Source organism: Burkholderia pyrrocinia (assembly GCF_003330765.1).
GTDB classification, from domain to species: domain Bacteria; phylum Pseudomonadota; class Gammaproteobacteria; order Burkholderiales; family Burkholderiaceae; genus Burkholderia; species Burkholderia pyrrocinia_B.
In genome coordinates this window covers 1,373,352-1,486,418 of sequence record NZ_CP024903.1, presented here as the reverse complement: position 1 = coordinate 1,486,418, position 113,067 = coordinate 1,373,352, and the positions used below count along the sequence as shown (strand labels likewise).

Sequence of the window (113,067 nt, the reverse complement as noted above, 5' to 3'; positions counted from 1 at the left end):
AAGGGCTGGACCGACATCCAGTCGTTCACGTGGGGTGCGAGCCAGCCGGGCGCGATGGCGAGCGGCAGCGGCGGCAACGCGGGCAAGGCGAGCTTCAACGATCTTGTCGTCGCCGCGTACATGGACAAGGGCGCGCCCGCGATCATCAAGAACTGCGCGAACGGCAAGCACCTGTCGTCGGTCGAGATCTCGGCGTGCAAGACGGGCGGCACGCAGGTCGAGTTCATGCGCGTGACGCTGCAGGAAGTGCTCGTCACGTCCGCGCAGGTCGCGGGCGTCGATCCGGGCGACGCGGCCGACCGGCTGATGATGCACTACGGCTTCCAGGCCGCGAAGGTGAAGAAGCAGTACTGGCAGCAGAACGACAACGGCGGCAAGGGCGCCGAGGTGACGGTCGGCTGGAACATCAAGGAAAACAGCGAGATGTGACGGCGCGGAGACGACCATGGACGACCCGCAAACCCGCGACCGCCGGGAGGGCAACCTGCGCGACCGGCTGCAGCCCGCGCTGCTCGACCGGCTCACCGACGACGCGCCGCAGCGCGCGACGGAAGCGCACGGCGCGCAGTGGATCGGCACCGAGCGCCTGCGCGCGGCCGTGCTGCGCGATCTCGCGTGGCTGCTCAACACGCGCAACGCCGAGGACGGCTTCGTCGACTGGTCGGCGTTCGCGCACGCGCAGGCGTCGGTGCTCAACTACGGCATGCGGCCGCTGGTCGGCAAGCCGATGTCGGGCGTCGAGCGGATGTCGGTCGAGGCGTCGATCCGCGATGCGATCGTCCGCTTCGAGCCGCGCATCGTGCCCGCCAGCGTCGAAGTCCGCAGCGTGATCGACGCGCCGGGCGGCCGGGCCGGCGAACGGCGCCACAACGTGCTGCTGTTCGAGATCCGCGGCACGCTGTGGTCCATTCCGCATCCGCTCGAATTCGTGCTGCGCTCCGACCTCGATCTCGAGACCGGCGCGATGTCGCTCCAAGCCGTGGCGGGGGCCTGACGCGATGGATACGCGCCTGCTCGACTACTACAACCGCGAACTCGCGTACCTGCGCGAGCTCGGCGGCGAATTCGCGCAGCAATTCCCGAAAGTCGCCGCGCGGCTGCGGCTGAACGAATCGGGGCCGCCCGACCCGTACGTCGAACGGTTGCTCGAGGGCTTCAGCTTCCTCACCGCGCGCGTGCAGCTGAAGATGGACGCCGAATTTCCGCGCTTCACGCAGGCGCTGCTCGATGCCGTGTATCCCGGCTACATCGCGCCGCTGCCGTCGATGGCGATCGTACGGTTTGCGCCAATGATGAACGAAGGCAGCCTTGCGCAGGGCTGGCGGCTGCCGGCCGGCACCGCGTTGCGCGCGCGGCCCGCCGCGTCCGAGCAGACCGCGTGCGAGTTCCGCACCGCGCACGACCTGACGCTGTGGCCGCTCGAACTGACCGATGCGGCTGTTACCGGTGCACCGTCGTGGCTGCCGCGCGGCGCCGTCGCAGCACGGCAGGACGTGCGCGGCGCGCTGCGCATCCGGCTGAAGGCGCGCGGCGGCGCGAAACTCTCGCAACTGCCGCTCGACCGGCTGACGTTCCATCTCGCCGGCCCCGAGCGCGACGCGCTGCATCTGCTCGAACTGCTTGCCGCGCATACGCTCGGCGTCGTGTGTCACGACCCGGGGCAGCCGCCGCGCTGGTTGCACACGCTCGACGCCGACGCGATCGTCCACGAGGGTTTCGATCCGGCCCAGGCGATCCTGCCCGACGACGGCCGCAGCTTCCACGGCTACCGGCTGCTGCGCGAGTATTTCGCGTTTCCGGCGCGCTTCCTGTTCTTCAGCATCGGCGGGCTGCGCGCCGCGCTGGCACGCGCGACCGGCGACGAGTGCGATCTGACCGTGCTGTTCGACCGCCACGATGCGGCGCTCGAAGCGGCCGTCGACGCGCGTCACCTCGCGCTGAACTGCACACCGGCCGTGAACCTGTTCGCGCGCCGCGCCGATCGCATTCCGCTGCAGCCGGGCGCGCGCGAGCATCATGTCGTCGTCGATCGCAGCCGGCCGCTCGACTTCGAGGTCTATGCGGTGCAGCGGCTCGCGAGCGAGCAGCGCGACGACGGCCAGTCGCGCGAATTCCGGCCGTTTCACGCGTCGTTCTCCGGCGACGACGGCAACTACGGCGCGTACTACACGGTGCGGCGCGAGCCGCGGCTGGTGTCCGCGCAGGCGCGCGCGAACGGCACGCGCACCGGCTACGTCGGCAGCGAGACCTACGTGTCGCTCGTCGACAGCCAGTGCGCGCCGTACGACGAGACGATGCGCTACCTGTCCGCCGATACGCTGTGCACGAACCGCGACCTCGTGCTGCTGCAGCCGCCCGGCGACGCGAACACCTTCACGCTGCGCGTATCGGCTCCGGTCGATCGCATCGTCGCGATCCGCGGCCCGTCGCGGCCGCGCCCGCCGATCGCCGACGCGCAAACCGCGTGGCGGCTGATCCGCCATCTCGGGCTCGCGCGCCACACGCTGACCGATCTCGACGACGACGAGGGCGCGCATGCGCTGCGCGAACTGCTCGGGCTGCACGCCGACCCCGCCGACGCGGCAATGCGCCGGCAGATCGACGGCGTGCAGCGGGTCGCTTTCTCGCCCGTGTTCCGCCGCCTGCCGGCGCTCGGGCCGCTGATGTTCGGGCGTGGCGTGCAGGTCGACGTGACCGTCGACGACCACGCATTCTCCGGCGACAGCCCGTTCCTGCTCGGCGCGGTGCTCGAACAGTTCTTCGCGCGTCACGTGTCGATCAACGCGTTCGCCGAATGCGTGCTGACCAGCGCGCAGCGCGGCACGCTCGCACACTGGCCGGCGCGCATCGGCAGGCGGCCGGCGATATGAAGCGCGACACGTCACCCGATACCCGGCCGGCCGCCGAAACCGCGCGACGCGACGCGTGGTGGGCGCGGCTGCGTGCCGCGCCGCACGGCTACGACCTGTTCCAGGCGCTGCGCTGGCTCGATGCGCTGTCGCCCGGCCGCGCGCCGCTCGGCCATGCCGCGCGACCGCGCGACGAGCCCGTGCGGCTCGGGCAGCAGCCGTCGCTCGCATTCGCGGCGTCGATGCTGGCCGGCATCCATGACGACGGCGCCACGCCGCCGCGCATCGCGATCCACGGTTTTGGCCTGTTCGGCCCGAACGGGCCGTTGCCGACGCACCTGACCGAATACGCGCACGAGCGCGCGGCCCAGCACGACGACCCGACGTTCGCCGCGTTCGCCGACCTGTTCCATCACCGGCTGATCCTGCTGTTCTACCGCGCGTGGGCCGATGCGCAGCCGACGGTGAGCCTCGATCGCCCCGAGCGCGCACGGTTCGACGGCTATATCGCGAGCCTGGTCGGGCGGGCGGCGCACGGCGACAAACCAGCCGCACAAGCCGACGCCGGAACCGCCGCCGACACGCTCGCGCCGCATGCGCGCTATTTCCATGCGGGCCATCTCGTGCGTCACACGCGCAACCCGGAAGGGCTCGTGCAGATCGTGCGCCGGCATTTCGGCGTCGATGCGCGCATCGACGAGCACGTGCCGCAGTGGGTCGCGATCGAGCGCTCGCAGCGCTGCACGATCCGCGCGACGCGGCCGACCTTGCGCGTCGGCGCCGTCGCGCTCGGCGTGGCGGTGCGCGACGCGCAGTCGCGCTTCCGGATCGTGCTCGGCCCGCTGTCGCTCGACGCGTACCGCCGCTTCCTGCCGGGCGGGCCACACGCGCGGCAGCTCGCGCAATGGGTGCGCGAATACGTCGGCATCGAATTCGACTGGGACGTGCAGCTCGAACTGGCGGCCGATGCGGTGCCGGCGATCGCGCTCGGCGCGCCGCAGGGCATCGGCCGCACCGCCTGGCTCGGGCAGCGGCTCGAACCAGGGCCCGCGCGCGACCTCGTCGTCCGCTACGACGTGCGGCGCGGCGGCACGGCCCTTCATCGCGAAACCGCCTAACCGGGAGCCGTCATGTCCGATATCGGCCGCGTCAACCTGTTCGGAAAACTGAATCCGTTTCTCTACGAGACGCTCGAGCAGGCGACCGGATTCTGCCGGCTGCGCGGCAATCCGTACGTCGAGCTCGCGCACTGGTTCAAGCAGATGCTGCAGCGGCCCGACGGCGACCTGCAGCGCGTGCTGCGCCGCTTCGACATCGATGCAGCGGCCATCGAGCGCGGGCTCGTCGCGGCGCTCGACCGGCTGCCGCGCGGCGCGGGATCGGTGTCGGACCTGTCCGTGCACATCGACGACGCGGTCGAACGTGCGTGGGTCTATGCGACGCTGAAATACGACGCGACGCGCATTCGCGGCGCAATGCTGCTGCTCGCGATCCTGAAGACGCCGCAGTTGCGCAACGTGCTGGTGGCGATCACGCGCGAATTCGAGCGCATCGTGCCCGACGTGCTCGCCGACGAACTCGAATCGATCGTCGACGGCTCGCCGGAGGCGCAACCAGCCGCACAGGCAGGCGCGGGAGGCGATGCGACGGTGCGCGGCACACCCGCCGCCGACGGATCGGCGCTCGCGCGCTTCGCCGTCGACCTGACCGCCCGCGCGCGGGCCGGCGAGATCGACCCTGTCGTCGGGCGCGACGCCGAGATCCGCCAGATCGTCGACATCCTGCTGCGGCGCCGGCAGAACAACCCGCTGCTGGTCGGCGAGGCCGGCGTCGGCAAGACCGCCGTCGCGGAAGGTTTCGCGCTGCGGATCGCCGCTGGCGACGTGCCGCCGTCGCTGCGCGACGTCGCGCTGTACCTGCTCGACATCGGGCTGCTGCAGGCCGGTGCGAGCGTGAAGGGCGAGTTCGAGAGCCGGCTGCGCGGCGTGATCGACGAGGCGATGTCGTCCGAGCGGCCGGCGATCCTGTTCATCGACGAAGTGCATACGCTCGTCGGCGCGGGCGGGGCGGCCGGCACCGGCGACGCCGCGAACCTGCTGAAACCCGCGCTCGCGCGCGGCCTGCTGCGCACGATCGGCGCGACCACGTGGTCCGAGTACAAGCAGTACATCGAGAAGGATCCCGCGCTGACGCGGCGCTTCCAGCTCGTCCACGTGCACGAGCCGGAAGAAGCAGCTGCGTTGACCATGCTGCGCGGCCTCGCCGCGAAGCTCGAGGCCCACCACCGCGTGCTCGTGCTCGACGACGCGCTGCAGGCTGCCGTCACGCTGTCGCACCGGTACATCCCCGCCCGGCAGTTGCCGGACAAGGCGATCAGCCTGCTCGATACGGCCTGTGCGCGCGTCGCCGTCAGCCAGCACGCGGTGCCCGCGCCGATCGAGGACGCGCGCCGCCGCATCGACAGCCTGCGCGTCGAACAGGAGCGGATCGGACGGGAGTGCGCGCTCGGCACCGGCGATGCCGCGCGGCGCGATGCGATCGATACCGACATTGCCGCCGCGCAAGCCGCGCTCGACCAACTCGACGCACGGTGGCAGACCGAACGAAACGCATTGACGGCGATCGTCGAATCGCGTGCTTTATTGCTCGACGACGATCCGTCGCGCGAGCTTGATGCGGATGCGCGTACCGCCGCGCAAGTCCGTCTCGCCGCCGCGCAGCAGGCACTGGCCGATCTGCAGGGCGATGCGCCGCTCGTGCTGCCCGCCGTCGATACGCACGCGGTGGCGGCCGTCGTCGCCGACTGGACCGGCATTCCGCTCGGCCGGATGGTACGCGACGAAACGCAGGCCGTGCTGAAGCTTGCCGATACGCTCGGCGAACGCGTCGTCGGCCAGCGGCATGCGGTCGAGCTGATCGCCGAGCGGATCCAGACCGCGCGCGCGAAGCTCGACGATCCGACCAAGCCGCACGGCGTGTTCCTGCTGTGCGGCCCGTCCGGCGTCGGCAAGACCGAGACCGCGCTCGCGCTCGCCGACACGCTGTACGGCGGCGAACACAACGCGATCACGATCAACATGAGCGAGTTCCAGGAAGCGCATACGGTGTCGACGCTGAAGGGCGCGCCGCCCGGCTATGTCGGCTACGGGCAGGGCGGCGTACTCACCGAAGCCGTGCGCCGCCGGCCGTACAGCGTCGTGCTGCTCGACGAGATCGAGAAGGCGCACCGCGACGTGCACGAGATTTTCTTCCAGGTGTTCGACAAGGGCTGGATGGAGGACGGCGAGGGCCGCGACATCGATTTCCGGCATACCGTGATCCTGCTGACGTCGAACGTCGGCGCGGATCGCGTGATGCAGCTTTGCCGCGATCCGGAGCATCTGCCGGGCGTGCAGACGCTCGCCGATGCGTTGCGCGTGCCGCTGCTCGACGTGTTTCCGGCCGCGCTGCTCGGCCGGCTGACTGTCGTGCCGTATTACCCGCTCACCGACGCGACGCTCGCGCGGATCGTCGCGCTGCAACTGCGGCGGATCGAGAAGCGGATCGACGCGCATCACGGGATCCGGCTGCGTTGCACCGATGCGGCAACCGCGCTGATCGTCGAGCGCTGCCGAACGATCGAATCCGGCGGCCGCATGGTCGACGCGATCCTCACGCATACCGTGATGCCACGCATCAGCCGCGCGATCCTGGAGGCGACGCTCGAAGGCCGCACGCTGGCCTCGATTGAGGTGAGCGCGGCGGATGGCGAATTCGTTTACCGGTTCGACGAGGAGGCCACGGCGTGAATCGCGTCTTCACACTCGACAGCCCGCACGGCGACGACCTGAAATTCCATACGCTCGACGGCAGCGAGGAACTCGGCCGCTTGTTCGAATTCCGGATCGAGGCGCTGGCCGACAGCCACAGCCTGTCGCTGAAGGACATGCTCGGCAAGCCCGTGACCGTCCGGATCGAACAGCAGGACCTGTCGACGCGCTACCTGAACGGGATCGTCGCGCGCGCGTCGCTGGCCGGCCGGCGCGCCGAGCGGCATTACGGTTACGAGCTGGTCGTACGCCCGTGGCTGTGGCTCGCGACGCGCCGCTCCGATTGCCGGATCTTCCAGAACAAGACCGTGCCCGAGATCGTGCAGGAGGTGCTGTCGTCGTATGGGTTTCCGATCGAGAATCACCTCGCCGAAACGTATGTGCCGCGCGAGTACTGCGTGCAGTACAACGAGACCGATGCCGCATTCGTGTCGCGGCTGATGGAATTCGAGGGCATCTATTACTGGTTCCGGCATGCCGAGGACACGCATACGCTGATGCTGAGCGACGCGATGTCGTCGCACACGGCGCTGCCCGGCTACGAGACGATTCCGTACATCGCGCGCGACCGCACCGCGATTGCCGATGAGGAACACATCGACGGCTGGCTGCCCGCGCAGGAGGTGAGCGTCGGCAAGCATCAGACCACCGACTACGACTATACGAAGCCACGCGCCGATCTTTCGTCGCAGAAGGTCGATCCGCGTGGACACGATCACGACAGCTTCGCTTCGTTCGAGTGGCCGGGCGGCTATCGCGACGATGCGCCCGGTGCGCATTACAGCCGCGTGAGGCTCGAGGAACAGCAGGCCGAGCACGAGCGGGCGAATGCCGATACCGACGTGCGTGGTGTGGCGCCCGGGTATCTGTTCACGCTGGAGCATTGCCCGCGTGCCGACCAGAACCGCGAGTACCTGATCGTGCGGTGTCAGTACCGGTTTCAGGAAAACGCTTATGCGAGCGATCAGGGCGCGGAGGCCGTCGTGCATCAATCGATGACGCTCGTGCAGCCGTCGAGTTTGCCTTATCGATCTCCGCGCGACACACCACGGCCGCGGACCAACGGGCCGCAGACAGCGACCGTCGTCGGGCCGCCGGGCGAGGAAATCTGGACCGATCAGTACGGGCGCGTGAAGCTGCAGTTTCGCTGGGATCGGTACGGGCAGAGCAATCAGGATTCTTCGTGCTGGGTGCGGGTGTCGAGTCCTTGGGCCGGCGGCGGGTTTGGAGGCGTGCAGATTCCGCGTGTGGCCGATGAGGTGGTCGTCGATTTTCTGAATGGCGATCCGGATGAGCCGATCGTGACGGGGCGCGTTTATAACGGCGAGAAGATGCCGCCTTGGGGGCTGCCGGGGAGTGCGACGCAGAGCGGGATGCTGTCGCGGTCGTCGCCGGGCGGGACGACCGAGCATGCGAATGCGTTCCGGTTCGAGGACAAGAAGGGCGCGGAGCAGCTTTGGATGCATGCGGAAAGGAATTTCGATGCGGAGACGGAGGCCGATCATTCGCTTTCTGTCGGGCACGATCACACGCATACGGTCGGGAACGACGAGACGATGCAGGTGAAGAACAACCGGCAACGGAGTGTGGGGCAGAACGAGACGGTGAATATCGGGCAGAACCGGGTCGCGCAAATCGCGGTGGATGAGACGCATGGGGTGGGTGGGAATCGAACGCGAACGGTCGGGAAGAACGAAACCGTGACGGTCGCCGCGAATCGCGACGCGACCATTGGTGGAATACATACCGAGACGGTTGCGAAAGCCAAGACCGAAACGATCGGGGAAGGCAAGACGCTGAATGTCGGACAGATGTATCAGACGACGTCGCAGGACATGAAGACGCTGGTTGCGTCGGCGCATACCGAAGAGATCGGCACGCGCACGTCGACGATCGCGAACGCGCATACGCACACGGTCGGCGGCGAACACACCGTCAACGTCGGCGCGAACCACACGACGAGCGTGCAGCATCAGGTGCTCGTCAATGCCGGCGATCAGCTTTCGCTTGTCTGCGGGATGTCGAGCATCGTGATGAAGAGCGATGGAACGATCACGATCCAGGGCGTTAAGGTTGCATCGACCGGCTCCGAAAGCCACAGCGTGCGCGGAACGACGGTGACGTCATCGGCCACGGGCGAGCATACGGTCGAAGGGACCATCCTGAAGCTGAATCCGTGACGGAGATTCGCGCGAATGCAGAACTGGCAGCCGACCAATCCAGTGGAACGCAGGTTCATGGATGCGCATACGGACTGGATGAGTTTCGCGAAAGCGCGGGACGCGCGATTGATGATCTGGCAGACCGACGAGACGGATGCACAGCTCGTGCGGCTGTATTTCCAGGTTCAGGACGAGACGTCGTGCGCGGTGCGGACGATGCGCGCACCGTTCGTCAATGAATCGGGTTATGCGAAGGCGCTGACGGACGAACTCATTGCGTTCTACGACAGCCGGCGTGACGGATCCGATGCTCGGGGTGTGAGAGCGGATTGGCAGCCGCCGTACGACGATGGCCGGAATCCTTTGCTGTATCTGTTCACGGTTGCCGACAGCCTGATGCAGCACCATCCGGATATTTTCCCGGTGATGGTTTTCGTGCTTGAGCCGGCGAAAGTGCGGGATGACGCGGCGTGGGTGCGATGGATGGACGATTTGCTGACGATCGTTGCGGTCGCGCCGCAGCTTGGCGAGCGCGTGCGCTTCGTCGTGCCGCGTACGGACATCGCGCTGTTCCCAGCGCTGATGCAACGGCATCGGGCCGCGGTGCGAGTTGTACAAGGCAAGTATTCGATGGCGAGCGTGCCGCGCGAATTGCTGGCGGAGTCGGGCGAGCGCGGGCCGAGCGGTGAGTTTCGACGGCATTTCGTGGTGCTGACCGAGATGATCGAAGGCGGTAATCCTTCTCGGCTGGAGGAACTGCGCGCGGCAGCGCTGAAGGTCGCGGAGCGTGAGCAGTGGTTCGATCAGTGCGTTGTCGTGCATCTGATTGCAGGGGCTGCGTATCTGAAATGGCGCGATCGGGAGAAGGCGATCGATGCGTACCGTAGCGCGGCCAGCAGCGGCACCCGTGCGGTCGAGGCAGGGCATCCGGCGGGGCACAAGCTCGTTGCGAACGGGCTGTTCGGCGAGGCAAGCGTGCATCTGACGCACAAGGATTACGCGCATTCGGCATATTGCTATGAGCGCGCGGCGGCATCGACCACGGCTGCGAAGGATGGATTGATGACGGTCGAGGCTTGGCGGATGAGCGCCGTGTGCTGGGAGCGGGCAGGGGAGCGCGAGCACGCACTGGAGGCCGGGTTCAATGCGCTCGATGCGGGGTTGATGATCGACGAGCCGATGCGGGCGAACAGTAATCTGCCGATGGTTGTCGAGTGGATGGTGTCGCAGTTGGGGGTGCAAGACCGGCGGCGTAACGCGCTCAGCGAGAAGGTCGCTGCGTTGCGTGGCGGACGCTGAGCGCGAGCGAGGGCCGAAATCGTGGCACTGCCAGCCGTCAAGCATCTTGATCCGGTCATCGGCGTCGATGTGCATTCAGTGCTGGTCGCGCCGAGCCCGACGCCGGTGTTTCTGCCGCATCCGCATGTCGGGTTCATGCTCGATCTGCGGGAGTATGTCGAGGCGGCGAAGGGTGTCGTCGGCAGCATCGCGATGGCGTTGGTCCAGGAGAAGGTCAGCGCGTATCTCGAGGATCATCCCAACGTCGAGAAGAAGCTCGGCGAAGCGGCCGCGTTCGCATCGGGAAAATTCGCCGATATCCAGGACAACGCGATCGTCGCCGAGGGGATGAAACTCGAGCAGCAAGCGGCGGGGCTTCAAAGCAGTATCGGAAACATGATTGGCGCAGGCGTCGGAATGGGCGGTGCCGCAGGTCGGCCGATTTTTGTGAATGGATTGATGCGCGCCACGGTCGGTACGCATTCGTTTCACGTGCCCGGGCTGCATTTTCCGCTGGGGGAGTCGTTTGCACCGCCGCCGGAGCCGGATCCGATTCCATCGGATGACGCCGAGTCGTTCATGGGGAGCCGGACGGTGCTCGCCAATAACGATCCGATGTCGTTCATGGCACTGCCGGCATTGAGCTGTTGGGCGGTCGGGATGGAACCGCCGGGGCACAACAGCGCGCATACGGAGCGGACCTATCCGTCGATGCCGAGCTCGGTCATGCTGCCGATTCCGGCGGGAAGGCCCGTGATGGTGGGCGGGCCGCCGGTGTTGAATATGGCTGCGGTGGCGAAGGGGTTGTTCAAGGCGTTTCGGGGGTCGAAGTGGGCGAAGTCGCTGGCGGATAAGCTGAATTTGAAGTCGGGGTTCTTGCGTTGCAATGTGTTGAAGGCGGAGCCGGTCGATGCTGTGACTGGCGAAGTGGTGGTGCGCGACCGCGATTTCGTCGTGAATGGACGTCTCCCGATGGTATGGGACCGCCACTATTCGAGCCACGACCGGCATTCGGGCGAAATCGGCTTTGGGTGGCGTACACCGGCAGATATCCGCTTCGAGTTGACGCTTCATGATAATTCGATCGCCGGGATCGCTTATTTTCCGGATCACGTAACCGCATTCGATGAACTCCCCACTAGCGACGGATGGCAGGAGCGTACATACGACTGGCAGCATGGTTACGCGCTGTATCGTCGAGCCGCTCTTCTGATACTGCGCACGCGCCGGGGCATTGAGTACGAATTTGCATTACCTGACCATTTACAGGCAGGGCCCACGAACATCGAGGTCCGAGGAGGGCTGTCGCTGCCGATATCTAGGATGAGCGACCTGAACGGAAATGCGTGGGTGTTCGAGCGCGATACCGACGGAAACTTGGCGCGGCTCGTCGAGTGGATGGGCGATCGGTCGACCGGGCGTCGAATCGACTGCGATTCGTCAACGCGCCGGCAGGTCGGTGGTGAAAAAAGTCCGGCGGGCGAACTAACGCTAGTCGATATGGACGGTGGTTCGTATTCGCTCGTCGGTTACGAACACGATGTCGAACGGAATCTCGTCGCCGCGATCGATCCGATGGGAAGACGGCGTCGCTTCACCTATGAGGAAGAACATCGGATGACCGGCCATACCAGCCGCATGGGCGTCGCGTTTTATTACAGCTATCAACAATGCAGCGATGGTGTATGGCGTGTCGACCATGCATGGGGCGACGGTGGATTCTTCGACTATCGGTTTGCCTACAATACGGTGCATCACGAAACGCAGATCACGAACTCCGTGGGGGCAATATCGATTCTGCAAGCGAATGCGCGCGGAATGCCGATCGCCTCAATCGATCCACTCGGTGGCGCAACAACGTACGCTTACGATCGATGCGGTCGGACATGCTCGGAGACTGATCCAGACCGCCGGACAACTAAATGGACATATGACCAGTATGGCAATCTCGATGCATTGACACTACCCGATAAGAGCATTGTATCTGCACGATATGACCTGAATCACCGGCTGGTCAGCGTCGTTACACCGGGTGGACAGAAATGGACATACGATTGGGACACACGCGGCAACCTGATCGATCGTGTATCGCCGGATCGTGGCCGAATGCGCTACGAGTACGATGAGCAAGGGCAACTTGTCGAACAGGTCACCCCGCGTGGGGCGTCGACTCGGTTCGATTACGACGTCAGAGGCAATATTGCAGCGATTATCGATGCGCTGGGGCATCGCGTGGAATTCGAACACGACGCCCGGGCTTGCGTCACCAGGGTCGTCAATGCGATGGCGCAGGTCGCCCGTTACGCCTATGATCGAAATGGGAATTTGCTGCGCGCCATCCATCCTGATGGCACCGAAATTCAATGTGCCTACGACGCAGACGGCAATCTGATCCGGTATCGCAGCGCTGGCGGTCGAGAGACGTACTTCGATCACAACGAGCTCGGACAGATCATCAGGCGCACCGCGCCAGACGGTTCAACGATCCAATATCGATACGATTCCGAAGGTGAATTGACTGCCGTTATCAACGAACGCGGTCAATACCATTCGCTGCGACGCAATGCGCTCGGGCAGATCGTGGAGGAAATCGACTACTGGGGGCAGTCGCGTCATTACGAATACAACGCATCTGGTGACCTTCGGCGCCGCACGGATCCCTTGGGCCAATCCATTGACTACGAGACAGACGCCCTTGGACGCGTCGTAAAGCGGCATGTAGACGACGCGCGTCAGCCGACCGGAAAACGGACCGAAACGTTTTCATATGATAGGGGAGGGAATCTGGTCGTCGCTGAAAACCCGGACTGTCGAGTCGAGATGTACTACGATGAATCAGGTCGCCTAGTACAGGAGCGGCAAGATGCCAGATTCTCGATCAGCTACCGATATGATGAAAGCGGGAACTGCATCGAGCGTGCAGCCTCTCTGGAAGATCAAGGTAAGCCGGCAGTGTACCGGGAGCAACTCGAATACGACCGCCTTGACATACCTGCCACTATTCGCATCGACGGTATAGAGCCGATTTCATTCGAGCGTGACGCACTCGGCCGCGTGACGAGTGCGAAAACTGGTTCAGCGTCGAGCCACCAATGGGCATATACCTCCGACGGGCTGCTCGCCGTTCAGTCGATATCCATGTCGGGTGGCATATTCCTCGACAGCGAATACGTATACGACGCCGATGGGGAACTGCTCCAGAAGCGTGATCGGGACATTGGCACTCAATGCTACCGATATGACCAGGCCGGACGAGTGATCGAACACACCGGCCCGGACGGTCAGCGTCGCAGTTTCACATATGATTCCGCCGGCGACTTGCTACGAGCACATTTCCGGAACGTCGTGCACTCGACCCCGGACAATGAGGGCGATCGCTCGCTTTCGTGGGTCCGCGACGGCGAATACGCCGGCACCTCCTATACCTTCGACCGAACCGGCAATCTCATTCGCAAAGTCGATCCGGATCAGGACATACAGGCAAAATGGGACGCTGATGGACTACTGATCGAGACAGTGACTACACGCCGGAATGCATCGGTAAGCCGCCGCTCGAATCCTCCGACTAGAATCCGCACGCGATACACCTATGACGTATTTCATAGGCGCGTCAGCAAATCATCAGAAATACTACAGGGTGCCGATAGTTCATCTGACACGACGGAAACTTCGGAAATATCGGGTACCACGAGCTTTCATTGGGCTGGGGATCGGCTAGCGATATCCGGATTCATCGGTTCCGGAGAAAGAGTGACGCGACGTTTCTTCTATTATCCTGGCACATTTCATCCGATGACGCAGATTTGTTCGTCGGATGACAGCGAAGCGAAAGAACACGCGACAGTTCGGTACTTCTATAACGATCCGAATGGCTCACCAATCACAACGATCGATGACATCGTTTCGACCGATTCCGAAACAGTCGAGCTGAACTTTGCGGCGGAAGGCACTACGCCTATCCGGTACCAAGGGCAGTATTTCGATACGGAGACCGGTCTTCACTACAACCGGTACCGATATTACGATCCGACGATTCAGTGCTTCATTTCACAAGATCCCGTAGGATTGGTAGGAGGCGAAAATCCCTACAGGTATGCGCCGAATCCGATGGCGTGGATCGACCCGCTGGGGCTTGCGCTTTCGGGAGCAGATTTCACCGGCAGCCCTGATTTGTTCCCAGTCACGGGTAGTCAGAAAAATATTGTCACGATCACGATGCAAGGCGCTCGGGGACGAGACTTTACACAGGCTTACAAACTGGCTGGAATCCGACCTGCTCAAGCAAAGAACTACACTTGGCATCATGTCCGGGATTTCAATCCCGCCAGCGGCGAAACCACGATGCAACTCGTGACAACGGCGGCGCACGAAGCAAGCTTTCCTCATGCCGGCTCCGTTGAGCAATTCGAGAAAAATTTTGGTGTCAAGTATGAGTCGCTGGATGCAATCAAGCTGTCGTACGCGAAAGGGTGGCTGCTGGGGAAGAAGCCAGTGGACAGACTGGAGGATGCTGTCTACGCGTACTATCAGAATCGCAAGCCCTGCATCTGCCACGGAACGTGAGGTTACGATGACGGAAAACCTTTTTTTTGATTGCGAGAAAGAAATCGACCCGTACGATCTGGAAACGGTCGAACTGAAAATCGGCGCAAGGCTACCCGAAGAACTAAAGCGACATTATTTGAAATTCAATGGTGGGCATCCGAAACGGAGGTACTGGAACGACCCGCAGATGAAGTTCGATGCGCTAGAGGTGGCGGGATTCCGGCCAATCAGGTACTGCAAAGCGGATCATGACAATCCACGATCCTTGCTGGACGGTGGCTATTTGTCGCTGCTCGAGCGAGCGGTCATCCCGCGCGGGTTGTTACCATTTGCCCGAGATATTGCAGGCAATTTCTTCTGTGTCGATCTTGCCGAAAACGATGTCTGGCATTTCGCGGCCGATGCCTTCGATCCGGACGCCAGCCCGAGCGAGAATCATACGAACGCCCGGCGAAGGCTGGTAGGGACATTCCAGGGATTCATCGACGAATTGGTGTCTTTGCGCATGGCCAACTTCCTTTGAATCAGTTCGTGTCAGTTCCTGTTCGTCCCGTCCTGAGCTGACCGTCTCGGGGAAAGCAATCGTGGTTTGTTGGTGAGAATATATTTTACATAACGTGAAGAAAGACTGCTAACTAAAGCTGGCGTTACACCTGCGGGAACAAAGCCCCACAAGCGTTAGCGGGTAGCGCCAGCCACCGAAAACCCTGAAGTCCCTTGGAAAAAACTTCCAAAGCATGCACCCAAATTGCCTTCGTGCGATCGTCGCGCGAGCTTTCGGCGTGCGCAGCGGCGATCACTTCGAACGGATCGACGCCCAGAATTTCCGCAACGCGGATAGCCGTTTTCTCATCGAACACTGATTGCTGGTTGCGGTACTTGCTGACCGCGCCACGCGTCACGCCCAGCACTTTGGCTGCGGCGTAGTCGGAGGGAAGGTCGAGGCGGGCTTTCACCGCATCGAGCCAATCGACTGTCGTTTTCATAGACAACCCCTATCAAATCAAATCAACCCGGCGTCAAAGGTACTGCGACGCTTCAACAGATGCAACAGTCTCTGATGCTGAGACGTATCAGCTATTGACACGTTTCATTAGATGAGACTATTCTCCGACCCGTCACCCCGGCACCGGTTCTCAACCCCGCCGGTCTTGAGCTAGCTACTCAGGCGCCGGGGTGATGTTTCTCGCTGCATCCGTTCAAGGGGTTGAATAGGGGAAGTCAAATGCACGTTTCGCTGCAACAAACGCTTACACCTTCGGCGCCGATGCGCCAATCGCTCACGCCGCATTTCCGTGCGTGGATGGACGCAATGATTGCTTTAGTCCGCACGTGGACTGAATTCGACGGCGTGCGATGCGCAGGGTGGGCGGCATGAAAACCATCGTCAACGAACTGCGCGCCGAGTTGCACGCCGCACACGTCATCAGCCGCACGGCGCTTTCCGTGCTGACGTTCGACCAGAAGATCGCATGGTCGAACGCGAACGAACGCGACAACGTGAGCGGGGAGGGCATCACGCGGGCATTCGAACGGCAAGCCGCAATCGCTAGCCCCGACGCCGATTTTGTGTATCGCGAGTTGCGATGCGCCGACCGAATCATCGCGAATGCGTCCGGGTTGCTGTCGGACCATCAGCGGGAACTGTGGGCTGTCGCGACTCGTCAAGCCGGCGTCGTGCTGTCCCATCCGACGCGTGACGATGTGCGGGCGGCGTTACTCGCTCGCGGCGCGTCGCTGGCTCGCGCCGAGTTCGCCCGGGCCGTCGGGAAGATCGGTATCGATCCCGGTGACTCCCGGGGCGATCAGGCGGTCGTGGTGCTCAAGCCTACCGGCGAACTGTCGGTGGCCGACGTGGCGACACTGCGGCGCGTGCTCGCAAGCGCGCCGCGAAATCCGCGCGTCATGCTGATGCCCGCCGAATTCGATATGCACGTGTTTCTGCGGCGTCAACGTGCATTTTCCGAAAGCACCTTCGGCCCCGGCCGTCTCACGGCTCGCGTTTGCGATCACATCCGCAAAGAGTTGACCGAAGTCGAGGCCGCGCCCGATGACCTACGCGAGTGGGTCGATGTGATCTTGCTGGGGCTGGACGGTGCATGGCGAACCGGTGCGACGCCTGAACAGATCACGACGGCGCTCGCTGCGAAGCTGACGACGAACGAGGGGCGCACGTGGCCGGACTGGCGCACGTCAGATCAGGATCGGGCAATCGAGCACATCGAACCGGCGCCGCTCACAAACTCCTGAGTTTCAAGAACCAACGCGAGGGATGATGAAATGGCTATCGTCTATAGCATTCCTAACCAAAAAGAGGCGGAAACGCTCGCGATTCGACGTGTGATCCGCGCGAGCAACGCCGAGCACATGGCGCGTCGTCGCGCGAGTGATGAGGCTGAACGACAGGCAGTGACGTTGCGCCGCATCGAGCGCGCCTTCTCCGTCGTGAGGTCGGTATGACACTTGCCGACATTCAAGCCGTTGCGCCGCGCCAGATCGAGCGCGGCATTATCGAAACCGGTCCGTTTTACGAACGTCGCTCGCGCGGCGGCTACTTCACGGTGAGCGGCACGGAATTCCATTGGTACGAGCAAGACGGCGCCGCCCCGTCTTGCTGCATGTCGCGCGATGACGCGCTGCGCGCGGCACGCGAAAGCCGTCGAACGATCCATGCGGAGGCCGCGTGACCGTAACGGCGCCCCTGATCAGCTACTTCGGCAGTAAGTTTCGCGTCGCGCCGTGGGTGCTCTCGCACCTGCCGCAGCATGAAATCTACGTCGAGCCGTTCGGCGGCTCGGCCGCGGTTCTCATGCAGAAGGCGCGCAGTCGAATCGAGATTTACAACGATCTCGACGGCGAAATCGTGAATCTGTTTCGTGTGGTCCGCGATGACGTGATGCGAGCGCACTTGGTCGATGCGTTGAATGCCACGCCGTACGCGCGGGCCGAGTTCGAGGCCGCGTGGCAGGTTGCAGACGAGCCGATCGAGCGAGCGCGCCGCTTGTGCATTCGTGCGCAGATGGGATTCGGCGCGACTGGTTCGACGCGCCCGCTGCGTTCGCCGATCGGCTTCGCCGCCGACGTTTGGTCGGATGGGCCGGGCCAGTGGTTGCGGTACCCGGCGCGCCTCGCAGCGGTCGGCGCCCGTCTGCGCGGAACCATGATCGAACATATGCCCGCCGTTGAGTTGATCGCGAAGTACGACGCGCCGGGCGTCCTGTTCTACGTCGATCCGCCGTACCTGCCGGAAGTGCGCAACAGCGTTTCGCGTGGGCTTGGCCGCGACTACCGGTGCGAAATGTCCGCGTTCGAACACGCCGATCTGCTGGCGATGCTAGCGAATCTGCGCGGTATGGCGGTCGTCAGCGGTTACGCGTCGGGAATGTATGACCGCGCATTGGCTGGTTGGGCTCGGTTCACGCGCAAGACGCGTGCGAACGGGCAGGCGGGAACCGTGCCACGCGAAGAGGTGATTTGGGTTTCACCGTCGGCATGCGCTGCGGCTGGCATTGACCCGCGCACGTCGGCATGCGTTGACACGGATGCGGACGAAATGCCGCTCTTTGCAGCGACCGGCGCGCGGACCTGACATGGTTCAGATCCGCGACGACGCCGCGGTTTCGACGCGCGAACTGTTGATCGAGGACTTGGCCGATTTCGGCATCGGCGCCGGAGCGCTGGCCGCCGCGCCGAATCTGTCCAGCCCGCCGCGCACTGCGCGATCCGATCAAGCCGAATCCGATGCAATGCGCGTTCTCCGTCCGCTTCTACGCGACCTGTCGAAACGACGTTTTCTTTTCCGCTACTAGCGAGCCAACAACACACGGAACTGAGATGAGCCAACAGATCCACGCAAAGATCAAGCGCACGAGCAAGTACTACGGCCAGACGCCGCCCGGCGCACTTTTCCCCGTCCAGATCAGCCCGCTACAACGCGATGAGTACGTCGTCAGCGGCAACAACAACGCTTACCGGCTGCGCGACGTGAACCTGTTCATTGTTGGCGAGGACGGCTACGAGTTGCGCATCGCGTAACGCAGTCTTTCTTTACGTTCCTCAGAGGTCGAAGCGATGAAGCGTGCAAACGAGAAAAAACCGATGCCCCTGTGGGCCATTTGGCTGTTCACGATCGTGGGTGTGTTGGCATGGTGTGGCACTCATCCCGACGAAGGCGCCGAGCCGTCGTGGCCGATCAAGTCGATGAATCGGACGTGAGGGGCGGTGACTGACATGGAACGTAAGACACTGCGGGTCGTCTCGCTCTCCGGTGGGAAAGACAGCACGGCAACGCTGCTGGTCGCGCTCGAACTGTACGGGCCGGAAAACGTCCGGGCAGTGTTCGCCGACACGGGAAACGAGCACGAGGGCACGTACGCATATGCGCTTGAATACTTGCCCCGCGCTCTCGGAATCACGGTCGATGTAGTCCGCGCTTCGTTTGACGACGAGTTCGCAATCAAGCGCGCCAATCTCGCTCGAATTGCGGCGGGCGAGCCGGAGTCGGCCGTCTACGGCGCTCGACAGTTCCGGTACGCCTGGACGCAACAGGCGGCGGCCCGTGCGCTCGAACTACTGCATCCAACCGGAAATCCGTTCTTGGACCTGTGCATGTTGAAGGGCGGTTTCCCGAGCCGTAAGCGCCAATACTGCACTGAACACCTGAAGCGCAATCCGTTGACTGAGTACGCGCTCGATCTGATCGACGCCGGGTACTTCATTGAGTCGTGGCAGGGTGTCCGGGCCGACGAAAGTGAGGCGCGGCGATGGCTCCCGTACTACGAGGATCGCGGCGGCCATTACGCAGTATTTCGTCCGATTCTGCAATGGAACGTCGATGACGTATTCGAGGCGCATGCGGCTGCTGGCATTCGGCCGAACCCGCTCTACAAACAAGGCATGTCCCGCGTCGGCTGCATGCCGTGCATCAATGCGGCGAAGGTCGAATTGCGCGAAATTTCCCGGCGGTTCCCGGAGCATATCGAGCGGATCGCAGAGTGGGAACGCCTCGTCACTGCGGTGTGCCGTCCGGGCTCGCCCGTGACGTTCATGCACCTGTCCGGGCACGGTGGACATACGGGCGCGGCGTCCCATATTTGGCAGGTCATCGAGTGGTCGAAAACGACCCGTGGCGGGCGTCAATACGATCTGCTCGCCGATGCTCAACCCGCGACCGTGTGCGCCTCGAATTACGGCCTGTGCGAGTGAAGTTGGCAATGGGATATCTCCGACTATCGACAGATGAGCAATGGGCGGGCGAACGCCTGCAAGGCTTTCCGGTTCGCTGGCGCGACCGGATTGACCAACAGTGGCGCGAGCGTCACGCGGCTCGCAACATCGATGCACGCCGCACCGCGAATCTGTTCCTGCTCGATATCACGTCCCGGCTCAACGCATTAAAGCTCCCGCTCAACGCTGACGATGCGACGATCCGCGAAGCGGCCGCACGGAAGGCGGCGGAATGCCTTGGACTGGCCCCGGATTACCGTTGCGTGAAGGCGCGGCGCGCGGCGCTCGAACGTGTCGTGCGTCAGTTCAACTGCGAACCGCCGATGCCGATTCGTGTTTCGGCACGTACCGGCGTCATCCACGGAGTGATGGACGAGCCCGCGATTCTGCGTATGACGTGCGCAATCTGGTGGCGCAAGCGCATTCGCGTGATGCACGCGCAGTACTTCGAGGCTGCGGCGCTCGCGCTCGGCTTCATCAACGCAAAAATGGGCGCGTACGTGTCCGACGAATCGCTCAAGCGCCGCGCGCAGCAACGTGCGCGCAACGATGAAATCCTAAAGAACATTCTTGCGACCAACGAAGAGGGCGCATGCTTCACGCTCGCGGAGTTGCGCGACCGCTCGGTGTCGTCGCCAGCCGTCAAGCGTGGCGAGTTGATGACTCGAATCAAGGGGTTCGAGGATATCGCGCGCGAACTCGGACACGTCGGGTTGTTCTTCACGATTACCTGTCCGTCGCGCATGCACCGCTTCACGAAAGGGAAGAAGCGCATTCAAGGGAAGCGGATCGGGCACAACGTCCGCGAGAACCCGCGCTATGACGGCACGTTGCCGAAAGAGGCTCAAACCTACCTGTCCGCGATGTTCGCGAAGCTGCGCGCCTATCTCAGCAATCGGGGTGTGCGCTGGTACGGCTTCCGCATTGCCGAGCCGAATCACGACGGCACGCCGCATTGGCACTTTCTCGTGTTCTTCGATCCGGTGTTGTGCCGGAAGCGGCAAGGCGTGCGGGCACCCGGGCAGCGCGGGCGCGTAAAGAGCGTCTTTGTTCGCGATGAGGGTGCGGCGCTGATGCCGCGCATTTGTGCGTGGATTCGCCGTTACGCGCTGCTCGATTCGCCAGACGAGCGCGGCGCGAAACACCATCGTGTTGACTTCAAGCCGATCGACTGGAAGCGCGGCACCGCTGCGGGATACATCGCCAAGTACGTCGCAAAAAATATCGACGGCTTCGGCATTCAAGACGACATGCTTGGTAACGCCGGGCTCGAAACGTCGTTGCGCGTCGATGCGTGGGCGTCCACGTGGCGCATTCGTCAGTTTCAGCAGGTCGGCGGGCCGCCGGTGACGACGTGGCGTGAAGCGCGGCGCATGGACCGGGTGCCGGAAGGGGCGCCGTCGGTGCTGGACGAAATGTACGAGGCCGTGAACAAGCTTCAACACCGTGACGGCGAGATCACGCCCGCATCGTGGGCGAAATATGTCAAAGCGAACGGCGGTATTCACTGCCGCCGTGACGATCGTCCAGTGAAGCTCTATCGCGAGTTCGAATCGCGCGTGGGCCGATACGGCGAGGCGGTCGGCGAAGTGGTGAAGGGTCTTGAGGCGTCCGGAATCCGGTTCGAGAACGACGGCATCGTCGTTCGCCGGAGGTTCGCGCACATCATCGTTCGCACGGTCCATCACACGTGGACGATCGCCCCGCGCAAGCGCGAAGCGGAGGAGTCGGGTTTCGCGCGCGCAGCGCGCGCTTGGACTCGTGTCAATAACTGTACGCAGGACGCCGCCCCGTCGGCCGCCGAGATAGACGACTGGCTCGCGGACTATGACCGCGCCGGACACGTCACGGTTGGCGCGAGCGCGCCAGATCCAGCGACAGACAGCGCAACGACGCTCCACGTGCCGCATTCGGCACGTGCGGCCGACGTGATCCGCATATCGGCTGACGATGTGCGGGATTGGCTCGCGGACTATGACCGCGCGGGCTCGAACACCACTTCATTCTGACCGGAGCCTATATGAACGCCAGCTATCGCGATCCGCACGACATGTCGATCGAGTGTCCCGCATGCGACGGGAAGATCGAGGCGCGTCATTCTGAGTCGATGAGTGACACGATGCGCCGCTTGTATTTTTGGTGCCCGGATTGCGGGTTCCGTGCGCCTGCGTCGGTCGAAATTCTCTATTCGCTTTCCCCGTCGGCCGCGCCGCGTGACGGGCTCGATATCCCGATCGTGCGTGCGGGCCCGTTGCTCGGCTCGGTCAATTCACGCACGCGGAAGTGGATCGGGCTTTGATATGCGGTGGACCATGCCATGCCCGCACTGCGGGGCGCGCGGCATAGCGCGCGCGATGCTGCGCACGTCTGAGCTGTGCTGGAACGTCGATTTCCAGTGCGACAACGTGCTGTGCGGTCACACATACCGGACGGCGCTCACGATGACGCCAGCCGAACAGCCGGTGCGCCGCGCCGAGCGGCGGGAGTCGCTTTCGCTTTTTGATGACGCGCCTGATGGCGGGTCGGTTTCTGATGATGGCGACATTCCGTCGCCGGGGTACTTGAAAGGTTCATCGCGGATTACCGGGGAACGCGGCGCGGATTTTGAGGAAGAAGTATTCCTCGTCGCGGTACCCATAAGCCCGACGCTTGATGACCTTGATGGTGTTGTTGATGCCTTCGACGACGCTGGTATTGAGCGGATGACGGCAGCGAGTCACGATTCCGTGCCAGTAACCCTGCAAGCGCTGAGCGAACTTTTGCAGCGCGGCGATCCCGCTTTGCTGAGCCTGTTCGAACCATTGCCCCCAAGCCTTTTCCGCCCAGGCGGGCTTTCGGTAGAACCAGAGCCGTTTGAGTTCGTCGCGCAGCACGTAGACGCATAACAGCGACTGATTGGCGGCCAGCAGATCCTTCAGGTGCACGGCCTGTTCTGGTTTCAGGTTGTGACGGTTGCGCAGCAACAGCCAGCGGCTGGACTTCAGGACCTTGCGGGCCGGCTTGTCATGTCGTAGTTGATTGGCCTGATCCACTCGCACCCTGTCGATCACTTCGCGGCCGTACTTGGCCACGACGTGGTACAGGTCAAAGACGATTTCCGCTTGCGGGCACTGCTCCTTGATCTCCAGCTCATAGGCCGTGGTCATGTCGATCGCGACCGCTTCGATGCGCTCGGCAACGCCTTCGGGCAGTTGTTCGAAGAAGGTTCGAGCCGTTTCTCGTGAACGTCCGGGGCCGACCCAGAGCACCTGTCGGCCGATCGGATCAACTACCACCGTGGCGTAGCGATGGCCCTTATGCAGCGCGAATTCGTCCATTGCCAGATAGCGGATCGTCGACCAGTCCGGCTCGGCCACGCGAGCCCGCAAGCGCATCTTGTCGATCGATTTGACCGTGTGCCAGCCCAGGTCGTAGAAGGCTGCCACCGCCTGCACGCTGGCCGCTTGCAGCAGCTTCTCACAGGCCTTGGCGAACCGCTCCGTCACTCGCTGGTAGCGGCCCAGCCACGTCAGCTTCTCCAGCCTCGGGCCGCCGCAGTGTGCGCACCAGACCCGACGGCGGGGGACATGCAGCACGACTCGGTACTCGAACAGTGGCAGATCGCGCACTCGCCGAACCGTCGTCTCGTGGATTTGCTGGCAGCGCGCGCCGCACTGTTCGCAGTGCATGACCTTGCTGACTGGCTTCAGATGCAGCGACAGCGTATGGCCGTCTCCTTCCGGCCATTCCACCCGTTCCAACCGATAGCCGGTCCAGCAGCCCAGTGCCTGAAGCGCCTTGCGATCGAGCAATTCTTCCCCCTGACCTCCATAGAATCAGGCGTCAGGTTACGCAATCGCCCTCAAACGCTCCACGGTTTCCTGCGATGAACCACTTGAAAGGGGAATGAACGATGGATGCTGCAACGACCGTACAGGCAGAAATGGAGTTGGTGCCGGGCAACGTCAAAGAGATTGTGAAGCCGTTCCGGCAGGGCACGGCCGACGTGTACATGGTTTCGCTCGACGCGATCCGCGTCCGGCCCGAATTCAACGAAGCGCGCGAGGCCGACCCGGAGTACCCGACGGCCGTTCGCGAGATTGCGGACTCGATCAAGGCAAACGGGTTTTTTCGCCACAAGCCGATCAAGGTCGCGGCGGCGGCCGACGGCTACCTGTACGTGTCCGACGGTCATACGCGGTGGGATGGCGTGTTGCTGGCGAACAGTGAGGGCGCGGGCATCGAAGCGGTGCCGGTGATCAACGAAGTGCGTGGCACGACGGAAGAGGATCGGATTTTCGGCCTGATTCTCGATAACTCTGGCCGTCGCCTGACGCTGCTCGGCGAGGCGATGGTGATCAAACGCTTGATCGGCCGCGGAATTGATGAGAAGGAAATCGCGAGGCGCTTGACGCGCAACGTCGCGTCGATTCGCAATGCGCTCACGCTCGTGGCTGCGCCGACGCCGATCAAGGAAATGGTCACGTCTGGCGCAGTCTCGGCGACGAGCGCGGTCAAGGTGATGAAGGAACAGGGCGTGAACGCTGTCGCGCACCTGCAAGCCGCGAAAGAGGCGGTGACGGCGGCCGGTAAGACGAAGGTCACGCCGAAGGCTCTGAAAGCAGTCGGCGGCCAGAAGCAAACAGCCAGGTCAAACGATGCCGGTCTGCTCGACTGGCTTCAAGCGCAAGGCAACGTCGCGATCAGCAAAATGCACGTGGCAGGTGAACAGCCAGTGTTCCGGGTCGGCGTGCTCGACCTGCTCGAAAGGCCGGTTGCCGGTGAGGGGGCGGACCTGCGCGCGGCGATCGTGAACGCACGCGAGCGAGGTGCGAAATGACGGCGCTCGCGGCGATGGCCGCCGCTGATCTGGATGCGTTGGTGCGCGTCGAGGAACCGCGCTTTGCGCAGTATTGGGCGTTGGGGGCATGGTTCCATGCCGGTGATCGCGACGGCTGGCGGGGTATAGGGTGGGCGGTGTGGCTGGAGTTGGCTGCTCGCTCGTGGACGCCGCCGCACACAGCGCCGCTGTCCGCGTGGGGCGTGACCGATGGCCGGGCGCTCGTGCATCTTGCATACGACGAGGACGAGGCGCGTTCGTGGGCCGTCGACGCGCGGGCGGAACACCGTAACCGCCAAATGCTGCCCCCGGCGTATAGCGTCGTGCGTCTCTCCGCCGCTGGCGATCGGGCTACGCAATCCGCCGCGGCGCCGGGCGGATATTGCGATCGTGCTGGCGGTTGCGTATGCGGCGGCGACCTGCCGCGAGTCCGCGAGGGTTGTTCGGAGTGGGTGAAATTGGGAAGCGCGCAGGCGCACGGTCGGGAGGCATGATGCAATACGACAAAAGCTATTTCAGCGCCACCGCGCTGGAACAGACCGGTGATATCAAGATGGTGATGTTCGATAGTGCCAGTAAGGGGCTTACCATCGTGATGGAAAACGGCGACCAATATCGGCTCGAACAGCAGTACAGCGCAACGCACACCGGCTATGGTAATGGCTACGGTGGGGCATTTATTACGCTCGCGGCGCTGCTGCTGGATCAACAGCGACGCATAGAGGCGCTGGAGCGCTGCGTGGCGTGTTCGCGTGAAGCATGACAGGCGACGAGAAATGGATTGCTACTGTCGGCGATAACGCGTGTATCGCATACGAGCCGGGCGACCGTGCTGCGCGCTCGGCGATTTGCGCGATGATGAGGGGCGACGGAGGCGTGTTCCGGATTCTATACAGCCAAACGTGGGACCCCGAAAACGGACTAACATCGCTGGCTGTCGAGTATCACGCACGATGCGAAGCGTATGACCGCCTTGTATGTACAGGCCCGATAATCGACGGCGCAATCATGCCGATAGGGTCGCGCGAGCGTTCGTTGATTTCTGCGAACGCGCGCCGTGTGCGACGTGAATTGGAATGGCGCGCGGAGTCTCAGGGTTACACGCCCCGCGCGTTCGGGCTCGCGATAGGTAAGGTGGGGCAGTGGTGGCACCCTGACGCGTCAACCTAACGTTCAGATAGCCTGCGCCGGGGCGCGCTCGTCGTTCGCGAAACCGGCGCGCTCCAACACTTCACGGGCCGCGCGCCCCAATACTTCCTCAGACCATTGATTGATGCTTTCGTCCGACAGGGCGGCGGCAATGCCGACGCGCGCATGCACGGCCGGATCAATGCGCAGCATCAGCTTGCCGGACGCGGGCTTCTGCGGCTCGCGCCCGCCGCGTTTGCAGTCGTCAAGATAGTGATCGACGGCCGCATGAAAGTCTCGCGACAGTTCGTCCACCGTCTCGCCGTGGAAACTGATTTTGTCGTCCACGCCGAGCACGTGGCCGACGAAAATGTTATCGCGCCCGTCGAAATCGACCCGGGCGAAATACCCTTTGTAAGACATGGCGTTGTTCATGGCTTGATTCCCATTTCGATAAACCAGTCGCGCAGATCCTCCACCTGATACCGCTTCGCCTCTTTGCCCGGGTGCGGGCGGTGGTGATAGCGGCGCGTGCCGTTCAGTTCGAAGGCAATGCGCGACCCGGCGCCTTCGTGGATTTCGCCGCCGAGTGCGGCGACGAGCGATTCAATATCGGAAAACACGATCCCGCCCAGAGTGGGCTTCGTGAAGATCGCGGCGAGGGTGCGGGCGTGTTTCGATTTCATGCCCGAATGATAGCAGAAAGTGCTATCACTTTGCAATCAGAAAGTGATATCACATCAGGAAATCGAGGCACCGCGCCCGGCGCGATTTGCGGGCCTCTGAGCGGTTCGACGCCTAATGCATCCCGACCCTTGGCCGAGGCGTCGGCGTGCCCGTGGCGGGCCGGACGCGGGCTCGGTGGGCGCGTGCCGCACGGGCCGGGCGGTGGGGTGGCTCGCGCCCCGGCGCCCGGATAGCGCAGTCCCCTCCGCGCCTGCCCGCTGCAAAAAAGGGGCACTTCCAGACGCAAAACCCCGGCCCTGCGCAGGCCCGCGCGGGGCGGGTTTCGGCGATTTTCGGGGGAAATTTCCAGACGCAGGCTGATGCACGCCGGGCAGGACCAGACGCAGGGCCGAAAAGTGCCAGATTTGGCACTTCCAGCGGGTTACGCGGCGCTCGCCGTCGGCGCGGCCGTCGGGATCACATAGTCCGTGAACCGCACGATTTCCTCGCCCGCCCATTCGTTGATTTTGAGGAATTGCTGTTGCAACGGCACGATTTCGTTCCGCCCGAACACGCGCGCGGCAGTGTCGGCCGCGCCGAAACCGCCCGTATTGCTCGGGACGATGCCAAGCAACTGCGGCGGAACGCGATGGGCCGCGAGCGTGTCGTCGCGCGTAACGTTCTTGATGTCGAAAAACTGATCTTTCGCTGCAACCTCGGAAATCGGGATCAGTTGGACCGCGCCTTTTTCGCCGCTGCCGTTTCGCGCGGCCGAGTGCAAAAACAGGTTCCGGAAATTGCCGATGCCCTTCGAGTCGCGTAACGCCTTCCGGATCGCGTCTACGTCCTCCGGGTCCATGTTCGGGTCGTTGAGGTACAGGATGAACCCGGCGTGCGAGCCGTTCGCGTAGTAGCGGCGCCGGAACAGCGTGGCGGATTCGTTCAGCCACGCGGATTGCAGCGATGCGATGTACTCGGGCATGCCGTACACCTCCTGATTCACGTCCGGTTCCATCAACTGGAAAATCGAGCCCGTGTCGAACTGGTGGCGGTCGAGAAAGCCGTCGATGAACACGAAATTGACCAGATCCGTTTTTCGGCGCGTGTACTTCGCCGGGGAAGGCCGATAGCTGCGCGCTCCACCGATGCGGTTGCGCTCGCGTTCGAGGTATGCGTCGCCGAAAACCAGAAAATCGAGCGCGAGGCGGCGGAACGCATCGCGCGAAAACTTCGGATGCTCGATGAACGTCGAGGCGAGCACGTTCCGTTTGAAGTACAGCGCGGACGCGTGATGCGTGCCTGCGCGAAGCGATTTCGCGAGCCCGGGGCGGCTGATCGGCGGCTCGAAATAGTCGTCGATCGCCCACAGTTCGGCGTAATCGAGAATGTCGGCGCCGTCGATCGCGGCGACCGCATCGCCGAACGTGAACGTTTCGATCGAGGACAGCGGCGCGCGCGTTGCAACGTCGTGCGCGTCGGTGGTCGGAACGAGGGCGGTGCTCATCAGTAAATCTCCACGGTGCTGCGTGCGCGGCTGGCACCTTCGAGGGGTTCGTTATCGAGCGCGTGAAGGCAGGCCCATGCAAGGTCAGCGTGGCCGATTTCTTCGTTACGCGCGGCGGTGTAGGTCATCTTTGTGCCACTCGGCGTCATGGCTCGGCGGATGGACAGGAACGATTGCGCGAGGTCAGTCATGCCCGCGTCGAATTCCAGGCGCTTTTTCCCGATCACCGACATGCCTTTCAGGACAAGGCGGTTCTTCACTTCGGGCGAATACTGGATCGGTACGACACGCGGGAAGAACTGCCGCACAAGCTGATGCACGCCGTGACCAATGCCGGTCGTGTCGATCGCGATATAGGTCACGTTGTAGCGTTGCGTCAGCTCTCGGATTTTCTCGGCCTGCGTCTCGAAGTCGATGCCCTTCCAACGATGCCGTTCGAGCACGCGGAATTTTCCGTTCGGCTGCTCGGGTGGGGCGATGACGACGCATCCGGCCGCGTCGCCCGTGAGGGCCGGGTCGTAGCCGATCCATACCGGTTTCCAGCCGAACGGCCGATCAAGCAACGGCTTTACGTCAGTCCACACGTCCCATGAATCGACCATGCACGCCTGTACGAGCCGGAAGGCGAACACCGATGAGGTGTCGTCCACGAACTGGCACATGTACAGGTTTTCGAAATCGGCCGGGCTGTTCGTTGAGCGCAAGTCCTCCAGATCCAGTTTCGTGAACCCGGATGCGACTGCATCCTCTGCGGTGACGATCTGCCTCCATTGCCCGTCGCCGCATTGGCGCCCGCGTGCAAGGGACGTATGGGAAATATCGATCTCGACGCGCTCGTCGTCTGCACGATCACGGTTGAAGTGAGCGCCGGTCCAAAACGGATAGGCTTCGTGCGTTTTCGTGGACGGCGTCGAGAAGTGTGTCATCCGCAAATGCGAATGCGTCGCCATCCCCATCGCGACCTTGTTGAGCGTCGCAAAATTGCTGACCCAAAAATACTCATCGAAATACAGGTCGCCGTTGTAGCTTTGGGCCGTGCGTGAACTGGTGCCGAGAAAGATCAATTCCGCGCCGTTCGACAACCTCATCGGATCGCCGGTTAGCTCAACCTGCGCAGCGTTCCATGCGAATTTCTGGATATACGAGCGGAACACGTGCGCCTGCGCACGACTCGCCGACAGAAAAATCTGATTCGTGCCGGTTTCCAGCGCACGCACGAGCGCCTCGTGCGCGAAATAGAACGTGGCGCCGATCTGTCGTGACTTCAGGATGTTGCGGCGGCGCAAGTGCCGATGCTCGAACCACGTGTGTTGATGGCCGATCAGTTGTTCGCGGATCGCTTCTTTCAGGCGCTGTTCCTGCTCGGCCGTTATGACATTGCGATTCGATTTCCGCGACGACGAGCGCGGCGACGTGCTCGCCTTGCCTTCGCTGGCCGTACCGTTCTCGTTTCCGCTACCTTCGGCCCGCTCGCCGCGCGCCTGTATGCGCTGCTGGCGCTCCATTTCTCGGCCGAGCAAGTCCAGTTCTTTGAAGTCCTTTCCCTCTTTGTTTTCCTTCGCGATCAGCACGCGCTGACGCTGCACGAGTGCATCAATAACCTTGTCGGTCGCGGTTGCCTTGTCCCATCCCTCGCGCTGTTTCCACGTCTCCACCGTTGACCGCGGCTCGCCGATGTATTCGGCGATGGCGACAATCTTCCATCCACTCCAAAACAGATCACGCGCAACGCGGCGCGTGGCGAGGTTCGTCACGTTCGTTGCGGATACATCGTTTGATGCCGGAAAGTCGGAGAAGGGGTTTGCAGGTTTGACCATGCGTCGAGCGTATCGCGCGCGCGAGCGCGAAATCGACCGTCTGAATCTGTACCCGGCCTGTCACACGGGAGCGTGCGTTGAAGCGTTGACGGTGCTCACGCACGATGGTGTTCACGCTCGATAAGCGGACAGGAATCAACAGGGAGAAAACACAATGAAGTTTGTGCGGGTGGCAACGGAAGGCGCGACCACGGACGGTCGCGACATCACGCGGCAACAGATCGAGGAAATGGCAAGTACGTACGACCCGGCGAAGTACGGCGCGCGCGTGTTCCTCGAACACTACCGGGGAACCATGCCGGATGGCCCGTTCCGCGCGTATGGCGACGTCCGGGCCGTCGAAGCGCGCGAGGTCGAGGACGGCAAGCTGGCGCTGTTCGCACAGATCGATCCGACGGACGATCTCAAGGCAATGGTGAAGGCCCGCCAGAAGGTCTACACGAGCGTCGAGATTGCGCCGGATTTCGCAAAGACGGGGAAGGCGTATCTGTTCGGTATCGGCGTGACGGACAGCCCCGCGAGCCTCGGCACCGAAATCCTTACGTTCTCGCGGCAACACCCGGAGCACTTCAAGTCCCGCAAGGCGGCCCCGGAAAACCTGTTTTCGATCGGCGTCGAGGTAGACGCGGCATCACTCATCGGCGACGAACCCGCTGATCCTGCCGCGTCGTCTACGTCGATCGCGTCGGCCGTGGTGGCGAGGTTCGCCGAAATGTTCGGTTTCTCGCTGAAGCCCCCAGCATCGGCCGCCGACGCATCGAAGGGCGGCGCCGCGAAGGCGGCCGAGTTCGCGCAAGGCGATGCGTCGAACGCGGACCTGATCACACGGCTGTCGTTCCACAGTGCGTCGCAACAGGTCGTGATCGATGGTCTGACGCGCGATATCGAGGCGTTGAAAGCCGATCGCGAAAAAGACCGCGAAGCGTTCAACACCCTGAGCCAGAAGCTCGAACGCGAACCGGGCGCGGCCATGCGACCGAGCGCAACCGGCAGCGCCGATTGGGACGCTACCGATTGCTGACAGCGGTCGGGCTGACACACCACAGATCGAATTACCGGAGAACACATGAACCCGATTACCCGGCGCGCACTGACGCGCTACATGGACAACATCGCGAAGCTCAACGGCGTCGCGAGCGTCGCGGAAAAATTCGCCGTCGTGCCGAGCGTCCAGCAAACGCTGGAAAAGCGCATTCAAGAATCGGCGGCGTTCCTGCAACGTATCAACGTGCAGGGCGTAACCGAACAGATGGGCGAAAAGCTCGGCCTGCTGATCGGCGCACCGATCGCGAGCACGACGGACACCACGAAGTCCGATCGAACCACGGTCGATCTGACCGACATGGACCCGAACGCATACGTCTGCACGCAGACGAATTTCGACACGCATTTGAAGTACGGCAAGCTCGACGCGTGGGCGCAGTTCCCGAATTTCCAGACGATGGTGCGCGATGTGAACGCGCAGCAACAAGCGCTCGATCGGATTCGTATCGGCTTCAACGGTGTGGGCCGGGCTGCCACGTCCGATCGCACGAAGAACCCGAACCTCGAAGATGTGAACAAGGGCTGGCTGCAGAAGTACCGTGATCAGGCAAAAGATCGTGTGATCAGTGAGGGAAAGAAGGGCTCGGGCAAGCTGGTGATCGGTGGCGCCGATGGCGATTACAAGAACCTCGACGCGCTCGTCTACGAAGCAACGAATTCGCTGATCGAGCCGTGGTATGCGGAAAGCCCGGAACTGGTCGTGCTGTGCGGCCGCGATACGCTCCTGGACAAGTATTTCCCGATTCTCGATCGCGACAACCCGCCGACCGAATCGCTCGCGGCCGGTCTGGTCATCAGCCAGAAGCGCATCGGCAATCTGCAAGCCGTGCAGGTGCCATTCATGCCGCGCGGCAAGCTGTTCATCACCATCCTGAAAAATCTGTCGCTGTACTGGCAAATCAGCGGCCGTCGACGCGCGGTGATCGACAACCCGAAGCGCGATCAGGTCGAGTTCTTCGAATCGAGCAACGAGGCGTACGTGGTCGAGGACTTCGGCGCCGGTTGCCTGATCGAGAACGTTGAATTCGCTGGTGCGCCTGCGGGCGGTCAATAAGGTGCGGTGATGACGCGACATACCCCGATCACTCGGCATTTGATGCGCGTCGCCGCGTCCACCGTCGCGTCCGTCGCCGATCCCGGCGACACGCGCGGCGAGGTCGCGGCGAGCACGCAGCGCTCGCAGGACAGGGCGTACGAGATGATGCGCGCGAAGCTCGCGACGGATCAGCGGCGGTTGAAGGAAACGCAGTCCGTCGAGCGCAAGGTCGAAATCAAGCGCGAAATCCTGCCCGACTACCTGCCGTACATCAGCGAAGTGCTGGAACGTGACGCGGGCGGTCAGGATGACGTGGTGACAACGATCATGCTGTGGCGGCTCGACGCCGGCGACATGGGCGGGGCGATGGATATCGCCCGCTACGCGATCCGCCACGGCCTGACCATGCCTGCGCATTTCGACCGCACGCTGCCGGCGACGGTGGCCGAAGGGTTCGCCGAAACGGCTGACGTGCCGTCGGGCCTGCTGGCCGACGTGATCGACCTGACCGCGCCTTTCGATATGGTCGATCAGATCCGCGCGAAGCTGTTCAAGGCGTACGGCGTGGCGCTGACCGCGGTCGATCCGGATGCCGCGCTTGCCGCGTTTCGCCGGGCATTCGAACTGAACGACAAGATCGGCGTGAAGCGCGATATCGCGCGGCTCGAAGCGCTGCTGTCCGGCAAAGAATCTGCACCCGGTCCCGATGGTGAGGGCTCGGATGCGTAACGCGTCCCTCGCGACGTGGCGGCACGCGTGCCGGGCGGCAGGCATTGCGCCTTGCCAAGCGGCACGCGTCCACCGCCACCCCGAACGGTGCTGCGATGAATGATTTCGTTTCGACCGCACCCGTCCCGGCCGCGACCGCGCCGAAACCGGCCGATCCTGCTGTCGCCTCCGTCATCCCGGGCGATGGATGGTTTCCCGAAATCGATCTGCGCGTCGCACGTGAGGTGATGCGCCTGCAAGACGGCACGATCACCGATGCGCGGTTTCGCGATGCGGTGGTCGAGGGCATCGCGCATACCCGTGACGTGCTCGCCGAGTGGCGCGTGGATCGTGAGCGCGAAGGCGCGGCCGATTTGGCGACGACTCTGAGCGGCGACGTGGACGGCGTGAACGTGCAGGTGTCGCGCTTTCGGCGGGCCGTGTACGCATGGGCGCTGGCGTGGCTGGTTGAGCGCTATCGCGGTTACGACACGTCGGCCAGTGGCACGCGCCGGGCGGAGGCGCTGGATTGCCTGCCGGAAGACGCGCGGCGTGATGCGTATTGGGCTGTGTCGGACATCATGCGCCGCCGACGCGTCACGGTGGACCTGATCTGATGAAGGCACGCGCACAACAAAACGAAACCGTCGACGCGCTCTGCTGGCGTTGGTACGGCCGCACCGATGGCGTGGTCGAGGCGGTGTTAGAGGCGAACCCGGGTTTGGCCGATATCGGCCTGTTTCTGCCGCTCGGGTTCGAGGTCGAAATGCCGGACTCGACGGGGATCGCGGGAACGGCGCCGCTGGTTCAGCTATTCGATTGAGGTTCGTATGCGAAAAGACCCCGGTTTTCAAGATCACGGCGCGCGCGCTGTCGCGTTCCGCGCGCTGTATGCGGTGCTCGCGCTCGTGGTCGTCACGCGCAGCGTGTCGGCGCCGTATGCACTCGCGGACATGATGATGCGGCGGGAGGGTTTGCCGGGTGCAATCCTGACGCTCGCCATGATCGGAATCGCAATGGTGCTGGTGGCCGACGTGCTGCTGAACGGCGTCCTGCCGCGACGTTGCGCGTGCGTGTGGCTCGTGCGGCATCGCCACGGGCTTTACGTCGGCGCGGCGTTCTGCTATCTCGTGCCGCCCTTCGTGTTTGCGCCGATCCTCGGCGACGCGTGGGGCGCTTATGTGCTGTATGTCGGAATGGCCGTTACCAGTCTGGTGCTGGCGTTCCACGATCAATTCGAAAAACGTCATCGGAGGGCTGCGTGCAAAACCTGATTCGGTATCGGTGGGTCTGGCTGGCGGTGGTGTGGCCGCCGTCGGCGTGGGCTGCAACGGTCACGTTCGGCGACGATCTGTCGAGCATCCCGCTCGCGGCCGTGACGCTGTGCCTGTTCCTGTCGTTCATTGGCGGCCTCGCGAGCACGTTGCAGAAGCTTGCGGCCGACGTGGCGCCGGTCCGCTCGATCGGGCTGGAAATCGCCAAGGATCTGGTGGTGTCGCTCGTGGCCGGGCTGCTGGCGTTCTTCGCGTCCGAATGGATGAATTTTCAAGCCGTGCTTGAGGCGGGCGTCATCACGCTGGCCGGATACGGCGGCTCGCGGGTGCTCGATCGGGTGCTCGATCGTGCGTTGCGCGAAGTGGATCGCGGGGCGGATACGGGCCGATAAGGCGCGCACCGCACGCAGGCAATCAGGGAGGCTCTATGCAGTTGACGGACCATTTCACACTCGAAGAACTGACCGCGAGCGACGTAGCGCGCACGCGGCATATCGACAACACGCCGTCGGCCGCGACGGTCGAAAATCTGCGGCGTCTCGCGCAGACGCTGGAACAGGCCCGCGTGCTGCTCGGCGGCAAGCCGATGCAGATCACGTCGGGCTATCGCTGCCCGGCGCTGAATCGCGCGGTCGGCGGCGTCGCCAATAGCGCGCACCTTGGGGGGCTCGCTGCCGATTTCGTATGCTCGAAGTTCGGCGCACCGCTCGATGTGGTGCGCAAGCTGGCGGCGTCCAATCTCGCGTTCGATCAGCTCATTCACGAGGGCGGCCGGTGGGTCCATATCGGCATCGCGGCCGACGGCGTGAAACCGCGTCGTGAGGTGCTGACCGCTCATTTCTGCGGTGAAGCGGCGTCGTACACGGTGGGCGCATGAATCCGATGGTCGCGAAGCTGCTGGCGTTCGGTGCGGCTGCGCTCGTCGCATGGGGCGGCGTTCGCTATGTCCAATCGCTCCGTGCGGACGTTTCGGACGCACAGCAAGCCGCACGCGCCGCACGTGATCAGGTGACGGCTCGCGATCAGACGATTGCGCGACTCGAAGCGAACGCGCGGTCGAACGCCGAACTACAACGGCGGCTCGATACGACGCGCACGCAGATCGGCACGGCACAGGCGCGCATCGAAGCCGCAACCCGGAGAATCCTCAATGAAACGCCCGAATCTCGCGCATGGGCTGATACTGTCCTGCCTGCTGACATTGCCCGCCTGCAAGCAAGCCCCGATCTCACCGGCGCCTGTGATTACCTTCAACGCATGCCAGCCGGTAACGCGGTGCGCGTTGCCTGCGATGGCGCCGCAAACGAACCGTGACATGAATGCGGCCCTGCTGATGACGAAGGCTGCATGGGCGCAGTGCGCGGCGACGGTCGATGCGATCGCCGCCTGCCAGGCACGCGCCGAGCGCGCGGCGACCGTCGCAGATCCGGGCGACGCACGGTGAAAAAGCTCGATTCGTTGCGCGCCGCGATCACGGGCGCGGTTGCGTACCTGCCCGAAAACCCCGATCGGCTGCTCGTGTTCGTTGATGAGGGCGTGATCGAATCGAACGCGTCGCGCGCGCAGTCGTACGTAATTCGCTACGTGGCGCGCATTGTGCTGCTCGATTTCGCCGGATCGACGTTCGCGCTCATGGGCGACATTACCGAATGGGCGAAGCGCAATCAGCCGGATATCGTGCAGAACCCGGACACCCGGCAGAACGGCATCACGTTCGAAGCGGACGTGTTGAACAATGGCGCCGTCGATCTGTCGATCCGCGTCCCCCTGACAGAAAACGTCGTGGTGAAGGTGGCGGGCGACGGTACGCGGTCGTATGCGTCCGTGGACGACAGCGCGCCGGGGAACGCTGATGTTGACTCGGCCGTATGGCTGCTCGACCCGGTTGAAACAATTCTCCAAGCGCGCAGACGGTGACGGACAATCTAACGGCACTCGATTCGTGGGTGGGCGAACTGCTCGCGAAGCTCACGCCCGCGCAACGGCGCGGCGTGCTGCGCGCCATCGTGCGCGATCTGCGGCGCAGTCAGGCGGCCCGCATCGCGAAGCAGACGAACCCGGACGGAACGCCGTTCGAACCGCGAAAGCGTGCATCGGGCAAACGCCCGCCTGCGCGCGCCAGCGCGGGCCGGATCAGGCGGCAGGCCATGTTCATGAAGCTGCGCACGACGCGGTTTATGACGATCGCGGCGACGGCTGACGGCGGCACCGTCGGATTTGCCGGGCGCGTCGCGCAGATTGCAGCCGTCCACCAACACGGCGAGCGTGCCCCGGTGGCGCCGGGCGGCCCGGAATACCGGTATCCCCGCCGTGTGCTGCTCGGCTTCACAGAGCCCGAGCGCGGCATGATTCGCGACCACTACCTCAAACACCTTTCCTCTCGCTGACGCGCGGTCGCGCGCGTCCGTCACCTTTCCCTCGCTGATTTTGTACCCGGCCTGAGCCGTGGCGCCGTCGCTCGCCTGTCGATCGCGCGCGCGGCACGATGGGCGTATCGATTGATACAACGGTGAGGCACACGTGGGACAGGCACAGACGAACGAAGCACAGCGACAACAGCGGAACGGGATTTTGCGCGGCCGCGTGGTCGCGCTCGATCTGGCCGACCCGACCGCGCCCCGGTGCCGCGTTGCCGTCGGCGATCCTGACACCGACGGCGAAGGGTTGACGACGAACTGGCTTCCGTGGAAAGCCACGCGTGCGGGCAAGGTCCGCACATGGAGTGCACCGAGCATCGGCGAGCCGGTGGTGATCGACTGCCCGGGCGGTGATCCGTCGCAAGGCGTTGTGTCCGGCGCCGAGTATGCCGACGACTATCCCGCGCCGAGCACGAGCCCGAGCGAGCACATGATCGTGTTCGCCGACGGCGGCCGGATCGTCTATGACGACGCGAGCCACGCGCTCACGGTTGCTTTGCCGGAAGGTGCCACGATCCATTTCGCCGCGCCCGCGTCCGTGCTGATCGAAACCAAGGCCGCGACGGTCAAGGCGGAAACTGTCACGCTCGACGCACCGCAGACGACATGCAAAGGCGCACTCACGGTCGAAGGGCCGTTCACGTTCCTGAGCGGCGCGACCGGCGAAGCCGGTGAGGGCGGTTCGGGTCCTGTTATGCAGATCCACGGCTCGGCCCATTTCACGGACGACGTAAAGGCTGGCGACATCAGCCTCAGATTCCACCCGCACCAAGCGAAGGGCGAATTCGCGCTCGTGTCGCCGCCGCTCGCGGGGGCGTGATGATCGGCATGAACGCACAGACCGGGCGATACGTTGAAGGTGTGGATCACCTGCGACAGTCGATCGCGGTCATCTTTTCAACGCCGTTGCGCACGCGCGTGAAGCGGCGCCTGTTCGGCTCGGACCTGCCGGACCAGATCGACGCGCCCGGCAATCAGCGCGTACTCACGCAGGTGTATGCGGCCGTCGCAACCGCGTTGATGCGGTGGGAGCCTCGGTTGACGCTCACGCGTGTCTCGATTGATCAGGACGCGATCACGTCCGGCGAATTCGCGGCCGGAACGTTGCCGGTCATCGTGGAAGGCTATACGACGGTGCGCGGTGCTTCTGTTGACTTCCGAACGTCGGTTTCGGTCGAGGGCATCGGAGCATGAGTACGCCGATCGATCTGTCGCGCCTGCCCGCACCCGATGTTGTCGAGGAAATCGATTTTGAGGCAATGCTCGCGGAGCGTAAGGCCGGGTTGCTTTCGCTCGTACCGGACGACCGTCGCGCAGAAGTGGCGGCGGCGCTCGAACTGGAATCGGAACCGATCACGATCATGTTGCAAGAAAGCGTCTATCGCGAAATGTATCTGCGGCAACGCGTGAACGACGCAGCGCGTGCGGTCATGCTGGCGTTCGCGATGGACGGCGATCTTGATCAACTGGCCGCGCTGCTCGGTGTCAAGCGTCTGGAAATCACGCCCGCAGATCCGGAAGCCGGTACCCCGGCCGTGATGGAAGGCAACACCGATCTGCGTTACCGCACGCAGTTGGCACCGCAGGGCTATTCCGTCGCGGGTCCGGAGGGCGCATATCGTTCGCACGCGCTTGCGGCGCATGGCTCAGTGCTCGACGCATCGGCGACGAGCCCGGCGCCCGGTGAAGTGCTGGTGACGGTCTTGTCGCGCGACGGCGACGGCACGCCGTCCAAAGAGGTGATCGACGCCGTGACGGCGGCGCTTCGTGCGGACGACGTGCGCCCCCTCACTGACAAGGTGACGGTGCGTGGTGCAACGATCGTCGGTTACGAGGTCGATGCGGTGCTGTTCACATTCCCCGGGCCGGATTCGAGTGTCGTACTGAAAGAGGCTGCCGCGAAGCTCGCTGCCTACGTCTCTGAAACGCACCGTAACGGCCGTGAGGTCACGTTGTCCGGCATCTACGCTGCGTTGCACGTGAACGGCGTCGAGCGTGTGAAGCTGAACGCGCCGATTGCAGACGTCGAGATTTCCGCCACGCAGGCGCCGTACTGTCGGGCCGTCAAGATCACTCTGGGAGGCGTCTATGGCGGGTGATCTGCTGCCGCCGAATGCGTCGCCGCTCCTGCGTGCAATCGCGGCTGCGAATGCGCGGCTCGGCGAGGTGCCGGTGCCGATCCGCGACCTGATGAACCCGGACACGATTCGGCTCGATCTGCTGCCGTGGCTCGCGTGGCACTTGGGCGTTGTGACGTGGAAAGACGATTGGCCCGAGCGTATCAAGCGCGCCCGCGTGAAGGCCGCTATCCCGATCGCGCGGAAGAACGGCACGGCCGCGGCTGTCCGCGAAGTGGTCGAAAGTTTCGGCGGGAACATCGTCATGCGCGAATGGTTCGAGCACGAACCGGCGGGCACGCCGTACACCTTTGACATGGTGATGACGGTCGCGGCACAGGACGGCAACCCACCGACCGCATCGTATATCGCCGACATTCTCGCGGAAGTGGATCGCGCGAAGCCTGTCCGCGCCCACTACACCTTCACGCAGGGGTTCGCTCTTAGCGGCTCGATCGGTGTCGGCGCTGGCGGACAGGCCGCGCTCTATCGTCGTCTGACGTTGACGGAACAATGAACATGGCAGGGAATTTCATTCGAGTAACCGATGCCGGACGCGCTGCGCTGGTGGCGCAAGGCAACACGGGGACGAACGAGCATCGCGTGACCGAAATCGGTCTGTGTACCGGCGCATTCGTGTTCGATCCGGCGATGACGGTCATGCCGAACGAGCGCAAGCGCGTGAACACGTTCGGCGGCAAGAACGTTGCGAAAGACACGATCCACGTCACGATTCAGGACACGACGAGCGATCAATACTCGTTGTACGGGTACGGGCTCTATCTCGAAAGCGGCGTGCTGGCGGCCGTGTACGTGCAGAGTACCCCGATCATGGAGAAGTCGCCCGCCGCTTACCTGATGCTGGCGTCCGACATGCAGTTTGTGTCGATCGATGCGACGAAACTCGTTTTCGGCGACGCGTCGTTCCTGAATCCGCCTGCATCGGAAACGGTGCAGGGCGTCATCGAACTGGCGACACAGGAGGAGGTCAACGAAGGCAAAGATGCGCTGCGCTCACTCACGCCAAAGACCGCCGCCGCATGGTATGCGCCCCTCATTCGCCCGAAGCTGACCGGCCCGGTTAGCGTCACGTCGGCGCCGAGCGATCAGGACGCGCAGCTCGCCGTCGCCGCTGCGTCCGGTGCGCTCAACCGCGATGCGAAAATTCGCTTTCACGGCACGTTTGCGGCGGGCACGGTGGACACCAATGCGCGGTTCGTCGCGTCGATCCGTTCCGGATATGACGCCGGAACGTGGGGCCGTGAATATCTGGATTTCTGGATCAATCGCACGCCGAACGATGCGAATAGCGACGCCAATCAGATCCGCGCGATGCGGATCACGTACGGCGGCCGGGTCGTCGTCGGCAATCGGGACGACGACGGCGCGACGAAATTGCAGGTCGCGGGTGATGGCACGTTCTCCGGCGGCATCACCTCGTCGGGTCTAGACGCTGGCGGCGCCAATATCCGACTACGGAACGGCCGCGATGTGCTGCTGCGCAACGATGGTTCGAATTTCTATTTTCTGCTGACCAACACAAGCGATCCGAGCGCATCGTGGAACGCCTTTCGACCGTTCACGATCAACGTCGCTACGGGTGCCGTGATGCTGGACGATAGCGGCGTTGGGACATTCGTCGGCGGACAGTTGAACGTCAAGGGCATGCTCAACGTCAGCAATGGCGGCAATGAGGGGCGCGCCATCATCGGCCCGAGCGGCGGGTACTTCTTTGGTAGCGCTTCTGAGGCGGGGTTTTACCTCCCATCGAACGGCGCGATGTTCGCGCTCAACTTCACGCGCAAAAATCTGCACGTCAACGGCAAAGACGTGTGGCACGCCGGGAATTTGCCGAACCCGGCGCAGACGACCGGCTTCACGATGTCCGGGCAGATTCTTGCGGCCGAAGGCACCGTGGACAAACCCGGCATTTCGTTTGTCAACGACGGCGCACCGGACACCGGCTTTTTTCATATTGCCGATGGTGTGTTTGCGGTCGCGAACAACGCGAAGGAAACGATGCGGTTTGTCGCAGGCGCGACGAATCGTGTGTTGATCGGCGGAACGCCCGATGACTTCTACAGCGCACTGCAAGTCGGCGGTGCCGCGTCATTCACGGGTGCGGCACCTGGGAACGGACTTGCCGCAATGGGTTCTGGCGTGTTGCTCGGGAACAATGGCGGGGGCACGATCGTTTTCAAGTCCGCAACGTCAGCGGCGGACATGAAGGTATGGGACTTCAAAGCAGGCGACGGCATTTTTCAAGGCCGGGCTGTTACCGATGGATGGACTTCTGGCGTCCCGTGGATCAACGTCGTTCGGCAGGCCAATAGCAACGTGATCCAGAGCATTGCACTCGCGCCCAATAGCGGCCGGGTGGTGATGGGGCCGACGGCCGATGACGGTTCGAACACGGCGCAGGTGTCCGGCAGCGTGCGCGCGGCAAACTACTTCATCAACAGTCAGGGCGTAGGCGACGCGGGGCTGATCGGCATCTACAAGGGAGCCAACGGACCGAACATCGGTATCTACGGCAGTTCCACGATCGGCGCGGGCGCGCTCACGTTCAGCGCAGGCGGGACCGAACGCGCGCGCGTTACCCCAAGCGGGAAACTCGTCGTCGGTGCGACTGGCGAGGACGGCAGTAGCGCGGTAGTGCAGGCGAATGGCCCGATCAAGGCGTCGAGCGGTGTTGGTGCGCTTGTCGCATCGAACGGTTCTGGCGCGGGGCAAACGTCGATCATCATGCGTCGTGAAGGCGGTGCGACCGATCAGAGGCAGTGGGAATTCCTGCATGCCCCGGACGGCGTGCTTTCCATTCGTACGGTGAACGACGCGTATTCCGCATCACAGAACGCGCTTTCGGTCACGCGCGGAAATGGGTCTGCCGTCGGGAACATGACGCTTATGCAGAACGGCGGGCGCGTGCTGGTCGGCGGCGCTGTTGACGATGGCTCAATTCTCAACGCGGCGGGTCTTGTACGTGGACTTGGATTCGCTGTCGATGGCGGATCGTCGTGGGCGACCGTCTATTTCAAGAACAGCACGAAGACACGCTTCGCCATTGGCAAAACGGACACCGACGATTTCGCAATGACTGCGTGGGCCGACGACGGCACGACACAGTCAAAAGTGCTGGACGTTTCCCGTGGTTCGCAGGTTGTCTCGCTCGCAAAGCGTCCGACATGGGCGGGCGGGCTAATCCCGTTCGACAACGGCAATTTCGACCCAAACGCGAAGGTGAACAAGGCCGGTGACACGATGACGAACGATCTTCGTGTCAAGCAACCGAACACGACTGATGCCAAGGGCATCGTTCTCGTGCGCGCAGATGGTACGGCGCAAGCGTGGCTTCACGGCACGATGTCGGGCGGCGGCTATTCGGCATGGGCAACCATGAAAGCGGACGGCTCGTGGCAGGCAAACCCGATCACGGTATGGAACAGCGACAACCGGGTCGAGTTCGGGTCGGCCACGTACTTCAATGCGGCTCCTGAATTCCGCGATCGGCCCCGCGTAACGCGTGCGGGCTGGCAGGCCGATATCGGCCTTCGAAACAACCGACCGGGTTTCGACTCGTGGACGTACATGCGCGCCCGCGACGGCGGCGGTGTCGAATTCATCAACAACGCATACAACTCCACGACGCTCTCGATAGACGATTGGGGAACGCTGTACCTGAGGGGCGCGCAGATTCTCCAGACAGACGGGAATCTGAATCTGACTTGGCGCGGCCGATTCTTGAGCGCTGAGATTGACGATATCTGGGGAAACATCAATGCACGAGCCAGTGCGGGCGCGCGCGTGCAGTGGGATTCCGGCGTGAACAATTTCGGCACCGTGGATCGCCTTGGCGGCGCACTACCTGCGCCGTGGGTCATGTGCGGCCTGAGCGGTCCCGGCAACGGTACGGCCAATGCAATCGTGGTCTACGGCGTACTTCTGAGAAACCAATGACGAACAAATTCATGCTCACCGTTGAGCAAGCGGCGTTCATTCTGTCGAAGAAATTCCCGCAGCTTGTCCGCTGCAAAGATTATTGGCCCGCGCACCCGGTCGATGAGAAGTCCCTCGAACAAACGAAATCGGCATGGGTGCCGATCTGGGAGCCGCGCGATATTCCGCAGCCGACACCGGACGATCTGTTGAATTGGTGGCCGGAATTCCAGGCGGAATTCGAAGTGATCGACGCCGCCGCGCGTGTGCGTCGCGAGCGCGACGCGCTGCTGTTGCAGGTCGATCCGCTGGTCGAGCGTGCGGCCGACTCTGGCGACGCTGATCTAGAAACCGCACTTCGGAAGTACCGCGCCGCGCTGCGTGATGTTCCGCAGCAGGCCGGATTCCCCCTGAACGTCGTATGGCCGGTTGCGCCTATTTGAGCCGGACAGTTGTCGAAGTACTTATTGAACCTCAATCGGAGATTCCAGCAATGACCCTGAAGAAAGCAATCACCGTCGAACAGTCGGGCGCCCCTGCAAGCATTCACCGCATCGACTCGGTGACGATCAATTTCACCGCCAACAGTACGTCCGTACAGATGTCCAGCTTCTACGACGATGCAGCGCGGCGGGCAAACCGCACGCCGCTCGCAAATTCGATGCTGAGTGTCGAGGGCGTGCCGAAAGCCGGTAAAGACCCGAAGGCGTATGTGGAAGCCGCGCTGGTTTCACCGGTTCCGGAAGGCGAGGACGGCGACGCAACGTTGAAGCAATACGCAACGAACCGTTACGCATTTTCGGGCGCCGAAATCATCGCCGACTGACGCGCAACGCCGATACGTGGTCCAGATCCGGGCCGCGTCAATTCGAAATCAAGGGAGTAAAACAATCATGGCGCAGGACTATCACCACGGCGTATCCGTCGTCGAAGATAACACCGGCGTCCGTCCGATCACGACGATCTCGACGGCCGTTATTGGTGTCGTCTGCACCGGCGACGATGCCGACCCGGTCACGTTTCCGCTGAACAAGCCGGTGCTGCTCACGAACGTCCAAGCGGCGCTCGGCAAGGCTGGCCGCAAGGGCACGTTGTACAAGACGCTCGATGCGATCCAGAAACAGACCCGCCCGTTCACCGTCGTCGTGCGCGTTCTGCAAGGCAAGGATTCGGCGGAAACCACGTCCAATATCGTCGGCACCGTGAACGCCGACGGGACGAAAACCGGGCTCAAGGCGCTCGAATCGGCGCCGTCCGTCGTGCAGGTGAAGCCGCGGATTCTGGCCGTGCCCGGGCTCGATACGCAACCGGTCGCGAATGCCTTGGCGTCCACGGGGCAACTGCTGCGCGCGATGGCGTACGTCGCAGCGCGCAACGAAACGGGCGAACTGGTCGCCACTCCGGAAGAGGCCGTGGCCTACCGGAAGAAATTCGGTCAACGCGAAGTGATGGTGATCTGGCCGGACTTCGTTGCGTGGGACGACGCCACGTCGAAAGAGGTCGAAGTGCCCGCCGTTGCATATGCAGTCGGCCTACGCGCAAAGATCGATCAGCAGATCGGCTGGCACAAGACACTCTCCAACGTCGCGGTGAATGGCGTCGAGGGGATCAGCAAGCCCGTTTCGTGGGATCTGCAAAACCCGGCAACCGATGCCGGTTTGATGAACGAGAATCAGGTCACGACGCTGATCAATCGGAGCGGTTTCCGATTCTGGGGCTCGCGCACGGCGTCCGACGATCCGCTGTTCGCGTTCGAGAACTATGTGCGCACGGCACAGGTTCTGGCCGACACGGTGGCCGAAGCACAGATGGTCGTGATCGACGGTGTGATGGTCCCGGCGCTGCCGCGCGACGTGATCGAGGGCATCAACGCAAAAATGCGTGAGCTGGTGACGAAGGGGCGATTGATCGGTGGCTCGGCGTGGTTCGACGCGGAACAGAACGGCGTCGTTGCACTGAAAGACGGCAAGGCGAGGATCAATTACGACTACACGCCGACGCCGCCGCTGGAAAACCTCACGCTGATCCAGAAGATCACCGATCAGTATCTGGCCGATTTCGCGTCGCAGGTGAACGCGTAACGCACCCGCCTGGACAAGTGGTCCGGGTCAGACATAGGGAAGGGAGGATAGAAAAATGGGAATGCCGTCCAAACTGAAACACTTCAACGTGTTTCTCAACGGCGTGTCGTACATCGGCCAGACGCAGGAACTGACGCTGCCGAAGCTCGCGCGCAAGATGGAGGAATGGCGCGGCGGCGGCATGGTGGCGCCGGTGAAATACGATTTTGGGCCGGAGGCGATGGAACTGGAGTGGTCGCTCGGCGGGATCGACAAGAACATGCTGAATCAGTGGGGCACGCCGTCGGTTGATGGCGTGATGCTGCGATTTGCTGGGGCGTACAAAAACGACAGTGACGATGAGTGGACCGCCGTCGAAATTGTTGCACGCGGCCGTTACTCCGAAGTCGATTTCGGTAACGCGAAAGCGGGCGACGACACCACGACCAAGGCAACGATGGCACTGGCGTACTACAAGCTTTCCATCAACGGCGACACCGTGATCGAAATCGACGCCCAAAACTTTATCGAACTCGTGGGCGGCAAGGATGCGCTCACGCAGGTCCGCAAGATCATCGGCGTTTAACCCGAATGCGCGGCGTGTCCGCGCGCTGACATTCACCACATCGAGAAACGAAAATGAAAGAACTCAACACCGAAAACACCCATACGCTCGACCAACCGATTCGTCAGGGCGACAACGAAATCAAGGCGATCACGCTGCGCAAGCCGGGTTCCGGCGAACTACGCGGCGTGTCGCTGTCCGATCTCGTGAATCTCGACGTATCGGCGCTGCACAAGGTGCTGCCGCGTATCTCCACTCCGACGCTGACCGAGGCCGATGTTTCAAAGTTGGACCCGGCCGATCTGCTGCAACTGGCCGGGATCGTCAGCGGTTTTTTTATGACGAAAGCCATGCGAGCAAACATGGGCTCCCCGGCATAGTCGAGGATGCAATGGCAGACGTGGCGCTGGTATTCAACTGGACGCCCGTCGTCATGGATGCAATGTCTGTTTCTGAACTGATGGATTGGCGCGAGCGGGCGCGGGTGCGGTACGAACGGAATGAATAACGAACTGAAACTGCGTGTCGTGTTCGATATGGTCGATCGCCTGACGCGCCCGCTTCGCCAAACGCTGGCCGGTAGCAAAAGCCTGTCACGCGCGCTCGCCGACACCAAGAAGCAGCTATCGGAACTGCAAAAACAACAGAAGACCGTCGACGCGGTGAAGGCCGTCCGTACGGAAATGGGTCAGACCGCCACGAAGCTGAAGGCGGCGCAAGAAAAGTTCGCCGGGCTGCAAGCGCAGATCCGGGCGACTGAAAATCCCACAGTGCGGATGCAGAACGCCATGCGGCGAGCATCGAGCGCCGTCGTCACGCTCACGCAGCATCAGGAAAGGCAGCGAACCCGGCTCGGCGAACTGAACACGCGCATGCAGCAAGCCGGGCGGGGCGCTCAAACGCTGGCGGCATACGAGAAATCGTTGCAATCCAGCATTGCGAAAACGAACGAGACAATCGCGGATCAGGGGCACCGCCTGCAAGCGGTGCATGCGCGCCGTGCCGCGCTCTCGCCTGCGCGCGATCGGTATCAAGCCGCGCGCGGTGCAGCGTCCGAAATGGCGGTCGGCGGATACGCCACGCGCGCCGTCGGCGGCCGCGTGCTCGGCGGTGTCGGTGCGCTGCTCGATGAGTCGAAGCACTCGAAGCTCGAAGAAGTGAAGATTCAAGCGCTCGGCGCGGGCGACCACGATACGAAGAAAGCGATCGATTTCGCGCGCAAACACAAGTCCTACGGCGTCAGCACGACTGAAAACCTCACGCTGATGCGGGACGCGATGACGATCCTGAACGACGAGCATCACGCGGAAATGATCCTGCCGACGCTTTCGAAAATGAAGTTCGCGAACGATGCGCTGTTCGGTGCCGAACAAGGCGGGGAGAACGAACAGAAATTCATCAACATGTTGAAGGCGATCGAACAGCGCGGCGGCACGAACGACGCCGCGACGTTCAATCGCGAAGCGAACATGGTGCAGAAGGTCATCACGGCGACCGGCGGGCGCGTAGGTGGTGATCAGTGGCAGGAGTTCATCAAGACGGGCGGCACGGCCGCCAAGCTGATGCGTCCCGATGCGTTCTATTACCAGATGGAACCGCTTATTCAGGAAATGGGCGGGGACACCGTGGGTAGTGCGGTCATGTCCGGCTATCAGAACCTGATCGAAGGGCGTACGACCGTGCGCGCGACGCGAAAACTCATGTCGCTCGGCCTGCTCGATAAAAAGAAGGTCGAGTGGAACAAGAAAACCGGGCTCGTGAAGGCGTTCGCCGATGGCGCGCTGCTGAACACCGATCAGTTCAAATCGTCGCCGTTCGAGTGGATGGAACAGACCCTGCTCCCGATGTTTGAGAAGAAGGGCATCACGAAGGAACGCGACGTTCTCAGCGCGATCAGTTCGATTTTCACGAACCGTCGCGCGTCCAACTTGTTTGCCACGATGTTCCTGCAACGCAAGGCGATTCATAAGAGCGTGGCACTGAACGAGCACGCTTACGATATCGATCAGGGGTTCAACGTCGGCCAGACGCTGCCGCAAGGCAAGGAAATCGACGCGTTGTCGAAGAAGGCGATTCTAGAGGAACAGCTAGGGTCGAAAATCTTGCCGCTGTATAACCGCGGACTCGAACTGACGGCCAGTCTGATCGAGGGCGTGAGCGGGTGGACCCAGCGGAACGCAGGCACGGCGCGCGCACTGGCGATCGGTCTGGCTGCGCTCGGCGCGGTGCTCGTGACGGGCGGCACGCTGACGATCGGGCTCGCAGCGATTATCGGGCCGCTGGCGCTGACCCGCTACGGCATGGCAATGCTCGGTGTCCAGGGTGGAATGTTGCGCGGCACGTTGGGCATGTTGGGCGGCGCTTTCCGCACGTTCGGTGGTGCGATTTTCGCGGTCGGCCGCCTGCTGCTGATGAACCCGATCGGGCTTGCGATTACGGCCGTCGTTGCCGTGATCGCCGGGGCGGCGTATCTGATCTATCGATACTGGAAACCGATCTCTGCCTTCTTCGCGAAGGTGTGGGGCGGTATCAAGCGGACGGTGCAGACCGTCGGCGGGTGGATTGTCGATTACCTGATGAATTGGACTGTGGTCGGCTTCATTGTCGATCACTGGAGCGATTTGAAGGCAATCACGCTGGCAATCTGGGCGCTCATCAAATCCGGTGTGCTGAGTGCGGCGCAGGCCGTCGCGGACTTCTTCATGAACTGGACGATCGTCGGCGCGATCGTGCGCCATTGGGACGACATCAAGGCGGCGACCGGCGCGGCGTGGGACTGGATCAAGGAAAAGGCGCTCGGGGTCGGTGGTGTGATTCTCGATTTCTTCATGAACTGGACCCTGCTCGGTGTGGTGATTCGGCATTGGGACAGCATCACGAATTACATGTCGGGGCTCGCGACTCGCTTTATCGAAATCGGCGGCAACATCGTGGATGGACTGGTCAATGGCATCACGAACGGCATGAACACGGTTCGGACGGCCCTGCACAACGTCGGCGAAAGCGCGATTGGCTGGTTCAAGGAAAAGCTCGGCATCCATAGCCCGAGCCGTGTTTTCGCAGCACTCGGCGGTTTCATCGGGCAGGGTGCGGCGCAGGGGATCGAGGGCGAGCGGGCGAGTGTAGCCGGGGCCGCTGCGCGGCTTGCCGGGGCCGCCTCGCTCACGTTCGGCGCGCTGACGGCGACCGCTGCACCGACGCCGATGGACATGCGACCGCTGATCGACGCACGGCCGCCGCTGTCGGCCGCGAGCGCGACGCCGTCGGCCGCCATGGATAGCGGAGTGCGGAACTACTACATCACGATCAAGGTAGAGAACGGTGACAACGTGAACGAATTCGAAGCGGCAGTGCGCCGCGTGATTGAACAGGTCGAGCGTGAGGATCGACGCCGCGTCAGTTCGCGCCTTTCGGACTGAGGCCGCTATGTTGCTTTCTCTCGGACAGTTCGTTTTCGGCACGCTCACCGCGCCGTTCAGTGAAATGCAGCGTCGACGCACGTGGAAGTTTGCGAGCAATTCGCGCGTGGGTGCGCGAGACGCTCGCCAGTTCACCGGGCCGGGCGATGACACGTTCACCATGCAAGGCATGATCGCAACGGGCGTGCTCGGCACGCCTATCTCGATGGACTTGATTTCCGAAATGGCGAACACGGGTGATGCATATGTGCTCGTGGACGGGCGCGGCATCGTCTACGGCGCGTATGTAATAGACGAGCTACACGAAACGCACTCGTATTTCACGATCCTCGGTGCGCCGCTGAAAATCGAATTCACGCTGACAGTCACGCGTGTGGACGATCGCTCGCTCGCGGCGTCAGTTGACGGTGGCGTCGCGACGAGCGAGCCGACCAATGGATCGCTCGACAAGGCACCGGCCGGTGCGACGCCGCCATACGTCAAGCCGAAGAAGCCGAAAGCGAAGAAGGGATAGGGCGATGGCGGACTTCGTTGAATCGCTCAAGCTCCCGACCCGGCGACTCGTCCCGGCCGCCGATTACCGCATTACGCTCGACGGGCGCGACCTGTCGCGCACGATTGCGCCGTATCTCGTCTATCTCACGTTGAGCGAGTCGCGCGCAGACGAGGCCGATTCGCTCAATCTCGTGTTGGACGACTCGCGCGGCGATCTCGAACTGCCGAAGCGCGGGGCCGAATTGAAGCTGTCGATCGGGTGGACGGGCGAAACGCTCGTGGACAAAGGCACGTTCACGATCGATGAATTCGAGTTCCACGGCGCACCTGATCAAGTCACGGTCAGCGCGCGTTCGGCGTCGATGACGGATGCCATGCACGAGCGTCGTGATAAAAGCTGGCACGGCCAGACGATCGGCGATATCGTCAAATCGATCGCCGCCCGGCACAAGCTGACGCCCGCGCTCGGCGATGCGCTCGCGAAGATCAGGATCGCGCATATCGACCAGACGAGCGAAAGCGACATGTCGTTTTTGACCCGGCTCGCGAAGCGGTACGACGCGGTGATGACGGTCAAGGATGGGCGGCTGCTGTTCATGCCGATCGGCGCGGGCACGAGTGCGAGCGGTAAGCCGCTGCCGACGCTCGAGATCCGGAAGGCGAAGGGCGATTCGTACCGCTATCACGTCTCACAACGCGAAAGCTATACGTCCGTGCGTGCACGTTGGCATACGTCGAAGAAGGGCAAGCAAGAGTCCGTGATCGTCGGTGGCGAAAACAACCGCAGCACGAAGCTGTTGCCGGAAATCTACGGCTCTCGCGCTGATGCAGAGGCGGCGGCCAAGGCTGAATTCGCGCGCACGCAGCGCGGGCAGGCAACGTTCGATATGACGCTCGCGCTCGGCCGGGCCGACGTGTACCCGGAAATGACCGTGAACGCGAAGGGCTTCAAACCGGATATCGATTCGACGCCGTGGCTCGTCAAGCGCGTTGTGTCGCGGATGGACGGCAACGGCGGTTTTACGTCGTCGCTCGAAATGGAGATGCGCGACGATCCGACGACGAGTCGGCACCGAACACACTTCCGTAAGGGAGGGAAATAAAAGCAAGTTGATCGCGTTGCAAATGCCCTCCGTGCCTTGTCCCGAGCGAGGCGGTCAGGTTCTATACTTGACTGGTAACACAATCATCAAAGGAAGCATGTCTCTAATCCGTTCGGGGAAAACCATGAGCTACTACGGCATTTCGATGATTAAGTTGGATCAGGCAGGAGTTGAGGTGGAGGAGGCGAAAGTCCATAAGTTCTGCAGGAACGATCCGGCGGACCCAATCTGTGGACTGGACGGAGGAAAAACTATGGCCTATCACGAGGTTGCCAATCTGATCGTAGGCGGTGACACCGTGTTCGTCATCGTGCCTGACGATGCCGGATTGTACGGAGTTACGCATATGGTGCGAGTGAAGCCGGGGCAACATGAGTATCTGCAGAGCTTTGGGGCGGATGGCGCAGCGTCCAGCGCATTGATGGCGCTTCCGACATACAAGTGAGGTTCACCGTCACATCAATCAAACAACGGGGATGGTCATGGGGATCGCAACAAGATCGGTCAACAAGTGACATCCACGGGAGTCCACGATGAACCTAGAAAAGCCCGCAAATGCGGGTTTTTCGTTTAATGGGACCAGATCAGATGTGCAGAATGCGGACCGCGAGGAACCAGAGAAGCCATTGCACGATCACGGCACCGACAAGGTACACCAGCACGGTATGCGCCGGTCGCCGCCTCGAAAACAGATAGAAACCAAGCACCGCAAACAGGATCGGCGGTCCAAACAGGTACACGAACAGTTCGATCGTGGAACCTGTCGATGCGCGGCATGCGTCTACACCTCCACCACAAGTCCCGGCGGGTGGTGTACACCAATGCTCGATCACCGTGCATAGACGAGTATCAACCGCAGACCATGCGATCACGCTGACGAGTCCAGCAATCGCAAATCCGATCGTTCCCAATAGACGCCGCATTATTTGATTTCCCAAAAAAGGATTTGCTTCGAATTCCGAAGGTCTGACCAACCTAGATGAGTGCCAGGGAGGAACGATTGGAAGCCAATCACCCGGCTAAAAGTCGCAACCGCATCGGGGGCGCTGCTTACGGTCAGGCGCGAACCGTTCCACAGATCGATGTGCCCGCCGCTGGCGTTCGCAGCGGCCTCACCGTCACGCGACCAGTAGCGCGAAAACTGAATAATCCCCGTACGTCCCTTCACCTTCGATTCCCAATCGGCCCCGGTGATGTTTTCCGCTTTCGGCAATCCGGCGAAGGGTTGAAGTTGCAACCATTCCCCGAGTTCATCTGCACGCGTCGCAGTCGGCTTGCCGTCGAGGATGATTCGGCCGATGGTCGGCGAGCCGGACATGGGCTTAACCGTTTTCTGCGAAAACGACTTCATGCCAACGCCGACGCGGTGCAGGGTCACGCTCAAGCGAATGGCGCACTGGTTCGTGTAATCCGGGTTGTCGTACGGGTCGCCGGAAGGGTAGGCGTCCCAAAGCTCTTTGAACGTTAGCGCCTTCACGGGTATCTCTTTCTGTGAGCCCGTTTTGGTGTTCGTGTCGATCTTGGTCGGTTTCGTGTGCGGCATCGATCATTCCCCTTGGTGCTTGGCGATCGCGTCGTCGCCCCAATGAACGGTGTAGGTGCCGGGATCGTCCCCGGTGTAGACCCGCGGCAATGTCCCGCTCGCGTCCAGGCGGCCGAAATGTACGCGGCCGTCGGCGGTTTCGATGTAGTACGGCAAGCCTTCTACCTGATGCTCAGTCGCCTTCACCTGCTCATCGAACGCGCCTTTCTTGACTGACGCAACGCCGCCCGTGGCGGTCAGGCTCGATATCACTTTGCCGTGCCCCTCGATCATGTCGTCGCACCACGATTCGCCGCCGAGCCCGGCAATGATCTTGGGCGGCTTCGGGCATCCGCACAGCACGATGTCCTGATCGAGCGCCGACTCGCCCGCCATGCTCATGCGGTACGGGCCGCCTGACTTCGCAATAACCCCTGTCGTTTTGCAGGCCGCGCAGAAGGCCGGGCCGCCGATCAGCGCGACCTGATGCCCGTACATGGTGATGGGCGGCCCGCTATGCGGCAGGACGTTCCCGCCGCTCGACAAGGTATCCCCGACGACTGCGATTTTTCGCAACATGCTTGTGCCCCTCGAAATATGTGGCCTCGGCGCCTAGCGCGTCGGCCTCTCTCAGTTTTGTTCGGACGATTCGACGGGGATTCTACCAATCCGGATCGACCGAGGGTCGCAACAGCCGCGTGTAACAGCGTCCGGCGCGGTCGGCTTCGTCCACCGCAGACCACCACATAGAAAGCAGGACAACGGCGCAGGGGAACACCACAACCGTTCCGTCGTTGTCGTTCCACCCGAATTCGCTGTTCCAGAAGGCCGAGAAATACCCGCCCGTCGGCATGGCGATGCCGCGCGGCTCGAAGTACAGGCGCGTGCGTACCATCGCGCGAAAGTCCGCGTCGTAGCGCCGAATCCCGCCGTCGAAGGTCATGATCGCGGCGCGCTCTTCGAAGAACTCCAACACGTTTTCGTCGTCGTCGCGCTGCATGATGCTCGAAAACGAATGCTGTATGGATATACAGTATTTCGGGCGCGTCAGCCGGTGTCAACATCCGGATCAGGGCGCCCGGGGGCCGATATAGCCGTTGGGCGCCGTTTATGGGGGAACGTAGGCAGGTGGCCCGATGCCGGTCCATAGTGGACCGGAGCGCCACGCACGCGGCAGATCCGGCACGAGCGTGCGCCACTTGGCGAGCACGGCCGTGAACGTGCCTTCGCTCTTGGCGCGACGGATTTTGTCGACCACGTTCCACCCGCGAATGTAGTGCGTGAGGCTGCGTTGGCTCGACAGGTAATGCGGGGCGTGGACGCCGACCCATGCAAGCATTTCATCGGGTGGCACGTCGGGGGCGTTCGGGTCCGGCTCGATGTTCGCGCGTACTGGCGACGGCGCGTCGGCGCGCTCGCCGGGCGTCGCCGTCTCATGTGCTGCACGGTTGGATTCGAGCGCCAGCAGGCGCAGGACTTCGATGCGATGCCACGGGATCGGCGAGCGACCGGCGACGTAGTTCCGGACGGTGCGGGAGCAACAGCGGAGCGTCTGCGCGATTCGAGCGATGGACAGGCCGTCAGTGAGCGCGAGAAAATCGGTCAGCGCGCCGTGACGGCGGTCGGCGGCATTCATAGGCGTTGCGGGAATCGAAACTGTGTAAGGAATTGTAAGTATGTTTACAAACAGTTTCATTCAACCTGACAGAAGTACCGGTTTTGTTAGCAGCCTGACTTTACATAACATGAATTATCGAATATTTTGTTGTAAGAGCAAAGTTGTAATGTCCGCTTTTGGCTACATGGAAATGTCCGCTTTCGGGCCGCGTAAGCTGACCGGCCGCCGAAAATCCAGCGCTGGAGCCTTCGATGGCTGCAACGGAACGGATCACGATAACGATGCGAGAACTCGACCGACTCAAGGTGATCCAGTCGGTGGTCGAGACGAACCTGAAACCGGGCCGTGCAGCAGAACGGCTGGGCCTGAGCGTTCGCCAACTGTCTCGGCAAGATTGATCATCAGGATGGTTGCCGCCGTTCCCGATTCTTCATACTCTTAGAGATCCCTCCTGCTTGGAGCCCCGAAATGGTAGACGTCAGATTAAACGTGCCGATGGTCGATCAGAGCGGCGTGAAGAAAACCAAATCAGGTTCCAAAACGCTGGAAAACGCGTGCTGGTATGCAGCAGCGTGCATGGTTTCGTACTTCCACCGCCCTGGACCGCGCCCGGGCATTCCGGCGTTATGGCGGGCGGACAACGGACTCCCCCCGGCAAGGATCGCGGACTTATGCGCCGTTGAAGGACTCGTGCCGCTTGATCAGCCTACGGTAATTACGCCCGAGTGGCTCGCCGCAGTACTAACGAAGTCCGGTCCGATCTGGGCTGCGGGCCATTTTCTGAATAGGCCTGGTCAGCCTGAAATTGGTCATGTAATCGTCATCACGGGCATCCAGCAGCGCGTCGTTCATTACAACGACCCAGAGGGGCCTCCCCCGCGCACGATGCTTTTGGGCACGCTTGACGCCGGAAGGTGGACACCCGATGGGCTGCTGGTGAAAGATCGGCGCCGCTATTGAATTCGTTGTAGAGCCAACCACTCATTGCCCCCTTTCACTAGCCTCACCATCCGCGAAAGTCGCTTCGGCGACGCCCAGCGCCGGTATCCGTAGCGCGTCGGCCGGCGTGTGTTCGCGCCGCTCGACTTTTATCGGGACACCATTTGAGGCCGGATAATCGTCTCCTGGATCCTGGCGCTGCCGACCGGGCAATTTCGATCATCCGCGACCGCTACACCGATTTCGTCCCGACCCCGGCCCGCGAGAGGCTCCGGGAATGCCACGCATCCAACCGGTCAAGGAAACGGATCCGCAAGCTAATGACGGCCCCTGCAAAGGCGTTCGAGCGCCGCACACGACCCGCGCTTGCCAGAACCCGGAACCTGTCGCGCTGCGAATGGTCTATTCCTTTATCGCCCTTTTCAGGGGGAGATATCAAATGGCTGCCATGCAATCCGCGGCCACGCCCCTTTCCGACGAGGAAGCCCGGCGCCAGTTGCGCCGCGCAGTCATAGCCAGCACGGTTGGCACCACGATCGAATGGTATGACTTTTTCCTCTACAGCACGGTTACCGGGCTGGTCTTCGCGAAGCTTTACTTCCCTCAATCCCACCCGCTCGTCGGCACGCTGCAGGCGTTCCTGATTTACGCCGTCGGCTTTGTCGCGCGGCCGGTCGGCGCGGCCATCTTCGGCCATTACGGCGATCGCATCGGACGCAAGGCCACGCTGATCGTGACCCTGCTGCTGATGGGGCTCGCGACGTTCGCCGTCGCGTTCGTTCCAACCTATGCGACGATCGGCATCTGGGGTGCCGTTTTGCTCACGGTGCTGCGCTTCATCCAGGGCGTTGGCGTCGGCGGCGAATGGGGCGGCTCGGTCCTGATGTCGATGGAATGGGCGCGCACCAACTCGCATCGCGGCTTCGTCGCGTCGTGGCCGCAGTTCGGCGTGCCGGCCGGATTGTTTCTTGCCAACCTCGCCGTGCTGGCCGTGAGCTGGATTTCCGGCAGCAGTTTCCTCGCGTGGGGTTGGCGCGTGCCGTTCCTCCTCAGCATCGTGCTGGTCGCGATCGGGCTCTATATCCGCTTGAATATTCTCGAGACGCCGATCTTCGCGAAGCTGCTGGCCGAGCGCCGGATCGAAAAGACGCCGATGCTCGAGGTGTTGCGCAAGCAGCCGAAGGATATCGTGCTGTCGGCGTTTGCGCGGATGGCCGAACAGGCGCCGTTCTATATCTTCACGGCGTTCGTGTTCACATACGGGATCACGACGCTGGGCGTGACGCGAAACCTGCTGCTGACGGCCGTGCTGGCTGCTTCCGTGGTCGAATTCTTCACCATCCCGCTGTTCGGGCACGTGTCCGACTTGATCGGGCGGCGACGCATGTACATGATCGGCGCGGCTGCCGTCGGTGTGTTCGGATTCCTCTACTTCGCGATGGTCGATAGCCGGAACCCGATGTGGATCTTCGCGGCCATCGTGCTGTCGCTGGTTCCGCATTCGATGATGTACGGGCCGCAGGCCGCACTGATCGCCGAGTCGTTTACCGGGCGGTTGCGATATAGCGGTGCGTCGATGGGCTATCAGCTCGCGTCGGTCATTGCCGGGGGGCCGGCGCCGTTGATCGCGACGGCACTGTTCGCGTACTACCACTCGGGGTATGCGATCGCGGTGTACGTGCTGGTGTGTGCGGTGCTCAGTCTGGTCGCCGCGTCGAAACTCGGTGATTACACGAACAAGGATATTTCGCGGGAATACGACGACGCGCGGACTTTGGGGGATCATGGGCACGCGCCGCCGCTGACGTGACGGAGTGGTTGGGGGTGGTTGCGTTTCTGCCCCCCGCTCACTTCTTGTTCTCCGCACGAGTGGCACCCAGCGCTTCGAGCAGCGGCCGAAGTGCGTCGAGTTCCGCCCCGAAGCCGGCCCAGTCTCCGGCCTTCATCCGCTCGATCGCGCGGTCGTAGTGGGCAAGCGCCTCGCGAGCGCGCGCATCCGCCGCGCCGCGAGCCGGCGCCGCCACCGGCCCCGTCTCCTTGAAGAGCGCCGCCAGCGCCTCGCTCAGGTTTTCCTCCATCACGACGCGGTCGCCATAAGCGGCGATCACCCGCTTCAGCTCGGGCAACTGGCCCGACGCCGCGCGCAGATAGAGCGGCGACACGTAGAGGATCGAATTCTCGATCGGCACGACCACGAGATGGCCGCGAATGACGCGCGAGCCCATCTGGTTCCACAGCGAGATCTGCTGCGAGATTTCCGTGCTTTGCTGGATGCGGGCCTCGATCTGGAACGGCCCGTAGACCAGCTTGTCCTTCGGGAACGTGTAGACGATCAGCTTGCCGTACCCGGGCGAATCGCAACGCGCGGCCAGCCACGCGATCATGTTCTCGCGCTGGCTCGGCACCATCGGCAGCATCAGCACGAACCCGGCCTGCGTATCCCCCGGCAATCTCATGAGCGTGTAGTACGGCGCCATCCGCGTGTTGGCAGCGTCTCCGCCGTCGATATCGCCCAGCGCCCGGGGGAACTGCCAGAGGTCCTCGCGGTTGTAGAAAACTTCCGGCGCATCCATGTGGTACGCGCGGTAGAGGTTCGCCTGGATCAGAAACAGATCTTCGGGGTAGCGGATATGCTGCTGAAGGTCCTGCGGCATCGCGTCGAGCGGTTTGAACATGCCGGGGAAGATGCGCGCGTAGGTCCGCACGAGCGGATCGGCCGGATCGCTGACATAGAGGTCGACCGTGCCGTTGTACGCATCGACCACCACCTTGACCGCGTTGCGGATGTAGTTGGATCCATCGCCGACTCCCGGCGGCGCATACGGAAACCAGCGGCTGGTCGTATAGGCATCCTGCATCCAGAACAGGCGTCCGTTGCTTGCCACGACGTACGGGTCGTGGTCGAGCGCGAGGAACGGCGCGATCGTGCGTATCCGGTCCCGGATGTTGCGGTGAAACAGGATCCTGCTCTCGTTCGTGATGTAGTGGGTCAGGAGGATGTTTGGATCGCCGAACTGCCACGCGAAGAGGCTGCGACGCGCGGCGCCGCCGATGGCGACACCGTCGCGCCCGCTGTAAGCCGTATAGACGTTGCTGTCGCCCTTCGGGTAGTCGAATTCGGGCACGCTGCCCTTCACGATCACATAACCCAGCTCGCCTTCTCCGAAGTAAATGCGCGGTTCCCGGATCGCCGGCCCGCCGTTCGCGGCAGGCGGAATATCGCGCAGGTAGAGCGACGGCAAGCCTTCCGTGGATTTCTCGGTGACCGGCGACATCACGACGCCATTGCCGTGGGTGAACAGCAGATGCAGGTTCACCCAGGTTCGGGCGTTCTCCGGAAGCATCGTCTGCTCCAGTTCGCGTGCCGACAGCATCACCTGCCGGTACCCGGAGTCGAGCCGGTAGCGGTCGATATCCACCGAGAAAAACTTGTAGTAAGTCCGGATCTCCTGCAACTGCGCGTAGGTATCCATCAGCGGCTGCACATCCCACAGGCGGATGTTGTCGATGGTCGCACGATTGGCCTGCAGCGACGCGAGAGTCAGGTCCTGCCCGGCCGAGAACGGCTTGACCTCGATCTGCGCGAGACCGTAGGCCTGCCTCGTCAGCGCGATGTTGTGCTGGATATAAGGCGTCTCGAGCTGCAGTTCGCTCGGTTTGACGTAGAAGCGCTGGAACAGCGCGGGATAGATGAGGCCGAGCGCGAACGAACAGCCGAACACCAGCAGCGCCGCAGCGGCAGGCAGCCGATAGCCGGGCCGGCGCATGTTGACCAGCATCGCGACGGCCGACGCGATGGCGAGGCCCACGAGCAGCCACAGCACCGGCAGCATCACGTGGATATCCGTATAGCCGGCGCCGACCACGACACCGTTGTTGTCGTAGAGCAGCAGGAAGCGTTCGAGCCACCACGACCAGGCTTTCAGCAGGAAGAACAGCGCCAGCAGCGCCGAACCGTGAGCGGCCGCGGCGAACGAAATCCCCTTCTGCGGCCGGAGCATGATGTCGCCGCGCAGCCAGTAGACGCCGCCTGCGGCGATCGCGCAGCAGAGGACGAGTTCGAGCAGCCCGTTCTTCAGCGCGATCCACACGGGCAGCGAGAACAGATAGAAGCCGATGTCCTTGCCGAAGATCGGATCGCGCGCGCCGAACGGCACCTGATGCAGAAAGCGAAGCGCGAGGTCCCAGCTCGACATCGCGCCGCCGGCGATCGCCAGCCCGAGGAGAACCGCGCCGCCGGCGATGACCGCCCGCCATGGAATCCGCGACGCGACCTGCCCCGCCAGCGCACGGATGGCCTCCTCCGCGCGCGTCGACGAGATGTCTTCCACTTGCCAGATATCGACGGGACTTGCATAGCGATGCGCGAGCAACCCCGATGCGCCGATGGCGGCCGCCGACACCGCGAACACGGCGACGAACAGCAGCACCCTCGCGGACAGGATCGTCCAGAAAACGCCGACATAACCGATCGACGAGAACCAGAGCCAGTCGACCAGGATACCGGTGATGCGCCCGATGACGATCAGGCAGACGATGACGACCGCAGCCGTGATCGCATAGCGTCTCAGGCGCGAGACGGACATCGCTTGCGAGCGCATCGAGGCTCCTTTGCCGGGCCACGACGTGTGGCCGGCTGCGGCCGGACCGGCATGCATCGTCGATCCGTCAGGATCGCGGCCGGACGCTATCCCAATGCTACGCCCGTTGCCGGCACGTGGCCACACAACGGCGTGCGCGCGGTCACGCGGCGCGAGCAAACGGCTTTGGGGCGCGTTTGCGCGCCGTCCGGGCAGCGCTCACAATGATCGTTCAGGCGGCTTGCCGCGCCGTGACGGACGGACGGACGAACAGACGGAGGGCGACATGGACGATCCCTATGATCTTCAACGCTTTGTCGACGCACAGGATGCGGTGTATGCGCAGGTATGTGTCGAGTTGAGGAACGGGCTCAAGCGAAGTCACTGGATGTGGTTCGTGTTCCCGCAAATCGAAGGGCTGGGAGACAGCGCGATGGCACAACGGTACGCGATCTCGACGCTGGCCGAAGCCGTCGCGTATCTTCAGCATCCGCTGCTCGGCGAGCGGCTGCGTGAATGCACGCGGCTCGTCAACAACGTCGAGGGCCGCTCGATCAAGACGATTTTCGGTTATCCGGATGACCTGAAATTCCGGTCGTCGGTCACGTTGTTCGCGCATGCGACGTCGGACAACGCAGTGTTCGTGGAAGCGCTTGAAAAGTATTTCGGCGGCGAAGCCGATCACCGGACGCTGGAGCGAATCTAGGCCGGGTCGGCGACGGCTGGCCGGGCCCGATCGGACGAGCGGCAGGATACACGCGTCGATCGCCTGTACTCGATGACGGCGTTCGGGTCCGACCGGACGTCACATCGGCAACACAAATGCCTACACCTTCCCCGCCAAATGAAACCGCGACGCCGGATGCCACAACCGCACCGACGTCGCGACATCCTCACCGACCCACGTGCGGCGCCTGAGCAACAGGCACGGCTCGCCGATTTCCATCACGAGGTGCCGGCGCACCTGCGCGTCGGGCTTCTGCGCATAGATCCGGAACTCGGCGCGCTGGATCGGCGCAAGCCTCACCATGTAATGATTCGGCGTCTCGACCGTGAAATCCTGTTCCAGATACGCGGGAAACAACGCCGGATTGACGTACCGATCCTCAAACTGGATCGGTTCCCCTTCCTCGTAATGCACGATGCGCGAATGGAACACGGGCCCGGAACGGAGCCCGAGCGCCTCGATCGCCTCCTGATCGTCGCTGCTTTCGATCAGCAACACGCGCGCGCTGTGCCGATGGCCGCGCTCCGCAATCTCGTCCGCGATGTTGCGGATTTCCAGCACCGTCGATTCGTAATGCCGCCGTTCGACGAACGTACCGGCGCCCTGGATGCGGGTCAGTACGCGCTCGGCGGTCAGCTCGCGCAGCGCGCGCGACACCGTCATCCGCGCGACGCCGAACTCCTTGACCAGTTCTGCTTCGGTCGGAATCGCGCCGCCGGGCTTCCAGTCGCCGTTCGCGATCCGCTCGACGACGTAGCGCTTGATCTGCTGGTAGGCCGGCAACGCGCGCGCCGGCACACCGTCGCCCGGTGCACTCGCCGGCCGGCCGGCAAGTTGTTGTTCCGTTTCGTTCATGCGCCCTCGACCGAATGAATGATGGATCGCCCGCTGGCCGTCGCGTCGCTCGACGGCCGGTCTTCCGTCGTCACTTCACGGGCGGCGGCACGCCCGCGACAATGCCGGTGGCGATCGCGATGTCGTCCGCCAGCGGCCTGTCGTCCTGGTAGGCCGGCACGCGTTCGCGCACATATCGCCACAGCGCATCGGTGGGCGCGGCCCGCGACGCATCGCCCGCCTGCAGATCGTACGCCTGCGCGGCGGCCAGCAGTTCGATCGCCAGCACGCGCGTCGCATTCTCGATGATGTCGAGCGCCTTCAGCGCCGCCGGCGTCGCATGGCACAGATGATCTTCCTGCAAGCCCGACGTGATGCCGCCGTCGAGGCTCGCCGGCCCCGCGAGCCGCTGGTTCTGCGCGACGAGCGCGACAGCCGTGTACTGCGCGATCATGAAGCCCGAACAGGTGCCGCCCGGCGCCGCGAGAAACGCCGGCAGCCTGCTCACGAGCGGATTGACGAGCCGGTCGAGACGCCGCTCGGCGATCGCCGCGACCTGGGCCATCGCCGTCGCGAGGCTGTCCATTGCAAGCGCGATGCCCGCGCCGACCGCATGCGCCTGCGAATGGACGACCGGTGCGTCGCGCGTGCCGGCCACGATCGGATTGTCGGTGACCGACGCCAGTTCGCGATCGACCACCTCCGCCGTCACGTCGAACACATCGCGCGCCGCGCCGTGCACGTGCGGTACCGTGCGCAGACTGAGCGGATCCTGCGTATGCCGGCCGCTCGCCGCGTCGAGCATTCCGCTGTCGGCGAGCAGCGCACGCAGACGCGCGCCGACGTGCCCGATGCCGGGCGAAATCCGCAACGCGAGCGATGCCGGGTCGAATGCGGCGAGCTGCCCGCCGAGATTCTCGAAACTCATTGCCGCGACCCAGTCGGCCCAGTCGAGCAGCCGTTCCGCGCGGGCCAGCGCGAGTGCGGCCAGCCCGGTGACACACGGCGTGCCGTTGACGAGGCTCAGCCCTTCTTTCGCGCCGAGCACCAGCGGCTCACGGCCGATGCGACGCAGCGCGTCGTCGCCGCGAATACGCTCGCCGCGATGGCGCGCATGGCCATGACCGATGCAGACGAGCGCGACGTGCGCCATGTGGGTCAAATAACCGACCGAGCCGTGCGCCGGCACCTCCGGCAGGCAATCGTGCTCGAGCAGCGCGACCAACTGCTCGACGACGTCGGCGCGCACGCCCGAATGCCCGTGCGCGTAGTTGTTGATCGCCGCCGCGACGATCGCGCGCGTTTCCGCCGCGCCGAGCGGTGCGCCCACGCCGACCGCGTGGCTCATCAGGATGTTGCGCGACAGCGTGCTCTGCTGCTCCGGCGACACGATCACGTCGCACAGCGCGCCGACGCCCGTATTGACGCCATAGGCGCGGATGCCGCGTGCGACGATTTCATCGACGAGCTCGCGCGCCGCGACGACGCGCATGCGCGCATCGTCGGACAGCGCGAGCGGCTCGCCGGCCGCCACCGCCGCGATTTGCCGCCAGCCGAGCGGCTGTGCCGAACGGAATACGGTCATGGCGGCCTCAGTTCGCGGTGCGGTCGTGATGACTCGACACGAACTGCCGGAAACGCTCGGAGCACTGGCCGGCGAACAGATCGCCGGGCGTGCCGTCCGCATCGACCTCGCCCTGATGCAGGAACATCACGCGATTCGACACGTGCCGCGCGAAACCCATCTCGTGCGTGACGACCAGCATCGTGCGCCCTTCTTCCGCGAGCGAGCGCATCACGCGCAGCACCTCGCCGACCAGTTCCGGATCGAGCGCCGAGGTCGGTTCGTCGAACAGCATGACCTTCGGATGCATCGCGAGCGCGCGGGCGATCGCGACGCGCTGCTGCTGGCCGCCCGACAGGTGTGCCGGATAGTAACCGCGCTTGTCCGCGAGGCCGACGCGCGCGAGCAGCGCCTCGGCTTCCTCGACCGCTTCCGCGCGGCTGCGCTTCTGAACGCGCAGCGGGCCTTCGACGAGGTTGTCGAGCACCGTCATGTGCGACCACAAGTTGAAGTTCTGGAACACCATCCCGAGTTGCGAGCGGATCCGGTCGACCTGCCGCTGGTCGCCCGGATGCAGCTTGCCGTCGCGCGCGCGCTTCATCTTCAGTTCCTCGCCGGCGAGCGCGACGGAGCCGTCGTCAGGCGTCTCGAGCAGGTTCAGGCAGCGCAGAAAGGTGCTCTTGCCCGAGCCGCTCGCGCCGAGGATCGAGATGACGTCGCCCTCGTGCGCATCGAGCGAAATGCCCTTCAGCACATGGTGATCGCCGAACGACTTGTGGATGTTCCTGACCGACAGGGCAACGGGAGCAGCGGTGTTCATCGGATTCTCCTGGAAGGATGGATGCGCTCAGGACGCGACGCGCCGGGCATTGCGCGCCGCCGCGCCGGGCGCGCCGGTCGGCTTCGGCGCGCGCAGGTGGCCCGACAGCCGCCATTCGAGCGCGCCGAGCACGCGCACGACGATGAAGTTCAGGCCCAGGTAGATCAGGGCCGCGCACACGAACACCTCGGTCGTCCGGTAAGTCTGCTGGATGATCTGCTGTGCGACGCCCGTCACTTCCCACACCGTGACGAGGCTGGCCAGCGCGGTCGACTTGACGAGCAGCACGGCTTCGGTCGAATACGCGGGCAGGCACTGGCGCAACGCGATCGGGCCGATCACGCGCCGAAGCAGCGCGAAGCCCGACAGGCCGATCGAATAGCCGGCCTCGATCTGCCCGACCGGAACGGCCATCAGCCCGCCGCGCAGGATCTCGGCCGTATAGCCGGCCGTGCACAGCGCGAGCGACAACACCGCGCACACGTACGGTTCACGCAGAAGCGGCCAGATGAAGCTCTCGCGGATCACGCCGAACTGGCCGAGCCCGTAGTACACGAGGAACATCTGGATCAGCAGCGGCGAGCCGCGAAACACGAGGATGTATGCACGTGCGAAGCGGTTCGGCAGCCAGTGCGGCGACACCCGCATCGTGACGATCACGAGCGACAGCAGGCCGCCGAGCACGAGCGACGCGAAGAACAGGCCGAGCGTGGTCGGCACGGCCGCGAGCAGCTGGCGCAGCGTGTCGATGAGGAAGGCGAAATCGATGGACATGCGTGCTCTCCGTCAGTTGCGCGCGAAATTGCGGCGGAACGAGCGGCCGACGATCGCTTCCGCCCGGTTGAACACGCGGTTCGATATGCCCGTCATCAGCAGATACAGCGCGCCGCCCGCGACGAAGAACACGAAGTACTGGTGCGTCGAGTTCGCGGCGATCTGGCTCGTGCGCAGCAGTTCGGCGAGCCCGGTGACCGAGATCAGCGCCGAGTCCTTGAGGCTCAGTTGCCATACGTTGCCGATGCCGGGCAGCGCGAAGCGCAGGACCTGCGGAATCAGGATGCGGCGCAGCACCATGCTGCGCGGCATGCCGATCGAGCGCGCCGCTTCAAGCTCGCCCTTCGATACAGCCAGCACGGCCGCGCGGTAGACCTCCGCCTGATACGCGCCTGAGATCATCCCGACCGCCAGCGCGCCGATCACGAACGGCGGCACGCCGATGAAGCCTTCCGCGCCGAACCACTGGCCGATGGTCGTGACGAGCGTCGAGCCGCCGAAATAGAACAGGTAGATGACGAGCAGTTCGGGCACGCCGCGAAACACCGTCGTGTAGAGGTCGCCTAGCAGGCGGGCGCTGCGGTGGCGCGACAGTTTCGCGCCCGCGATGATTGCGCCGAGCACGGCGCCGACCGCGAGCGCGGCGAGCGTCAGCGCGACCGTCATCAGCGCGGCGAGCAGCAGCACGCCGCCCCAGCCTTCGGTTCCGAAGCCCAGCATTTCAAGGATCGCCATGCATGCCTCCCGGCAAGCGTTGAGTGGATCGGCAGGATGCGCGCCGCCGCGCGTCGTTGCGTCGCCGCGTCGCCGCGCCGATTACGCGGCGGCGGTCGAACGCGCGCTTACGGCGTGACGTCGGTCTTGAACCACTTGTCGGCGAGCTTCTTCACGGTACCGTCCGCGAGCGCGGCGCCGATCGCCGCATCGAACTTCGTCTTCAGGTCGGCATCCTGCTTGCGGAACGCGAGGCCTTCGCCCGGCCCCCAGATCGGGCCGCCGAGCTTCGGGCCCGCGAGCACGATCGACGCGGTTTCCTTCTTCGCCGTGTTCGCCGCGTAGTACGTGACGTCGTCGAACGAAGCGTCGATGCGCCCGGCGACGAGGTCGAGATCGCGTTCCGGCGACGTCTTGTACACGCGGATCGACGCGATGTCCTTGAAGCTGTCGTTGATGAATTTCGTATAGACGGTGCCCGACTGGATGCCGATCGTCTTGCCCTTCAACTGCTTGCGCAGCGTGTCGACGGTCGGCTTGTCGGCGTTCGCGTCGCCGGTCAACTTGACCATCGGCGCACCGGACCCGGCCTTGGGCAGGATCTTCGTATCGGTAACGGCGAACGTCGCGGGCGTGGCCGCATACGGGCGCGAGAACAGCAGGATCTTCTCGCGCTCCGGCGTGATCGAGATCGCATCCATCAGGACATCGAACTTGCCGGCCTGCAGGCCAGGAATCATCCCGTCCCAGTCCTGCGCGACCATGTTGCACTGCACCTTGATCCGGTCGCATACATTCGCGAGCAGTTCCGGTTCGAAGCCGCCGAGCTTGCCGCCCGGCAGCGTGAGGTTCCACGGCGCGTAACCGCCTTCGAGCGCCACCGTCACCGTCTTCCATTCCTTCGCCTGCACCGGCGCGGCGAGCGTTGCCGCAGCCGCCGCGATGACGCCGATCGTCCTGATAGCCCAATTCATGCGCTTGCCGTTCACGAGATTTCTCCTTGCGTTGAAGTTCGTCATCCCTTCGGTCATGCAAGCGGCCTCAGGAATTTGTCTATACAAGCATGCAAGAAGAAAAATGGAGCGACAAGCGTTGATCAAAAAAAACCGGGTAAACGCGGGAAATCCCCTAATAACGGGCTTCCGGCGCGCATCGTTGCGGGGAATTCAGGCACGAATTTGGTGCAATCTGTGTGACTCGATCGCAAGGATGACTAGACAAATTTGGAATTCGATCGCGCGGGCGCCTGCCCTTCGACCTCTATCGAGCGACTTTCGGCATCACCTGCGAGCCGTTCGTTCAGCACGCGCGCGTCCGCTTGTCGGTCCAGCGACAGGCACACGTCGCTCAGCGCATCGACATGCGCACTATCGAGCGCCATGCCCGCCAGCGCACGATATTTCGCCAACAGCGCCGCGTCCGACAGCGGATTGCGCGGATCGCCGAGCGCGATCGGCACGTGACGCGATTCCCGCCCGCCATCCGCGCGATGCAGGATCACCGTCGGCTCGTCGAGATCGCCGAGCGCCGGATCGACGTCGACCGCGATGCGCGCGAGCAGCGCGGTCACGCGCGGATCGGTGCGCCGCTCCGCGCGATAAACGCCGATCCCCGTGTCGCCGAACGCGAGCGCCGCCGCAACCGCGTACGGCAGGCTCATCTGCGCGGACGACAGCGTCGACAGGTCCCGACCGCCGCACATCCGGGCAACGAACGCGCTCGCGCGCACGACCACCCGCTCGATCTCGCCGGCCTCGAAAGTGCGACCGTCCGCGAGCTGCAGCGCCGCATCGACGGCCGCATGTGCGCTGCGGCACGATGCGTGCGGCTTGATCGAGCAGCGCATCAGCTTCCAATGCGCGCCGAGGCCGTCGGTCAATGCGTCGGACGCATGCGATTGCGCGGCGAATGTGTTGAAAAAGCCGCCCCACACGTCGTCGAACACGCGGGCGGGGCCGCTCACGCCTTCTCGCGCAAGCAGCGCCGCGAGCACGCCGCCTTCCGCCGCGCGCCCGGCGTGCAACCGCTTGGTCTGCGATCCGTCGTGGATGAAGCCCCACAGGCCGCCCGCGAAACTCGCCGCATGGCCCAGCGCGTCGCGCGTGCGCGTGGCGTCGAGCCCGAGCACGCGTGCGCTCGCGGCCGCCGCACCGAACACGCCGCAACTGAGCGTCGAATGCCAGCCCGCACCGTTGTGAACCGAGTAGCCGCCTGCCGCCTCGAGCACGCGCCGGCCGACGTCGTAGCCGAGCCCGATCGCCGCCACGCATTCGCGGCCCGTCACGGGATGGCCCGCGCACGACAGCGCGGCGAGCACGGCCGGCAGCACGACCGCGCCCGAATGATCGCAGCCGCCGGAATCGTCGAGCTCGAGCGCGTGCGCGGCGATTCCGTTGACGAACGCCGCATCGCGCGCACCGGCGGTCCGTCGCGTGCCCCATAGCGATGCGCCGCCATGCGAGACGGCGCCCGTCAGCGCACGGGCACTGCGCGTCTCGACGGCCGACACGCCCGCCAGCGCGGCACCGAACGTGTCGAGCACATGACGCTTGGCCTTCGCAACGACGTCGTCCGGCAATGCGTCGGCGGGCGTCCGCGCGACGAACGCCGCGAGCCGCGTTGCGCGCGCTTCCGTATCCATCGTCATCGCGCCGACTCCTCCGCCACGCAGCGCGCGAACACGTCGACCGGATGGCCCGGGGCATTGACGGGTGCCTGCGCACGCCACCAGTGCGCGATGTCGCGCCCCGTCGCGAACCACGCGTCGCCCGTGCCGCGCAGGTGCGCGAGCAACGCGCGCAGCAGATCGATCCGCCCTGCCGTGCCGATGATCTCGGGATGCAGGCGCAGCACGCAGCACAGCCCGAAGCGTCGAAACCCGTCGACGTCGCGCCGCCAGTTGTCGAGCACGTCGCGGTACGCCGCGATGCGCGGCTGGCCGGCCGGCACGGGCGGCGACAGGTTGAACGCGAAGTACGGTTCGTCGTCGAGTTCATCGTGCAGCGGCAGTTCGACGAGCCGCGCGCCGTTCGCACCGACGTCACCGCGCGGATGCACGTACGGCAGATCATCACCGCGCCACGATGACGACCACGTGAAGCCTTCCGCGACGAGACAATCCGCGAAACCGTCGGCCCAGTTGCCGGTGAACGAGCGAAAGCCTTCCACGTCGCGGCCGATCGCATCCGCGAGCGCCGCGCGCCCGGCGCGGCACGCGTCGACCTGCGCGGCGAGCGGCAACGCATCGAAGTCCTCGCAGCGATAGCCGCTCACGCCCAACTCGTGGCCGGCCGCCGCAATCGTGCGCACCGCGGCCCCATGTGTTTCGGCGACGACGCCGGGCACGAACCAGCTCGTCGGCACGCCGAATGCGTCGAATGCCGCAAGCAGCCGATCGACGCCGCGCGTCGCGCCGTAACGCCACACCGATAGCGACTTCTCGCGGCCGACGATGCGCGGCTCGCGCGTCTGGATGCCATGAATGTCGTTGAAGTCGACCGTGATCGCGACCGCGTATCGCGCACCGCCTGGCCATGAAGGAGTTGTCTTCACATGCTGCTCCGTTGCGTTGATTCCGCGTCTCGCATGGCCTGCGCGAGCCACCAGTCGGCCACTTCGCGGCAGCGGGCGAACCATACGCCATCCTGCGCGCACATGTGACCGAGCCACGCCTCGAGCAGCGCGATGCGCCCCGGCTTGCCGCAGACCTTCGGATGCAGCAGCGTCGTCAGGCACAACCCTTCGCGGTATACGCCGTCGAATTCGCGCGTCCAGTTGTCGAGCGTCGCGTCGTAACCGGCAATCCGGTCGAGCCCGGCCGGGTAGTCGGGGTTGCGGTGATACGCGAGCGACGCGTAGTCGTCGGTCTCCCAGCGGCCGGGAATCTCGACAAGCGGCGGCTCGCCGTCCTCGCCGCGCAGCAGGTAGGGCCGGTCGTCGCCGCGCATCGAGCTCGAATAGCGCACGCCCGCTTCGCGCAGCACGGCCACCGTCGCCTCGCTCCAGTCGCCGGACGGCGTGCGGAACCCGACCGGCCGCACGCCGAGCATGCGCGCGAAGACATCGGCCGACTGCGCCATGATCTCGCGCTGCCGGTCGGGCTCGAGCGTCCAGAACGCTTCGTGCCGGTAGCCGTGATAGCCGATCTCGTGGCCGCGCTCGACAATCGCCGCGCATTGCGCGGGCCAGGTCTGCGCGACCCATGCGGGCACGAAGAACGTCGCCGGCAGGTCGAACGCTGCGAGCATGTCGAGCAACCGGCCGAGCGCGCGCCACGGCCCGTAGCTGCCGAGCGTGAAATACGCGGGGTTGCGCCAGATCGACCCGTTCAGCATCGCGTCGCCGGTCGGGCCGTCGAGATCGAACGCGAGCGCGACGCACGCGCGCTTCGCGTCCGGCCAGCGGGGAGCGAGATCCGCCATCGCGCGCTCAGTGCGTGCCGTTGACCATCGCCTTCGCCACCGCGTGCTCCTGCAGCCCCCATTTCGCGAGAATCTTGTGATACGAGCCGTCGGCGATCATCTGGTTGAGCGCCGTCGTCAGCGCGCTGCTCAGCGCGGTGTTGCTCTTCGCGACGCCGATCCCCGTGTATTGCGACAGGAACGGCTTGCCGACCGGCGCATACGCGTTCTGCTCGAGGGTGTTCTGGTACGGCAGCGTCTCGCCGCCCTGCACCGCCGCGTCGATACGGTTCTGGCGCAACTGCATCCGCGCGTCCGACGAGCCGTCGGTGCCGACCACGACGATCGCCGGCTTGCCGGCCTTCACGCAATTCTCCGCGCTCCACGCGGTCGTGTTGTCCGGGAACGACGTGCGTCGGCTCGACCCGACGCGCTTGCCGCACAGCGCGCCCATCTGCGCGAACTCGCCGGCGCGCGCCTTCAGCGTGTAGAACTGCGGGCCTGTCTCGATGTAGTCGACGAACGTCACCGCATCGCGGCGCGTCGGCAGGTCGGTCATGCCGGACAGGATCATGTCGACGCGTTGCGTCGCGACCGCACTCATCATCTGGTCGAAGCTCGTTTCGACCCAGTTCAGTTTCGCGCCCATCTTCGCGGCGAGCGCCTCGCCGAGATCGACGTCGAAGCCCGCGAGCTTGTCGGTCGCCGGGTCCTTGTATTCGAACGGCGGATAGTTCGGCACGATCGCGACGTTCAGCGTGCGTTTCGCGCTCGCGGATTGTGCGACGGCAAACGATGCATGAAGCGCGAGTGCGCCGAATGCGACAGCGGCCAGCGTGCGGGTCAGGACGGATGCTTTCATCAGTGTCTCCGAGAAACCCCGGCCTTCAGGCCGGAGAGGAAAGGAGACGGTTTTGACGTTGCTTCCGTGCTCCTGTTGACGGCCACGTACGTGCCGATGGTAGGGTGCGAGGCATGGATGTCAAACGTGCCTACCGATTCCGGTTCTACCCGACGCCCGAGCAGGCTGTGATGCTTGCCTGGACGTTTGGATGTGCGCGCTTTGTATATAACCAAATGCTGCGCCAACGCACGGAGGCGTGGCATCAGCGGCAGGAACGCATGGGGTATCACGAGACCTCCGCGGCGTTGACGGCGCTCAAGAAGACTGACGGGTACGCGTGGCTGAACGAAGTCAGTTCGGTGCGGGTGCAGCAGGCGCTATGCCATTTGCAAAGTGCGTTCGCCAACTTCTTTGCGAAGCGGGCGAAGTACCCGAACTTCAGGCGCAAGGATGGCCCGCAGTCGGCCGAATACACCGCGAGCGCTTTCAAGTGGGACGGCGTGACCCTCAAGCTGGCAAAGATGGCTGAGCCGCTGGCGATCCGCTGGGCGCGCACGATCCCGAAATTTGCGAAGGTGACAACCGTCACGGTGTCGAAAGACCCAGCCGGCCGATACCACGTATCGATGCTGTGCGACGACGTCGTGAACGCACGCCCGGTCGCCGACGGAAAGATCGGCATCGATCTCGGGTTGACACATTTCGCCATTCTTTCGACTGGCGAGAAGATTGCCGCGCCGAATACGTTCCGCAAGAACGAGGCGAAGCTCGCCAAGTTGCAACGGCGGCTGGCGAAGAAGCAAAAGGGCTCGGCCAATCGTCGGAAGGCCAGGCTCAAGGTCGCACGCATGCATGCCAGGACGGCAGATGCCCGCAGGGACTTCCTGCACAAACTGTCGACCCGGTTGATCAACGAAAACCAAGTGATCGCCATCGAAAGCCTGTCCGTCAGCCACATGCAGAAGAATCGAAAGCTCGCGAAGTCGATCGGCGACGCAAGCTGGTCGGAGTTCATTCGACAACTTGAGTACAAAGCGCAGTGGTATGGGCGCAAGCTGATCGGCATCGACCGCTGGTATCCCTCCAGCAAACGATGCAGTGACTGCGGGCATACCGTCGCCAGGATGCCGTTGAATGTCCGTGCATGGGACTGCCCTGAATGCGGGGCGATCCACGACCGCGATATCAACGCTGCGTGCAATGTGTTGGCCGCCGGGCTGGCGGTGTCAGCCCATGGAGAAAGTGTAAGTCCCATGTCTCTTTGAGATGATGTCGGGTTGCATTCTGCGAAGTGGGAATCTTCTTCCTTTAGGGAGAGGAGCAGTCAAGGGATGTCGCCTTGTCGTGGTGGAGTAATGGGGTGCTGCGCCGGTCTCGTTGACGGCTCGATCGATCGGGCGCTGCGGGTCGGGGCGCCCGGCCCGTTCAAGCAATCACGGCGGAGATGAAGTCGCGCGTGCGCGCGTGCGTCGGCGCGGACAGCACCTGGTCGGGCGGCCCGCTCTCGACGATCCGGCCGCCGTCCATGAACACGACGCGGTCGGCCACCTCGCGCGCGAACCCGAGTTCATGCGTGACGACGATCATCGTCATCCCGCTCTTCGCGAGATCGCGCATCACGGCCAGCACTTCACCGACGAGTTCCGGGTCAAGCGCCGATGTCGGCTCGTCGAACAGGATCAGTTGCGGCTGCATCGCGAGCGCCCGCGCGATCGCGACGCGCTGCTGCTGGCCGCCCGACAGCTCGACCGGAAACGCGTCGCACTTGTGCGCGAGCCCGACGCGCGCGAGCAGCGCGCGCGCGTCCTCCTCCGCTTGCACGCGGCGGCGCTTGAGCACCTGCACGGGGCCTTCGATCACGTTCTCGAGCGCGGTCTTGTGCGGAAACAGGTTGAAGCGCTGGAACACCATGCTCGTCGCCAGTCGCTGGCGCGCGACCTGGCGCTCCGACAGTTCGTGGAGCCGGTTGCCGGCGCGCCGGTAGCCGGCCAGTTCGCCGTTGACCCACAGCGCGCCGGCGCTGATCGTCTCGAGCTGGTTGATGCAGCGCAGGAACGTGCTCTTGCCCGAGCCCGACGGCCCGATGATGCACAGCACTTCGCCCTGCGTGACGTCGAGCGTGATGCCATGCAGCGCCTGGAAATCGCCGTACGACTTGCGCACGTCGACCGCGCGAACGACCGCGTTCGTCATGACGTTCTCCCGAAGGTTGAGGGTCGTGTCGTTCATTTGCGGCCCGCCGCCCGGCCTGCGCCGCGCGCGAAGCGCCGTTCGACGCGCGCCTGCGCGAGCGACAGCACGGTGACGATCGCGAGATACCAGATGCCGGCGACGATCAGCAACTCGATCACGCGGGCGTTCGCGTAGTAGATGTTCTGCGCGTTGTGCAGCATCTCCGCGTACTGAACGACGCTCGCGAGCGACGTCAGCTTGACCATGCCGATCAGTTCGTTGCCGATCGGCGGCACGATCACGCGCATCGCCTGCGGCAGGATGATCCGGCGCAGCGCCTGCAGGCGCGCCATGCCGATCGATTTCGCGGCCTCGTACTGGCCGGTGTCGACCGACAGCAGCCCCGCGCGCACGACTTCCGACGTATACGCGCCCTGGTTGATGCCGAGTCCGAGCACCGCCGCGAGGAACGGCGTCATCACGTCGACGGTCCGGAATTCGGCGATACCCGGGATGCCGAGCGTCGGAAACACCAGCGCGAGGTTGAACCACAGCAGCAGCTGCAGGATCACCGGCGTACCGCGGAACAGCCAGATGTAGCCCTGTGCCATCGCGCCGAGCACCGGGTTCGACGACAGCCGCATCACCGCGGTGACGACGCCGAGCACGACACCGAGCGTCATCGCGAGGACGGTCATCACGATCGTGTTGCCGAGCCCGGTCAGGATCGAGTGCGCGGTCAGGAACTGGCCGACGACGCGCCATTCGATCTGTCCGCGTGCGAACGCGGCGGCCACATAGGCGATCGCGGCAATGATCGCGATCGACGCGACATAGCGGCCCCAGTAGCGCCGGCGCACGCGCACGAGGCCGGCGGTATCGTCTGCCGCGGCGCTGGCCGGCCCGGGTGCGCCGTCGAGACGGTGCGAATCGGATGCGCTCAGCATGACGGCCCCCGGTAGTCGGCCGCCCACGCAGCCTGGCGTTCGATCGCGTCGCTCAGGCGGCCGATCTGCTCGCGCACGCGCGCGGGCGACGTGCCGCCCGCACCGCCGCGGGCGGCGACGGCCGCGTCGAGCGTCAGATGCGCGCGCACCGCCGGCGCGAGGCGCGTGTCGACGGCCTGCAGCTGTTCCGCGCTCGCGTCGGCCAGCTCGATACCGTCCCGCTCGCACGCGCGCACGAGCGCGCCGGTGATCTCGTGCGCTTCGCTGAACGGCACGCCCGTCAGCGCGAGCCAGTCCGCGACCTCGGTCGCGAGCGTGAAGCCGAGCGGCGCCTGGCGACGCATCTCGTCGACATTCACGCGCATCGTGCGGATCATCCCCGCCATCGCGGGCAGCACGAGTTCGAGCGTGTCGATCGCATCGAACGCGGCGATCTTATCTTCCGCGAGATCGCGGTTGTATGCGAGCGGCAGCGACTTCAGCGTCGCGAGCAGGCCCGTCAGGTTGCCGATCAGGCGCCCGGCCTTGCCGCGCGTGAGTTCCGCGATGTCCGGATTCTTCTTCTGCGGCATGATCGAGCTGCCCGTCGCATAGCCGTCGTCGAGTTCCACCCAGCGGAATTGCCGCGACGTCCACAGGATTACTTCTTCCGACAGGCGGGACAGGTTCACGGCCAGCATGCTCGTGACGAACGTGAATTCGGCAACGTGATCGCGTGCGGCCACGGCGTCGATCGAGTTCTCGCACGGCGCGTCGTAACCGAGCTCCTGCGCGGACAGCTCGGGCCGCACGCAGATCGCCGAACCGGCGAGCGCGGCCGCGCCGAGCGGCGAGCGCGCGGTGCGGCGGTCCCAGTCGACCAGACGGTCGGCGTCGCGATACAGCGACTGCGCGTGCGCGAGCAACTGATGGCCGAACACGATCGGCTGCGCGGGCTGCAGGTGGGTGAATCCGGCGGTCACCGTGTCCACGTGCCGGCTCGCCTGGCCGACCAGCGCGTCCTGCAGGTCGAGCACGGCGCGCACGAGCTGGCGCGCCTTGTCGCGCAGGTACAGGCGCAGGTCGTTCGCCGCCTGATCGTTGCGCGAGCGCCCGGCGCGCAGCTTGCCGCCGAGCGCCGGCAGCCGCTGCGTGAGCACGCGCTCGAGGAAGGTGTGCACGTCCTCGTCGGCGAGCGACGGCGCGATCGCGCCGGCCGCGTAGTCGCGCGCGATGCCGTCCATCGCGGCCAGCAGTTGCGCGAGTTCGTCGTCGTTCACGATGCCGGCACGATTCAATTCGCGTGCATGCGCGCGGGAACCGGCCAGATCGTACGGCACGAGGCGGAAGAAACTCGGATCGGAGCGGGACAGGTTCAGGAGCGCGTCGGACGGTTTCGACTGGAAGCGGCCGCCCCACAGGCGTTCGATCGGTTCGGTAAGGCTCATTGCGGTCGACCTCGACTCGGTTGGATTGCCCCCACTGTAGGCATTCAATTTTTTTTGTTGTAGCGAGAAATTGAATCCGCTTAAATGAAATTTTTCTCAGCACCGTCGCCTCCGATGCGCAACCGCCTGCCACCGCTGAACCCGCTACGCGCATTCGAAGCCGCCGCCCGGCGCGGCAGCGTGTCTGCCGCCGCTGACGAACTGCACGTGACCGCGAGCGCAGTCAGCCACCAGATCCGCATTCTCGAAAGCACGCTCGGTATCGCGCTTTTCGTCCGATCAAAGGCCCGCGTGAAGCTCACGCCCGAAGGCGAGGCCCTGCTGGAACCGGTCGGCACCGCGTTCGACATGATCGCGAACGCCACCGTCAGGCTCGATTCGCCGGTCGCCGTCGGCGATCTCGTCGTGTCGACGCCGCTGTCGCTGACGTCGCGCTGGCTCGCCCGGCATATCGGCGATTTTCTCGAGCGCTATCCGGGTATTCACCTGAAAGTGATTCCGTCGAACGACGATCGCGAGATCTATTCGCCGGACGTCGACGTCTGCATTCGCTACGGGGAAGGCAACTGGCGCAACCGGCACGTCGAGTTGCTCGAGCATCCGGCGCTGTTCCCGGTCGTGAGCCCGGCGTTGATGAACGGGCCCGATGCGATCCGCAAGGTGCAGGATCTCGCGGGACGCACGCTGTTCTGCGAGCATGCGGGCTCGTGGATGCGCTGGCTGGCGGAAGCGAATGCCGACAAGTTGCCGGGCATCCGCATCCTCGAAATCGGCAACGCGCACATCGGCGTCGAAGCCGCGGTGCACGGGCAAGGCGTTGCGCTCGGCGACAGCCTGTCCGTGCGCGACGACCTGATCGACGGCACGCTCGTGCGGCCGTTCAGCGCAACGGTACCTTCACGTCATGCGTACTATCTCGTCACGCGTCATGAGCTGACCGAAACGCCACTCGTGACCGCATTCACGTCGTGGCTGCGCGCATGCCTTGCGTGATGTGGCAGCGGCGTTTTCTCAGGAAACGAGACTCGCAAGTTCGTCCCACACCATGACGATGTTTTGCGACCGCCAGATCGGCCCCGGATCGATGTACTCGCCTGCAACCCGACCGTGCAGCGCCTCATAAAATGCGATCGCAGACTCGTTTCCCTTGACGACACTCAACGCGGCGCCCTGATACCGCAACGTTCGCAAATGCGTCGCGAGTTGTGCAAGCAGCTTGCGGCCGATGCCGCGACGCTTGAATTCGGGATCGACATACAGGAATTTGATCTCGCCACGGCCGTCGAATATCGATTCCGACGGCGCGCCAGCCGCCCCGATTCCGACGATCCTGTTGTCGATCTCGGCAATGAGTACAAGCTGGCTGTCATCGTTCGACGACAGCTTTTCCTGCCATTTTTTGCCGCGATAGTGTTCGTCGAGGACGGCATGCGCTTCCGCCGGTGCGAGATCCCGATAGGTATGCCTCCAGACCTTTACGTGAAAATCGGCGATCGTCTGCGCATCGTCCATATCGGCGGACCTGATGGATATTCCAGTCATTGAGGGCTCTCTCGCTCGGGCAGCTTCGCGCTCGTGGGCGCTGTGACAGCGGATTGTCATCGATCGGGGCAGCGATGTCGAATGACCGGTTGAATTCGCAGCCGGTAGCCACAGGTCGCGTTCGGAAAATGCGTGTGCAGACGCCCGGCGCCGCTCACGCGGTAAATTTTCCCGTTGCCTCCGGCCGTGCCGTCGATCCATACTCATTGCCAAGGCGAAAGCCACGGCGCCCGTACGGATCGAAACGGTCGAACCCGATGAAATGCAGCGGCGTCACACTGAAACCGAAACGCTTCGCCGACGCCGGGACGCACGCCCTCCTGCATCACTCGCTCCCCGCTCCCGACGCGCCGCGATTCTGCTCGATTCCGCAGAGAACCTTTCCTGTGCAACGCCTTAATCGACCGCCGCACGATCTCCAATAATGGCCGCTCGATCCGTCGGCCAGCGCGCCGGCGCGACCCGCCGGCCACCGGGCCGGGAAAACGATAAAAATTCCTATGCATTCCTACCAGTTTAACAAGCACGCCAGCGCTCGAGTCGCGGGGGCCGTCATTGCCACATGCCTGACCGGCTTCGCCCCAGGCATCGCGCACGCGCAGAGCAGCGTGACGCTGTACGGCCTGATCGACACGTCGATCACCTACGCGACCAACCAGCGCACGCACGGCGCCGGTTCACCGGGCAGCGGCAGTGTCGCGATGACGAGCGGCGCACTGAACGCGGCGCGCTGGGGGCTGCGCGGCCGCGAGGACCTCGGTGGCGGGATGGCCGCGGTCTTCACGCTCGAGAACGGTTTCTCGGGCACCACCGGCAAGCTGTCGCAGAAAGGCGTCGACCTGTTTGGCCGCCAGGCATGGATCGGCGTGAGTTCGAAGACGACCGGCACGCTCACGTTCGGCCGCCAGTACGACCTGATCCTCGATTTCGTGACGCCGCTCGGCGCGGCCGGCCCCGGCTGGGGCGGCAACCTCGCGGTCCATCCGTACGACAACGACGATTCGAACCGCAACCTCCGCATCAACAACGCGGTGAAATACACGAGCCCGACGTACCGCGGGCTGACGTTCGGCGCGATGTTCGGTTTCTCGAACGCGGCCGGCCAGTTCGCCAACAACGCGGCGTGGAGCGCGGGGCTGTCGTATGCGAACGGGCCGCTGAAGCTCGGCGCCGGCTACCTGAAGATCAGCCGCGACCGCAATTCGCCGAATCCTGACGGCGCGCTGAACACGGTCGACGGCTCGGCGACGATCACGGGCGGCAACCAGCAGATCTGGGCCACGGCCGGCCGTTATGCGTTCGGGCCGCATTCGGTCGGCGCCGCCTGGTCGCACTCGACCACCGACGGAGTGACGGGCGTGCTCCAGGGCGGCAACATCGCACCGCTGAAGGGCGAATCGCTGGTGTTCGACAACTTCACGGTCGACGGGCGCTTCTTCGTCACACGCGCCTTGAGCCTCGCGGCCGCGTACACGTACACGATGGGCCGCTTCGACACGAGCACGGGCCAGACGCGCCCGAAATGGAACCAGTTCGTCGCACAGGCCGACTACGCGCTGTCGAAGCGCACGGACGCGTATCTCGAAGGCGTCTACCAGAGCGTAAGCGGTGGCAACGGCAATCCCGCATTCAACGCGACAGTCTGGACGCTCACGCCTTCGGCGAACAACAACCAGGTCGTCGTCGCCCTGGGGCTGCGGCACAAGTTCTGACGACGCAGCGTTTCACTGCTTTACCGCTCCGCCGACTGAGTACGATACGCATTCCAAGCGTCGCTTGATCGTCGCAACCCACGCTGAACAGGCCGCGCCCGTGCGCGGCCTGTTCGCTGTGACATCGTGCATCGCGCGCCGCCAGCCCGAGCAAGAATGCGTCCCGGACTGTCGCGTCGGCGCAAAAAATGCGGAGAAACTGGTCACGCTGTGACATTTTTCCTAATCTATTTGCAGCGACGCCGTGATTCGGCGTTCCAATCGCAACAATCTTTCATATGGCGCACCACCGGCTTACGAACATGCATCACGCCGATGGAGCCGGTACTTTCGCGCCGTTGCGACCGGATACGTACGTGCAGATGGCACGCACCACGCTTTCAACGCAGTCAACCGCTGGAGACGAACGATGACCAAAACGAGCCGATTTGCGGTCCTGGCAACCCTCGCACTGCTGGCCGGTTGCCACCACGCGGCGAAAACACCCGAGAACGCCGGCATGGCGCCGACGCCCTCGAGCGAAGCCGTCGCAACGGTGACGGCCGACGATCTCAACAATCCGAACAGCCCGCTCGCGAAGCGCAGCATCTACTTCGATTTCGACCAGTACACCGTGAAGCCCGAATTCCAGTCGCTGCTGCAGGCGCACGCCGACTACCTGCGCAGCCATCCGGCGCGGCGCGTGCTGATCCAGGGCAACACCGACGAACGCGGGACGTCCGAATACAACCTCGCGCTGGGCCAACGCCGTTCGCAAGCCGTGTTGGGCGCGCTCGAAACGCTCGGCGTACAGGCCACGCAACTCGAGGCGGTCAGCCTCGGCAAGGAAAAGCCGGTCGCACTGGGCCACGACGAGGATTCGTGGGCGCAGAACCGCCGCGCCGATCTCGTCTATCGTTGACCGGATGCCGCCGCGACGGCGGCATCCGCGCAAAGAAAAGCATGGCAGGCCGCTGGCCGCAATCGCGGCCGTGCGGTGCGGTTCGGCTCGCCGGGTTCATGCGCGTCATCGGTCAGGCGCCCGATGGCGCACCGCGTCGCACTCCATGCCGGCGTTCGAGCCGCCGATGCAGCCAGTGCGACATCACGGCCGACGTCACGATCGCATCGAGCGTGGCGATCGCGTTGATGTCGCCGACTTTGTCGGCATTCATCAGATACGCGCAGAGCAGCACGTAACCGGTCATCGCACCGCCACCCACGACCATCCCCAGCAGCACGAACCAGCGCCGCCGGATGCGCGTGCCGATCGCCCCCATGATGCCGCCCGCCACCGTCGCGGGCAGGAAATAGCCGAACACGAACGACGCGAAGAAGATCAGCGGCACCATGCCGGCGCTGACTTTCAGGACATCCCATGACGGGCCGTCGATCAACGACCATGCGATCAGCATCACGCCCGGCCAGACGAGCGCCGCGACCAGCGGGCCGCCGATGGCGAACGACACGCAGCCGAGCACGACAGGGGCGGACGGACGCGACGATTTGCCCGGCGGGCGCTCGAGGGTAGCACTCATGTTTTTTGTAATCGGAATGGCGGCGTGCCGAAGTGTACCAAGCCGCCCCGCTGCGCATCCGATCCGGCACCATCGCGCGCGACGATACGCAAAAAGCATGGAATAACCGGCTCGCCCGAAACGTTTCGTCATCGCGCAGACGCGCGGTTCACACGCGAACCGACCTTTCCTGCGGCCTGCGCGCTGCAAGGAGATTGAAATGAAATCGGCAACGTTGGCCGCGGCGCTGATCGCGGCGCTGGTGCTTGTGCTGTCGGCGGGATGTACGTCGTCGGGCAGCGGCACTTCGCAAGGACCGGGCATGAGCCGGTACGGCGGCGGCTCGGGAGGCAGCGGAGGTGGCGGTGGCGGCGGAGGTGGCGGAGGTGGCGGCGGCTACTGAGCCGCCACGGGGTCGGGCGACGCATCGTGCGCGAGCGCCGGAAACCGGCCGCATCGCGCGCGACGCGCCGCCCTGCGGCACGGCTTAACGCATGGCCTTCACGTCGGCCGGCGTGACGCTTGCGGGCTGGCCGCCCCACGTCGCGCGCAGGTAGTTCGCGAGCTGCGCGAGCTCATCGTCGCTCAGCGTGTGCGCGAAGCCCGGCATCGGCTGCAGGTTCTCGAAGCCGGCAAACTTCTGCTCTTCGATGCCGTCGAGCATCGCGACCAGCAGGTTGCGCGGGTCGCCCTGGCGCACCGTCGAATTGCCGTTCATCGGCACCGCCACGTGCGGCTTGCCTTCGCCATTGAAGCCGTGACAGCCCGCGCAGACCGCGAGATACACCGAGCGGCCGGCCGCGAGCTGCGCGGCGTCGGCCGACACCGGCTTCACGGGCTGCGGCACGGGCGGCGTGTCGCCGACCAGGTACACGGACAACGCGCGCAGGTCGTCCTTCGTCATGGTCTGCGTGCTCAGGTGCACGACCGGATACATCTCGCCGAACGCCGAGCCTTGCGGCGCGATGCCGACGCCGAAGAACGTCTGCAGGTCGGTGCCCGTCCAGCCGCGCGCGGCAAGGCCCGCCGGCGTGATGTCCGGCGCGGCCACGCGGCCGAGCGCGGCGCCCGCGAGCGGCTTCGCGCTGTCGAGCTGGCCTGTAAACGTGCGCGGCGTGTGGCATTCCGCGCAGTGGCCGAGCGCGTTCGCGAGATAGCGGCCGCGCTGCCAGTCGGCGGACTGGCCGGTCGACGCGTCGGGCAGGCTGTCCTTCAGGAACACCATGTCCCAGAAGAACATCCCGAAGCGCAGGTTGTACGGGAACTTCAGCTCGTGCGCGCGGTTTTCCTGCGCGACGGGCTTGACCGTCATCAGGTACGCGTACATCGCGTCGGTGTCGGCACGCGTGAGCTGCCGGTACGACGTGTACGGCATCGACGGATACAGGCGCTTGGCCGGCGCCTTGCCGTCGTGCAGCGCGGCGTAGAAGTCGTCCGCGCTCCAGTTGCCAATCCCGTGATCCTTGTCGGGCGTGATGTTCGAGCCGTAGAACGTGCCGTACGGCGAATCGAGCTTCGCGCCGCCGGCGAACGGCGCGCCGTCCTTCGCGCTGTGGCACGCCGCGCAGTCGGCAGCCTTGACGAGGTAGCGGCCGCGCGCGACCGGGTCGGCCCCGGGCGCGCCGGAAGCCGCGGTCGAGGCCGGCGCGTCATGGCCGCCGCAGGCGGCGAGCAGCAGCGCGCAGGCGGCCGCGAGCGCGGGGAAGCCCGCGGCCCGCGCGACACGATGGGCGAATGTGCGTTTCATGCGGCGTCCTTCACGAGTCCCGGCGTCGTCAGCACCACGTCCTTCACGGCTTCGTAGTAGCGGACGTAGCCCGTGCAGCGGCAGATGTGCGCGTCGAGCGCCTCGGTGATCGTGCGTTCGACGTCGGCCTTCGCGACCGGCTGGCGCTTCAGCCGCTCGATCAGCACGGTCGCCGCATTGACGAAACCCGGCGTGCAGTAGCCGCACTGGAAGCTGAAGTGCTCGAGGAACTTCTGCTGGATCGGCGACAGCTCGACCACTTCGCCCGCGTCGTTGCGCTTCGCGTGGCCTTCGATCGTGCGGATCGAACGGCCGTGGAAGAAGTGCGCGCCGGTAATGCAGGTGCGCATTTCCTCGCTCGTGCCGTCCGGCTTGTCGACGATCACGACGCAGGCGTGGCAGATGCCCTGCCCGCAGCCGAGCCGCGAACCGGTGAGGCCGGCGTACTCGTGCAGGAACTCGATCATCATCAGCCCTTCGAGCACCTGCATCGGTCCGACGGACTTGCCGTTGATATTGACCGACAGCGGTTTCTGCTGGAACCGGACGAGCGGACGCTCGACGGCGGCCGGCGCAGCAGCCGGGGTCGAGGCCGGGGCGGCGGAAGCCACGGTCGGCGCGGAAGCGCCGGTTGCGGCCGCGCTGGCGCTCGCGGCCGACGCGGCGGTTTGGGCGGTCGTCATGCGAGCACCTCCTGAATCTTTTGCGGGGTCACCGGCAGGTCGGTGAAACGATGGCCGATCGCGTGCGCGATGCCGTTCACGATCGCGCCGACGACGGGAATCATCACCACTTCGGCGACACCCTTCGGCGGATCGGTCTCGGACAGCGGCGGCAGCACGTCGCCCGTCTGCGACCACACGGCGACGTCGGATGCGCGCGGCAGCTGGTAGCGGTTGAAGTTCCACGTGCCGTTGCCGGGGCCGTCCTCGTAGAGCGGCAGGTATTCATGCAACGCATGGCCGATGCCCATCGCGAGGCCGCCCTGAAGCTGGCCCGACACGAGCTGCGGCGAGATCTGGTTGCCGCACTCCATGATCGAGTGGTGCGTGATCAGTTCGACCTTGCCGGTCGCTTCGTGCACGGCCAGCTCGACGAGCGTGCCGACCGCCGTGTAGTACGTGACGGCCGCGTTGTTGCGGCTCGTCGGCGGGATGAACACGCGCTTGCGGTCCAGCACGCGGTAGCCGTTCGCGGTCGGCGGCAGCGTGCCGCGCATCGCGGTCGCGCCGGCCGGCGCGGCGGTGCCCGGCACCGGGCCGTTGTCGTCGCCCGTCTTCGGCGCGCCGACGCGCAACGACAGCCCGTCGATCGGCATGCGTTCGACCGTGCCGCCCACGTCGAACTCGGCGTCGGTCCATTGCCAGCGGTTGAACACGTGCACGACGGCGCCGGTCGGCAGGCCGAGTGCATGCGCCTGCTTCGCGAGCTGTTCGAACGTCAGCGGCTCGAGGCCGTCGGCGGTCAGCTTGCCGTCGACCCAGCGCGCGTCCTCGATGCGGATCGTGTACGGCGCGGCCTGGCCGCCGCCGAGGCCGCGCGTCCAGATCGACATCGCGGCCGGCCACAGCCCGTAGCGGAACACGGCGCGCGCGGCTTCGCGCGTGCTGTGCGTGAAGTAATACGCCGAATTCGTCGCGCTCGACGGCGACGCATAGTTCGGCGACCAGCGCGGGTTCGCGCTCAAGCGATCCTGGTCGGCCTGCGACATCAGGTACGGATCGCCGCTCGTCTCGACCGGCAGGTCCGGCCACTCGGTTACTGCAACGCGCACTTCGGTCGCCGGACGGCCGAGCCATTTCGCGACCGCGACGGCCTGCGACGTCGACATCCCGGTGCCGATCTCGGCCGCCGTGTGCTGCAACGACACCTTGCCGTGCTCGTCGAACTCGACCTTCGCGAACGACGCTTCCGCGCCCGTGCCGAAATCCTTCTGCACGCATGCGAAACCGACGCCATAGCGCTTGCCCGGGTTCGCCGCCTCGAATTCGGCCTTGCGCGCGACACGGCGCGTCCACAGCGGATGCTGCTTCGCGCGTTCCAGCACTTCGTCGACGCGCAGCGCGCCGGCGGGAATCGCGCCCTGCGTGTTCTTCATCCCCGAACGCAGCGCGTTGCGCAGCCGGAAATCGATCGGGTCGATGTTCAACTGCGCGGCGATCTCGTCGACCGCCATCTCGGTCGCGGCCATGCTCTGCAGCGTGCCGTAGCCGCGCGCGGAACCGGCGTCGATCGCGCGCGACGCGATCGCGACCGCGGCAAGGTCGCTCTTCGGGAAGTAGTAGATCGACTGCGCGGCCGTCGCGCCGACCATCGCCACCGACGGCGAGAAGTTCGAGCGCCCGCCGCCGTTCGCCTCGAAATCGCCCTTGAACGACTGCAGCAGGCCCGTGTTGCGGTCGACCGCGATCCGGTAATGCATCTTGAACGCGTGACGCTTCAGCGACGTCTGGAACTGCTCGTAGCGGTCGTTCGCGAAACGCACCGGGCGGCCGTCCGCGTACAGCGCGCAGACGAGCCCGTAGAACGGCACGTTGAAGTGATCCTTGGAACCGTAGCCGACCGTGTAGCACGGATGCACGAACAGCTTCTTCACCGGGAAGCGGCATTTCGCGACCATCGCGGCCGCGTTCTCGGCCACTTCGAGCGGCGACTGGGTCGGCACGACGAGGTGCAGCGACTGCGTCGCGGCGTCGTACCAGCAGTTCGCGTTGTCGGGCTCGAGCGCGGAAGTATCGACCGACTGCGTGTTGTACTCGCGGTCGAACACGAGCCAGTCGGCCGTCGGATGGTCGAGCTCGCTGGCGATCTGCCCCGCCAGGAACATGCCCTGCTCGTCGAGCTTGCCGTGCTCCTTGCCGTCCGGCCACACCGGCAGGTGCTTGCGCATCATGCTCGGGAAGATCGGCGCGTCCTTCAGGCTCGAATAGACGTCGTCGTCGTAGGCCGTCTTGCCGCCCACGCGCACGTAGCGGAAGGTCCCCCACGGATCGCGCTCGAGCGGGCCCGTGACCGCACCGTAGCGGATCACGTCGTCGCGGAACTTGAGCGCGTTCTTCGCGAAGCGGAAGCGCGCGAAGTCGTGGTAGATGAGGATCGCGACCGCATGGCCGAGATACGCGGGCGTCTTGCCGGCCGGCAACAGCATGTCGTCGCCGTAGAACGTCGGGAACGCGACGCCGTCGCGCACGAGATCGTCGGCCGTGACCACGCGGTCCGGTTTCAGGTCGTCGCCGAGCAGCGACAGGTCGAAGCCTTCGTAGGTGCGGTCGGCCTGCGTGACGCGCAGGATCAGCGCGTGCGACTGCTGCTGCGGCCAGTGCGGCATGTCGGCCGCGCGGACGTCGCGGGCGAACACTTTCGCGCCCGTGACCTTCGCGATGCCATCGATGCGGAATTGGGGGATGCCGGTGACGCTATCCCATTTGACGGGGGTGAGGAGTTTTTCTTCGAAGAGCGCCGCGAACGCGCGGCTGCCCAGGGGCGCGACATACACTGCGACGCCCGCCAGCACGCTGGCTTTCAGAAAACCCCGCCGTGACAGGCCGTGGTTTTTCATTGGGGGAACCTCCTGATGCGGCTCGGACGGCGATCGGGTGTCGCGACGTTCGGAGCGGCGCGCATTCTGGCATTGTTTTAGATATATCGCCTATAGTATTTCTCGCATGAAATACTTATTGAATTCCTTATAACGGGATTCAGCCGGGCTGCGGCGGCCGGTCGCAGCGTGCCGGATATCGTTCCGTTCGCAACGATGCTGCCTTCGCACCATCGAATGCGCAAGACTTTCACGGGCGTGGTTTACGACTACCGGCCGGCGCTGCGCCCGGTGCTGCCGGCCTGCCCGTGCATGCGTGCGGGCGCCCCGCACCACCCGTATTTCATGGTAATGTCGTGCGCATCCGGCGTGCCGGTGCTTCCGCCATGTGCCGTGCGAGCGCCGCCAGCCATCGCGACATCGTGTCGAGGTCAAAAACCATGGCAGTCAGGGCATCTCTCCTGCACTCCGTTCTCGCCACTCCTCCCTCCGGCAACCACCGCGTGACGGCCGCGCTGCGCCCGTCGATGCTCGTTACCCTGTTCGAAGACGTCCGCCCGATGGCGCTATCCGGGCTCGCGAGCGGCTTCGTCGCGGCCGTCGCGCTGATCCGGCTGCAGCAGCTCTGGTGCCTCGTGTGGCTCATCGTCGACATCGGCCTGCTCGCCGCGCGGCTCTTGGTCGCGCGTGCCTACGCGGTGCGACGCGACGCCGGCGACGACCACGCCGAATACTGGGCAATGCGCTATGCGCCCGTGTCGCTCGTCGCATGCTTCGTGCTCGGCCTCGGCGTGATGGGCTGCGTGCAAGCCGCGGATGTCGAGCTCGGTACGCTGTCGGTGATGGTCGCGGGCGGCGTGTTCGGCGGGATCGCGTCGCGCAATTCGGCGCTGCCGCGGCTCGCGATGACGCAGGTCGCACTCGGCGTGCTGCCGATCGGCGTCGGCGCGCTGCTGGCCCACCGCCCGGGCGCGTGGCTGCTGCTGCCGCCGCTCGCGATCTATCTCGCGGCCATGCGCACGGTCGTCCAGCGCCACTACCGCGTGCTCGTCGCGCTGATCGCCGCGCGCCAGCGCAACGCCGAACTCGTCGCACGCTTCGACGCCGCACTCACCTATATGCCGCACGGCCTGTGCATGATCGACGGCGAGAGCCGCGTGATCGTCGCGAACCGGCGCACCGCGCAGCTGTTCGGCTCGCCGCGCGAGATCATGCTCGATACGCCGCTGCCCGCCGTCATCGCGGCGCTCGGCGCGAACGCCGAGACCGATCCCGGCGGCGCCGGTCTCGCCGTGCAGTGCGATATCTGGCTGAACCGCGACGAACCCGGGCCGCTCGACATCACGCTCGCCGACGGACGCCAGCTCGAACTGACGCGCCACCGCGTGCCGGACGGCAACGCGGTGATCATCGTCGAGGACGTCACCGCGCGCCGCCAGACCGAGCAGCACATCCGGCACCTCGCGCGGCACGACGCGCTGACCGGTTTGCCGAACCGCCACGAGTTGCATGCCGAGCTCAGGCGGATGCTCGCGCGCCGGTCGCGCCTGCCGGGCCCCGCGCTCGCCGTCATGTATCTCGACCTCGACGGCTTCAAGGCGATCAACGACCGGTTCGGCCACCAGGCCGGCGACGAAGTGCTCACGCAGGTCGCCGAGCAGCTCGGCAAGACGCTGCCGCCCGGCGCGCTTGCCGCGCGCATCGGCGGCGACGAGTTCGTCGTCGCGATCGACGACACCACGATGCACGCGTGTTCGATCCTCGCCGCGCGGATCATCCGGCAGATCTCGGCGCCGTACACGCTGTCGCTCGGCGCGACCGTCAGCTTCGGGATCAGCATCGGCATCGCGCTCGACGACGGGCACGGTTCCCCCGACGAACTGATCCGGCAGGCCGACAGCGCGCTGTACGACGCGAAGTCGGCCGGCAAGGGGATCTACTGCTTCTATTCGAGCGGCAGCCGCCGGATGGCGCCGGCCACCGCGAGCTGACCCGACGCGTCGCGCGCCGGCCGCGCATCCGTCTTTCCCCTACCGGCCGCCTCCTCCCGACGATTCAATTCCGAAACGCTTTGCGTGTTCGCACGTGGCGCCGCGCGCTCGCATGTCACGTGACGTGTTCCGTAACATCGCCGTTCGCCACGCATCACGTTGGGCGCAGAAGCCCGCACGATCGGTGCCGCGCAGGGCTTTTCATCGCTGGCACTCTTATTGCTCCCTGTCAGGGAAACAGGTTGTCAGGGAGGCCCAACATGAATACCGTCGAAGTCCTCAGCCGCAGCGAAATCATCGACGAACTGGACGTGATCGACGGCGAGTCGCTGATCCGGCGGCTCGTTTCCGAGCGCCGCATGCCGGCCGCCCGCGAAGCCGCGTGCGTCGACAATCCGCCGCTGACGCTGTACGGCGCGTATCGCCAGGGTGTCGCCGATCACGGCACGCGGCGCGCGAATCCGTATCGCGCCGGCAGCCGTTTCTGGGCACTGTGGGAAGAAGGACGTCTCGAAGCTGAAACATCGGGCCGGTAAGCCGGCCGCGAGCGCCGACCCTGTCGCGGCAAGGGATCGGCGCGAAACATGACGCACGAATGCGGCCGGCCGGCGCGCCGGCATGCGTTCACCGATGCAACATCGCGCGGCCTCGCGTATCGGAACAACCGCTCGCCCATGCGCATCCACGCGCACGCCGGTTGACGGAGTTCGGCATCGCGCGCCCCCGGCGCGGCGCGCGGCCGCTGTTTCCCGATAAGATGGCGAATTCCGTTCATCGCACGATGCCGCCATGACCGCCTCCTCGTCACACCGAAATCCCATCCACTGCGAAATCGATCTCGACGCGCAAGGCAAGCACGCGGGCTACCTGCGGCTGCCGCATTCCGTGCACCGCTCGGCGTACGGCTGGCTGCCGATTCCGATCGCGTCGATCCGCAACGGCGACGGCCCGGTCGCGCTCGTGATGGCCGGCAACCACGGCGATGAATACGAAGGCCAGATCATCGTGTCGCAGTTGATGCGCGAGATCGAGCCTGAGATGGTCAGCGGGCAGTTGATCCTGCTGCCGATGGCGAATTTCCCGGCGGCGGATGCAGGGCTGCGCGTGTCGCCGCTCGACGAGGGCAACCTGAATCGCAGTTTCCCCGGCGATCCGGCGGGCACGCCGACGCAGATGATCGCCCACTACATCGAGCATGCGCTGCTGTCGCGCGCGCAGTACCTGGTCGACCTGCATTCGGGCGGCAGTTCGCTGCTTTACCACGGCGGCAACATGCTCGCGATCGATCCGCTCGACGCCGACGAAGCCGCGAAACTCAACGGGCTGCTGGTCGCATTCGGGTTGCAGAATGCGCTGCTGCATGCGCCGAATCCCGTGCACTCCGCGTCGGCCGCGCGCCGGCAAGGCGCGATCTCGATCGTGACCGAACTCGGCGGCGCGGGCATGGCCGATCCGTCGCTGATCCGGCTCGGCCGTCACGGGCTGCTGTACTACCTCGGCTATATCGGCCTGCTGCGCGGCGCGCTCGTGCCCGACGCGCCACCGACCGTCACGCGCTTCATGCGCGTCGACGGCGACCGCCATTTCGTCTACGCATACGAGCGCGGGTTGTATGAGCCGCTCGTCGAACTCGGCGACCAGGTGAAGGCCGGGCAGCCGGCCGCGTGGGTGCATTTCCCCGATACGCCGTTGCGCGAACCGGTGCTGCACCGGTTCAACGGCGACGGCGAAGTGGTGTGCAAGCGCGTGCCCGCGCAGGTGCGGCGCGGCGATTGCCTGTTCCAGCTCGCGGAGCCGACCGCGGCGCCGAGCATCGGCCTGAAGGCCTAATCCGGATTTCTCGCTTCCTCATGCTGTCTGCCTGTCGTGGCGGACGGCATGCGTGCGCCATTAACCAACTTGACAAATAAACCCTTTTGGTTAATATCGCAGATGGAAAAAGGAACGCCTCATTGCAAGCTGTCCCGGGTCAAGGCACTCGTCGAGACCGGCAACGTCCGCCTGACCGCGAGTGCCGTACTGGGCGCGCGGCAACTGGGTTTCACGGAAAGGGAGGCGATCGGGGTCGTGATGTCGCTGAGTGCCGTCGATTTCCACAAGAGCATGACGACCTACGCCGACCACACGATCTGGCAGGACGTCTATCAGACTCGTACCGTGCATGGCGACGTGTACCTGAAGCTGACGGTGATCGACGATGTGCTGATCGTGTCTTTCAAGGAGCGTTGAACATGAAGTGCCCTGCATGCGGTGCTGCCAAGCTGGTCCGCGACACGCGCGACATCCCCTATACCTACAAGGGTCGATCGACGGTCATCCGCGGCATCACGGGCGATTTCTGTCCGGCCTGCGGAGAGTCCGTGCTGGATCTCGACGAAGCGACCCGGCTCGGCGAGGCGGCAAGCGAATTCAACAAACAGGTGAACGCGAGTCTTGTCGATCCGAAGTTCATTCTGAAGGTCCGCAAGAAGCTGATGCTGGATCAACGCGAGGCGGCCGAACTCTTCGGCGGCGGCATCAATGCGTTCTCTCGCTACGAGACCGGCAAGACGAACCCGCCGCTGGCCCTGGTGAAGCTGCTCAAGATACTCGACCGTCATCCGTATCTGCTGGCCGAAGTGCGGGCAGCGTAGGTACGCGCCGTTCGACATCGCGCATGCTTGAAGCCCGAGCGTCGACACGTGCGCCCCCAACCCGGACACCCCACCCCACTCCCCCTGCAAGCCTTCTGACGTTCTTCACGAAATCCTTATCGAAATTGCTTCGTTCGCCTTCGCGCGCCGCCCCGCTAACGTAGTTGAAACGGCGGCGGCCCGCCGCGCGCGTCGCAGGATGCGCGCCGGCCGCCGTCATCACGACAACCGCGCCGCGATAACGGAATAGCGCCGACGGGCCGCGTGCCCGCGCCCGACAGCACGTCCGCATCGCGCGCCCTACGCGATGCCCATGGCCACGAACGACCGCCTCATCGATACGACACCGCTCGACGTCCGCGCACTGCCGCTGATCGACGCGCTGATCGACGAATACGCGACGCGCTACGATGCGTATCGCCCCGACAGCCGCGCGTCGGCGCGCGACGAACTCGCACGCTACCCGGCCGAGCAGTTCGCGCCGCCCGAAGGCGCGTTCGTGCTGCTGCTGCGCGACGGCGAAACGATCGGCGGCGGCGCGTTCAAGCGCTACGACGCGCAGACGGCCGAACTCAAACGCATCTGGACCCATGCCGACCTGCGCCGCCAGGGGCTCGCGCGGCGCATCGTCGAGGCGCTCGAGCTGCGCGCCGCGCAACAGGGCTATCGCCGCATCTACCTGACCACCGGTTTTCGCCAGCCCGAAGCGTGGGCGCTGTACGACCGCACCGGCTACACGCGGCTGTTCGATTCGTCGATCGACCCCGAAGCGTATTTCCACCTGCGGTTCGGCAAGGATCTCGCCGATCCGTCGCGCACGTCGACGCTTGCCGACCTGTGGGCGCCCGTGCCCGAACCGGTGTTGCCGCGCTGAGCGCACGGCTGTCCCGCTCCTCCCGTTTCCGCTTTCCTCGACAGGACGTTTTCATGCAACGAGCCGTACCGCTTTCTTCCCGTGCCGTGCGCACGCTGGCCGCCGCGCTGGTCGGCCTGACCGCTTTCGCCGCGGCCGCCGCGACCTTCGACCTGAGCCCCGAACAGCGCGGCCGCCCGCGCGGCGCGGCCGATGCGGCGGTCGAGCACGCGGTGCCCGCGTCGTTCAAATTCGCCGAACCCGGCACGCTGACGATCGGCATCGCGCCGAGCCTGCCGCCGATCAGCTCGTATGCGACCGACGCGCGCACGGTGATCGGCTTCGACGCCGATGTCGGCCAGCTCGTGTCCGACAGTCTCGGCCGCAAGCTGAAGATCGTCGCGCTCGCGTGGGCCGACTGGCCGCTCGCGCTCGAATCGGGGAAAGTCGACGCGGTGATCTCGAACGTCACCGTCACCGAAGAGCGCAAGCAGAAGTTCGATTTCTCGAGCTACCGCAAGGACCAGGTCGGCTTCTACGTGCGCAACGACAGCAAGATCCAGGCGATCCGCGAGCCGAAGGATGTCGCGGGGCTGCGCATCGTGACCGACGCCGGCACCAACCAGGAAAAGATCCTGCTCGCGTGGGACCGCGAGAACGTCGCGCACGGGCTGAAGCCCGTGCAGATCCAGTACTACGACGACCAGGCGATGCGCATCGTTGCCGTGCAGTCGGGCCGCGCCGATGTCGTGTTCAGCGTGAACTCGGTGCTCGCGTACCAGAGCGCGCAGCAAGGCAAGACGCGGCTCGTCGGCGCGATCAGCGGCGGCTGGCCGCGCACGGCCGACATCGCGATCGCGACGCGCCGGGGCAGCGGGCTCGCCGATCCGCTGACCGTCGCGCTGAACGGGCTGATCAGGAACGGCCGCTACCAGCAGGTGCTCGATCGCTGGAACCTCGCATCCGAAGCGATCGACCAGTCACGCACGAATCCGCCGGGGCTGCCGAAGAGCTGAGCGCCGCGGCCTGCCCACCCACCCTCCACGCCACCCGCAGGAACGCCGCTCACCATGTCTTATTCGCTTTCGTTGCTGGACAAGAGTCCGATCGCGGACGGCGCGAACGCCGCCGACGCGCTGCGCTTCACCACGACACTCGCGCAGCGCGCCGAACAACTCGGCTACGAACGCTTCTGGGTCGCCGAGCATCACGGCACGCCGGGCTTCGCGAGCTCGGCGCCGGAGATCGTCGTCGCGCACCTGCTCGCGCACACGTCGCGCATCCGCGTCGGCTCGGGCGGCGTGATGCTGCAGCACTACAGCCCGTTCAAGGTCGCCGAGTCGTTCAAGCTGCTGGCCGCGCTCGCGCCGGGCCGCGTCGATCTCGGCATCGGCAAGGCGCCTGGCGGATTGCCGCTGACCACGCGCGCGCTGCAGTGGTTCCACGACAAGGCGCGCAAGCCCGACTTCGCGGGCCAGCTCGCGGAGCTCGACGCGTTTCTCGGCTGGGGCGTCGCCGAAGATCATCCGCTCGCCGGCGCGGTCGCGATGCCGGTGCCGCCGCAACCGCCCGAACGCATCCTGCTCGGCGGCTCGCCGGACAGCGGCGCGCTTGCCGCGCGCAACGGCTGGCGCTTCTGCTACGCGGGGCATTTCAACGGCGACGACGCGAATCTCGAACGCTCGCTGGACGCGTACCGCAGCGCGGGCGGCACACGCCCGCTCGTCGCGCTGTACGCGGTGGCCGCGCCGACGCGCGACGAGGCCGAGCAACTGATCGGGCCGCTGAAGATCTTCAAGCTGCAGTTCGCGGGCGGCCAGAGTTTCAACCTCGCCAGCGCGCACGCGGCTGCCGAATTCGCGCGGCAAAGCGGCGCGTCCGACTACCGGATCGACGAGCTGCGCCCGACGGTGCTGGCCGATACGCCCGAGCGCGTGCACCGCGCGCTCGATGCGCTGAGCCGGCGGCTCGACGTCGACGCATTCGTGATCGATTCGCCGGTGACCGACTACGCGGCGCGGCTCGCATCGGCCGAATGGCTCGGCGGCGCGCTGTCGGCGACGCCATTGCATGCGGCCCTCGCGGCCGACCGCTCCCTTTCCCCTGACCAGAACGCGTGACGCTACCATGACGACCCGACGATCGATTCCCTTCGGCCTGATGCTGCAAGGCGCAGGCAGCCATATGAACGCCTGGCGGCACCCGAGCAACCCGCCGGACGCGAGCATCAACCTCGACTTCGCGATCGGCATCGCGCGCAAGGCGGAAGCCGCCGGCATCGCGTTCGCGTTCGTCGCGGACGGCCTCTACATCAACGAGAAGTCGATCCCGCACTTCCTGAACCGCTTCGAGCCGCTGACCGTGCTGTCGGCGCTCGCGGCCGCGACGAAGAAGATCGGGCTCGCGGGCACGATCTCGACGTCGTACAGCGAGCCGTTCACGGTCGCGCGCCAGCTCGCGTCGCTCGACACGATCAGCGGCGGGCGCGCAGGCTGGAACGTCGTGACGACGCCGCTCGAAGGCACCGCGAAGAATTTCGGCAAGGCGCATCCCGATCACGAACTGCGCTACGAGATCGCCGACGAATACCTCGACGTCGTGCAGGGCCTGTGGGACAGCTGGGACGACGACGCGTTCGTGCGCGACCGCGCGACCGGCCGCTTCTTCGATCGCGACAAGCTCCACACGCTCGATCACCACGGCCGTTTCTTCCAGGTCGCGGGCCCGCTCAACATCCAGCGCTCGCCGCAGGGGCAGCCGGTGATCTTCCAGGCCGGCTCGTCCGACACCGGCATCGGGCTCGCGGGCAAGTACGCGGACGCGGTGTTCACGCATTCGCCGTCGCTCGACGAGACGGCCGCATTCACGCGGCGCGTGAAGCAGAGCGCGATCGAGCACGGGCGGCAAGCCGGCGACGTGAAGATCTTCCCCGGTGTCGGTCCGATCGTCGGCCGCACGGCCGCCGAGGCGGAAGACAAATACCAGGTGATCCGCGACCTGCTGACAATCGACGAGGCGCTCGCGTATCTCGGCCGCTATTTCGATCACCACGATTTCACGCAGTACGCGCTCGACGCGCCGTTCCCGGAACTCGGCGACCTCGGCCGCAACAGCTTCCGCTCGACCACCGACCGGATCAAGGCCGACGCGAAGCAGAAAGGCCTGTCGCTGCGCGAGACGGCGCTCGCGGTCGCGACGCCGCGCCCGAACTTCATCGGCACGGCCGAGCATGTCGCCGACGAGTTGATCCGCTGGCACGACGCGGGCGCCGGCGACGGCTTCATCCTCGGCTTTCCGGTGCAGGCGCAGGGTGTCGACGATTTCGTCGAACTCGTGATTCCGGCGCTCGAGGCGCGCGGCCGCTACAGCCGCGACCTGCCCGGCGCCACGCTGCGCGACCACCTCGGCCTGCCGCGCAAGGCGAGCCGCCACGCGGCGCCCGGCGCCGCGCAGGAACCGGCGGCCGAAGCGCACGCCTGACGCCACCGCGCCGCCCGTGCGCGGCGCCCCCGACCGATTCGAGGACTTCCAACGACATGAGCGACACGACCCATCTCGGCGGCGCGCTGCCGCCGCTCTCTTCCCCCGGCGCGCGCGCGCCCGGCACGCGTTTCCGGATCGTGCCCGCGCGCCACCGGTCGCGCACGGCCGGCACCGTGCTTGCGGTCGTGCTGATCGCGATCGCGCTGCATTCGATCCTCGGCAACCCGCAATGGGGCTGGCCGGTGTTCGCCGAATGGTTCCTGTCGCCGCCGGTGCTGTCGGGGCTCGCGCGCACGCTGGTGCTGACGTTGCTCGGCGCGGTGTTCGGCTTCGTGCTCGGCGCGTTCGTCGCGCTGGCCCGGCTGTCGCGTTCGCGCCTGCTCGCCGCGAGCGCGTGGACCTTCGTGTGGCTGTTTCGCTCGATTCCGCTGATCGTGCTGCTGCTGATCCTGAACAACCTCGGCTACCTGTACGAGCACGTGCGGCTCGGCGTGCCGTTCACCGACATCGTGTGGTTCGAAGCGCCGACGACCGACCTGATCAGCCCGTTCCTCGCGGCCGTGCTCGGCCTCTCGCTGAACCACGCGGCGTTTTCCGCGGAGGTGATCCGCGGCGGCATTCTCGCGGTCGACCAGGGGCAGCTCGAAGCGGCCGCTGCGCTCGGGCTGCCGCGCGGCCGCCAGACCGCGCGGATCGTGCTGCCGCAGGCGATGCGCGCGATCCTGCCGACCGCGTTCAACGACCTGATCTCGCTCGCGAAAGGCACGTCGATGGTGTACGTGCTCGCGATGCCGGAGCTGTTCTACACGGTGCAGGTGATTTATCGCCGCAATCTCGAAGTGATTCCGCTGCTGATGGTCGCCACCGTCTGGTACCTGATCATCCTGACCGTGCTGTCGGCGATCCAGGTGCAGGTCGAGCGGCACTATGCACGCGGCGCGCTGCGCAATCCGCCGCCATCCGCGCTTACTTTCGCGCTCGCGCGCATCGGCGCGCTGTGGCGGCGTGCGACGGCCCGCAACGCGGCGTCGATCGCGCAGGCCGAAGGCGATATCGATAGCGTTGCCGCCGCTACGCCGCGTGTGGGCGGCGAAGTCGCCGTACATGGCGTGTCGAAACAGTTCGGCACGCAGCGCGTACTCGACAACGTGTCGTTCGTCGCGCCGCGCGGCAGCGTGACCGCGATCGTCGGGCCGTCGGGCTCGGGCAAGTCGACGCTGCTGCGCACGATCAACCATCTCGAACGCGTCGACGACGGCTTCATCGACATCGACGGCGAACTGATCGGCTATCGCCGCGACGGCGACGTGCTCTACGAGCTGAAGGAGCGCGACGTGCTGAAGCGGCGCACGGCCGTCGGGATGGTGTTCCAGAACTTCAACCTGTTCCCGCACCTGACGGTGCTCGAGAACCTGATCGAGGCGCCGGTCGCCGTCGGCGGCGTGACGCGCGACGCCGCCGAGCGCACCGCCCGCACGCTGCTCGCGCGCGTCGGCCTCGCGGATAAAGCCGATGCATACCCGCGCCAGCTGTCAGGCGGCCAGCAGCAGCGCGTCGCGATTGCGCGGGCGCTCGCGCTGCGTCCGAAGGTGCTGCTGTTCGACGAGCCGACGTCGGCGCTCGATCCCGAGCTCGTCAACGAGGTGCTCGACGTGATCAAGGAACTCGCGCGCTCGGGCACGACGCTCGTGATCGTCACGCACGAGATCGGCTTCGCACGCGAAGTCGCGGACAACGTGCTGTTCATGGAGCGCGGGCGCATCGTCGAGGCCGGGCCGCCGGCCGTCGTGCTCGACGCGCCGTCGCATCCGCGCACGCGCGCATTTCTGTCGCGGGTGCTGTGATGCGCGCCCGCTCCGATAACCGAGGTGCGACCCGATGACCGATCGACGTCGCTTCATGACCGCCGCGCTGGTCGCGGCATCCGGCAGCCTGCCGTGGCGCATCGCGGATGCCGCCGCGGCGACTGCGGATCTCGACCCGCGCCAGGCCGGCCGCATTCGCGCGGCGCGCGACGACGCGGCGATCCGCGCGGCGACCGGCTACCGCTGGGTGCGCGACGGCGCGTTCACGGTCGCGATTTCACCGCACGCGCCGCCCGTGTCGACCTACGCGACCGACGCGCGCACCGTGGTCGGCGCCGATCCCGACTACGCACAGCTCGTCGCCGACGCGCTGGGCCGCACGCTCGCGCTGGTGCCGATCGCATGGGCCGACTGGCCGCTCGGGCTGACGTCCGGCAAGTACGACGCGGTGATCTCGAACGTCGGCGTGACCGAGCAGCGCAAGGAGAAATACGATTTCACGACCTACCGGCTCGGACTGCACGGCTTCTATGTGCGCACCGGCAGCCCGATCGCGAAGATCGCCGAGCCGAAGGACATCGCGGGACTGCGCATCATCACCGGCGCCGGAACGAGCCAGGAGCGCATCCTGCTCGAATGGAGCCGGCGCAATGTCGCGCTGGGGCTGAAGCCGACCGACTTGCTCTATTTCGACGACGACGCGACCGCGCGCGTCGCGCTGCTGTCGGGCCGCGCCGATGCGGAGCTGAACCCGAACGCGTCGCTCGCGTACGAGGCCGCGCGCAGCGGCAAGATCCGTCTTGTCGGCGTCGTCAATGCAGGCTGGCCGGCTCATGCCGATGTCGCGATCGCGACGCGTCGCGGCAGCGGGCTCGCGCCCGCGCTGACGCTCGCGACCAATACGCTGATCGGCAGCGGCCGCTACGGGCAGGCACTCGAGCGATGGGGATTGCAGAGCGAGGCGATCGCGCGGGCGGAGACCAATCCACCGGGGTTGCCGTCGTTCTGACGGGCGGCGACGTACCTCGCCGTCCAGGTCGCGCTCCGGCGAGAGCCGTCATGGGCAGCGCGGCGCTGTCACGGACGTGCCCGGCCGCCCCGCCGCCCGACAGCCGGCCTCTTGCCCACGCCGGCACCGCCAAGCGTTGCCGGTCCAGCTCTGCAATAGGCATCGTCGGATTCCCCTTCGAAAAGAACCACTCGCCGACTGAAAAAAGCCGCGTCTGCATTCTCGAACTTTGCCAGACGAAAGGTCTCGGCCTTTTCGAGATCCAGGGAAAAATTCACTGGAAAAAGCTCACCGACCGGCTTGAATCCGGTGGGTCGTTTGGCTAGCTTTTTGTGGATTTCCCATGCTTTTCCTAGACCAGTTCGTACTTGTCGAGCAGTTCGAGATTTCGCATCTCCTTGCGACGCCGCTCTTGTCGTGACTCCTCGGCCGGAATGATGTCGCGCTTTGCGGCCAGCGTCGCGTCGTAGCGCTCGATCTCCGCCACGAGCGTTACGAGTTCTTTAAGTTCCGCTTTGGCTCTTGTGAACATGTCTTTTCCCAATCACGTCCGAAAACCCGGCGACGGCGGAGCCATATCCGGCGTGGGTCAATGACGCAGCCCGAGCACGTCGAGATACGTATCGAGCGAGCGCTGCACTGATTCGGCGACCGGGCACGTGATGCCGCCGTAATCGCCGCTGACGCAGCGCTTTGTCGAGCGAGTCGTAGTAGGCAAGCCGATCCTCTTTGCGGATGATCGCCGGAGGATAGCCCGCCTTCATCAACTCGAAGTTGAGCAGCAGCCGTCCCGTCCGCCCGTTGCCATCAACGAACGGATGGATCTTCACGAATCGCGTGTGCAGTTCCGCCGCCCGCTCGACCGGATGCATGTCTCCGGCAGTCTCATACCAGTCGATTAGCGCGGCCATTTCGGCAGGCAGATGCATGAAGTCCGGCGGCGTCGTGCTCACGCCCGCGATCACCACGTTTTCGCGGCGATACCGGCCCGCTTCTTCAGCGTCGATGCCTTTCAACACGAGACTGTGAATATTGCGGATCTGCCATTCCGACAGAGCTTCCCCCTTCGACACGACGCCCTCGACGTAGAGAATCGCGTCGCGGTGGTTCGTTGCTTCGAAATGCTCGCGAAGGGACTTCCCGCCAACCGTGATGCCTTCGAGTACCACCTTGGTTTCGCGCAGCGTCAGTGTGTTCCCCTCGATCGCGTTCGAGTGATACGTCCATTCCAGCATCAGCTTCTCGCGCAGCGAAGCTACCGAGTTCGGCGGCAGCGGACGCGCCGCGTCGAGCGTCGCCTTGTTGGCGTCGATCGTGTTCAGCAGCGCTGCAGTTTGGTTCGGCATTTGCGTCTCAAGGCAAGGTTCACTATTCGTCAGTACATATCCCCAATGGGGATAGTCAAGCAGGCTTTCGCTTTTCCAGTTTATCGGCTTGCACGGTGATTACTTGATCAACTGCATCCCTGCGACCTTGGCGGCCGCGACGTCGAAAGTAGCTGTGTACTCGCACTCGGCTACATGGCCGGAACGCTCGATCAGGCAGTCTGAAAAATCCGCCTTTGAAGATGCCGCGTACACGCGAAGCGCCTTTCGCACCGTGTCAGCACCTTCAACGACCAGTTCCTTGGTGCCGATCATCGAGTCGATGATGTCCTTCATCTGCTCGCGCTCGACGCCATAGCATCGCCCGAGTACCCACACAACTTCGACCAGCGCGACCTGCGAAACGTACCCCGGTCGTTCGGCCGACAGGGAATCCATCAGCGCCGTCGCCTTCGTCGACTGCCCGGCGTCGTCCTGCGCGAAATAACGGACCAGCACGTTCGTATCCAGTCCGATCATCGCGCGGATGCCCCCTGCTCGGCGATCGCCCGGTTCATGTCCTCGATCGACACCGGTTTCGCCGGCTTCTTGACGATGCCCTTGAGGGACGCAAGCGACCGCGTGGCCGGATAGACCTCATACCGGCCCGTCGCCTCGTTGAAGCTGAATTCGATCCGGTCGCCGGACTGCAAGCCAAGCCGATTGCGCACGTCCACAGGGATCGTGACCTGGCCCTTTGAAGTGATAGTTGCTGCTGTCATGGTGACACCTCCGACATTCCTTACTTTAAGGTAAGGCAAATGGAATTGCAAGGGCACGAGCAGGCGCGTGACACACGAGCGACTACACGCTGGATGGCACACGTCACTCGCCGAGATCAATCGCGGCGACAGCCTCGCGCTGATCGCGTTCGGACACGTCCAAGTATGGCGAGACATGATCGAGGTGAGCGTGGCCCAAAAGGTAGCCTTCGAATGATTCCTCGACACATATTTCGCACACGAAATAAGCTGCGCACTATATTTCGCATACGAAATAAATTCCTGGAACGACGACGACCATGACTGCCCAACCCATCGAGTTCTCCGCCATCGACGGCTATCCGCTGCGCGGCACGCTGTGGTCGCCGGATGCGGCGCCGCGCGCACTGGTGCTGATCCATCCGGCGACGGCCGTGCCTGAGCGGCTATATGCGGGCTTCGCGCGCTTCCTGACCGAACGCGGCTTCGCGGCGCTGACCTACAACTATCGCGGCATCGGCGCATCGCGGCCTCCGCGCCTGGGCACGCTGCAGGCTCGCATGCGCGACTGGATCGAGCTCGACGTGGGCGCCGCGACCACGTGGGCACGGCAGGCGTACGACGGGCTGCCGCTGCTGGCGGTCGGCCATAGCGTCGGCGGGCACGCGATCGGGCTGTCCGCCGGCACGACGCATCTGCGCGCGGCCGTGCTCGTCGCCGCGCACGCGGGCAGCACACGGCTGATCGCGCAGCCGGCCGAGCGCCTGAAGGTGCGGCTGATCCTGCGCGTGCTGGGCCCGCTGATGTCCGCGCTGCTCGGCTACGTGCCCGGCAAGCGGCTCGGGCTCGGCGAGGATTTGCCGGCCGGCGTGTTCCGCGAATGGAGCCGCTGGACGACGCTGCCGCGCTATTTCTTCGACGATCCAACGCTCGGTGCGGCCGAGCGCTTCTCGAAACAGCAACTGCCGATCCTCGCACTCGGCTTCGACGACGATCCGTGGGCGAACCCGGCCGCGATCGACCTGCTGGTAAGCTACCTGACCCGCGCGGCGGTAGAACGCCGCCAGATCGATCCGCATGCGGCGGGCAGCGGCCCGGTCGGGCACATGGGCTTCTTCCGTGGCCGGGCCGGCACCGTGCTGTGGCCCGATGTAGCCAACTGGCTCGCGCAGGCGCTCGACACGCCACGCGGCGCGAGCCGTCCCTCCCTTTCCATTGCAGCCGGGAACCCAGCTTGAGCGAAGACCGACGACTGTTTTTCATGTTGAACATCGGCCAGCGGCGCGTGCAGCGCTGGATCGACCGCAAGGCAGAGACCGAGACGCGCGCGAGCGCCGCGCAGGCCGGCGCGCTGTTCTGTCTCGCGAAGCAGGATGGCGCGCTGATCGGCGAGGTCGGCGCCGCGCTGCAGCTTGCGCCGTCCGCGATGACGGGGCTCGCCGACCGGATGGCGAAGGCGGGCCTGGTCACGCGTCACGCCGATTCGGACGACGGCCGCGCAACGCGCCTGTACCTGACCGATGAAGGGCACGCGGCGCTCAAGTGTGCACGCGTGCTGCTGCGCGAATTGAACGGCAAGCTGTGCGACGGATTTTCCGACGAAGAACTCGATGTCGTCGCACGCTGGCTGCACGCATTGCAGGAGCGGTTTCCGTCGGAACGCTGAACAACGGGCGTCAAGCGAAAACGATAGCGATTCCTCTTTCCGTTTCGATTTTCGCTGCTCGCCACGGCAAATTTTTCCCGCGAATTTGCGCTCGCTCGGCAACGCTTTCCGGCTACGCTCTGTTACAAAAAATTGCCTGCCGCGCCGCATTCGAATCATCTACATTGCAATCCACTTCTCTGCATTCTTGGCCTGCCCGAACCGGCTTCCGCGCCGGGCGGCATCAACGACACATCCGTCACAAGCAATAAAAATGAATAGGAGTCTTGACCGAAGTGCTGGCGGTATCCAGCGCACGCGGATTGCGATGGCTGAAGCGGCATCCTGAACGACACGTCCCGGCGGCACGCATCGTGCGCGTCTCCGCGGCGCTCCGACCCGCGCGGCCTGTGCCGCCGCGCATCGGCTCGCGCTGCCTCGTTCCGCCGCACCATCGCGGCCGCACGCCAACGAGGAGCAGTCCATGCGACGCACTATCGTGTCCCACCCGCTTTTCACCTTCCTGCCCGCCGCGATGGCACTGGCCTGTGCCGCCGCGCACGCCGATCCCGTGCTCGTGTCCGGCCCCAGTCCATACGCCGCCTGCACCATCGGCGGACCCGGCACCGTCTATGTGAATGCGGAGGTCGAACCCTGGCTCGCGGTCAATCCGGCGAACCCGTCGAACATGATCGGCGTGTGGCAGCAGGACCGCTGGTCGAACGGCGGCGCACACGGCCATGTCGCGGGCTACACGTTCGACGGCGGCGCCACCTGGGCGCGAACGACGCAGCCGTTCAGCGCGTGCGCGCCGGGCGGGCTGTCGTACGAACGCGCGTCGGATCCGTGGGTATCGATCGGGCCGGACGGCACCGCGTACTCGGTCGCGATCACGTTCAACCAGTCGAACAACAGCAACGCGGTTGCGGCATCGATATCGAACGATGGCGGGCAGACCTGGAGCAGTCCCGCGTTGTTGATCGCGAACAACGAACCGACGACGCAGTTCTTCAACGACAAGGAATCGGTGACGGCGAATCCGGTGAAGGCCGGCACCGCGTACGCCGTATGGGACCGCCTCGAACTGCCGAACGGCAACCCGTACGCGAACCTGCACACGCAGGCGTTCCGCGGGCCGACGCTGTTCTCGAAGACGGTCGACGGCGGCAAGACGTGGAGCACCGCGAAGGTCATCGTCCACGTGCCTTCGCGCCAGCAGACGATCGGCAACCAGATCGTCGTCGATCCGAAGAGCGGCACGCTCTACGATTTCTTCGACCTGATCCAGCCGCCGTTCAGCAAGGCAGCCGGCAAGGTCGCGTTCATCAAGTCGACCGACGACGGCGCGACGTGGACGAAACCGCAGGTGATCGCGGGATTGCAGACGGTCGGCGTGACGGATCCGAACACCGGCGAACCCGTGCGCACCGGCGACATCATTCCGGAGCCCGCGATCGATCCCGCGTCGGGCCAGCTTTACGTCGTGTGGCAGGACAGCCGCTTCAACGGCGGCAAGTACGACGAGATCGCCCTGTCGACGTCGAAGGACGGCGGCGCGAGCTGGAGCGCACCGCTGCAGGTCAACACGCCAACGGGTCGACCGGCCTTCAATCCGTCGGTGCGCGTCGACAACACAGGCGCCGTGATGGTCACCCACTACGACTTCCGTGACCTGCTGGCCGGGAACACGACGACGCTGCCGACCGGCTTCTGGCGCAAGATCTCGCTCGACGGCGGCGCGACCTTCGGCAACGAGCGGCGCGTCGGCGGGCCGTTCGACATGAAGCTCGCGCCGAACGCGGAAGGCTTCTTCATCGGCGACTACCAGGGCCTCGACGTCCGCCCGTCGTCGTCGTTCCATCCGTTCTTCATCCAGACCAGCGCGGGTAACCTGACGAACCGCACGGACGTGTTCTTCGCGCCGTGACGCGAACCTGACCGCAACGCCGCCACGCGACGTCATCCGTCGCGCGGCGGCCTGCCGCGGCTTCAGGCGCCGCCCGCCGCTCCCGCCACCCTTTCCCCCATCCGACAGAAACCCGACGAGATCCTGCCATCCGGCTTGGATTTTGCAATGATATAACATATCATTTCGCGTGCTCGTCCGCCTGACGCCGTTCCACTGTGGGCGGCCGAGCCTCGCCGAGCCATGTTCCAACGGGTCACTGCGCGCCGCAAACGCAACAATATATCGTATCCAGCCGTGACCCGCATCGCTCGTTATCCGATCCGATTCCAACCGATTCACCGACCATGCGCGACCTTCCTCGTCTACCGCTTCGCCCGCTTTCGCCCCTTTCGCTGATGCTGTTCGCCGCCGTCGCGCACGCGCAGACCGATGCGCCCGCCGCGAGCGGCACGCCTTCGGCCACCCCGCTCGCACCGATCTTCGTGACCGCGAACCCGCTCGGCGACGCCGAACTGATCGCGCCGACCGTCCAGCTTTCCGGCGACGCGCTGACGCGCCGCCAGGCCGATTCGCTCGGCGAAACGCTCAACGGGCTGCCCGGCGTGTCGACCACGACCTACGGGCCGATGGTTGGCCGTCCAATCATCCGCGGGATGGACGGCGACCGGATCCGGCTGCTGCAGAACGGCGTCGCGGCCTACGACGCGTCGTCGCTGTCGTACGACCATGCGGTGCCGCAGGACCCGCTGTCGATCGAACGCGTCGAGATCGTGCGCGGCCCGGCCGCGTTGCTGTACGGCGGCAACGCGGTGGGCGGCGTCGTCAACACGATCGACAACCGGATTCCGCGCGAAGCGATCGAAGGCGTGACGGGTGCGCTCGACGCGCGCTACGGCGGCGCGAATTCCGTGCGCGCCGGCGCCGCGCAAGTCGAAGGCGGCAACGGCCGCTTTGCGTTCCACGTCGACGCGTTCGACCGCGAAACGAGCAAGCTGCGGATTCCCGGCTACGCGCGCAGCAGCGCGCAACGTGCGATCGACGGCCCCGACACGCCGCAGCCGGTCGGCAGCGTACCGAACAGCGACGGCCGCGTGCACGGCGGCGCGGTGGGCGCGTCGTACACCTGGGCCGACGGTTTCGCGGGCCTGTCGTACAGCGGCTACGAATCGAACTACGGCTCCGTCGCCGAGAGCGACGTGCGCCTGCGGATGCACCAGGAACGCCTCGCGCTCGCGTCCGAGGTGCGCAACCTGAGCGGGCCGTTCACGAAGCTGAAATTCGACTTCGCGTACACCGACTACCGCCACAAGGAAGTCGACAACGGCGAGACGGCGACCACCTTCCGCAACCGCGGCTACGAGGCGCGCATCGAGGCGCGGCATCGCAAGATCGGCCCGTTCGAAGGCGCGATCGGCGTGCAGTTCGGCCAGAACACGTTCTCCGCGCTCGGCGACGAGATGCTCGTGCCGTCCACGCGCACGAACAGCGTCGCGCTGTTCGGGCTCGAGGAATGGCAGGTCGTCCCGGCGCTGAAGCTGAGCCTCGGCGGCCGCTTCGAGCACGTGAAGGTCAATCCCGATCCGGCCGGCGTCGAGAAATTCGCAGGCGCGCAGCCGCGCGATTTCAACGCGGGCAGCCTGTCGGCCGGCGCGCTGTTCTCGCTGACGCCCGTGTGGTCGGTGGCGGCGAACGTCGCATACACCGAACGCGCGCCGACCTTCTACGAGCTGTATTCGAACGGCCCGCACGATGCGACCGGCCAGTTCCTGATCGGCAACCCGAACGCATCGAAGGAAAAGGCCGTGTCGACCGACCTGTCGCTGCGCTATGCGAGCGGCCCGAACCGCGGCAGCGTCGGCGTGTTCTACAACCGCTTCTCGAACTACCTGACCGAGTACAACACGGGCCGCGTCGTGAACGATGACGGCGAGCCCGTCGCGCCCGGCGCCGACGGCTCGCTCAACGAGGCGATCTATCGCGGCGTGCGCGCCGAGTTCTACGGTGTCGAGCTGGACGGCAAGTGGCGCGCGTTCTCGCGGCGCGGCCATACAGTCGACCTGGAACTGACGGCCGACTACACGCACGCGCGCAACGCTGACACGGGCCAGCCGCTGCCGCGCATCGCGCCGTTGCGCGCGACGCTCGCGGCCGACTACGGCTACGGCCCGTTCGGCGCGCGCGCGCAGGTCACGCACGCGTGGTCGCAGCACCGCGTGCCCGACAACGACTTTTCGACGGACGGCTACACGTCGCTCGGCGTGATGCTGACGTACAAGTTCCGCTTTGGCGCGACGCACTGGCTCGCATACCTGCGCGGCGACAACCTGACGAACCAGGAAATCCGCTACGCGACCTCGGTCGTGCGCGGCTTCGCGCCGGAAAGCGGTCGCAGCGTGATGGCCGGGTTGCGCACGACGTTCTGACCCTCTCGTGGCTCGCGGCGCCCGCCGCGGGCCTGTCCGGCGCGACGACATCCAGCGCCAATTTCCGTTTATCCGCCTTTGTCGCCAATCGCATGGCGCACGTACAAGGAAATTCCGTTATTCGCCAACAAATAAGAAATAAATCATCATACAAATACAAACAAAAAGACAATTTTTATTTCACCAATAAAACCGGTTTCAAATTCTGCGTATAAACGTTTGAATCACAGATGATCTGGATTTTTTGACCGGGATCAAAAAACGCCCGTCCGACAAGGCCGACAGCCCTATAAAAACTAATATCAGGGTATTCGAAGGCTAAAGAATCATCCGGTATACCCGTTAATGCCGGCACCAGCCCGTATCTGGTCGAACAATAAATTCCATTTGCCAACCACACGCGCAGAGGCACAACGTGAAAATTGCCAGAATGAGCATCAGGACAAAACTCCTTGGCGGCTTCGGCCTGCTCGCCGCCGTCGTCGTGATCGTGTCGGGAATGGCGCTCAAGGCGCTGTCCGATACGAACGCCGAGTTTTCCCGCTACATGAACGGCATCAACGCGCGGGCGAACCTGTCCGCGCAAATCCGCACCGCGGTCGACCGGCGCGCGATCGCCGCACGCAATCTCGTGCTCGTAACCCAACCGTCCGACATCGACCTCGAACTGGCCGAAGTGAACCAGGCGCACAAGGACGTCCAGGACCATCTCGCGAAGCTCAAGGAGATGATGGCGAACGCGAACGACACGTCCGATCGCGCGCGCGAACTGGTGGCCGAGATCGTGCGCATCGAAACCAGCTACGGGCCGGTCGCGCTGCGCATCGTCGGGCTCGCGCAGACCGGCAAGAAGGACGAGGCGATCGCCGACATCGACGACCATTGCCGCCCGCTGCTCGCGCAACTGGTGCGTGCGACCGACGCGTACGCGACCTACACGCATGAACGCGAACGCGCGATCGCGCAGGAATTCGCGGACCGCTACGCGACCGAGCGCAACCTGCTGGCCGGCATCTGCCTGATCGCCGTCGCGATCGCGGCCTGCGGCGGCCTGTGGCTGACGCGCAAGATCACGGTGCCGATCGGCTCGGCCGTGGACGTCGCGCGCACGGTGGCGAACGGCGATCTCGGCAGCCGCATCCAGGTGAGCGGAAACGACGAGACGCGCGACCTGCTCGAAGCGCTGCGAACGATGAACGAGCGGCTGATCGGCATCGTCGGCCGCGTGCGCGATTCGTCGAACAGCATCGCGCATGCAGTCGGCGAGATCGCGTCGGGCAACCTTGACCTGAGCCAGCGCACCGAGGAACAGGCCGCATCGTTGCAGGAAACCGCGGCGACGATGGAGGAATTCACGTCGACGGTGCGGCTGAACGCGGAAAACGCGCAACAGGCGAGCACGCTCGCCTCGAATGCGTCGGATGTCGCGCAGCGCGGCAGCTCGGTGGTCGGCCGCGTGGTCGACACGATGACGGAGATCGGCCACAGCTCGTCGAAGATCGCCGACATCACCGGCATCATCGAAGGCATCGCGTTCCAGACCAACATCCTCGCGCTGAACGCGGCCGTCGAAGCGGCGCGCGCGGGCGAACAGGGCCGCGGCTTCGCGGTCGTCGCGAGCGAGGTGCGCAGCCTCGCGCAGCGCTCGTCGACGGCTGCGAAGGAAATCAAGGAACTGATCTCCGCGTCGGTGCAGACGATCCAGGACGGCTCGGCGCTGGCGGGCGAAGCCGGCAAGACAATGTCCGACGTCACGCAGGCCGTCGCGCGCGTGACGGACATCATGGGCGAGATCGCGGCCGCGTCGGCCGAGCAGAGCCGCGGCATCGACCAGGTGAACCTGACGATCACGCAGATGGACGAGACAACGCAGCAGAACGCGGCGCTCGTCGAGCAGGCCGCGGCCGCGTCGAAGTCGCTCGAGGCGCAGGGCCGGGAGCTGTCCGAAACGGTCGCCGCGTTCCGGATGCCGTCCGGCACACACGCGACGTCGCCGGGCGCGCACGCGCATTCGGCCGACACGCGTCACTGGCAACCGGCCACCGCGTAACGGGGACGATGCCGCGCACGCTGCTCCGGTTGTCCGCCTGCGCGCAAGTTTCGATCCCGCCCGCGCATCGCGCTGCCACGCCGATGGCATGGTCATCGCGCCGCATTCGCGCCCGCGTCGCTCGCCGATCCAGACTTTTAAAACGAACCAATGACGAGTATGCTAAAAAAAGCACTCCCCGCTCGGACGGCGAATCGCGTGCCCTGACTCCCGTCCGATCGCATTGCGGCCCCATCGCGTCGCGCGCAGCGCGCCGATGGCGGCGTCTGCTTCGCGCCCTGGCCGCACGAACCTTTCCCCCAATAATCGTCAGGAGAGCTGGTGAGCCGTCTCGTCGTCGTATCCAATCGCATCGCAGATCCCCGTAAAGCCGCGGCCGGTGGCCTCGCCGTCGCCGTGAAGGACAGCCTGCAGGAAACCGGCGGCGTCTGGTTCGGCTGGAGCGGCAGGCTGCGCGGCGACGACGATCAGCCCACGCATGGCGACGAGGTGCAGATCCAGAACGTCGGCGGCATCCAGCTCGCGACGATCGACCTCGATCCGCAAGATTACGACGCGTACTACCTCGGCTATTCGAACAACGTGCTGTGGCCGGTGTTTCACTACCGGCTCGATCTCGCGCAGTTCGACCGGCGCTTCGCCGACGGTTACCGGCGCGTGAACCAGTTGTTCGCGCGCAAGCTGAGCACGCTGCTGCGGCCCGACGACGTCGTCTGGGTGCACGACTATCAACTGATTCCGCTCGCCGCCGAGTTGCGCGCGATGGGCTGCACGAATCCGATCGGCTTCTTCCTGCACATCCCGATGCCGCCGCCGCTGATCATGGCCGCGATCCCGGAACACGAATGGCTGATGCGCTCGCTGTTCGCATACGACCTCGTCGGCTTCCAGACCGAATCCGACCTGCTGCACTTCGAGCATTACGTCGAAGCGGAAGCCGGCGCCGCGCGGCTGCCGGACGGCCGCCTGCGTGCGTTCGGCCGCACGCTGTCGGCCGGCGCGTTTCCGATCGGCATCAACGTCGACGAGTTCGAGTCGCTCGCCCGCGATCGCGACGGCATCGACATGTTCGACCGGATGCGCGATGAATATTCGCGCCGCCAGTTGCTCGTCGGCGTCGATCGGCTCGACTACACGAAGGGGCTGCCGCAGCGCGTGCATGCGTTCCGCCAGTTGCTCGAACAGTATCCGGAGAACCGCGACCGCGCGACGCTGATCCAGATCGCCGCGCCGAGCCGCGAGGATCTCGGCGCATACGACGACCTGCGGCGCGAGATGGACAGCCTGTGCGGCGCGATCAACGGCGACTACGGCGAACTCGAGTGGATGCCGATGCGCTACATTCACCGCACCGTCGCGCGCAAGCGCTTGCCGGGCCTCTATCGCGCGAGCCGCGTCGCGCTCGTCACGCCGCTGCGCGACGGGATGAACCTCGTCGCGAAGGAATTCCTCGCCGCGCAGGATGCGGCCGATCCGGGCGTGCTCGTGCTGTCGCGTTTCGCGGGCGCGGCCGAGCAGCTGAAGTCGGCGCTGCTCGTCAATCCGTACGACACGCAAGGCACCGCGCAGGCCATCCAGCGCGCGCTCACGATGCCGCTCGACGAACGCCGCCAGCGTCACTCCGCGCTGATGGAGGTCGTGCGCAAGACCGACGTGCACTGGTGGCGCACGCGCTTTCTCGACGCGCTCGCCGAAGCGGCCGAAGTCGCGGCCGCGACCGAATCCTGACGCGCGCTCACGCATCCGTCACCGCGCATTCGAGCGTCACGCCGTTCACATCGCACACGTCGACCGAGATCGGGATGCCCGCGCGCATGCTCTCGGTCAGCACGCAATACGCATCGAACTGATCGAGCACGCGCGTCGCCGCCGGGAGATCGGCCCACGTCTTGCCGATCGACAGCCGCACGGCCATCGCACCCACACGCACCCTGCCCGCTTCGTTCTGCACCATGTCGACATCGATATGCGCGGCGACCGGCTGCGGATCGACGTGCTGCTTTTCCAGCGCGAACAGCAGGCTCGCCGCGAGACAGCTCGCGACTGCCGCGGCAAGCAGCCGAATGGGATTCGGCCCGCGTCCTTCGCCGAGCGGCGGTGGTTCGTCGGTGAGCACCGGCGACAGCGTCGTGCCGGCAAATGCGACTTCGAAGCAGAAACGCGCCTGCTGCGCGACATCGACCGATACGTGCGCCTCGCTCATGGCGACTCCGTGGCAGGAAAGAGGGAAAGAAATCTCGGCGCGTCATCGCATCGACACGCACCGGCGGCCGGCTTGCGGCGCGTTCAGCGCTCGGGTTCGCGCGGCGGGCCGTACGCGACGAAATCGCGCTCGACCGCGGATGCCTGCTCCGGCTCGGTCGCATCGCCACGCGGTCCGGCTTCGTCATCAGTTGCCGCTGCCGTTGCCGACGACGGTTCGATGCGCCCGTCGATCAACGCCTGCAGCGCAGCGCGTTCGAGCACCTCGCATTGCAGCAACCGTCGCGCGATGCGTTCGAGCGCATCGCGGCGCTCGCCGAGCGTCGCCGCGACACGCGCATGTGCGTCGGCGAGCAGCGTGCGCACCTCGTCGTCGATCATCCGCGCGGTGTGTTCGCTGCAGCGGCCATCGCCCGCGTGCCATGCGCCAGGCATGCCCTGGCGCGCATCGCCATCGTCGAACGTCGCGAGCCCGATCTTCTCGCTCATTCCGTACTGCATGACCATGTGGCGCGCCATCGCGGTCGCGCGTTCGAGATCGTTTTGCGCGCCGGTCGACACGTCGCCGAACACGAGCTCCTCCGCAACCCGCCCGCCGAGCAGCGCGTCGATCCGGTCGAGTAGCTCGCTCCTGCGCAGCACGTAGCGATCCTCGGTCGGCACCTGCTGCGTATAGCCGAGCGCTGCGACGCCGCGCGGAATGATCGACACCTTCTTCACCGGATCGCAATGCGTGCGGCTTTCGGCGACGAGCGCATGGCCGGCTTCGTGATACGCGATGGTCAGCTTCTCCTGTTCGTTCATCACGCGGCTCTTGCGTTCGAGGCCCGTCAATGCGCGGTCGATCGCCTCGTCGAAGTCGGCCATGCCGATCGCCGGCTTGCCGAGTTCGGCCGCATGCAGCGCGGCCTCGTTGACGACGTTCGCGAGATCGGCGCCGACGAAGCCCGGCGTGCGCGACGCGAGTTCGCCGAGGTCGACGTCGGGTGCGAGCTTCACATGCTTCACGTGCACGCCGAAGATCTGCCGGCGGCCGTTCACGTCGGGCCGGTCGATCGCGATGTGGCGATCGAAGCGGCCCGGCCGCAGCAGCGCGGGATCGAGGATCTCGGGCCGGTTCGTCGCGGCCATGATGATCACGCCCGAGCCGGCCTGGAAGCCGTCCATCTCGACGAGCAGCTGGTTGAGCGTCTGCTCGCGTTCGTCGTTGCCCGACATCGGGCCGACGCCGCGCACCTTGCCGAGCGCATCGAGCTCGTCGACGAACACGATGCACGGCGCCTTCTGCTGCGCCTGCTCGAACAGGTCGCGCACGCGCGCCGCCCCCACGCCGACGAACATCTCGACGAACGCCGAGCCGCTGATCGAGAAGAACGGGACGGCGGCCTCGCCGGCCACCGCGCGCGCGAGCAGCGTCTTGCCCGTGCCCGGCGCGCCGACCACGAGCACGCCCTTCGGGATCTTGCCGCCGAGCCGCTGATAGCGGTCGGGGTTGCGCAAGAACGCGACGAGCTGCTGCAGTTCGGCCTTGGCTTCGTCGATGCCCGCGATATCGTCGAACGTGATGCCGGTTTCCTGCTGCACGTACACGCGCGCGCGGCTCTTGCCCATCCCGGTGAAGTCCTGCAGCCCGCCGCGCTTGCGCAGCATCATGTTCCACACGAACACGAACAGCACGAGCGGCAGCAGCCACGATGCGAGCGACGCGATCCAGCTCGTGTCGGGCGTGCCGTGATAGCGGATGCCGGCGGCGGTCAGCGTGTCGGTCAGGTGTTCGTCGGTCACGCGGTTGGTCGTGAAGCGCCATGGTGCGCCGGCCTGCTGCACGACCGCGGCTTCGGACGCCGGCAGCATCGTGCCGGCCTGCGGCATCTTCAGCGTGCCCGAGATCGACGCGGGGCCGACCTCGAGATCGTCGACCAGCCGCGCGGCGACGAGCCGGTGGAAATCGCTGTACGCGATCGACGCCGACGACGGGTGCAGCATCAGCAACTGCGCGGCGAACAGCACGAAGAAGCCCGCCGCGATCAGCAATCCCGGGTAGTCGAATTTCTTGTCCATGGCATCGGGCCGGCCATACGCGCTGCGCGGCACGCGCTCACGCAGGCACGCGCGCGCAGTCGGCGCGCAGCATCGGCGGCCATGCGCAAGCGGCATTCATCCGCGCCATCGTCGCCTCGCTTTATCGCCTCGTTTCGTCGCTTCAATGATGCCGCGACGACGCCGTCTGCCGGCGCCGCCGGGCGATCCTCGCCCGGGCGGCACGCCGCGACGTGCCGCCCCTGAATCCAGTCTAGCTCGCGCGCGGGCGTCGCGCATCGCCCGCCGCGCGATCCGAATCGTCCGACAAACGCCTTTCATCGACGCCCCGGGCCGCGTTATAGTCGCGTTCGTGACATTTTTGTGACAGTCGCGTCGCATCCGCTTGTGCGCGACGCCGGCCGTTGCTTTCCGTCACGCGTCGCGGCAGCCTGTGCGACGCCGCCGCGCATCGAACGACAGCCAACCCGCCCATTCGAGGAGCACACGACGTGAACGACACCCCCGATCGCCCCGACGACCTTCCCGCCGATCCCGACCGCCGCCGTGTGCTCGGCGGCCTCGCCGCGCTCGGTGCGGGTGTCGCGCTCGGCGGCTGCGAAACCACGGCGGACAACGCACCGCGCTCCGCCGCCGACCTGCGCGTCGATGAAGCGTTGCGCCGGAACGTGCGCCACATCGTCGTGATCTACGCGGAAAACCGCAGCTTCGCGAACCTGTACGGCGATTTCCCGGGCGTGCGCCACCCGCTGAGCGAGGTGCGGCCCGAGCATGCGCAGCAGCTCGATCGCGACGGCAAGACGCCGCTGCCCGTGCTGCCGAAGATCTGGGGCGGGCTCGTGCCGCAGGCGCAGGAAGTGGGCGGCAAGCGCTACGCGATCGCCGAGCACGACATCGACAAGCTGCCGAACGCGCCGTTCCGGATCGCCGACGCGCAGGGCAAGCCGCTGCCGAACGGCGTGATCACGCGCGACCTGTGGCACCGCTTCTACCAGAACCAGATGCAGATCGCCGCCGGCCGCAACGACCAGTTCGCCGCGTGGGCCGATTCGGGCGGCCTCGTGATGGGCCATTACCGCAATTCGGCCGACACGCTGCGGCTGTGGAATCTCGCGCGGCAATACACGCTGTGCGACAACTTCTTCATGGCGGCCTTCGGCGGTTCGTGGCTCAACCACATGTTCCTGATTTCGGCGCAGGCGCCGCTGTATCCGGACCCGCACCAGCATCCGCACGCGGCCAAGCTGCTGTCGAAGGTCGAAGGCGACGATCCGGCCGGCACACGCCTCGCGCTCGCCGCCGATTCGCCGGCGTCCGCGCTCGACGGCCCGCCGAAGTTCGCGGGCGACGGCCCGCTGACGCCCGACGGCTACGGCGTGAACACGATGGCGCCGCCGTACCAGCCGAGCTACGTGCCACCGCCCGAGCACGGCAACGCCGCCTTTGCGGATCCGGACGACCATCGCGTGCTGCCGCCGCAGGGCTACGCGACGATCGGCGACCGCCTGTCGGAAAAGAACGTCGACTGGGCGTGGTACAGCGGCGCGTGGCAGTATGCGCTCGCGCATCGCGACACGGGCACCGTGCCCGACTTCCAGTACCACCACCAGCCGTTCAACTACTTCCGCAACTACGCGCCGGACACCGACGCGCGCCAGCGGCACCTGCGCGACGCGGGGCTCGGCGACGATCCGTCGACGAACCGTTTCATCGCCGATATCGATGCGGGCCGCCTGCCGGCCGTCACGTTCTACAAGCCGCAGGGCAACCTGAACATGCATGCGGGCTACGCGGACATCGAATCGGGCGACCGCCATATTGCGACCGTGATCGACCATATCCGGCGCGGGCCGCAATGGGCGAACACCGTGATCGTGATGACGCACGACGAGAACGGCGGCTGGTGGGATCACGTCGCGCCGCCGGTCGGCGACCGCTGGGGCCCCGGCTCGCGGATTCCGGCGCTCGTGATCTCGCCGTTCGCGAAGAAGGGCTTCGTCGATCACACGCTGTATGACACGAACTCGATCCTGCGCTTCATCAGCCGCGTGCACGGGCTCGCGCCGCTCGACGGCGTGGTCGCGCGCAACAAGGCGTTCGCCGCGCGGGGCGAGACGCCGCCGGGCGATCTCACGAACGCGCTCGACCTCGACCTCGGCTGACGGCCTGTTGACCGCTTGAAGCAACGACGCCCCGGGTTATGCGATTGCCCGGGGCGTCGTTCGTTTCCGGCTACGTTACGCGGCGCTGCGCCATGAGTCGCTTGCCGTGTGCGCGGCGTGACGGCCGGCCTGCCGGCCGAAGAACGTCGCGTCGGCCAGTGACAGCCCCGAGCTGTACCCGGCGCCCCAGCGCGGCAGCCCGCACGTCGTGCGGCCGGCCGCATAGAGCCCCGGCACCGGCGCGCGCGCCGCGTCGAGCACCTGCCCGGTCGGCAGCGTGTCGAGCCCGCCGAGCGTGAAGTGCGGATAGAACGCGTAGTCGATCCGGCAATCGAGCGCGACGAACGGCGGCTCGATCAGCGGCTGCAGCCACTTCTTCGCCTTGTGGAACAGCGGATCGGCGCCTTCGGCCGCATGGCGGTTGTAGACGTCGACGGTCGCCGTCAGCGTGCCGGCCGGCATCTGCAGATCGCGTTCGACCTCCTCCCATGTTTCGCCAGCCGCCGCGATGCCGATCCGCGCGATCGCGGGCGGCTCCTGGTAGGTCGCCTGGTCGACCAGCAGGTAGATCCGGTCGTCGGCCTGGTGGAACGCATGATGGCCCGTGCGGCCGTGATAACCGTCCTCGTTGATGAAACGCTGCCCGCGCGCATTCACGAAAATCCCCTTGATCAGCGATTCGGGCGCATAGAACGGCAGGCTGACGAATCCCTGGTCCATGTGGATCGCCGCGCCGCCCGCGCTCTGGCCGAGCAGGATGCCCGAACCGTCGTCGCCGGGGCTGCCGATCGGTTCGTCGGAGCGCAGGAACTGCGGCGCATGCCGGCGCACCATGTCGCGGTTCATCGCAAAACCGCCCGCGCACAGGATCACCGCACGATGCGCACGCACGAACACCGTCTC

General features: G+C 64.9%; 113 protein-coding genes and 2 pseudogenes (2 of these 115 running past the window's edge). 78 read left to right on the top strand and 37 right to left on the bottom strand.

The annotated features are described in order from the left end of the window. The 9 genes in view from CUJ89_RS24290 to CUJ89_RS24250 are tightly spaced (at most 21 nt apart) and all read left to right on the top strand, a layout consistent with a single transcriptional unit that may run on beyond the window. On the top strand, positions 1 to 429 hold the 3' portion of the coding sequence (locus CUJ89_RS24290) for an Hcp family type VI secretion system effector (protein ID WP_114179937.1). 63 nt of this gene lie to the left of the window's left edge; only the last 429 of its 492 coding nucleotides appear in the window; the start codon falls outside the window, past its left edge; its stop codon occupies positions 427 to 429. 16 nt (positions 430 to 445) lie between these two features. After that, positions 446 to 994, top strand: a complete 549-nt coding sequence (tssE, locus tag CUJ89_RS24285) for a type VI secretion system baseplate subunit TssE (protein ID WP_114179936.1) — start codon at positions 446 to 448, stop codon at positions 992 to 994. Positions 995 to 998: 4 nt separating this feature from the next. Next, complete coding sequence (gene tssF / locus CUJ89_RS24280) at positions 999 to 2,870, top strand: type VI secretion system baseplate subunit TssF (protein ID WP_114179935.1); 1,872 nt, start codon at positions 999 to 1,001, stop codon at positions 2,868 to 2,870. Next, positions 2,795 to 3,967 (top strand): type VI secretion system baseplate subunit TssG, encoded by a 1,173-nt coding sequence (gene tssG / locus CUJ89_RS24275; protein WP_415859057.1) that lies wholly within the window; start codon positions 2,795 to 2,797, stop codon positions 3,965 to 3,967. The genes tssF and tssG overlap by 76 nt, the downstream gene beginning before the upstream one ends. A 12-nt stretch (positions 3,968 to 3,979) precedes the next feature. After that, positions 3,980 to 6,637, top strand: a complete 2,658-nt coding sequence (gene tssH, locus CUJ89_RS24270) for a type VI secretion system ATPase TssH (protein WP_114179934.1) — start codon at positions 3,980 to 3,982, stop codon at positions 6,635 to 6,637. Further along, positions 6,634 to 8,838 (top strand): type VI secretion system tip protein VgrG, encoded by a 2,205-nt coding sequence (gene tssI, locus CUJ89_RS24265; protein ID WP_114179933.1) that lies wholly within the window; start codon positions 6,634 to 6,636, stop codon positions 8,836 to 8,838. The genes tssH and tssI overlap by 4 nt, the downstream gene beginning before the upstream one ends. Before the next feature lie 15 nt (positions 8,839 to 8,853). Then, positions 8,854 to 10,119: a hypothetical protein gene (locus CUJ89_RS24260; protein WP_114179932.1), complete on the top strand. Its 1,266-nt coding sequence runs from the start codon at positions 8,854 to 8,856 to the stop codon at positions 10,117 to 10,119. A gap of 21 nt (positions 10,120 to 10,140) precedes the next feature. Then, a complete protein-coding gene (locus tag CUJ89_RS24255) occupies positions 10,141 to 14,661 on the top strand; it encodes an RHS repeat-associated core domain-containing protein (protein WP_152036662.1) in 4,521 nt (1,506 codons plus the stop codon). Between the two features lie 7 nt (positions 14,662 to 14,668). Then, positions 14,669 to 15,166 carry an SMI1/KNR4 family protein gene (locus CUJ89_RS24250; RefSeq protein ID WP_161556557.1) on the top strand — a complete coding sequence of 166 codons (498 nt, stop codon included), beginning with the start codon at positions 14,669 to 14,671 and terminating at the stop codon, positions 15,164 to 15,166. Between the two features lie 124 nt (positions 15,167 to 15,290). Here CUJ89_RS24250 and CUJ89_RS24245 read toward each other — a convergent pair whose 3' ends face one another. Further along, positions 15,291 to 15,629 (bottom strand): DUF3693 domain-containing protein, encoded by a 339-nt coding sequence (locus CUJ89_RS24245; protein WP_114179929.1) that lies wholly within the window; start codon positions 15,627 to 15,629, stop codon positions 15,291 to 15,293. Positions 15,630 to 16,017: 388 nt separating this feature from the next. Between CUJ89_RS24245 and CUJ89_RS24240 the strand changes: the two genes are divergently transcribed. The 10 genes and pseudogenes from CUJ89_RS24240 to CUJ89_RS38965 form a co-directional block, all read left to right on the top strand. Then, complete coding sequence (locus CUJ89_RS24240) at positions 16,018 to 16,893, top strand: dATP/dGTP pyrophosphohydrolase domain-containing protein (protein WP_114181536.1); 876 nt, start codon at positions 16,018 to 16,020, stop codon at positions 16,891 to 16,893. 30 nt (positions 16,894 to 16,923) lie between these two features. Beyond that, positions 16,924 to 17,103, top strand: coding sequence for a hypothetical protein (locus CUJ89_RS24235; protein WP_114179928.1), 180 nt, complete (start codon positions 16,924 to 16,926; stop codon positions 17,101 to 17,103). Continuing rightward, entirely contained in the window at positions 17,100 to 17,330 is a 231-nt protein-coding gene (locus CUJ89_RS24230) for a hypothetical protein (RefSeq protein ID WP_114179927.1), read from the top strand. Before CUJ89_RS24235 ends, CUJ89_RS24230 begins: the two co-directional genes overlap by 4 nt. Beyond that, positions 17,327 to 18,232, top strand: coding sequence for a DNA adenine methylase (locus tag CUJ89_RS24225; RefSeq protein WP_114179926.1), 906 nt, complete (start codon positions 17,327 to 17,329; stop codon positions 18,230 to 18,232). Before CUJ89_RS24230 ends, CUJ89_RS24225 begins: the two co-directional genes overlap by 4 nt. Position 18,233: 1 nt before the next feature. Next, entirely contained in the window at positions 18,234 to 18,452 is a 219-nt protein-coding gene (locus tag CUJ89_RS24220; RefSeq protein ID WP_114179925.1) for a hypothetical protein, read from the top strand. Between the two features lie 25 nt (positions 18,453 to 18,477). Then, complete coding sequence (locus tag CUJ89_RS24215; RefSeq protein ID WP_114179924.1) at positions 18,478 to 18,678, top strand: hypothetical protein; 201 nt, start codon at positions 18,478 to 18,480, stop codon at positions 18,676 to 18,678. Positions 18,679 to 18,873: 195 nt separating this feature from the next. Then, entirely contained in the window at positions 18,874 to 19,848 is a 975-nt protein-coding gene (locus CUJ89_RS24210) for a phosphoadenosine phosphosulfate reductase family protein (RefSeq protein WP_114179923.1), read from the top strand. 8 nt (positions 19,849 to 19,856) lie between these two features. Next, positions 19,857 to 21,878 carry a replication endonuclease gene (locus CUJ89_RS24205; protein ID WP_114179922.1) on the top strand — a complete coding sequence of 674 codons (2,022 nt, stop codon included), beginning with the start codon at positions 19,857 to 19,859 and terminating at the stop codon, positions 21,876 to 21,878. 11 nt (positions 21,879 to 21,889) lie between these two features. Then, entirely contained in the window at positions 21,890 to 22,168 is a 279-nt protein-coding gene (locus tag CUJ89_RS24200) for an ogr/Delta-like zinc finger family protein (protein ID WP_114179921.1), read from the top strand. Between the two features lies 1 nt (position 22,169). Further along, positions 22,170 to 22,256 (top strand): annotated as a pseudogene (locus tag CUJ89_RS38965) (Cro/Cl family transcriptional regulator); the annotation flags it as partial. A gap of 183 nt (positions 22,257 to 22,439) precedes the next feature. On the opposite strand, the gene CUJ89_RS24190 reads toward CUJ89_RS38965, so the two are convergent. After that, complete coding sequence (locus CUJ89_RS24190) at positions 22,440 to 23,660, bottom strand: ISL3 family transposase (protein WP_114176182.1); 1,221 nt, start codon at positions 23,658 to 23,660, stop codon at positions 22,440 to 22,442. Positions 23,661 to 23,761: 101 nt separating this feature from the next. Here CUJ89_RS24190 and CUJ89_RS24180 point away from each other — a divergent pair, with 101 nt between their 5' ends. Genes CUJ89_RS24180 through CUJ89_RS24170 form a run of 3 tightly spaced genes read left to right on the top strand, consistent with a single transcriptional unit; the run spans position 23,762 to position 25,451 of the window. Further along, positions 23,762 to 24,688 carry a ParB/RepB/Spo0J family partition protein gene (locus CUJ89_RS24180; protein ID WP_114179920.1) on the top strand — a complete coding sequence of 309 codons (927 nt, stop codon included), beginning with the start codon at positions 23,762 to 23,764 and terminating at the stop codon, positions 24,686 to 24,688. Next, positions 24,685 to 25,182, top strand: coding sequence for a hypothetical protein (locus tag CUJ89_RS24175; protein ID WP_114179919.1), 498 nt, complete (start codon positions 24,685 to 24,687; stop codon positions 25,180 to 25,182). Before CUJ89_RS24180 ends, CUJ89_RS24175 begins: the two co-directional genes overlap by 4 nt. Further along, positions 25,182 to 25,451: a hypothetical protein gene (locus CUJ89_RS24170; protein WP_152036661.1), complete on the top strand. Its 270-nt coding sequence runs from the start codon at positions 25,182 to 25,184 to the stop codon at positions 25,449 to 25,451. Before CUJ89_RS24175 ends, CUJ89_RS24170 begins: the two co-directional genes overlap by 1 nt. Before the next feature lie 410 nt (positions 25,452 to 25,861). Here the strand turns inward: CUJ89_RS24170 and CUJ89_RS24165 are convergent, their stop codons facing one another. The 4 genes from CUJ89_RS24165 to CUJ89_RS24150 form a co-directional block, all read right to left on the bottom strand. Then, complete coding sequence (locus tag CUJ89_RS24165; RefSeq protein ID WP_114179917.1) at positions 25,862 to 26,251, bottom strand: type II toxin-antitoxin system HicB family antitoxin; 390 nt, start codon at positions 26,249 to 26,251, stop codon at positions 25,862 to 25,864. Further along, a complete protein-coding gene (locus tag CUJ89_RS24160) occupies positions 26,248 to 26,502 on the bottom strand; it encodes a type II toxin-antitoxin system HicA family toxin (RefSeq protein WP_015875749.1) in 255 nt (84 codons plus the stop codon). The genes CUJ89_RS24165 and CUJ89_RS24160 overlap by 4 nt, the downstream gene beginning before the upstream one ends. A gap of 422 nt (positions 26,503 to 26,924) precedes the next feature. Beyond that, positions 26,925 to 27,986, bottom strand: a complete 1,062-nt coding sequence (locus CUJ89_RS24155) for a phage portal protein (protein ID WP_114179916.1) — start codon at positions 27,984 to 27,986, stop codon at positions 26,925 to 26,927. After that, positions 27,986 to 29,803, bottom strand: a complete 1,818-nt coding sequence (locus tag CUJ89_RS24150) for a terminase large subunit domain-containing protein (protein WP_114179915.1) — start codon at positions 29,801 to 29,803, stop codon at positions 27,986 to 27,988. The genes CUJ89_RS24155 and CUJ89_RS24150 overlap by 1 nt, the downstream gene beginning before the upstream one ends. Before the next feature lie 154 nt (positions 29,804 to 29,957). Between CUJ89_RS24150 and CUJ89_RS24145 the strand changes: the two genes are divergently transcribed. From CUJ89_RS24145 to CUJ89_RS24015, 27 genes are all read left to right on the top strand, one after another. Then, positions 29,958 to 30,824, top strand: coding sequence for a GPO family capsid scaffolding protein (locus CUJ89_RS24145; RefSeq protein WP_114179914.1), 867 nt, complete (start codon positions 29,958 to 29,960; stop codon positions 30,822 to 30,824). A 45-nt stretch (positions 30,825 to 30,869) separates the two neighbouring features. After that, positions 30,870 to 31,901: a phage major capsid protein, P2 family gene (locus CUJ89_RS24140; RefSeq protein ID WP_114179913.1), complete on the top strand. Its 1,032-nt coding sequence runs from the start codon at positions 30,870 to 30,872 to the stop codon at positions 31,899 to 31,901. A 9-nt stretch (positions 31,902 to 31,910) separates the two neighbouring features. Further along, positions 31,911 to 32,612, top strand: coding sequence for a phage terminase small subunit (gene gpM, locus CUJ89_RS24135; RefSeq protein WP_114181535.1), 702 nt, complete (start codon positions 31,911 to 31,913; stop codon positions 32,610 to 32,612). 95 nt (positions 32,613 to 32,707) lie between these two features. Next, positions 32,708 to 33,208, top strand: coding sequence for a head completion/stabilization protein (locus tag CUJ89_RS24130; RefSeq protein WP_114179912.1), 501 nt, complete (start codon positions 32,708 to 32,710; stop codon positions 33,206 to 33,208). Continuing rightward, entirely contained in the window at positions 33,208 to 33,414 is a 207-nt protein-coding gene (locus CUJ89_RS24125) for a tail protein X (RefSeq protein WP_114179911.1), read from the top strand. Before CUJ89_RS24130 ends, CUJ89_RS24125 begins: the two co-directional genes overlap by 1 nt. Positions 33,415 to 33,487: 73 nt before the next feature. Next, positions 33,488 to 33,865 carry a hypothetical protein gene (locus CUJ89_RS24120; RefSeq protein ID WP_236655071.1) on the top strand — a complete coding sequence of 126 codons (378 nt, stop codon included), beginning with the start codon at positions 33,488 to 33,490 and terminating at the stop codon, positions 33,863 to 33,865. Then, complete coding sequence (locus CUJ89_RS24115) at positions 33,853 to 34,257, top strand: phage holin family protein (RefSeq protein ID WP_060336529.1); 405 nt, start codon at positions 33,853 to 33,855, stop codon at positions 34,255 to 34,257. Before CUJ89_RS24120 ends, CUJ89_RS24115 begins: the two co-directional genes overlap by 13 nt. A gap of 35 nt (positions 34,258 to 34,292) precedes the next feature. Then, the gene (locus CUJ89_RS24110; RefSeq protein WP_114179909.1) at positions 34,293 to 34,742 is read left to right on the top strand and encodes a D-Ala-D-Ala carboxypeptidase family metallohydrolase; all 450 of its coding nucleotides are present in this window, start codon (positions 34,293 to 34,295) and stop codon (positions 34,740 to 34,742) included. Continuing rightward, complete coding sequence (locus CUJ89_RS24105; protein ID WP_114179908.1) at positions 34,739 to 35,179, top strand: protein lysB; 441 nt, start codon at positions 34,739 to 34,741, stop codon at positions 35,177 to 35,179. The genes CUJ89_RS24110 and CUJ89_RS24105 overlap by 4 nt, the downstream gene beginning before the upstream one ends. Next, a complete protein-coding gene (lysC, locus tag CUJ89_RS38605; RefSeq protein ID WP_236655070.1) occupies positions 35,067 to 35,309 on the top strand; it encodes an Rz1-like lysis system protein LysC in 243 nt (80 codons plus the stop codon). The genes CUJ89_RS24105 and lysC overlap by 113 nt, the downstream gene beginning before the upstream one ends. Continuing rightward, on the top strand, positions 35,306 to 35,782 hold the full coding sequence (locus CUJ89_RS24095) for a phage tail protein (protein ID WP_114179906.1): 477 nt from the start codon (positions 35,306 to 35,308) through the stop codon (positions 35,780 to 35,782). The genes lysC and CUJ89_RS24095 overlap by 4 nt, the downstream gene beginning before the upstream one ends. Further along, entirely contained in the window at positions 35,779 to 36,252 is a 474-nt protein-coding gene (locus CUJ89_RS24090) for a phage virion morphogenesis protein (RefSeq protein ID WP_114179905.1), read from the top strand. Before CUJ89_RS24095 ends, CUJ89_RS24090 begins: the two co-directional genes overlap by 4 nt. A 133-nt stretch (positions 36,253 to 36,385) precedes the next feature. Further along, the gene (locus CUJ89_RS24085; protein ID WP_114179904.1) at positions 36,386 to 37,102 is read left to right on the top strand and encodes a phage baseplate assembly protein V; all 717 of its coding nucleotides are present in this window, start codon (positions 36,386 to 36,388) and stop codon (positions 37,100 to 37,102) included. Beyond that, positions 37,102 to 37,476 carry a GPW/gp25 family protein gene (locus tag CUJ89_RS24080; protein ID WP_114179903.1) on the top strand — a complete coding sequence of 125 codons (375 nt, stop codon included), beginning with the start codon at positions 37,102 to 37,104 and terminating at the stop codon, positions 37,474 to 37,476. Before CUJ89_RS24085 ends, CUJ89_RS24080 begins: the two co-directional genes overlap by 1 nt. Beyond that, positions 37,473 to 38,381, top strand: a complete 909-nt coding sequence (locus tag CUJ89_RS24075) for a baseplate J/gp47 family protein (protein ID WP_114179902.1) — start codon at positions 37,473 to 37,475, stop codon at positions 38,379 to 38,381. Before CUJ89_RS24080 ends, CUJ89_RS24075 begins: the two co-directional genes overlap by 4 nt. Further along, a complete protein-coding gene (locus CUJ89_RS24070; protein ID WP_114179901.1) occupies positions 38,371 to 38,916 on the top strand; it encodes a phage tail protein I in 546 nt (181 codons plus the stop codon). The genes CUJ89_RS24075 and CUJ89_RS24070 overlap by 11 nt, the downstream gene beginning before the upstream one ends. 2 nt (positions 38,917 to 38,918) lie before the next feature. Continuing rightward, positions 38,919 to 42,356 (top strand): phage tail protein, encoded by a 3,438-nt coding sequence (locus tag CUJ89_RS24065; protein ID WP_114179900.1) that lies wholly within the window; start codon positions 38,919 to 38,921, stop codon positions 42,354 to 42,356. Continuing rightward, positions 42,353 to 42,778, top strand: coding sequence for a tail fiber assembly protein (locus CUJ89_RS24060; protein ID WP_114179899.1), 426 nt, complete (start codon positions 42,353 to 42,355; stop codon positions 42,776 to 42,778). The genes CUJ89_RS24065 and CUJ89_RS24060 overlap by 4 nt, the downstream gene beginning before the upstream one ends. Positions 42,779 to 42,828: 50 nt before the next feature. Continuing rightward, complete coding sequence (locus tag CUJ89_RS24055; RefSeq protein WP_114179898.1) at positions 42,829 to 43,161, top strand: hypothetical protein; 333 nt, start codon at positions 42,829 to 42,831, stop codon at positions 43,159 to 43,161. A 67-nt stretch (positions 43,162 to 43,228) separates the two neighbouring features. Continuing rightward, on the top strand, positions 43,229 to 44,416 hold the full coding sequence (locus tag CUJ89_RS24050; protein ID WP_114179897.1) for a phage tail sheath protein: 1,188 nt from the start codon (positions 43,229 to 43,231) through the stop codon (positions 44,414 to 44,416). 55 nt (positions 44,417 to 44,471) lie between these two features. Further along, positions 44,472 to 44,981, top strand: coding sequence for a phage major tail tube protein (locus CUJ89_RS24045; RefSeq protein WP_114179896.1), 510 nt, complete (start codon positions 44,472 to 44,474; stop codon positions 44,979 to 44,981). Positions 44,982 to 45,034: 53 nt separating this feature from the next. Then, a complete protein-coding gene (locus CUJ89_RS24040; RefSeq protein WP_114179895.1) occupies positions 45,035 to 45,340 on the top strand; it encodes a phage tail assembly protein in 306 nt (101 codons plus the stop codon). An 11-nt stretch (positions 45,341 to 45,351) separates the two neighbouring features. Further along, on the top strand, positions 45,352 to 45,468 hold the full coding sequence (locus CUJ89_RS24035; protein ID WP_114179894.1) for a GpE family phage tail protein: 117 nt from the start codon (positions 45,352 to 45,354) through the stop codon (positions 45,466 to 45,468). Further along, a complete protein-coding gene (locus CUJ89_RS24030) occupies positions 45,461 to 48,379 on the top strand; it encodes a phage tail tape measure protein (RefSeq protein WP_114179893.1) in 2,919 nt (972 codons plus the stop codon). Before CUJ89_RS24035 ends, CUJ89_RS24030 begins: the two co-directional genes overlap by 8 nt. A gap of 7 nt (positions 48,380 to 48,386) precedes the next feature. Beyond that, positions 48,387 to 48,893, top strand: a complete 507-nt coding sequence (locus CUJ89_RS24025) for a phage tail protein (protein WP_114179892.1) — start codon at positions 48,387 to 48,389, stop codon at positions 48,891 to 48,893. Between the two features lie 4 nt (positions 48,894 to 48,897). Further along, the gene (locus CUJ89_RS24020) at positions 48,898 to 49,977 is read left to right on the top strand and encodes a phage late control D family protein (protein WP_114179891.1); all 1,080 of its coding nucleotides are present in this window, start codon (positions 48,898 to 48,900) and stop codon (positions 49,975 to 49,977) included. A 124-nt stretch (positions 49,978 to 50,101) separates the two neighbouring features. Then, positions 50,102 to 50,422, top strand: a complete 321-nt coding sequence (locus tag CUJ89_RS24015) for a hypothetical protein (RefSeq protein WP_236655068.1) — start codon at positions 50,102 to 50,104, stop codon at positions 50,420 to 50,422. Positions 50,423 to 50,561: 139 nt separating this feature from the next. On the opposite strand, the gene CUJ89_RS24010 is transcribed toward CUJ89_RS24015, so the two are convergent. From CUJ89_RS24010 to CUJ89_RS23990, 5 genes are all read right to left on the bottom strand, one after another. After that, positions 50,562 to 50,900, bottom strand: coding sequence for a hypothetical protein (locus CUJ89_RS24010; RefSeq protein WP_114179890.1), 339 nt, complete (start codon positions 50,898 to 50,900; stop codon positions 50,562 to 50,564). After that, positions 50,900 to 51,520: a type VI secretion system amidase effector protein Tae4 gene (locus CUJ89_RS24005; RefSeq protein ID WP_114179889.1), complete on the bottom strand. Its 621-nt coding sequence runs from the start codon at positions 51,518 to 51,520 to the stop codon at positions 50,900 to 50,902. Before CUJ89_RS24005 ends, CUJ89_RS24010 begins: the two co-directional genes overlap by 1 nt. Before the next feature lie 3 nt (positions 51,521 to 51,523). Then, positions 51,524 to 52,078, bottom strand: coding sequence for a PAAR domain-containing protein (locus CUJ89_RS24000; protein ID WP_114179888.1), 555 nt, complete (start codon positions 52,076 to 52,078; stop codon positions 51,524 to 51,526). Between the two features lie 82 nt (positions 52,079 to 52,160). Further along, a complete protein-coding gene (locus tag CUJ89_RS23995; RefSeq protein ID WP_114179887.1) occupies positions 52,161 to 52,499 on the bottom strand; it encodes a hypothetical protein in 339 nt (112 codons plus the stop codon). A 108-nt stretch (positions 52,500 to 52,607) separates the two neighbouring features. Beyond that, positions 52,608 to 53,135: an IS21 family transposase gene (locus tag CUJ89_RS23990; protein WP_114179886.1), complete on the bottom strand. Its 528-nt coding sequence runs from the start codon at positions 53,133 to 53,135 to the stop codon at positions 52,608 to 52,610. 233 nt (positions 53,136 to 53,368) lie between these two features. Here CUJ89_RS23990 and CUJ89_RS38060 point away from each other — a divergent pair, with 233 nt between their 5' ends. From CUJ89_RS38060 to CUJ89_RS23980, 3 genes are all read left to right on the top strand, one after another. Further along, entirely contained in the window at positions 53,369 to 53,515 is a 147-nt protein-coding gene (locus tag CUJ89_RS38060; RefSeq protein ID WP_161556556.1) for a hypothetical protein, read from the top strand. Between the two features lie 70 nt (positions 53,516 to 53,585). Next, on the top strand, positions 53,586 to 54,077 hold the full coding sequence (locus CUJ89_RS23985; RefSeq protein WP_114179885.1) for a papain-like cysteine protease family protein: 492 nt from the start codon (positions 53,586 to 53,588) through the stop codon (positions 54,075 to 54,077). A gap of 418 nt (positions 54,078 to 54,495) precedes the next feature. Next, positions 54,496 to 55,866 (top strand): MFS transporter, encoded by a 1,371-nt coding sequence (locus CUJ89_RS23980; protein WP_114179884.1) that lies wholly within the window; start codon positions 54,496 to 54,498, stop codon positions 55,864 to 55,866. Positions 55,867 to 55,903: 37 nt separating this feature from the next. Here CUJ89_RS23980 and CUJ89_RS23975 read toward each other — a convergent pair whose 3' ends face one another. After that, a complete protein-coding gene (locus CUJ89_RS23975) occupies positions 55,904 to 58,657 on the bottom strand; it encodes a UPF0182 family protein (protein WP_114181533.1) in 2,754 nt (917 codons plus the stop codon). A gap of 265 nt (positions 58,658 to 58,922) precedes the next feature. On the opposite strand from CUJ89_RS23975, the gene CUJ89_RS23970 reads away from it, so the two are divergent. Further along, positions 58,923 to 59,342, top strand: coding sequence for a DUF1810 domain-containing protein (locus tag CUJ89_RS23970; protein WP_114181532.1), 420 nt, complete (start codon positions 58,923 to 58,925; stop codon positions 59,340 to 59,342). Positions 59,343 to 59,462: 120 nt separating this feature from the next. On the opposite strand, the gene hutC is transcribed toward CUJ89_RS23970, so the two are convergent. The 10 genes from hutC to CUJ89_RS23920 form a co-directional block, all read right to left on the bottom strand. Further along, entirely contained in the window at positions 59,463 to 60,218 is a 756-nt protein-coding gene (gene hutC, locus CUJ89_RS23965) for a histidine utilization repressor (protein WP_114179883.1), read from the bottom strand. Positions 60,219 to 60,288: 70 nt separating this feature from the next. Beyond that, on the bottom strand, positions 60,289 to 61,782 hold the full coding sequence (locus CUJ89_RS23960) for an HAL/PAL/TAL family ammonia-lyase (RefSeq protein ID WP_114179882.1): 1,494 nt from the start codon (positions 61,780 to 61,782) through the stop codon (positions 60,289 to 60,291). Positions 61,783 to 61,789: 7 nt separating this feature from the next. Then, entirely contained in the window at positions 61,790 to 62,581 is a 792-nt protein-coding gene (locus CUJ89_RS23955; RefSeq protein WP_114179881.1) for an ABC transporter ATP-binding protein, read from the bottom strand. A 27-nt stretch (positions 62,582 to 62,608) separates the two neighbouring features. Further along, positions 62,609 to 63,355, bottom strand: coding sequence for an ABC transporter permease (locus CUJ89_RS23950; protein WP_114179880.1), 747 nt, complete (start codon positions 63,353 to 63,355; stop codon positions 62,609 to 62,611). Positions 63,356 to 63,367: 12 nt separating this feature from the next. After that, positions 63,368 to 64,090 carry an ABC transporter permease gene (locus tag CUJ89_RS23945; protein WP_114179879.1) on the bottom strand — a complete coding sequence of 241 codons (723 nt, stop codon included), beginning with the start codon at positions 64,088 to 64,090 and terminating at the stop codon, positions 63,368 to 63,370. Positions 64,091 to 64,197: 107 nt separating this feature from the next. After that, on the bottom strand, positions 64,198 to 65,043 hold the full coding sequence (locus CUJ89_RS23940; protein ID WP_236655067.1) for a transporter substrate-binding domain-containing protein: 846 nt from the start codon (positions 65,041 to 65,043) through the stop codon (positions 64,198 to 64,200). A gap of 239 nt (positions 65,044 to 65,282) precedes the next feature. Beyond that, entirely contained in the window at positions 65,283 to 66,716 is a 1,434-nt protein-coding gene (locus tag CUJ89_RS23935; RefSeq protein WP_114179878.1) for an MmgE/PrpD family protein, read from the bottom strand. Further along, complete coding sequence (locus tag CUJ89_RS23930) at positions 66,713 to 67,621, bottom strand: polysaccharide deacetylase family protein (RefSeq protein WP_114179877.1); 909 nt, start codon at positions 67,619 to 67,621, stop codon at positions 66,713 to 66,715. The genes CUJ89_RS23935 and CUJ89_RS23930 overlap by 4 nt, the downstream gene beginning before the upstream one ends. Then, on the bottom strand, positions 67,618 to 68,490 hold the full coding sequence (locus CUJ89_RS23925) for a polysaccharide deacetylase family protein (protein WP_114179876.1): 873 nt from the start codon (positions 68,488 to 68,490) through the stop codon (positions 67,618 to 67,620). Before CUJ89_RS23925 ends, CUJ89_RS23930 begins: the two co-directional genes overlap by 4 nt. Positions 68,491 to 68,497: 7 nt before the next feature. Continuing rightward, positions 68,498 to 69,331, bottom strand: a complete 834-nt coding sequence (locus tag CUJ89_RS23920; protein WP_114179875.1) for an ABC transporter substrate-binding protein — start codon at positions 69,329 to 69,331, stop codon at positions 68,498 to 68,500. Between the two features lie 113 nt (positions 69,332 to 69,444). On the opposite strand from CUJ89_RS23920, the gene CUJ89_RS23915 reads away from it, so the two are divergent. After that, complete coding sequence (locus tag CUJ89_RS23915) at positions 69,445 to 70,578, top strand: RNA-guided endonuclease TnpB family protein (protein WP_114179874.1); 1,134 nt, start codon at positions 69,445 to 69,447, stop codon at positions 70,576 to 70,578. 160 nt (positions 70,579 to 70,738) lie between these two features. On the opposite strand, the gene CUJ89_RS23910 is transcribed toward CUJ89_RS23915, so the two are convergent. The 3 genes from CUJ89_RS23910 to argH are packed head-to-tail and all read right to left on the bottom strand — an operon-like array spanning position 70,739 to position 73,859. Beyond that, positions 70,739 to 71,542 carry an amino acid ABC transporter ATP-binding protein gene (locus CUJ89_RS23910; RefSeq protein WP_114179873.1) on the bottom strand — a complete coding sequence of 268 codons (804 nt, stop codon included), beginning with the start codon at positions 71,540 to 71,542 and terminating at the stop codon, positions 70,739 to 70,741. Further along, a complete protein-coding gene (locus CUJ89_RS23905; RefSeq protein ID WP_114179872.1) occupies positions 71,539 to 72,432 on the bottom strand; it encodes an amino acid ABC transporter permease in 894 nt (297 codons plus the stop codon). The genes CUJ89_RS23910 and CUJ89_RS23905 overlap by 4 nt, the downstream gene beginning before the upstream one ends. After that, on the bottom strand, positions 72,426 to 73,859 hold the full coding sequence (gene argH / locus CUJ89_RS23900; RefSeq protein WP_114179871.1) for an argininosuccinate lyase: 1,434 nt from the start codon (positions 73,857 to 73,859) through the stop codon (positions 72,426 to 72,428). Before argH ends, CUJ89_RS23905 begins: the two co-directional genes overlap by 7 nt. Before the next feature lie 114 nt (positions 73,860 to 73,973). Between argH and CUJ89_RS23895 the strand changes: the two genes are divergently transcribed. Then, entirely contained in the window at positions 73,974 to 74,852 is an 879-nt protein-coding gene (locus tag CUJ89_RS23895; protein ID WP_114179870.1) for a LysR substrate-binding domain-containing protein, read from the top strand. A gap of 18 nt (positions 74,853 to 74,870) precedes the next feature. On the opposite strand, the gene CUJ89_RS23890 is transcribed toward CUJ89_RS23895, so the two are convergent. Next, positions 74,871 to 75,371: a GNAT family N-acetyltransferase gene (locus CUJ89_RS23890; protein ID WP_236655066.1), complete on the bottom strand. Its 501-nt coding sequence runs from the start codon at positions 75,369 to 75,371 to the stop codon at positions 74,871 to 74,873. Between the two features lie 530 nt (positions 75,372 to 75,901). On the opposite strand from CUJ89_RS23890, the gene CUJ89_RS23885 reads away from it, so the two are divergent. From CUJ89_RS23885 to pal, 3 genes are all read left to right on the top strand, one after another. Continuing rightward, positions 75,902 to 77,113: a porin gene (locus CUJ89_RS23885; RefSeq protein WP_114179868.1), complete on the top strand. Its 1,212-nt coding sequence runs from the start codon at positions 75,902 to 75,904 to the stop codon at positions 77,111 to 77,113. A 64-nt stretch (positions 77,114 to 77,177) separates the two neighbouring features. Further along, complete coding sequence (locus CUJ89_RS38055; RefSeq protein ID WP_161556555.1) at positions 77,178 to 77,327, top strand: hypothetical protein; 150 nt, start codon at positions 77,178 to 77,180, stop codon at positions 77,325 to 77,327. 195 nt (positions 77,328 to 77,522) lie between these two features. Beyond that, complete coding sequence (pal, locus tag CUJ89_RS23875; protein WP_114179867.1) at positions 77,523 to 78,014, top strand: peptidoglycan-associated lipoprotein Pal; 492 nt, start codon at positions 77,523 to 77,525, stop codon at positions 78,012 to 78,014. Positions 78,015 to 78,126: 112 nt separating this feature from the next. On the opposite strand, the gene CUJ89_RS23870 is transcribed toward pal, so the two are convergent. Further along, positions 78,127 to 78,630, bottom strand: a complete 504-nt coding sequence (locus tag CUJ89_RS23870; RefSeq protein WP_114179866.1) for a hypothetical protein — start codon at positions 78,628 to 78,630, stop codon at positions 78,127 to 78,129. A gap of 199 nt (positions 78,631 to 78,829) precedes the next feature. Between CUJ89_RS23870 and CUJ89_RS23865 the strand changes: the two genes are divergently transcribed. Continuing rightward, positions 78,830 to 79,012, top strand: coding sequence for a hypothetical protein (locus CUJ89_RS23865; RefSeq protein ID WP_114179865.1), 183 nt, complete (start codon positions 78,830 to 78,832; stop codon positions 79,010 to 79,012). An 84-nt stretch (positions 79,013 to 79,096) separates the two neighbouring features. On the opposite strand, the gene CUJ89_RS23860 is transcribed toward CUJ89_RS23865, so the two are convergent. Genes CUJ89_RS23860 through CUJ89_RS23850 form a run of 3 tightly spaced genes read right to left on the bottom strand, consistent with a single transcriptional unit; the run spans position 79,097 to position 83,915 of the window. Further along, on the bottom strand, positions 79,097 to 80,356 hold the full coding sequence (locus CUJ89_RS23860) for a cytochrome c (RefSeq protein ID WP_114179864.1): 1,260 nt from the start codon (positions 80,354 to 80,356) through the stop codon (positions 79,097 to 79,099). Further along, on the bottom strand, positions 80,353 to 81,039 hold the full coding sequence (locus CUJ89_RS23855) for a (2Fe-2S)-binding protein (protein WP_114179863.1): 687 nt from the start codon (positions 81,037 to 81,039) through the stop codon (positions 80,353 to 80,355). Before CUJ89_RS23855 ends, CUJ89_RS23860 begins: the two co-directional genes overlap by 4 nt. Continuing rightward, positions 81,036 to 83,915: a xanthine dehydrogenase family protein molybdopterin-binding subunit gene (locus tag CUJ89_RS23850; RefSeq protein WP_114179862.1), complete on the bottom strand. Its 2,880-nt coding sequence runs from the start codon at positions 83,913 to 83,915 to the stop codon at positions 81,036 to 81,038. The genes CUJ89_RS23855 and CUJ89_RS23850 overlap by 4 nt, the downstream gene beginning before the upstream one ends. A gap of 419 nt (positions 83,916 to 84,334) precedes the next feature. Here CUJ89_RS23850 and CUJ89_RS23835 point away from each other — a divergent pair, with 419 nt between their 5' ends. The 12 genes from CUJ89_RS23835 (at position 84,335) to CUJ89_RS37825 (ending at position 95,994) form a co-directional block, all read left to right on the top strand. Next, a complete protein-coding gene (locus CUJ89_RS23835) occupies positions 84,335 to 85,885 on the top strand; it encodes a sensor domain-containing diguanylate cyclase (RefSeq protein WP_114179861.1) in 1,551 nt (516 codons plus the stop codon). A gap of 260 nt (positions 85,886 to 86,145) precedes the next feature. After that, the gene (locus tag CUJ89_RS23830) at positions 86,146 to 86,421 is read left to right on the top strand and encodes a hypothetical protein (protein ID WP_114179860.1); all 276 of its coding nucleotides are present in this window, start codon (positions 86,146 to 86,148) and stop codon (positions 86,419 to 86,421) included. 253 nt (positions 86,422 to 86,674) lie between these two features. Then, positions 86,675 to 87,715 (top strand): succinylglutamate desuccinylase/aspartoacylase family protein, encoded by a 1,041-nt coding sequence (locus CUJ89_RS23825; RefSeq protein WP_114179859.1) that lies wholly within the window; start codon positions 86,675 to 86,677, stop codon positions 87,713 to 87,715. Positions 87,716 to 87,817: 102 nt separating this feature from the next. Continuing rightward, positions 87,818 to 88,114: a type II toxin-antitoxin system MqsR family toxin gene (locus tag CUJ89_RS23820; RefSeq protein ID WP_114179858.1), complete on the top strand. Its 297-nt coding sequence runs from the start codon at positions 87,818 to 87,820 to the stop codon at positions 88,112 to 88,114. Positions 88,115 to 88,116: 2 nt separating this feature from the next. Next, complete coding sequence (locus CUJ89_RS23815) at positions 88,117 to 88,518, top strand: type II toxin-antitoxin system MqsA family antitoxin (RefSeq protein ID WP_114179857.1); 402 nt, start codon at positions 88,117 to 88,119, stop codon at positions 88,516 to 88,518. Between the two features lie 313 nt (positions 88,519 to 88,831). Further along, positions 88,832 to 89,392, top strand: coding sequence for a GNAT family N-acetyltransferase (locus CUJ89_RS23810; RefSeq protein WP_114179856.1), 561 nt, complete (start codon positions 88,832 to 88,834; stop codon positions 89,390 to 89,392). 53 nt (positions 89,393 to 89,445) lie between these two features. Next, a complete protein-coding gene (locus CUJ89_RS23805) occupies positions 89,446 to 90,387 on the top strand; it encodes an ABC transporter substrate-binding protein (protein ID WP_114179855.1) in 942 nt (313 codons plus the stop codon). Positions 90,388 to 90,441: 54 nt separating this feature from the next. After that, a complete protein-coding gene (locus CUJ89_RS23800; RefSeq protein ID WP_114179854.1) occupies positions 90,442 to 91,491 on the top strand; it encodes an LLM class flavin-dependent oxidoreductase in 1,050 nt (349 codons plus the stop codon). 7 nt (positions 91,492 to 91,498) lie between these two features. After that, the gene (locus CUJ89_RS23795; RefSeq protein ID WP_114179853.1) at positions 91,499 to 92,851 is read left to right on the top strand and encodes an LLM class flavin-dependent oxidoreductase; all 1,353 of its coding nucleotides are present in this window, start codon (positions 91,499 to 91,501) and stop codon (positions 92,849 to 92,851) included. Between the two features lie 56 nt (positions 92,852 to 92,907). Further along, entirely contained in the window at positions 92,908 to 94,698 is a 1,791-nt protein-coding gene (locus CUJ89_RS38960) for an amino acid ABC transporter permease/ATP-binding protein (protein WP_114179852.1), read from the top strand. Positions 94,699 to 94,732: 34 nt separating this feature from the next. Beyond that, positions 94,733 to 95,668, top strand: a complete 936-nt coding sequence (locus CUJ89_RS23785) for an ABC transporter substrate-binding protein (protein WP_114179851.1) — start codon at positions 94,733 to 94,735, stop codon at positions 95,666 to 95,668. Positions 95,669 to 95,718: 50 nt separating this feature from the next. Next, a complete protein-coding gene (locus CUJ89_RS37825) occupies positions 95,719 to 95,994 on the top strand; it encodes a hypothetical protein (RefSeq protein ID WP_152036660.1) in 276 nt (91 codons plus the stop codon). Positions 95,995 to 96,020: 26 nt separating this feature from the next. Here the strand turns inward: CUJ89_RS37825 and CUJ89_RS23775 are convergent, their stop codons facing one another. The 4 genes and pseudogenes from CUJ89_RS23775 to CUJ89_RS23760 form a co-directional block, all read right to left on the bottom strand. Continuing rightward, positions 96,021 to 96,200, bottom strand: a complete 180-nt coding sequence (locus CUJ89_RS23775; RefSeq protein ID WP_114179849.1) for a hypothetical protein — start codon at positions 96,198 to 96,200, stop codon at positions 96,021 to 96,023. Positions 96,201 to 96,257: 57 nt separating this feature from the next. Further along, a pseudogene (locus CUJ89_RS23770) lies at positions 96,258 to 97,014 on the bottom strand (Fic family protein). A gap of 99 nt (positions 97,015 to 97,113) precedes the next feature. Then, positions 97,114 to 97,512, bottom strand: a complete 399-nt coding sequence (locus CUJ89_RS23765; RefSeq protein ID WP_114179848.1) for a PIN domain-containing protein — start codon at positions 97,510 to 97,512, stop codon at positions 97,114 to 97,116. Beyond that, the gene (locus tag CUJ89_RS23760) at positions 97,509 to 97,754 is read right to left on the bottom strand and encodes an AbrB/MazE/SpoVT family DNA-binding domain-containing protein (protein ID WP_114181530.1); all 246 of its coding nucleotides are present in this window, start codon (positions 97,752 to 97,754) and stop codon (positions 97,509 to 97,511) included. The genes CUJ89_RS23765 and CUJ89_RS23760 overlap by 4 nt, the downstream gene beginning before the upstream one ends. Positions 97,755 to 98,053: 299 nt before the next feature. On the opposite strand from CUJ89_RS23760, the gene CUJ89_RS23755 reads away from it, so the two are divergent. The 6 genes from CUJ89_RS23755 to otsA all read left to right on the top strand — a co-directional run bounded on the left by CUJ89_RS23755 (position 98,054) and on the right by otsA (position 107,488). Beyond that, positions 98,054 to 98,971, top strand: a complete 918-nt coding sequence (locus CUJ89_RS23755) for a serine aminopeptidase domain-containing protein (protein WP_114179847.1) — start codon at positions 98,054 to 98,056, stop codon at positions 98,969 to 98,971. Then, entirely contained in the window at positions 98,968 to 99,399 is a 432-nt protein-coding gene (locus tag CUJ89_RS23750) for a MarR family winged helix-turn-helix transcriptional regulator (RefSeq protein ID WP_114179846.1), read from the top strand. The genes CUJ89_RS23755 and CUJ89_RS23750 overlap by 4 nt, the downstream gene beginning before the upstream one ends. A gap of 463 nt (positions 99,400 to 99,862) precedes the next feature. After that, positions 99,863 to 101,305 (top strand): sialidase family protein, encoded by a 1,443-nt coding sequence (locus CUJ89_RS23740; protein WP_114179844.1) that lies wholly within the window; start codon positions 99,863 to 99,865, stop codon positions 101,303 to 101,305. A 326-nt stretch (positions 101,306 to 101,631) separates the two neighbouring features. Continuing rightward, the gene (locus CUJ89_RS23735; RefSeq protein ID WP_236655065.1) at positions 101,632 to 103,710 is read left to right on the top strand and encodes a TonB-dependent receptor; all 2,079 of its coding nucleotides are present in this window, start codon (positions 101,632 to 101,634) and stop codon (positions 103,708 to 103,710) included. A 430-nt stretch (positions 103,711 to 104,140) separates the two neighbouring features. Then, positions 104,141 to 105,760 (top strand): methyl-accepting chemotaxis protein, encoded by a 1,620-nt coding sequence (locus CUJ89_RS23730; protein WP_114179842.1) that lies wholly within the window; start codon positions 104,141 to 104,143, stop codon positions 105,758 to 105,760. 321 nt (positions 105,761 to 106,081) lie between these two features. Then, the gene (gene otsA, locus CUJ89_RS23725) at positions 106,082 to 107,488 is read left to right on the top strand and encodes an alpha,alpha-trehalose-phosphate synthase (UDP-forming) (RefSeq protein WP_114179841.1); all 1,407 of its coding nucleotides are present in this window, start codon (positions 106,082 to 106,084) and stop codon (positions 107,486 to 107,488) included. A gap of 7 nt (positions 107,489 to 107,495) precedes the next feature. Here the strand turns inward: otsA and CUJ89_RS23720 are convergent, their stop codons facing one another. Both CUJ89_RS23720 and ftsH read right to left on the bottom strand, forming a co-directional pair. After that, entirely contained in the window at positions 107,496 to 107,963 is a 468-nt protein-coding gene (locus CUJ89_RS23720) for an OsmC family protein (protein WP_114179840.1), read from the bottom strand. Between the two features lie 83 nt (positions 107,964 to 108,046). Continuing rightward, positions 108,047 to 110,023, bottom strand: a complete 1,977-nt coding sequence (ftsH, locus tag CUJ89_RS23715; RefSeq protein WP_114179839.1) for an ATP-dependent zinc metalloprotease FtsH — start codon at positions 110,021 to 110,023, stop codon at positions 108,047 to 108,049. Between the two features lie 470 nt (positions 110,024 to 110,493). Here ftsH and CUJ89_RS23705 point away from each other — a divergent pair, with 470 nt between their 5' ends. After that, positions 110,494 to 112,164, top strand: a complete 1,671-nt coding sequence (locus CUJ89_RS23705; RefSeq protein WP_114179838.1) for an acid phosphatase — start codon at positions 110,494 to 110,496, stop codon at positions 112,162 to 112,164. A gap of 75 nt (positions 112,165 to 112,239) precedes the next feature. Here the strand turns inward: CUJ89_RS23705 and CUJ89_RS23700 are convergent, their stop codons facing one another. Further along, positions 112,240 to 113,067, bottom strand: the 3' portion of a protein-coding gene (locus CUJ89_RS23700; protein ID WP_114179837.1) for an FAD-dependent oxidoreductase. Its footprint extends 669 nt past the window's final position; only the last 828 of its 1,497 coding nucleotides appear in the window; its start codon lies off the right edge, out of view; it ends in the stop codon at positions 112,240 to 112,242.

Bases quoted from the DNA above. Each gene is read 5' to 3' on its own strand.
- gpM (WP_114181535.1), top strand. From the start codon at position 31,911: ATGACGCGACATACCCCGATCACTCGGCATTTGATGCGCGTCGCCGCG.
- CUJ89_RS24235 (WP_114179928.1), top strand. From the start codon at position 16,924: ATGGCTATCGTCTATAGCATTCCTAACCAAAAAGAGGCGGAAACGCTC.
- CUJ89_RS23830 (WP_114179860.1), top strand. From the start codon at position 86,146: ATGAATACCGTCGAAGTCCTCAGCCGCAGCGAAATCATCGACGAACTG.
- CUJ89_RS23795 (WP_114179853.1), top strand. From the start codon at position 91,499: ATGACGACCCGACGATCGATTCCCTTCGGCCTGATGCTGCAAGGCGCA.
- CUJ89_RS24105 (WP_114179908.1), top strand. From the start codon at position 34,739: ATGAATCCGATGGTCGCGAAGCTGCTGGCGTTCGGTGCGGCTGCGCTC.
- CUJ89_RS23815 (WP_114179857.1), top strand. From the start codon at position 88,117: ATGAAGTGCCCTGCATGCGGTGCTGCCAAGCTGGTCCGCGACACGCGC.
- tssH (WP_114179934.1), top strand. From the start codon at position 3,980: ATGTCCGATATCGGCCGCGTCAACCTGTTCGGAAAACTGAATCCGTTT.
- CUJ89_RS23740 (WP_114179844.1), top strand. From the start codon at position 99,863: ATGCGACGCACTATCGTGTCCCACCCGCTTTTCACCTTCCTGCCCGCC.
- CUJ89_RS23775 (WP_114179849.1), bottom strand. From the start codon at position 96,200: ATGTTCACAAGAGCCAAAGCGGAACTTAAAGAACTCGTAACGCTCGTG.
- CUJ89_RS23855 (WP_114179863.1), bottom strand. From the start codon at position 81,039: ATGACGACCGCCCAAACCGCCGCGTCGGCCGCGAGCGCCAGCGCGGCC.
- CUJ89_RS23720 (WP_114179840.1), bottom strand. From the start codon at position 107,963: ATGAGCGAGGCGCACGTATCGGTCGATGTCGCGCAGCAGGCGCGTTTC.
- CUJ89_RS24215 (WP_114179924.1), top strand. From the start codon at position 18,478: ATGAGCCAACAGATCCACGCAAAGATCAAGCGCACGAGCAAGTACTAC.
- CUJ89_RS24165 (WP_114179917.1), bottom strand. From the start codon at position 26,251: ATGAACAACGCCATGTCTTACAAAGGGTATTTCGCCCGGGTCGATTTC.
- CUJ89_RS23985 (WP_114179885.1), top strand. From the start codon at position 53,586: ATGGTAGACGTCAGATTAAACGTGCCGATGGTCGATCAGAGCGGCGTG.
- CUJ89_RS24245 (WP_114179929.1), bottom strand. From the start codon at position 15,629: ATGAAAACGACAGTCGATTGGCTCGATGCGGTGAAAGCCCGCCTCGAC.
- argH (WP_114179871.1), bottom strand. From the start codon at position 73,859: ATGAGCCTTACCGAACCGATCGAACGCCTGTGGGGCGGCCGCTTCCAG.
- CUJ89_RS23870 (WP_114179866.1), bottom strand. From the start codon at position 78,630: ATGAGTGCTACCCTCGAGCGCCCGCCGGGCAAATCGTCGCGTCCGTCC.
- CUJ89_RS24005 (WP_114179889.1), bottom strand. From the start codon at position 51,520: ATGCCGCACACGAAACCGACCAAGATCGACACGAACACCAAAACGGGC.
- CUJ89_RS23895 (WP_114179870.1), top strand. From the start codon at position 73,974: ATGCGCAACCGCCTGCCACCGCTGAACCCGCTACGCGCATTCGAAGCC.
- CUJ89_RS24000 (WP_114179888.1), bottom strand. From the start codon at position 52,078: ATGTTGCGAAAAATCGCAGTCGTCGGGGATACCTTGTCGAGCGGCGGG.
- CUJ89_RS23820 (WP_114179858.1), top strand. From the start codon at position 87,818: ATGGAAAAAGGAACGCCTCATTGCAAGCTGTCCCGGGTCAAGGCACTC.
- CUJ89_RS24025 (WP_114179892.1), top strand. From the start codon at position 48,387: ATGTTGCTTTCTCTCGGACAGTTCGTTTTCGGCACGCTCACCGCGCCG.
- CUJ89_RS24180 (WP_114179920.1), top strand. From the start codon at position 23,762: ATGGATGCTGCAACGACCGTACAGGCAGAAATGGAGTTGGTGCCGGGC.
- CUJ89_RS23905 (WP_114179872.1), bottom strand. From the start codon at position 72,432: ATGCTGAGCGCATCCGATTCGCACCGTCTCGACGGCGCACCCGGGCCG.
- CUJ89_RS23730 (WP_114179842.1), top strand. From the start codon at position 104,141: ATGAGCATCAGGACAAAACTCCTTGGCGGCTTCGGCCTGCTCGCCGCC.
- CUJ89_RS23940 (WP_236655067.1), bottom strand. From the start codon at position 65,043: ATGAATTGGGCTATCAGGACGATCGGCGTCATCGCGGCGGCTGCGGCA.
- CUJ89_RS24110 (WP_114179909.1), top strand. From the start codon at position 34,293: ATGCAGTTGACGGACCATTTCACACTCGAAGAACTGACCGCGAGCGAC.
- CUJ89_RS24145 (WP_114179914.1), top strand. From the start codon at position 29,958: ATGAAGTTTGTGCGGGTGGCAACGGAAGGCGCGACCACGGACGGTCGC.
- CUJ89_RS23865 (WP_114179865.1), top strand. From the start codon at position 78,830: ATGAAATCGGCAACGTTGGCCGCGGCGCTGATCGCGGCGCTGGTGCTT.
- CUJ89_RS23945 (WP_114179879.1), bottom strand. From the start codon at position 64,090: ATGGCGATCCTTGAAATGCTGGGCTTCGGAACCGAAGGCTGGGGCGGC.
- tssF (WP_114179935.1), top strand. From the start codon at position 999: ATGGATACGCGCCTGCTCGACTACTACAACCGCGAACTCGCGTACCTG.
- CUJ89_RS23825 (WP_114179859.1), top strand. From the start codon at position 86,675: ATGACCGCCTCCTCGTCACACCGAAATCCCATCCACTGCGAAATCGAT.
- CUJ89_RS24035 (WP_114179894.1), top strand. From the start codon at position 45,352: ATGGCAGACGTGGCGCTGGTATTCAACTGGACGCCCGTCGTCATGGAT.
- CUJ89_RS24220 (WP_114179925.1), top strand. From the start codon at position 18,234: ATGGTTCAGATCCGCGACGACGCCGCGGTTTCGACGCGCGAACTGTTG.
- CUJ89_RS24140 (WP_114179913.1), top strand. From the start codon at position 30,870: ATGAACCCGATTACCCGGCGCGCACTGACGCGCTACATGGACAACATC.
- CUJ89_RS23925 (WP_114179876.1), bottom strand. From the start codon at position 68,490: ATGGCGGATCTCGCTCCCCGCTGGCCGGACGCGAAGCGCGCGTGCGTC.
- CUJ89_RS24260 (WP_114179932.1), top strand. From the start codon at position 8,854: ATGCAGAACTGGCAGCCGACCAATCCAGTGGAACGCAGGTTCATGGAT.
- CUJ89_RS23970 (WP_114181532.1), top strand. From the start codon at position 58,923: ATGGACGATCCCTATGATCTTCAACGCTTTGTCGACGCACAGGATGCG.
- CUJ89_RS24030 (WP_114179893.1), top strand. From the start codon at position 45,461: ATGAATAACGAACTGAAACTGCGTGTCGTGTTCGATATGGTCGATCGC.
- CUJ89_RS23920 (WP_114179875.1), bottom strand. From the start codon at position 69,331: ATGAAAGCATCCGTCCTGACCCGCACGCTGGCCGCTGTCGCATTCGGC.
- CUJ89_RS23860 (WP_114179864.1), bottom strand. From the start codon at position 80,356: ATGAAACGCACATTCGCCCATCGTGTCGCGCGGGCCGCGGGCTTCCCC.
- CUJ89_RS23950 (WP_114179880.1), bottom strand. From the start codon at position 63,355: ATGTCCATCGATTTCGCCTTCCTCATCGACACGCTGCGCCAGCTGCTC.
- CUJ89_RS24045 (WP_114179896.1), top strand. From the start codon at position 44,472: ATGGGAATGCCGTCCAAACTGAAACACTTCAACGTGTTTCTCAACGGC.
- hutC (WP_114179883.1), bottom strand. From the start codon at position 60,218: ATGAACGAAACGGAACAACAACTTGCCGGCCGGCCGGCGAGTGCACCG.
- CUJ89_RS24250 (WP_161556557.1), top strand. From the start codon at position 14,669: ATGACGGAAAACCTTTTTTTTGATTGCGAGAAAGAAATCGACCCGTAC.
- CUJ89_RS23800 (WP_114179854.1), top strand. From the start codon at position 90,442: ATGTCTTATTCGCTTTCGTTGCTGGACAAGAGTCCGATCGCGGACGGC.
- CUJ89_RS23935 (WP_114179878.1), bottom strand. From the start codon at position 66,716: ATGACGATGGATACGGAAGCGCGCGCAACGCGGCTCGCGGCGTTCGTC.
- CUJ89_RS24205 (WP_114179922.1), top strand. From the start codon at position 19,857: ATGGGATATCTCCGACTATCGACAGATGAGCAATGGGCGGGCGAACGC.
- CUJ89_RS24155 (WP_114179916.1), bottom strand. From the start codon at position 27,986: ATGAGCACCGCCCTCGTTCCGACCACCGACGCGCACGACGTTGCAACG.
- CUJ89_RS23805 (WP_114179855.1), top strand. From the start codon at position 89,446: ATGCAACGAGCCGTACCGCTTTCTTCCCGTGCCGTGCGCACGCTGGCC.
- CUJ89_RS23885 (WP_114179868.1), top strand. From the start codon at position 75,902: ATGCATTCCTACCAGTTTAACAAGCACGCCAGCGCTCGAGTCGCGGGG.
- CUJ89_RS23910 (WP_114179873.1), bottom strand. From the start codon at position 71,542: ATGAACGACACGACCCTCAACCTTCGGGAGAACGTCATGACGAACGCG.
- CUJ89_RS24240 (WP_114181536.1), top strand. From the start codon at position 16,018: ATGAAAACCATCGTCAACGAACTGCGCGCCGAGTTGCACGCCGCACAC.
- ftsH (WP_114179839.1), bottom strand. From the start codon at position 110,023: ATGGACAAGAAATTCGACTACCCGGGATTGCTGATCGCGGCGGGCTTC.
- tssG (WP_415859057.1), top strand. From the start codon at position 2,795: ATGCGTGCTGACCAGCGCGCAGCGCGGCACGCTCGCACACTGGCCGGC.
- CUJ89_RS24060 (WP_114179899.1), top strand. From the start codon at position 42,353: ATGACGAACAAATTCATGCTCACCGTTGAGCAAGCGGCGTTCATTCTG.
- CUJ89_RS24125 (WP_114179911.1), top strand. From the start codon at position 33,208: ATGAAGGCACGCGCACAACAAAACGAAACCGTCGACGCGCTCTGCTGG.
- tssE (WP_114179936.1), top strand. From the start codon at position 446: ATGGACGACCCGCAAACCCGCGACCGCCGGGAGGGCAACCTGCGCGAC.
- CUJ89_RS24170 (WP_152036661.1), top strand. From the start codon at position 25,182: ATGCAATACGACAAAAGCTATTTCAGCGCCACCGCGCTGGAACAGACC.
- CUJ89_RS38960 (WP_114179852.1), top strand. From the start codon at position 92,908: ATGAGCGACACGACCCATCTCGGCGGCGCGCTGCCGCCGCTCTCTTCC.
- CUJ89_RS24175 (WP_114179919.1), top strand. From the start codon at position 24,685: ATGACGGCGCTCGCGGCGATGGCCGCCGCTGATCTGGATGCGTTGGTG.
- CUJ89_RS23915 (WP_114179874.1), top strand. From the start codon at position 69,445: ATGGATGTCAAACGTGCCTACCGATTCCGGTTCTACCCGACGCCCGAG.
- CUJ89_RS23955 (WP_114179881.1), bottom strand. From the start codon at position 62,581: ATGAACACCGCTGCTCCCGTTGCCCTGTCGGTCAGGAACATCCACAAG.
- CUJ89_RS23890 (WP_236655066.1), bottom strand. From the start codon at position 75,371: ATGGACGATGCGCAGACGATCGCCGATTTTCACGTAAAGGTCTGGAGG.
- CUJ89_RS23735 (WP_236655065.1), top strand. From the start codon at position 101,632: ATGCGCGACCTTCCTCGTCTACCGCTTCGCCCGCTTTCGCCCCTTTCG.
- CUJ89_RS23960 (WP_114179882.1), bottom strand. From the start codon at position 61,782: ATGACCGTATTCCGTTCGGCACAGCCGCTCGGCTGGCGGCAAATCGCG.
- CUJ89_RS24130 (WP_114179912.1), top strand. From the start codon at position 32,708: ATGAATGATTTCGTTTCGACCGCACCCGTCCCGGCCGCGACCGCGCCG.
- CUJ89_RS23995 (WP_114179887.1), bottom strand. From the start codon at position 52,499: ATGCAGCGCGACGACGACGAAAACGTGTTGGAGTTCTTCGAAGAGCGC.
- CUJ89_RS23975 (WP_114181533.1), bottom strand. From the start codon at position 58,657: ATGCGCTCGCAAGCGATGTCCGTCTCGCGCCTGAGACGCTATGCGATC.
- CUJ89_RS24065 (WP_114179900.1), top strand. From the start codon at position 38,919: ATGGCAGGGAATTTCATTCGAGTAACCGATGCCGGACGCGCTGCGCTG.
- CUJ89_RS24210 (WP_114179923.1), top strand. From the start codon at position 18,874: ATGGAACGTAAGACACTGCGGGTCGTCTCGCTCTCCGGTGGGAAAGAC.
- CUJ89_RS24230 (WP_114179927.1), top strand. From the start codon at position 17,100: ATGACACTTGCCGACATTCAAGCCGTTGCGCCGCGCCAGATCGAGCGC.
- pal (WP_114179867.1), top strand. From the start codon at position 77,523: ATGACCAAAACGAGCCGATTTGCGGTCCTGGCAACCCTCGCACTGCTG.
- CUJ89_RS24010 (WP_114179890.1), bottom strand. From the start codon at position 50,900: ATGCGGCGTCTATTGGGAACGATCGGATTTGCGATTGCTGGACTCGTC.
- CUJ89_RS24080 (WP_114179903.1), top strand. From the start codon at position 37,102: ATGATCGGCATGAACGCACAGACCGGGCGATACGTTGAAGGTGTGGAT.
- CUJ89_RS24075 (WP_114179902.1), top strand. From the start codon at position 37,473: ATGAGTACGCCGATCGATCTGTCGCGCCTGCCCGCACCCGATGTTGTC.
- CUJ89_RS38060 (WP_161556556.1), top strand. From the start codon at position 53,369: ATGGCTGCAACGGAACGGATCACGATAACGATGCGAGAACTCGACCGA.
- CUJ89_RS24020 (WP_114179891.1), top strand. From the start codon at position 48,898: ATGGCGGACTTCGTTGAATCGCTCAAGCTCCCGACCCGGCGACTCGTC.
- CUJ89_RS23760 (WP_114181530.1), bottom strand. From the start codon at position 97,754: ATGACAGCAGCAACTATCACTTCAAAGGGCCAGGTCACGATCCCTGTG.
- CUJ89_RS23785 (WP_114179851.1), top strand. From the start codon at position 94,733: ATGACCGATCGACGTCGCTTCATGACCGCCGCGCTGGTCGCGGCATCC.
- CUJ89_RS23990 (WP_114179886.1), bottom strand. From the start codon at position 53,135: ATGAATGCCGCCGACCGCCGTCACGGCGCGCTGACCGATTTTCTCGCG.
- CUJ89_RS24015 (WP_236655068.1), top strand. From the start codon at position 50,102: ATGAGCTACTACGGCATTTCGATGATTAAGTTGGATCAGGCAGGAGTT.
- CUJ89_RS37825 (WP_152036660.1), top strand. From the start codon at position 95,719: ATGGGCAGCGCGGCGCTGTCACGGACGTGCCCGGCCGCCCCGCCGCCC.
- CUJ89_RS24160 (WP_015875749.1), bottom strand. From the start codon at position 26,502: ATGAAATCGAAACACGCCCGCACCCTCGCCGCGATCTTCACGAAGCCC.
- CUJ89_RS24040 (WP_114179895.1), top strand. From the start codon at position 45,035: ATGAAAGAACTCAACACCGAAAACACCCATACGCTCGACCAACCGATT.
- CUJ89_RS23755 (WP_114179847.1), top strand. From the start codon at position 98,054: ATGACTGCCCAACCCATCGAGTTCTCCGCCATCGACGGCTATCCGCTG.
- CUJ89_RS23810 (WP_114179856.1), top strand. From the start codon at position 88,832: ATGGCCACGAACGACCGCCTCATCGATACGACACCGCTCGACGTCCGC.
- CUJ89_RS24050 (WP_114179897.1), top strand. From the start codon at position 43,229: ATGGCGCAGGACTATCACCACGGCGTATCCGTCGTCGAAGATAACACC.
- CUJ89_RS23835 (WP_114179861.1), top strand. From the start codon at position 84,335: ATGGCAGTCAGGGCATCTCTCCTGCACTCCGTTCTCGCCACTCCTCCC.
- CUJ89_RS24150 (WP_114179915.1), bottom strand. From the start codon at position 29,803: ATGGTCAAACCTGCAAACCCCTTCTCCGACTTTCCGGCATCAAACGAT.
- CUJ89_RS23765 (WP_114179848.1), bottom strand. From the start codon at position 97,512: ATGATCGGACTGGATACGAACGTGCTGGTCCGTTATTTCGCGCAGGAC.
- CUJ89_RS23980 (WP_114179884.1), top strand. From the start codon at position 54,496: ATGGCTGCCATGCAATCCGCGGCCACGCCCCTTTCCGACGAGGAAGCC.
- CUJ89_RS23850 (WP_114179862.1), bottom strand. From the start codon at position 83,915: ATGAAAAACCACGGCCTGTCACGGCGGGGTTTTCTGAAAGCCAGCGTG.
- CUJ89_RS24055 (WP_114179898.1), top strand. From the start codon at position 42,829: ATGACCCTGAAGAAAGCAATCACCGTCGAACAGTCGGGCGCCCCTGCA.
- CUJ89_RS24200 (WP_114179921.1), top strand. From the start codon at position 21,890: ATGAACGCCAGCTATCGCGATCCGCACGACATGTCGATCGAGTGTCCC.
- CUJ89_RS24070 (WP_114179901.1), top strand. From the start codon at position 38,371: ATGGCGGGTGATCTGCTGCCGCCGAATGCGTCGCCGCTCCTGCGTGCA.